The 112,927-nt window shown below is 70.8% G+C and carries 102 protein-coding genes and 2 pseudogenes (1 of these 104 cut by a window edge); 44 read left to right on the plus strand and 60 right to left on the minus strand.

The window, feature by feature from the left end; genetic code table 11:
• The first annotated feature begins 248 nt into the window (after positions 1-248).
• Positions 249-419 carry a hypothetical protein gene (locus tag ACIA73_RS19395; RefSeq protein WP_399439809.1) on the plus strand — a complete coding sequence of 57 codons (171 nt, stop codon included), beginning with the start codon at positions 249-251 and terminating at the stop codon, positions 417-419.
• Positions 420-660: 241 nt separating this feature from the next.
• On the opposite strand, the gene ACIA73_RS19400 is transcribed toward ACIA73_RS19395, so the two are convergent.
• Entirely contained in the window at positions 661-1,080 is a 420-nt protein-coding gene (locus tag ACIA73_RS19400) for a DUF1761 domain-containing protein (protein WP_399439810.1), read from the minus strand.
• Between the two features lie 49 nt (positions 1,081-1,129).
• Between ACIA73_RS19400 and ACIA73_RS19405 the strand changes: the two genes are divergently transcribed.
• The gene (locus tag ACIA73_RS19405; RefSeq protein WP_399439811.1) at positions 1,130-1,807 is read left to right on the plus strand and encodes a winged helix-turn-helix transcriptional regulator; all 678 of its coding nucleotides are present in this window, start codon (positions 1,130-1,132) and stop codon (positions 1,805-1,807) included.
• Between the two features lie 330 nt (positions 1,808-2,137).
• On the opposite strand, the gene ACIA73_RS19410 is transcribed toward ACIA73_RS19405, so the two are convergent.
• Together ACIA73_RS19410 and ACIA73_RS19415 are read right to left on the minus strand one after the other, a co-directional pair.
• A complete protein-coding gene (locus tag ACIA73_RS19410) occupies positions 2,138-2,578 on the minus strand; it encodes a putative phosphothreonine lyase domain-containg protein (protein ID WP_399439812.1) in 441 nt (146 codons plus the stop codon).
• 266 nt (positions 2,579-2,844) lie between these two features.
• Positions 2,845-3,753 carry an NAD(P)-dependent oxidoreductase gene (locus ACIA73_RS19415; protein ID WP_399439813.1) on the minus strand — a complete coding sequence of 303 codons (909 nt, stop codon included), beginning with the start codon at positions 3,751-3,753 and terminating at the stop codon, positions 2,845-2,847.
• 59 nt (positions 3,754-3,812) lie between these two features.
• On the opposite strand from ACIA73_RS19415, the gene ACIA73_RS19420 reads away from it, so the two are divergent.
• Positions 3,813-4,259, plus strand: a complete 447-nt coding sequence (locus ACIA73_RS19420) for a MerR family transcriptional regulator (protein ID WP_399439814.1) — start codon at positions 3,813-3,815, stop codon at positions 4,257-4,259.
• Positions 4,260-4,347: 88 nt separating this feature from the next.
• Here ACIA73_RS19420 and ACIA73_RS19425 read toward each other — a convergent pair whose 3' ends face one another.
• On the minus strand, positions 4,348-4,863 hold the full coding sequence (locus tag ACIA73_RS19425; RefSeq protein ID WP_399439815.1) for a GNAT family N-acetyltransferase: 516 nt from the start codon (positions 4,861-4,863) through the stop codon (positions 4,348-4,350).
• A 117-nt stretch (positions 4,864-4,980) separates the two neighbouring features.
• On the opposite strand from ACIA73_RS19425, the pseudogene ACIA73_RS19430 reads away from it, so the two are divergent.
• A pseudogene (locus tag ACIA73_RS19430) lies at positions 4,981-5,112 on the plus strand (IS5/IS1182 family transposase); the annotation flags it as partial.
• A gap of 285 nt (positions 5,113-5,397) precedes the next feature.
• Positions 5,398-5,856, plus strand: a complete 459-nt coding sequence (locus tag ACIA73_RS19435; RefSeq protein ID WP_399439817.1) for a hypothetical protein — start codon at positions 5,398-5,400, stop codon at positions 5,854-5,856.
• Positions 5,857-5,966: 110 nt separating this feature from the next.
• On the opposite strand, the gene ACIA73_RS19440 is transcribed toward ACIA73_RS19435, so the two are convergent.
• The 3 genes from ACIA73_RS19440 to ACIA73_RS19450 all read right to left on the minus strand — a co-directional run bounded on the left by ACIA73_RS19440 (position 5,967) and on the right by ACIA73_RS19450 (position 9,528).
• Positions 5,967-6,227, minus strand: coding sequence for a hypothetical protein (locus tag ACIA73_RS19440; RefSeq protein ID WP_399439818.1), 261 nt, complete (start codon positions 6,225-6,227; stop codon positions 5,967-5,969).
• Positions 6,224-6,529, minus strand: coding sequence for a DUF6247 family protein (locus ACIA73_RS19445; RefSeq protein ID WP_399439819.1), 306 nt, complete (start codon positions 6,527-6,529; stop codon positions 6,224-6,226). The genes ACIA73_RS19440 and ACIA73_RS19445 overlap by 4 nt, the downstream gene beginning before the upstream one ends.
• A 251-nt stretch (positions 6,530-6,780) precedes the next feature.
• The gene (locus tag ACIA73_RS19450; RefSeq protein WP_399439820.1) at positions 6,781-9,528 is read right to left on the minus strand and encodes an AAA family ATPase; all 2,748 of its coding nucleotides are present in this window, start codon (positions 9,526-9,528) and stop codon (positions 6,781-6,783) included.
• Between the two features lie 537 nt (positions 9,529-10,065).
• On the opposite strand from ACIA73_RS19450, the gene ACIA73_RS19455 reads away from it, so the two are divergent.
• Positions 10,066-12,066: a putative Ig domain-containing protein gene (locus ACIA73_RS19455; RefSeq protein ID WP_399439821.1), complete on the plus strand. Its 2,001-nt coding sequence runs from the start codon at positions 10,066-10,068 to the stop codon at positions 12,064-12,066.
• Between the two features lie 112 nt (positions 12,067-12,178).
• On the opposite strand, the gene ACIA73_RS19460 is transcribed toward ACIA73_RS19455, so the two are convergent.
• The 5 genes from ACIA73_RS19460 to ACIA73_RS19480 all read right to left on the minus strand — a co-directional run bounded on the left by ACIA73_RS19460 (position 12,179) and on the right by ACIA73_RS19480 (position 22,037).
• Positions 12,179-13,507: an ABC transporter ATP-binding protein gene (locus ACIA73_RS19460; RefSeq protein WP_399439823.1), complete on the minus strand. Its 1,329-nt coding sequence runs from the start codon at positions 13,505-13,507 to the stop codon at positions 12,179-12,181.
• Between the two features lie 128 nt (positions 13,508-13,635).
• Positions 13,636-16,095, minus strand: coding sequence for a beta-glucosidase (locus tag ACIA73_RS19465; RefSeq protein ID WP_399440111.1), 2,460 nt, complete (start codon positions 16,093-16,095; stop codon positions 13,636-13,638).
• Positions 16,096-16,218: 123 nt separating this feature from the next.
• A complete protein-coding gene (locus tag ACIA73_RS19470; protein ID WP_399439824.1) occupies positions 16,219-17,310 on the minus strand; it encodes a DUF1996 domain-containing protein in 1,092 nt (363 codons plus the stop codon).
• Positions 17,311-17,485: 175 nt separating this feature from the next.
• Positions 17,486-19,615 carry a discoidin domain-containing protein gene (locus ACIA73_RS19475; protein WP_399440112.1) on the minus strand — a complete coding sequence of 710 codons (2,130 nt, stop codon included), beginning with the start codon at positions 19,613-19,615 and terminating at the stop codon, positions 17,486-17,488.
• Between the two features lie 241 nt (positions 19,616-19,856).
• Positions 19,857-22,037 (minus strand): discoidin domain-containing protein, encoded by a 2,181-nt coding sequence (locus ACIA73_RS19480; RefSeq protein ID WP_399440113.1) that lies wholly within the window; start codon positions 22,035-22,037, stop codon positions 19,857-19,859.
• A 472-nt stretch (positions 22,038-22,509) separates the two neighbouring features.
• Between ACIA73_RS19480 and ACIA73_RS19485 the strand changes: the two are divergent.
• The 4 genes and pseudogenes from ACIA73_RS19485 to ACIA73_RS19500 form a co-directional block, all read left to right on the plus strand.
• Positions 22,510-22,626: pseudogene (locus ACIA73_RS19485) on the plus strand (AMP-binding protein); the annotation flags it as partial.
• 61 nt (positions 22,627-22,687) lie between these two features.
• On the plus strand, positions 22,688-23,581 hold the full coding sequence (locus tag ACIA73_RS19490) for a phytoene desaturase family protein (protein ID WP_399439825.1): 894 nt from the start codon (positions 22,688-22,690) through the stop codon (positions 23,579-23,581).
• Between the two features lie 8 nt (positions 23,582-23,589).
• Positions 23,590-23,724 (plus strand): hypothetical protein, encoded by a 135-nt coding sequence (locus ACIA73_RS19495; protein ID WP_399439827.1) that lies wholly within the window; start codon positions 23,590-23,592, stop codon positions 23,722-23,724.
• The gene (locus tag ACIA73_RS19500; protein ID WP_399439828.1) at positions 23,702-24,295 is read left to right on the plus strand and encodes a peptidase inhibitor family I36 protein; all 594 of its coding nucleotides are present in this window, start codon (positions 23,702-23,704) and stop codon (positions 24,293-24,295) included. The genes ACIA73_RS19495 and ACIA73_RS19500 overlap by 23 nt, the downstream gene beginning before the upstream one ends.
• A 25-nt stretch (positions 24,296-24,320) precedes the next feature.
• On the opposite strand, the gene ACIA73_RS19505 is transcribed toward ACIA73_RS19500, so the two are convergent.
• The 4 genes from ACIA73_RS19505 to ACIA73_RS19520 are packed head-to-tail and all read right to left on the minus strand — an operon-like array spanning position 24,321 to position 28,936.
• A complete protein-coding gene (locus ACIA73_RS19505) occupies positions 24,321-25,712 on the minus strand; it encodes a GH1 family beta-glucosidase (RefSeq protein ID WP_399439829.1) in 1,392 nt (463 codons plus the stop codon).
• 35 nt (positions 25,713-25,747) lie between these two features.
• Positions 25,748-26,587 (minus strand): carbohydrate ABC transporter permease, encoded by an 840-nt coding sequence (locus ACIA73_RS19510; RefSeq protein WP_399440114.1) that lies wholly within the window; start codon positions 26,585-26,587, stop codon positions 25,748-25,750.
• A 28-nt stretch (positions 26,588-26,615) separates the two neighbouring features.
• On the minus strand, positions 26,616-27,608 hold the full coding sequence (locus tag ACIA73_RS19515; protein WP_399439830.1) for a carbohydrate ABC transporter permease: 993 nt from the start codon (positions 27,606-27,608) through the stop codon (positions 26,616-26,618).
• A gap of 11 nt (positions 27,609-27,619) precedes the next feature.
• Positions 27,620-28,936 carry an ABC transporter substrate-binding protein gene (locus ACIA73_RS19520; protein WP_399439831.1) on the minus strand — a complete coding sequence of 439 codons (1,317 nt, stop codon included), beginning with the start codon at positions 28,934-28,936 and terminating at the stop codon, positions 27,620-27,622.
• 180 nt (positions 28,937-29,116) lie between these two features.
• On the opposite strand from ACIA73_RS19520, the gene ACIA73_RS19525 reads away from it, so the two are divergent.
• Positions 29,117-30,427 carry an ROK family protein gene (locus tag ACIA73_RS19525; RefSeq protein ID WP_399439832.1) on the plus strand — a complete coding sequence of 437 codons (1,311 nt, stop codon included), beginning with the start codon at positions 29,117-29,119 and terminating at the stop codon, positions 30,425-30,427.
• 617 nt (positions 30,428-31,044) lie between these two features.
• Here the strand turns inward: ACIA73_RS19525 and ACIA73_RS19530 are convergent.
• The gene (locus tag ACIA73_RS19530; RefSeq protein WP_399439833.1) at positions 31,045-32,085 is read right to left on the minus strand and encodes a LacI family DNA-binding transcriptional regulator; all 1,041 of its coding nucleotides are present in this window, start codon (positions 32,083-32,085) and stop codon (positions 31,045-31,047) included.
• A gap of 219 nt (positions 32,086-32,304) precedes the next feature.
• Here ACIA73_RS19530 and ACIA73_RS19535 point away from each other — a divergent pair, with 219 nt between their 5' ends.
• A complete protein-coding gene (locus tag ACIA73_RS19535) occupies positions 32,305-32,733 on the plus strand; it encodes a hypothetical protein (protein ID WP_399439834.1) in 429 nt (142 codons plus the stop codon).
• A gap of 161 nt (positions 32,734-32,894) precedes the next feature.
• On the opposite strand, the gene ACIA73_RS19540 is transcribed toward ACIA73_RS19535, so the two are convergent.
• Positions 32,895-33,794: a LysR family transcriptional regulator gene (locus ACIA73_RS19540; protein ID WP_399439835.1), complete on the minus strand. Its 900-nt coding sequence runs from the start codon at positions 33,792-33,794 to the stop codon at positions 32,895-32,897.
• 128 nt (positions 33,795-33,922) lie between these two features.
• Here ACIA73_RS19540 and ACIA73_RS19545 point away from each other — a divergent pair, with 128 nt between their 5' ends.
• Together ACIA73_RS19545 and ACIA73_RS19550 are read left to right on the plus strand one after the other, a co-directional pair.
• Entirely contained in the window at positions 33,923-34,879 is a 957-nt protein-coding gene (locus tag ACIA73_RS19545; protein ID WP_399440115.1) for a DMT family transporter, read from the plus strand.
• 158 nt (positions 34,880-35,037) lie between these two features.
• Positions 35,038-35,886 (plus strand): NAD(P)H-binding protein, encoded by an 849-nt coding sequence (locus ACIA73_RS19550; RefSeq protein ID WP_399439836.1) that lies wholly within the window; start codon positions 35,038-35,040, stop codon positions 35,884-35,886.
• Between the two features lie 286 nt (positions 35,887-36,172).
• Here ACIA73_RS19550 and ACIA73_RS19555 read toward each other — a convergent pair whose 3' ends face one another.
• Complete coding sequence (locus ACIA73_RS19555; RefSeq protein WP_399439838.1) at positions 36,173-36,523, minus strand: hypothetical protein; 351 nt, start codon at positions 36,521-36,523, stop codon at positions 36,173-36,175.
• A gap of 466 nt (positions 36,524-36,989) precedes the next feature.
• On the opposite strand from ACIA73_RS19555, the gene ACIA73_RS19560 reads away from it, so the two are divergent.
• The gene (locus ACIA73_RS19560; RefSeq protein WP_399439839.1) at positions 36,990-38,492 is read left to right on the plus strand and encodes an MFS transporter; all 1,503 of its coding nucleotides are present in this window, start codon (positions 36,990-36,992) and stop codon (positions 38,490-38,492) included.
• A gap of 109 nt (positions 38,493-38,601) precedes the next feature.
• Entirely contained in the window at positions 38,602-39,798 is a 1,197-nt protein-coding gene (locus ACIA73_RS19565) for an FAD-dependent monooxygenase (protein ID WP_399439840.1), read from the plus strand.
• An 88-nt stretch (positions 39,799-39,886) separates the two neighbouring features.
• Here ACIA73_RS19565 and ACIA73_RS19570 read toward each other — a convergent pair whose 3' ends face one another.
• Positions 39,887-40,786, minus strand: coding sequence for a serine hydrolase (locus ACIA73_RS19570; protein WP_399439841.1), 900 nt, complete (start codon positions 40,784-40,786; stop codon positions 39,887-39,889).
• Positions 40,783-41,685, minus strand: a complete 903-nt coding sequence (locus ACIA73_RS19575) for a LysR family transcriptional regulator (protein WP_399439842.1) — start codon at positions 41,683-41,685, stop codon at positions 40,783-40,785. The genes ACIA73_RS19570 and ACIA73_RS19575 overlap by 4 nt, the downstream gene beginning before the upstream one ends.
• A 169-nt stretch (positions 41,686-41,854) precedes the next feature.
• Between ACIA73_RS19575 and bla the strand changes: the two genes are divergently transcribed.
• Entirely contained in the window at positions 41,855-42,784 is a 930-nt protein-coding gene (gene bla / locus ACIA73_RS19580; RefSeq protein ID WP_399439843.1) for a class A beta-lactamase, read from the plus strand.
• 153 nt (positions 42,785-42,937) lie between these two features.
• Here bla and dmpG read toward each other — a convergent pair whose 3' ends face one another.
• The 9 genes from dmpG to ACIA73_RS19625 all read right to left on the minus strand — a co-directional run bounded on the left by dmpG (position 42,938) and on the right by ACIA73_RS19625 (position 50,830).
• Complete coding sequence (gene dmpG, locus ACIA73_RS19585; RefSeq protein WP_399439845.1) at positions 42,938-44,023, minus strand: 4-hydroxy-2-oxovalerate aldolase; 1,086 nt, start codon at positions 44,021-44,023, stop codon at positions 42,938-42,940.
• The gene (locus ACIA73_RS19590) at positions 44,020-44,973 is read right to left on the minus strand and encodes an acetaldehyde dehydrogenase (acetylating) (RefSeq protein ID WP_399439846.1); all 954 of its coding nucleotides are present in this window, start codon (positions 44,971-44,973) and stop codon (positions 44,020-44,022) included. Before ACIA73_RS19590 ends, dmpG begins: the two co-directional genes overlap by 4 nt.
• Positions 44,966-46,006, minus strand: a complete 1,041-nt coding sequence (locus tag ACIA73_RS19595) for an amidohydrolase family protein (RefSeq protein WP_399439847.1) — start codon at positions 46,004-46,006, stop codon at positions 44,966-44,968. Before ACIA73_RS19595 ends, ACIA73_RS19590 begins: the two co-directional genes overlap by 8 nt.
• A 26-nt stretch (positions 46,007-46,032) precedes the next feature.
• Positions 46,033-46,623, minus strand: a complete 591-nt coding sequence (locus ACIA73_RS19600; protein ID WP_399439848.1) for a 3-hydroxyanthranilate 3,4-dioxygenase — start codon at positions 46,621-46,623, stop codon at positions 46,033-46,035.
• Positions 46,620-47,156 (minus strand): RidA family protein, encoded by a 537-nt coding sequence (locus ACIA73_RS19605; protein ID WP_399439849.1) that lies wholly within the window; start codon positions 47,154-47,156, stop codon positions 46,620-46,622. The genes ACIA73_RS19600 and ACIA73_RS19605 overlap by 4 nt, the downstream gene beginning before the upstream one ends.
• Positions 47,157-47,290: 134 nt before the next feature.
• Complete coding sequence (locus tag ACIA73_RS19610) at positions 47,291-48,736, minus strand: 2-hydroxymuconic semialdehyde dehydrogenase (protein ID WP_399439850.1); 1,446 nt, start codon at positions 48,734-48,736, stop codon at positions 47,291-47,293.
• A gap of 200 nt (positions 48,737-48,936) precedes the next feature.
• Complete coding sequence (locus ACIA73_RS19615) at positions 48,937-49,248, minus strand: DUF5979 domain-containing protein (RefSeq protein ID WP_399440116.1); 312 nt, start codon at positions 49,246-49,248, stop codon at positions 48,937-48,939.
• Positions 49,221-49,601, minus strand: coding sequence for a hypothetical protein (locus ACIA73_RS19620; RefSeq protein WP_399439851.1), 381 nt, complete (start codon positions 49,599-49,601; stop codon positions 49,221-49,223). Before ACIA73_RS19620 ends, ACIA73_RS19615 begins: the two co-directional genes overlap by 28 nt.
• Positions 49,602-50,359: 758 nt before the next feature.
• On the minus strand, positions 50,360-50,830 hold the full coding sequence (locus ACIA73_RS19625) for a potassium channel family protein (protein WP_399439852.1): 471 nt from the start codon (positions 50,828-50,830) through the stop codon (positions 50,360-50,362).
• 438 nt (positions 50,831-51,268) lie between these two features.
• On the opposite strand from ACIA73_RS19625, the gene ACIA73_RS19630 reads away from it, so the two are divergent.
• Positions 51,269-51,433, plus strand: a complete 165-nt coding sequence (locus tag ACIA73_RS19630) for a hypothetical protein (RefSeq protein ID WP_399439853.1) — start codon at positions 51,269-51,271, stop codon at positions 51,431-51,433.
• 195 nt (positions 51,434-51,628) lie between these two features.
• Here the strand turns inward: ACIA73_RS19630 and ACIA73_RS19635 are convergent, their stop codons facing one another.
• Complete coding sequence (locus ACIA73_RS19635) at positions 51,629-52,447, minus strand: SDR family NAD(P)-dependent oxidoreductase (RefSeq protein WP_399439854.1); 819 nt, start codon at positions 52,445-52,447, stop codon at positions 51,629-51,631.
• A gap of 152 nt (positions 52,448-52,599) precedes the next feature.
• On the opposite strand from ACIA73_RS19635, the gene ACIA73_RS19640 reads away from it, so the two are divergent.
• The gene (locus tag ACIA73_RS19640) at positions 52,600-53,181 is read left to right on the plus strand and encodes a TetR/AcrR family transcriptional regulator (protein WP_399439855.1); all 582 of its coding nucleotides are present in this window, start codon (positions 52,600-52,602) and stop codon (positions 53,179-53,181) included.
• Positions 53,182-53,208: 27 nt separating this feature from the next.
• On the opposite strand, the gene ACIA73_RS19645 is transcribed toward ACIA73_RS19640, so the two are convergent.
• Positions 53,209-53,835, minus strand: a complete 627-nt coding sequence (locus ACIA73_RS19645; RefSeq protein WP_399439856.1) for a TetR/AcrR family transcriptional regulator C-terminal domain-containing protein — start codon at positions 53,833-53,835, stop codon at positions 53,209-53,211.
• Between the two features lie 158 nt (positions 53,836-53,993).
• On the opposite strand from ACIA73_RS19645, the gene ACIA73_RS19650 reads away from it, so the two are divergent.
• Together ACIA73_RS19650 and ACIA73_RS19655 are read left to right on the plus strand one after the other, a co-directional pair.
• Entirely contained in the window at positions 53,994-55,502 is a 1,509-nt protein-coding gene (locus ACIA73_RS19650) for an APC family permease (RefSeq protein ID WP_399439857.1), read from the plus strand.
• Between the two features lie 119 nt (positions 55,503-55,621).
• The gene (locus tag ACIA73_RS19655) at positions 55,622-57,238 is read left to right on the plus strand and encodes an amidohydrolase (RefSeq protein ID WP_399440117.1); all 1,617 of its coding nucleotides are present in this window, start codon (positions 55,622-55,624) and stop codon (positions 57,236-57,238) included.
• A gap of 73 nt (positions 57,239-57,311) precedes the next feature.
• On the opposite strand, the gene ACIA73_RS19660 is transcribed toward ACIA73_RS19655, so the two are convergent.
• Together ACIA73_RS19660 and ACIA73_RS19665 are read right to left on the minus strand one after the other, a co-directional pair.
• Positions 57,312-57,869, minus strand: coding sequence for a dihydrofolate reductase family protein (locus ACIA73_RS19660; protein WP_399439858.1), 558 nt, complete (start codon positions 57,867-57,869; stop codon positions 57,312-57,314).
• Positions 57,870-57,924: 55 nt separating this feature from the next.
• Positions 57,925-59,451: an alpha/beta fold hydrolase gene (locus tag ACIA73_RS19665; protein WP_399439859.1), complete on the minus strand. Its 1,527-nt coding sequence runs from the start codon at positions 59,449-59,451 to the stop codon at positions 57,925-57,927.
• Between the two features lie 101 nt (positions 59,452-59,552).
• On the opposite strand from ACIA73_RS19665, the gene ACIA73_RS19670 reads away from it, so the two are divergent.
• A complete protein-coding gene (locus ACIA73_RS19670; RefSeq protein WP_399439860.1) occupies positions 59,553-60,497 on the plus strand; it encodes a MerR family transcriptional regulator in 945 nt (314 codons plus the stop codon).
• On the opposite strand, the gene ACIA73_RS19675 is transcribed toward ACIA73_RS19670, so the two are convergent.
• Together ACIA73_RS19675 and ACIA73_RS19680 are read right to left on the minus strand one after the other, a co-directional pair.
• Positions 60,487-61,596: an endonuclease/exonuclease/phosphatase family protein gene (locus tag ACIA73_RS19675; RefSeq protein WP_399440118.1), complete on the minus strand. Its 1,110-nt coding sequence runs from the start codon at positions 61,594-61,596 to the stop codon at positions 60,487-60,489. The two genes, ACIA73_RS19670 and ACIA73_RS19675, sit on opposite strands and share 11 nt — an antisense overlap.
• Before the next feature lie 95 nt (positions 61,597-61,691).
• Positions 61,692-62,381 (minus strand): M15 family metallopeptidase, encoded by a 690-nt coding sequence (locus ACIA73_RS19680; protein ID WP_399439861.1) that lies wholly within the window; start codon positions 62,379-62,381, stop codon positions 61,692-61,694.
• 87 nt (positions 62,382-62,468) lie between these two features.
• Between ACIA73_RS19680 and ACIA73_RS19685 the strand changes: the two genes are divergently transcribed.
• Together ACIA73_RS19685 and ACIA73_RS19690 are read left to right on the plus strand one after the other, a co-directional pair.
• Positions 62,469-63,227 carry a response regulator transcription factor gene (locus ACIA73_RS19685; RefSeq protein ID WP_399439862.1) on the plus strand — a complete coding sequence of 253 codons (759 nt, stop codon included), beginning with the start codon at positions 62,469-62,471 and terminating at the stop codon, positions 63,225-63,227.
• Positions 63,220-64,332 carry a sensor histidine kinase gene (locus tag ACIA73_RS19690; protein ID WP_399439863.1) on the plus strand — a complete coding sequence of 371 codons (1,113 nt, stop codon included), beginning with the start codon at positions 63,220-63,222 and terminating at the stop codon, positions 64,330-64,332. Before ACIA73_RS19685 ends, ACIA73_RS19690 begins: the two co-directional genes overlap by 8 nt.
• 400 nt (positions 64,333-64,732) lie before the next feature.
• Here the strand turns inward: ACIA73_RS19690 and ACIA73_RS19695 are convergent, their stop codons facing one another.
• A complete protein-coding gene (locus tag ACIA73_RS19695; RefSeq protein WP_399439864.1) occupies positions 64,733-65,392 on the minus strand; it encodes a CGNR zinc finger domain-containing protein in 660 nt (219 codons plus the stop codon).
• A gap of 132 nt (positions 65,393-65,524) precedes the next feature.
• Here ACIA73_RS19695 and ACIA73_RS19700 point away from each other — a divergent pair, with 132 nt between their 5' ends.
• Positions 65,525-66,124 carry an HPP family protein gene (locus tag ACIA73_RS19700; RefSeq protein WP_399439866.1) on the plus strand — a complete coding sequence of 200 codons (600 nt, stop codon included), beginning with the start codon at positions 65,525-65,527 and terminating at the stop codon, positions 66,122-66,124.
• Between the two features lie 86 nt (positions 66,125-66,210).
• Positions 66,211-69,345 carry an ATP-binding protein gene (locus ACIA73_RS19705; RefSeq protein WP_399439867.1) on the plus strand — a complete coding sequence of 1,045 codons (3,135 nt, stop codon included), beginning with the start codon at positions 66,211-66,213 and terminating at the stop codon, positions 69,343-69,345.
• On the opposite strand, the gene ACIA73_RS19710 is transcribed toward ACIA73_RS19705, so the two are convergent.
• Positions 69,326-70,117: an ABC transporter permease gene (locus ACIA73_RS19710; protein ID WP_399439869.1), complete on the minus strand. Its 792-nt coding sequence runs from the start codon at positions 70,115-70,117 to the stop codon at positions 69,326-69,328. The genes ACIA73_RS19705 and ACIA73_RS19710 overlap by 20 nt on opposite strands.
• Positions 70,114-71,103, minus strand: coding sequence for an ATP-binding cassette domain-containing protein (locus ACIA73_RS19715; protein ID WP_399439870.1), 990 nt, complete (start codon positions 71,101-71,103; stop codon positions 70,114-70,116). The genes ACIA73_RS19710 and ACIA73_RS19715 overlap by 4 nt, the downstream gene beginning before the upstream one ends.
• A 212-nt stretch (positions 71,104-71,315) precedes the next feature.
• On the opposite strand from ACIA73_RS19715, the gene ACIA73_RS19720 reads away from it, so the two are divergent.
• Entirely contained in the window at positions 71,316-72,254 is a 939-nt protein-coding gene (locus ACIA73_RS19720) for an aminoglycoside phosphotransferase family protein (RefSeq protein ID WP_399439871.1), read from the plus strand.
• A 27-nt stretch (positions 72,255-72,281) separates the two neighbouring features.
• On the opposite strand, the gene ACIA73_RS19725 is transcribed toward ACIA73_RS19720, so the two are convergent.
• The 5 genes from ACIA73_RS19725 to ACIA73_RS19745 form a co-directional block, all read right to left on the minus strand.
• Entirely contained in the window at positions 72,282-72,671 is a 390-nt protein-coding gene (locus ACIA73_RS19725; RefSeq protein WP_399439872.1) for a VOC family protein, read from the minus strand.
• The gene (locus ACIA73_RS19730) at positions 72,668-72,961 is read right to left on the minus strand and encodes an ArsR/SmtB family transcription factor (RefSeq protein WP_399439873.1); all 294 of its coding nucleotides are present in this window, start codon (positions 72,959-72,961) and stop codon (positions 72,668-72,670) included. The genes ACIA73_RS19725 and ACIA73_RS19730 overlap by 4 nt, the downstream gene beginning before the upstream one ends.
• A gap of 22 nt (positions 72,962-72,983) precedes the next feature.
• Entirely contained in the window at positions 72,984-73,832 is an 849-nt protein-coding gene (locus tag ACIA73_RS19735; RefSeq protein WP_399440119.1) for an alpha/beta fold hydrolase, read from the minus strand.
• A gap of 5 nt (positions 73,833-73,837) precedes the next feature.
• On the minus strand, positions 73,838-74,488 hold the full coding sequence (locus ACIA73_RS19740; RefSeq protein WP_399439874.1) for a TetR/AcrR family transcriptional regulator: 651 nt from the start codon (positions 74,486-74,488) through the stop codon (positions 73,838-73,840).
• A gap of 109 nt (positions 74,489-74,597) precedes the next feature.
• Positions 74,598-75,647, minus strand: coding sequence for a YncE family protein (locus ACIA73_RS19745; protein ID WP_399439875.1), 1,050 nt, complete (start codon positions 75,645-75,647; stop codon positions 74,598-74,600).
• 165 nt (positions 75,648-75,812) lie between these two features.
• Between ACIA73_RS19745 and ACIA73_RS19750 the strand changes: the two genes are divergently transcribed.
• The 7 genes from ACIA73_RS19750 (at position 75,813) to ACIA73_RS19780 (ending at position 85,872) form a co-directional block, all read left to right on the plus strand.
• Entirely contained in the window at positions 75,813-76,700 is an 888-nt protein-coding gene (locus tag ACIA73_RS19750) for a LysR family transcriptional regulator (protein ID WP_399439876.1), read from the plus strand.
• 234 nt (positions 76,701-76,934) lie between these two features.
• Positions 76,935-78,191 (plus strand): D-alanyl-D-alanine carboxypeptidase family protein, encoded by a 1,257-nt coding sequence (locus tag ACIA73_RS19755; protein ID WP_399439877.1) that lies wholly within the window; start codon positions 76,935-76,937, stop codon positions 78,189-78,191.
• A gap of 193 nt (positions 78,192-78,384) precedes the next feature.
• Positions 78,385-78,891, plus strand: a complete 507-nt coding sequence (locus tag ACIA73_RS19760) for a hypothetical protein (RefSeq protein WP_399439878.1) — start codon at positions 78,385-78,387, stop codon at positions 78,889-78,891.
• Complete coding sequence (locus ACIA73_RS19765; protein ID WP_399439879.1) at positions 78,891-80,279, plus strand: hypothetical protein; 1,389 nt, start codon at positions 78,891-78,893, stop codon at positions 80,277-80,279. Before ACIA73_RS19760 ends, ACIA73_RS19765 begins: the two co-directional genes overlap by 1 nt.
• Entirely contained in the window at positions 80,276-81,796 is a 1,521-nt protein-coding gene (locus ACIA73_RS19770) for a VWA domain-containing protein (protein ID WP_399439881.1), read from the plus strand. The genes ACIA73_RS19765 and ACIA73_RS19770 overlap by 4 nt, the downstream gene beginning before the upstream one ends.
• A 108-nt stretch (positions 81,797-81,904) precedes the next feature.
• Positions 81,905-83,017 carry an AAA family ATPase gene (locus tag ACIA73_RS19775; RefSeq protein ID WP_399439882.1) on the plus strand — a complete coding sequence of 371 codons (1,113 nt, stop codon included), beginning with the start codon at positions 81,905-81,907 and terminating at the stop codon, positions 83,015-83,017.
• Positions 83,014-85,872: a DUF5682 family protein gene (locus ACIA73_RS19780; RefSeq protein WP_399439883.1), complete on the plus strand. Its 2,859-nt coding sequence runs from the start codon at positions 83,014-83,016 to the stop codon at positions 85,870-85,872. Before ACIA73_RS19775 ends, ACIA73_RS19780 begins: the two co-directional genes overlap by 4 nt.
• A gap of 101 nt (positions 85,873-85,973) precedes the next feature.
• On the opposite strand, the gene ACIA73_RS19785 is transcribed toward ACIA73_RS19780, so the two are convergent.
• A complete protein-coding gene (locus tag ACIA73_RS19785; protein ID WP_399439884.1) occupies positions 85,974-86,732 on the minus strand; it encodes a spermidine synthase in 759 nt (252 codons plus the stop codon).
• Between the two features lie 174 nt (positions 86,733-86,906).
• Here ACIA73_RS19785 and ACIA73_RS19790 point away from each other — a divergent pair, with 174 nt between their 5' ends.
• Positions 86,907-88,352: a glyceraldehyde-3-phosphate dehydrogenase gene (locus tag ACIA73_RS19790; RefSeq protein ID WP_399439885.1), complete on the plus strand. Its 1,446-nt coding sequence runs from the start codon at positions 86,907-86,909 to the stop codon at positions 88,350-88,352.
• 111 nt (positions 88,353-88,463) lie between these two features.
• Here the strand turns inward: ACIA73_RS19790 and ACIA73_RS19795 are convergent, their stop codons facing one another.
• Positions 88,464-89,222: a DUF4232 domain-containing protein gene (locus tag ACIA73_RS19795; RefSeq protein ID WP_399439886.1), complete on the minus strand. Its 759-nt coding sequence runs from the start codon at positions 89,220-89,222 to the stop codon at positions 88,464-88,466.
• A gap of 344 nt (positions 89,223-89,566) precedes the next feature.
• On the opposite strand from ACIA73_RS19795, the gene ACIA73_RS19800 reads away from it, so the two are divergent.
• The 3 genes from ACIA73_RS19800 (at position 89,567) to ACIA73_RS19810 (ending at position 92,729) form a co-directional block, all read left to right on the plus strand.
• Positions 89,567-90,325 carry an IclR family transcriptional regulator gene (locus ACIA73_RS19800; protein WP_399439887.1) on the plus strand — a complete coding sequence of 253 codons (759 nt, stop codon included), beginning with the start codon at positions 89,567-89,569 and terminating at the stop codon, positions 90,323-90,325.
• 89 nt (positions 90,326-90,414) lie between these two features.
• Positions 90,415-91,470 carry a PDR/VanB family oxidoreductase gene (locus ACIA73_RS19805; protein WP_399439888.1) on the plus strand — a complete coding sequence of 352 codons (1,056 nt, stop codon included), beginning with the start codon at positions 90,415-90,417 and terminating at the stop codon, positions 91,468-91,470.
• Between the two features lie 41 nt (positions 91,471-91,511).
• Entirely contained in the window at positions 91,512-92,729 is a 1,218-nt protein-coding gene (locus tag ACIA73_RS19810; RefSeq protein ID WP_399439889.1) for a cytochrome P450, read from the plus strand.
• On the opposite strand, the gene ACIA73_RS19815 is transcribed toward ACIA73_RS19810, so the two are convergent.
• The 8 genes from ACIA73_RS19815 to cqsA form a co-directional block, all read right to left on the minus strand.
• Positions 92,680-94,074 carry an MFS transporter gene (locus tag ACIA73_RS19815; protein ID WP_399439890.1) on the minus strand — a complete coding sequence of 465 codons (1,395 nt, stop codon included), beginning with the start codon at positions 94,072-94,074 and terminating at the stop codon, positions 92,680-92,682. The two genes, ACIA73_RS19810 and ACIA73_RS19815, sit on opposite strands and share 50 nt — an antisense overlap.
• 215 nt (positions 94,075-94,289) lie before the next feature.
• Positions 94,290-95,114, minus strand: a complete 825-nt coding sequence (locus ACIA73_RS19820; RefSeq protein ID WP_399439891.1) for an IclR family transcriptional regulator — start codon at positions 95,112-95,114, stop codon at positions 94,290-94,292.
• 153 nt (positions 95,115-95,267) lie between these two features.
• The gene (locus ACIA73_RS19825; RefSeq protein ID WP_399439892.1) at positions 95,268-96,974 is read right to left on the minus strand and encodes a phytoene desaturase family protein; all 1,707 of its coding nucleotides are present in this window, start codon (positions 96,972-96,974) and stop codon (positions 95,268-95,270) included.
• Positions 96,964-97,710 (minus strand): SDR family oxidoreductase, encoded by a 747-nt coding sequence (locus tag ACIA73_RS19830; RefSeq protein ID WP_399439894.1) that lies wholly within the window; start codon positions 97,708-97,710, stop codon positions 96,964-96,966. Before ACIA73_RS19830 ends, ACIA73_RS19825 begins: the two co-directional genes overlap by 11 nt.
• A complete protein-coding gene (locus ACIA73_RS19835; protein WP_399439895.1) occupies positions 97,707-98,768 on the minus strand; it encodes a beta-ketoacyl synthase N-terminal-like domain-containing protein in 1,062 nt (353 codons plus the stop codon). The genes ACIA73_RS19830 and ACIA73_RS19835 overlap by 4 nt, the downstream gene beginning before the upstream one ends.
• Entirely contained in the window at positions 98,765-100,051 is a 1,287-nt protein-coding gene (locus ACIA73_RS19840) for a beta-ketoacyl-[acyl-carrier-protein] synthase family protein (protein ID WP_399439896.1), read from the minus strand. The genes ACIA73_RS19835 and ACIA73_RS19840 overlap by 4 nt, the downstream gene beginning before the upstream one ends.
• An 8-nt stretch (positions 100,052-100,059) precedes the next feature.
• Positions 100,060-100,383: an acyl carrier protein gene (locus ACIA73_RS19845; RefSeq protein WP_399439897.1), complete on the minus strand. Its 324-nt coding sequence runs from the start codon at positions 100,381-100,383 to the stop codon at positions 100,060-100,062.
• A 100-nt stretch (positions 100,384-100,483) separates the two neighbouring features.
• The gene (cqsA, locus tag ACIA73_RS19850; RefSeq protein ID WP_399439898.1) at positions 100,484-101,677 is read right to left on the minus strand and encodes an alpha-hydroxyketone-type quorum-sensing autoinducer synthase; all 1,194 of its coding nucleotides are present in this window, start codon (positions 101,675-101,677) and stop codon (positions 100,484-100,486) included.
• A gap of 385 nt (positions 101,678-102,062) precedes the next feature.
• Here cqsA and ACIA73_RS19855 point away from each other — a divergent pair, with 385 nt between their 5' ends.
• The 4 genes from ACIA73_RS19855 to ACIA73_RS19870 all read left to right on the plus strand — a co-directional run bounded on the left by ACIA73_RS19855 (position 102,063) and on the right by ACIA73_RS19870 (position 106,141).
• Positions 102,063-102,467: a molybdopterin-binding protein gene (locus ACIA73_RS19855; RefSeq protein WP_399439899.1), complete on the plus strand. Its 405-nt coding sequence runs from the start codon at positions 102,063-102,065 to the stop codon at positions 102,465-102,467.
• A gap of 124 nt (positions 102,468-102,591) precedes the next feature.
• Positions 102,592-103,377 carry a molybdate ABC transporter substrate-binding protein gene (modA, locus tag ACIA73_RS19860; protein ID WP_399439900.1) on the plus strand — a complete coding sequence of 262 codons (786 nt, stop codon included), beginning with the start codon at positions 102,592-102,594 and terminating at the stop codon, positions 103,375-103,377.
• 169 nt (positions 103,378-103,546) lie between these two features.
• Entirely contained in the window at positions 103,547-105,457 is a 1,911-nt protein-coding gene (locus ACIA73_RS19865; protein WP_399439901.1) for an ABC transporter permease, read from the plus strand.
• Between the two features lie 123 nt (positions 105,458-105,580).
• Entirely contained in the window at positions 105,581-106,141 is a 561-nt protein-coding gene (locus ACIA73_RS19870; RefSeq protein ID WP_399439902.1) for a dihydrofolate reductase family protein, read from the plus strand.
• 15 nt (positions 106,142-106,156) lie between these two features.
• Here the strand turns inward: ACIA73_RS19870 and ACIA73_RS19875 are convergent, their stop codons facing one another.
• Together ACIA73_RS19875 and ACIA73_RS19880 are read right to left on the minus strand one after the other, a co-directional pair.
• Entirely contained in the window at positions 106,157-107,065 is a 909-nt protein-coding gene (locus ACIA73_RS19875; protein ID WP_399439903.1) for an aminoglycoside phosphotransferase family protein, read from the minus strand.
• A complete protein-coding gene (locus ACIA73_RS19880; RefSeq protein WP_399439904.1) occupies positions 107,062-107,892 on the minus strand; it encodes a hypothetical protein in 831 nt (276 codons plus the stop codon). The genes ACIA73_RS19875 and ACIA73_RS19880 overlap by 4 nt, the downstream gene beginning before the upstream one ends.
• Positions 107,893-108,070: 178 nt before the next feature.
• On the opposite strand from ACIA73_RS19880, the gene ACIA73_RS19885 reads away from it, so the two are divergent.
• Both ACIA73_RS19885 and ACIA73_RS19890 read left to right on the plus strand, forming a co-directional pair.
• The gene (locus ACIA73_RS19885) at positions 108,071-109,165 is read left to right on the plus strand and encodes a MerR family transcriptional regulator (RefSeq protein WP_399439905.1); all 1,095 of its coding nucleotides are present in this window, start codon (positions 108,071-108,073) and stop codon (positions 109,163-109,165) included.
• 163 nt (positions 109,166-109,328) lie between these two features.
• Positions 109,329-109,625, plus strand: a complete 297-nt coding sequence (locus tag ACIA73_RS19890; protein WP_399439906.1) for a DUF6355 family natural product biosynthesis protein — start codon at positions 109,329-109,331, stop codon at positions 109,623-109,625.
• A 28-nt stretch (positions 109,626-109,653) separates the two neighbouring features.
• Here the strand turns inward: ACIA73_RS19890 and ACIA73_RS19895 are convergent, their stop codons facing one another.
• The 4 genes from ACIA73_RS19895 to ACIA73_RS19910 all read right to left on the minus strand — a co-directional run.
• A complete protein-coding gene (locus ACIA73_RS19895; RefSeq protein WP_399439907.1) occupies positions 109,654-110,331 on the minus strand; it encodes a hypothetical protein in 678 nt (225 codons plus the stop codon).
• Between the two features lie 92 nt (positions 110,332-110,423).
• Positions 110,424-111,227 carry a VOC family protein gene (locus ACIA73_RS19900; protein WP_399439908.1) on the minus strand — a complete coding sequence of 268 codons (804 nt, stop codon included), beginning with the start codon at positions 111,225-111,227 and terminating at the stop codon, positions 110,424-110,426.
• Positions 111,228-111,352: 125 nt separating this feature from the next.
• Positions 111,353-112,597: a metallophosphoesterase gene (locus ACIA73_RS19905; RefSeq protein ID WP_399439909.1), complete on the minus strand. Its 1,245-nt coding sequence runs from the start codon at positions 112,595-112,597 to the stop codon at positions 111,353-111,355.
• Between the two features lie 162 nt (positions 112,598-112,759).
• Positions 112,760-112,927: the final stretch of a GNAT family N-acetyltransferase gene (locus ACIA73_RS19910; protein ID WP_399439910.1), read on the minus strand. It continues 609 nt past the right edge of the window; the window shows 168 of its 777 coding nt (coding positions 610-777); its start codon lies off the right edge, out of view; its stop codon occupies positions 112,760-112,762.

Consider the following 112,927-nt stretch of genomic DNA (forward strand, 5'->3'; position numbering starts at 1 on the left):
GCCGCCGGCGAGGAGATGCGAAACCTTGCCACCGAGTTTCATGCATTTCTCACGAGTACGGTCGAGTAGCTGAAGCACCACGTGAGACAGCCTCTTATAGTGCCTACGCAGGGGCCGTAACAGCGCTCAAGCAAGGGACAGTTGCCCTTTGGTTCCGCCTGCAGCGAGATGCTGACAGTCCTGAAACGCTACAGGCCTTCACCGAATGTGACCGACTTGGCGCCGCCACAGAGAATGCCCAGTTCCGAGTGCGGCTCCTCGCCGAGGACGAGACGCTCGTCGCCCTTGCTGCATCGGCCTTCGACGCCATCGGCCCAATCCGCAGGGCAGCAACGAAATCCGAGCTTGCTGAACGCGAACAGGAGCTACAGGGCGCCCTCAACGCCTTCATCACCGCCGCCACTCTCCAGATTCGTTGATCCACAAGGCGAGGTCGGCAGACTTGCGGGCGCGCACGTTGAGGTGTGGCGTGAGCCGCGGATCGAGAACGTCGAACTTGAAGCACGGTGCGCACCGGTTCGCGCTGTCCCGCTGGTGGCACGACGCCCCGTGATCGAGGACTGTCACGGTCACGGAAACCCCGCGAGCTTCGGACAACTCACGGCCGCCTGCACCGCCGCCGACGGCCTCGTCACTCATGCCGTCTGCCGGTGCGCGCTGCTACAGCAGCAACCCGATCGGAACCGCCATGCCCAGGAACAGCACGAGCTGGTAGGCGCTGTTGATCACAGTGAGCCGGCCAGGCTTCTGCTCGAAGCCGTTGTGCTGTGCCAGGGTCGTCAGCGAGAAGCCGAGCCATGCCACGAGAGCAACTGTCAGGGCGGCCAAGAGGGAGTCGGTGCCGAGGAAGCCGGAAGCGACGGAGCTGGCGGCTGCAAGTGCCAGCGCGGTGACGACGATCGACGCCACCAGGACCACGAACGGACCCTTGCCACCTCTCGCGGAGTCCTCCTTGGTCACCGCGGTCAGCTTCCGCCAAGTACCGCCGACCAACCCCCAGTCGCTGTACCAGACCCAGGCGATCGCCGTGCCGACCGCGGTCGCGGCCACGACGGCCTGCCAGCTGATGCTCAGCTCCACGGAATCTCCTCTGCTCGGAACTCGCCCCGTGCGCTTGATATCGTCAAGCATGGTGGAAAAAGTAAACCAGAAGGTCAAGGCCGCACGCTCCTACGGGCAGTTCTGCGCCCTCGCACGCTCTCTGGACGTCGTAGGCGACCGGTGGACGCTGCTCATCGTGCGCGAGCTGATCCCGGGTCCGATGCGCTATACCGAGCTGAAGACCTCACTCAAAGGCATCGCGACGAACCTCCTGTCCGAGCGACTGAAGACCATGGAGGCGAACGGGATAGTCGAGCGTCGCCTCGGGGATGCGGGAGTCGTCTACGCCCTCACGTCATGGGGAGCGGGGCTGCGAGAGCCGATGGAGGCACTCGGGCGATGGGGCGCGCCGCTGCTGGCGACCGGCCAGGGCGACGACGCCTTTCAGCCGCGCTGGCTGACCCTCGCGCTGCCTGCCCTCCTCCGAGGCGCAACCGCCTCTCCGCCCGTCGAGCTCGGCATCGAGACCGGCGGCTTCCTGATGGCGCTGAGGATCGACGAAGACGGTCCAAGCGCATTCGTTCCCGATCGGGATCCAGTCTCGGTATTCACCGCAGCTCCCGACGTGGTCGTCGCTCTGGCCGCTGGAGCGATCAGTATCGAGCAGGCCATCGCCGTCGGCGAGTTCCGCGGCGACCCGGGGGTCCTCCGCACCGCACTCGCCCCTGTTCATGCGAACGCGACTCAACTGCCCAACGGCGGCTGACGACCACGGAGAAGCGCAGGCCGCCGCAGACAAGCACGCTTGCCCTCGGCGGTGTGGTCACCCCCGGCGCTCCGCTGCGGACGAGCGTGCGAACGATGCCACGTCCCACGCTCCCGACTGCAGCGAGCGGCCCGCAAGGCAAACAATGCCAACGACGCCCTGGCCCGCAACAACTAGTAACAACTCATGCAAGAGAAGCCACAAGACCACCCACCGACACGGAGTCGGCGGGAACCTTCTCTGCCCGACGTGCCGAAAGTGGCGGAAGCGGCCGGGAGCGAGCCCGCGGCCGCTGCGCAGGAAGCACGCCAGCGGGGCGGGTCCTGCGGTCTACGGCTGTGGCATGACCGCCCCTCGGCCGGTCTCCCTATTGAGGAGGCGGCTCTCGTGGTCCATCTCCCGGCCCACCGACCACCGGGGAGCCTCGATGCGCAGGGTGCACGGTGGAGAGTGCCAGTACAGGGCTCCGCGCCCGTACAAGCCTCTGCCGGTGTCGCAGTCCCGTTTGTAATTGATCCATCCGGTGAGGCCGAGTTCCCGCAACGTGGTGAGCACACGTCGTAGGTCGTTGAGATCCCGGTAGTCCCGGGTGTAGACACATGCCCGGGTGAAGTCCTTCAGGACCTTGGCCCCTGTTCCCAGATAGCCCTCGATCGTGGCGCCTCTGATCAATTCCCAGAACGGTTGGTTGATGCCCGTGGGCATCCACTTGCCCGAGACGCGGTTGCCGAAATCGTCCAGGCCCTCATCGAGTTGGTCAGGTGCCCGCACAAGGTCAGTCCACCCGCGGCCTCTCGGGGCCGGCAGTCCGGCCCGGCAAGGAGGGGTGCCCTCAGTCAAGTTCCCGCCTTCCGTCGTCCTGCGTGCTTTCGATGAATTCTCTGCCAGTGACGCTCGGTCATCTGCCGACGTCCGGCGAGGGAAGTGCACTCGTAGCACAGTCAGTCCTTGTGGACGTCGACTGCTGGTGCCGCAGCGGGCAACGATCGCCTTGTTGGGCAGTGCGCGACCTGCTGCGTGTGCCGGCTGGAACGAGGTCACGAAGCCTGTGTCGCCTTCTTGAAGACTTCGAACACGGCCAGGTAGTTCTTACCGCTGTAGCCCTCGGCGATCGCCTGCTCGGCAATTGACTTCATCAGCCGCGGCTGGTCGGAGTGAATGCCCTGCTCTACACAGGTGCGGGTGATGTGTTCAAGGGCGTTGAGGTTCATCTCCATGGTGCCCACGTCGCCGGGGTAGTTGCTTTTGTCCAGGTCGGGAGCTTGCTCGGTGAGGGTGGAGTCCACCACCGAGGGCATGAACCAGTTGAGGGCGAGATCGGCGAACGTGACCGCCGATACGTTCGCCGACCCGACCAGTGCCGTGGCGTGCAGAAAGCCGTTCATGGTCGCGTACATCATGTCGAGCAGTGCCGCGTTGTACAGCACCGCCAGGCTGGGCTCGGAGCCCAGGTATCGGGGATCGCCCATGCTCGCCAGCGTCGCCCGGTGCTCGTCGAAGACGTTCTGTGAACCGCTGTAGAGGAAGACGGACTCGGGGTGCCCGACGAGCGGCGGCGGCACCATGATCGCGCCGTCCAGATAGCCGATGCCTCGCTCGGTTGCCCAGTTGACCGCAGCGTGCGCTTCATTGGGGGTACCGGAGTTGAGGTTCACCAGTACGCGGCCCTTCAAGGCGTCACCAGCGGAGTCGAAAACCGCGTACATGATCTCGTAGTCCTTCAGGCACATGATCGTGACAGGGCTCGCGGACACCGCCTCGGCAACGGTCCCCGCGCGGCGGACGCCCTTGGTGACGAGGCCGTTGGCTTTCTCCGGGGTGCGGTTCCAGACGGTCGTGGGGTGGCCGTGTTCCAGAAGCGTCTCGGCGAGGGCGAGGCCCATGGGGCCCAGGCCGATGACGGTAACGGGTGCGCGCTGAGGGCTAGTTGATCGCTGGTTCGTCATGCGGCTTAGACTGCAGGCTCACATCGATGTGAGAGTCAACTGAACGTGGTGGTCGTCACATGCGCATGGGGGAGTTCTCCCGGCGGACCGGGGTCAGCCAACGCCTGCTGCGCTATTACGAGGAGCAGGGGCTGCTCAAGCCATCGCGGCGGCCTAGCGGATATCGCGAGTTCACGGAAGAGGACATCACCACAGTGCGGGGCATCCGCATGCTGCTCGGTGCCGGTCTCAACACCGCCACGATCGCCGAACTGATGCCCTGCATGGTCGACGACGGGCAGACCCTGGCGCCGGCCTGTTCTGGCATGCTGCCCGACCTGAACCGGGAACGTGAACGCATCAACGAGGCCGTGGCCGGCCTGCTGGCCGCACGGGACACGCTGGACGCCGTCATCGCCGCCACGGCGCCGACCGGAGGCGACGACCCGGAAGCCTGCTACGCGGCCGGTGCCGCAGAGCGGCCCGGCAACGCCACTGCGGTCCCGCTCGGCATCAGGTCCGACTAGGTCCTGTCTCTCCGATCACGCCGGCAGCCCGGGAATTCAGCGGTCACGATGGGGTCCTGGAGGGCGTAGCTTCCAGGACCCCACGCAATCAGCGCAGACCGCGGTTCGGGTTCGAGATCCTGAATTTGGCTACGTTCTCCCCAGTCGTCCAACGGCGGAAGCCGGCCTTCTCCAGTACTCGGACCGAGGCCGGGTTCGACAGCTCCACGTCGGCGGACACGGTGTGGACTTCTGGCGCGGCGAGGGCGAAGTCGGCGAGGGCCTGGGTGGCCTCGGGGGCATAGCCTCGGCCACGTCGGGAGGCCACGATGCCGTAGCCGATCTCAAGGACCCCCTCGGTGGGTGGCCAGAACAGGCCGATGGAGCCCACCACCAGGCCGCTGTCGCGCTCGATGACCAGACGGTGGCCGTAGGCGCCGAGCCAGTCGGGGTACTGCTCGAAGAGGCCCGCGACCACGCCATCGCCTTCGGCGGGAAAGTCGTACGCCCAGTACGGGGACCGGGTGCCGTCGAGGACCGCGGTGGCCTCGCTCCTGGTCCAGTGCCGCAGGACGAGGCGTTTGGTGTCCACGTCGGCGTGGACGGGTGAAGAAGAGGAAGACATGTGTCTCTCCTGGTCGTCGGAACGACCGGCCGCGCTCTGTTACCGCGCTCTGATCATGCTCAGCAGAGGGGATCTCAGCGACGACGAGGGGGCGGTCCTGGCTGCCAGTGGTAAAGCCAGGACGCTGTTGAGCGGACGATCCACAGAATCAGGCACTTTCGGGCCGTCGCCACCCGTTACGACAAGCGCGGATACGTCTTCCCCGGCACCGTCAACGCCGCCGCACTCCTTATCCGGCTCCGCTCGTGACCGAGGACGGCCTGAGGGATTCGTGGAACCGTGGCTGTCGGGCACCCAGTGATCCCCGACCCGAACAGGCTCGTGGTATCGCATGATCAGGGCAGCACAACTCCCGCAGGGATAAGGGGGTTTCGGGCACCGCCCTACCCGCATGTGGTCCAGCGCCCGCCAGGCCGGACGAGTCTCCCCCGGGCGATGGAGGGGCGTGCCATCTGCAGGCGATTTCACCAGTTCCCAGCAGGACGGCCGAAAGCCAACCACGCGAGACAACAGCTTCCCTGGCAAGCTGGGGGCATGGTGTCCACCGACGATCAAGAACTGAGCAAGGTGATCGAGGATGCCGCCTCGCCGACCTGGTCGGTTCGCGCCGCAGCCGGACGGCGACTCGCGAGATCGGCCGGGATCGCCGAGGTGGCGGACGTCCTCCACCGTCTCCTTCTGGACGCCCAGGACACTGGCGTGACCTCGCAGACAGCTGAAGCACTGCTGGCGCGCAAAGACACCGTTGGTCTGCGCCATGTCCTGCTGGCCAGGAGTTGGGCGGCCGACCCCTCGACGGCCGAGGAGATCCAAGCAGCACTGGACTGCGACCCGGACTGGATGACGACCCAGGGTGCAGACCGATTGATCAAGCAGCTACGGGAGCTGGCAACGGACGCCGATTACGGCGTCCGCGACGAAGTCCGAAGGATCCTCGCACGCATCCGGCCGCGCGAGGAATGGGCACGAGACCGGGACGACGACGCACTCTGATCCGGCACGTCAGCATCCAGAGCCTGCTGGGCTCCACCCCGGCTCACAGTCCGTTGGGGTGGCGCACCCAGTGCGGCCTGGCGGCTGAACGGGCGGGTTGGCCGGGGTTGTTACCCGAGCCAGACGATATTCAGGACGGTCAGACGACGCAGGGGCCGGTTCACCCAGTAGGTGAGGGACAGTTGACCGACGGATGCGTAACGCACGTCGTCACCCTCGGGGTCCTCGACGTTCCACTGGCGAAAGCCCCAGGGAGCGGCTGCGGCGCCATCAAGGATGTCCCACACCGTGTCTTCTGCGTGCTCGGGCACGGTGTCGAGGGTCTTCGCGGCCGCCGGTGAAAAGCGGACCGCGTACGGCTGTGCGGTCACCGGCGCCTTCCCCGCAGCTCCGCCATGTCGATGGATTCGCTGTCGTCGTAGCCGGAGGCGACGAACGCGTCGATGGCCGGGGCGTGGGCGAGACGGCCCTCCCAGTCTTGGACAACTTCGTAGAGCATGGCGAGAGAGAACGTCCGGCGGGACTCCTCCAGCGCCGCCGCCCACTCCCGCTCAAAGACCGGCACCCACACGGCGGCACGCCGGTCGGCGCGCAGTCGGGAAAGGAGTTCGGCCGGGGCTCCCGGAGCGGGCGCGTACGGCGTCACGGGTTCGTGGTCGGGCTGCGCGCTCATGGGCTGATCCTCCCAGCGGGTCGTCACCCCACGGTACGCGCGCTGGGCAGTGGCGGGAGCGGCCACTCGCATCCTGGAGAAACAGGCGGACCGCTTCGAGCGGACAGCGAAGCCGCCCGTCGCCGGGCGTGGCCAGACGGGTCACCCCATAGGGCGCCGTCCGAAGCCGGCGTTACCTCATGACCTCGTGGCCGTACCCATGCCGGATCGCGAACGCGTACCGAATAGCCGGGCGGGCGGTCCTCCGTCCTTCACAGGGGTGGCCCCTCGGTGAGGCGGGTCAGGAGTTGGGTGCGGGAACGGACCTCGGCCTTGCGGTAGATGCGGCTGAGCATGGACTCGACCGTCTTGACCGACAAGTACATCTGGTCGGCCGCCTGCTGGTTGGTCGCGCCGTGCCGGACCAGGGCGGTCAGTCGGCGTTCGTTCTCGGTGAGCAGCCCCGCCGGGGACTGCGCGGTCGACACGTGGTGGCCGGAGAGCCGCTCCAGGGCGGAGGCCGACAACGCCAGCCACGGCGCGGCCTGCGCCTCCTGGAAGACGGTGTGCGCCTCCTGCCATGCCGCCCGGGCTGCCGCCTGCCTGCGCCGGCCGCGTTCCAGGCGGCCCCGGGCGAGGAGGGTGCGGCCCTGCTCGACCGGCATGTCCAGGGCGGCGAACAACCGCCCTGCGTCGTCGAGGAGTTCCGCCGCCTCGTCGGTGCGGCCCTCCGCGCGCAGACAGCCCGCGCGTGCACGCGTGAGAGCGGCCCGCAGCCCGGCGTGCCGGTCGTACGTGCCGACCCGCTCGTGCGTGGCGTCCAGCAGTGTCCTGGCAGCGCCGTCCCGGCGGGCCGCGGTCAGCGCCTCGACGGCGTCCGCCTGCCAGCGCAGGATGCCGGGATCGGGTGTGTCTCCGGCCGCTTCGAGTTCGCCGACCTCGCACAACGCGCGGGCGGCCCCCTCCGCGTCGCCGGTGTGCAGGCAGATCGCGCCCAGAATCCACAGGCCCCGGACGGTGTGAATGCCGTCGTGCTCCTCCCGGGACGCGCGTACCGCCTGGAGGGCGTACTGCCGCGCCTGGTCGAAGGAGCCGCCGTGGCTGTGCGCGACGGCCGCGGTGTACCAGGCGGGTCCGGGCGAGAGCCCCGCGGCGGCGGTACGTTCAAGTGCCCGCGCGGCCCATCGCAGGGCGGCCCCGCAGGAGCCGAGCCGGGCCTCGACCTCGGCGAGGCTGCGCCACAGGTCCACCAGGTCCTCGGCCTCCCCCGCCTGCCCGGCCTGCGGCAACAGGTCCACGAACCGGGCCCGTGCCGCCCGTAGCCGATCGTCGAACAGGGCGTGGCGGGCGGTGAGGTACTCGGGGCTGTTGCGGATGCCGATGCGGGTGGGCGGAACGCCGAGCGCGAGCGCCTGGGCGAGGGTGCGGTGCGCGTCGTCGTGGTGGCCGGTGAGCCGTTCCATACGGGCGCGCATCGTGAGCGCGGCGGCCCGCAGCGGACCGTCCTGTGCCTGCTCGGCGAGGGTGGCGGCGGTGCCCGCGTGATGCAGGGCAACGGCGGCGACGCCCTGGGTGACGTTGGCGGCGATGGCCGCCCTCAGTTCCACGGCGGCCAGCAGACCGGGGTCGTCGGCGGCCAGCCGCCTGGCCTCGGCGAGGTCGGCCTCCATGTCGGAGAGGTCCTGTCCCTGCGCGTCCACGACCGCCAGAAGTGCCCGGACCCGCTGGGCGCGCCCGGCGCGTCCCGCGGCGAGTGCGCGGGCGGCCAGCCGTGCGAGGTCCGCGCGACCGGCGGACGACGCGTCGTTTGCCGCGCGCGCCAGTCGGTCCAGGCGCAGGCCGGCGCGGTCGGCGGGGGTCAACCTGGCGGAGAGCAGCAGGAGTTCGGCGGCGAGCTGCCGGTCGCCGTCGGCGCGGGCGGTGGTGGCGGCGTGGTCGGCGTCCTCGGCGGTGCTCCGGTCGGCGGTGTGCCGGGCGAGGGCGAGGTGGCGGACCCGCTGGACGGGATCGGCGACGGCGTCCGCCAGGGCCCGGTGAACGTCCGCCCGGTCCGCTGCGCCGCCGGTGGCGGCAGCGGCGTCGGCGAGCGCCCCCGCCGTGAACCGCACGTGATCGTACGGGTCCTGCGCGTCGATCACCCCCGCGGCAACCGCGTGCACGAGGTGGTCGTCGGCCTCCGGGAATCCCGCCTCCCGCAGCAGTGCGGCGTCGGGCCGGTGCGCGAGGGCCGCGGTGCGCAAGGTCGCGCGCACCTCGGCGGGCAGCTCGGCCAGCCAGACCTCCGCACGGTCGCGCACCTCGGCGGGCGGACGCGGCAGGCCGTGCCGTCGTGGCTCGCGGGCCACGGCACGCAGGTGGGCCTCCGTCAGGGCGCGGTGGCCGCCGCAGTGCCGGTGAATGCCGGGCGCCCAACGGGCGGGCAGCGCCCGCTGTTCCAGCAGGTCGGCGGTGTCCGTGACAGTGAGCGGGCGCAGCGGGAGCACGGGTGGGTGGCCGCCGGTCAGCAGTGCGGCGGAGCGGGGGAATCCGGTGGTCCGCTCGGTGGCGACGGCGGCGATCCGACCGGCGGGCAGGGCGCTCAGCACATGGGCCAGGGTCTGCGCGCTGACGGGGTCCAGCCACTCGGCACCGTCGACGAGGAGGAGCACGGGGCGCGCGCTGCCGAGCACGTGGGTGAGGGCGAGGCGTGCCGCGAGACGGGGGTCGGCGGTGGCGACGACGCCCGTGCGAGAGGCCTCGGGCTGGGGCACGGCGGGCATGTGCCGCGCGCGGCACAGGAGTTGGGAGACCGCGCCGAAGGCCAGATTCTGGTCTCCGGGCCGGGCACCGATGCGTAGGCACAGCCGGTCGGACAGTGCTGCGGCGAGGGCGTCGAGAAACGTGGACTTGCCCGTTCCCCAGGCACCGATGACGGCAAGCCGTCCGTGCTGTTCGAGCAACTCCCGTGCCTCGCGCAGGGTTTCGCGCCAGGAGCGGTCGAGTTCTCCCGCGACCGGCGCGGACGAGGAAGAGCTGGTCATCCCGGCACGGTAGGCGGGGCACGGGGAAGGGGCAACGGGGCGGTCGCGGGAGAGGCGGCGTCAAGGGTTATCCCTGATGGTCGGGCGCCACCGCGCGGAGCCCCGGGGGCGGCCCGGCCGTGCGGGGCTTTCGAGCCGGTACGCGGGGTGGGATGCCCGCGACCGCCGCGGCGTCGCGCGCCCGGGGTCGACCGGCGCGCCCCGGACCTCCGGCGGGCCCGGTGGCGGGGCACGGAGCCCCCTCCCCAACTCCCCTCACATGCAGGGGATTTCCCCGATGACGTGCACCTCCCGGCCCCGCACTGTGGGGTCCACCCGGGGCCGGAGCCGTCAGCTCCCCATACGACCCGCCCGGTCCCGTACCCGAGGCCGTGCCGGCACGGCCTCGGGTACGGGAGTCGCGGTCCCCTTCCGCGGCGCCCGTCCCGGTATTCCGCAGCGCCCCGTCCCGGTCCTGGGCGGCGTTCCGTCCCTGTCGGCCCCACACCGATCGACCCCACCCGGTCGATCCCCACCCCAACTGAAGGGCTCCTCCCCATGCGTCCATTCCCCCACCGGGCCGTGACGGCCGCTGTCGCGGCCTGTGCCGCCCTCGTGGCGCTCGGCTCCGTACCCGCCCACGCGGGACCCACCGGCGAACCTCTGCCTCTGCCGCCGGGCGTCGAGAAGGCGATGATGCGCGACCTGCACCTCTCCCCCGGCGCGCTGCGTACGCGCATCGACCAGGAGTCCACCGCGGCCCGTACCGCGACCGCGGTACGGGCACGGGTGGGCGACCGGGTCGCGGGCCTCTGGTTCGACGCGTCGGACGGCAGACTCCATGCGGCCGTCACCACCGAGGCCGACGCGGCCGCCGTACGTGCCGCCGGGGCCGTCGCCCAGCGCGCGGCCCATTCCCCCGCGGCCCTCGACCAGGCGTTGCGTGCCGTGTCCGCACGGGCGGCGGCCGTTCCCGGAGTCCTGTCGTGGGGACCCGACGCACGCGCCGGCCAGATCCTCGTCCAGGTCGACCCGAGCACGGCGAACCGTGTGACATCGGACTTCCTGGCGGGCCTCGCGGTGTACGGCAATCTCGTCCGGGTCGCCGAGTCCTCGGACGTACCCCGCCAGCAGGGCGGCGAGGTGCGCGGCGGCGAGAAGTGGGTGCCGGGCAGCGAGAGCCCGTGCTCGATAGGCTTCCCCGTCACCCGTACCAGCGGCGGGTCCAAGGCGTTCCTCACCGCAGGGCACTGCACGAACGACGTGAGCCAGCCCGCGTACGGCAAGGACGGCACCCGCGTCGGCACGTCCAACAAGAACGGTTCCGGCAGCGTCAACGCCCGCGAGGGCGACATGGGCATCGTCGACGTCGACCAGGCGGGCTGGGAACTCGCCGGCGTCGTCAGCGGCTGGGGCAAGGCGGACATCCCCGTCACCGGCTCCGCCGAAGCGGTCGTCGGTACGTCCGTGTGCCGCTCGGGGCAGACCTCGGGACTGCAGTGCGGCGAGGTCACCAAGGTCAACCAGAGCGTGGACTACGGGAATGTCGTCATCGACGGCCTGTCCTACTCCAACGCCTGTTCCGCCGGGGGTGATTCGGGCGGGAGTTACGTCACCGCCGCCGGCGGGAAAGCCGTCGGCCTGCACTCGGGCGGCGGGAGCGCCACGTGCAGTGGCGGCAGCGGCGAGAAGTTCACGATCTTCCAGCCCGTCAACGAGGCGCTGTCGAAGTTCGGCGCGGGCCTGGTGACGTCCACCCCGCAGCCGGGCGAGGTGACCGTCGCCGCGGTCAGCGACCGCAGTACCGCCGTCAACACGGCCGCCGAGATCCGCAACAGCGCCGAGGGCGGTACGGCCCCCTACACCTGGAGCGCCACCGGACTTCCGGCGGGCACCTCCCTCGCCGCCTCCACCGGCACCGTCACCGGCAGCCCGACCGCCGCCGGCACCTCGAACGTGACCGTCACGGCCACGGACTCGGCGGGCAGGAAGGGCAGCACGTCCTTCACCTGGACCATCACCCCGGCCAACGCCGACCTGGCCCTCGCCGCACCCGGCAACCAGAGCGCGACCGTCGCCAAGGCCGCGAGCCTCACCCTGCGCGCGAGCGGCGGCAGCACCCCCTACACGTACTCCGCGACCGGCCTCCCCGCCGGGCTCTCCCTGGCCGCCGCCACCGGCGTCGTCTCCGGGACCCCCACCACCGCGGGCACCTCGACCGTGAACGCCAAGGTGACCGACTCCACGGGCAGGAGCGCGAGCACGTTGTTCAGCTGGACGGTCGCGCCGGCGGGCGGCACCACCCCGGTCCTGACCAACCCGGGCAGCCAGAACGTCTACGTCGGCCGCCCCGTACGGCTGCCCCTCGCCGTCACCGGCGGGAGCGCCCCGTACTCCTTCACCGCCACCAACCTCCCGGCGGGCCTGACGATCGCCGCCGGAACGGGCGTCGTCTCCGGCACGCCCACCGCCTGGGGATCACGCAACGCGGTCCTGACCGTCACCGATGCCGCGGGCACATCGTCCCGGGTCACCGTGACGTTCACCGTCTGGTCCTGAGACCGGGGAGGGGCGGGGGTGTGCCGGCACGGGGCGGCACACCCCCGCACGGCAACGGGCCGGTCCCGCTGCCTCGCCCTGAAGGCGGCGGACCGAGGCGGCTCCCGCCCGCTCAGTCCAGACCCACCGCGTTCTCCGGTGCCGGGCAGATTCTCCGGCCCTGGTGGTCGAACACGTACAGCTGAGCCAGGTCGACCAGCAGCGGCACCTGGGCGCCGATCCTCATTTGCCCCTGCGGGCTCGTCCGTACAACGAGGTCGCTGCGCACCGTGGTCCTGTGCTCTCGCCGGGTCGCCGTCGAGGTGCTGTCCGCGGGCATCGGATACCGGTCCCTCCAGCCCGCGGTGAGGGCTTTCACCCGCTCGAAGCCACGCTGTCGCGAGGAGCGTCTGTACGGGCCCGCAGCCCCGAGTCGTACGCTCTGCGGATCGGGCACGGCCGCCGGCCGCGAGCCGGTATGGAGATGCACCAGCACTTCGTGCCCCTGATACTCGACGTGCTCCACGATCCCGGTCAGTACTGTCTCGCCCTCTCTCGCCTGGCTGGGGGCGGCGATGCGTACCGCTTCGCAGCGCAGCCCGGCGATCACCGGGCGTCCCTGCTGCAGACGCAGGAGTTGGTGGTCCGCACTCAGAGGTTCCGGCAGTACGAGGGATTGCCGGCCCAGTTGCAGGGTCATCCGGGCGCCGACCGGGGCGTGCACGACGGCTTCCAGCAAGTTGATGCGCGGCGTGCCGACGAAGGCCGCCACGAAGACGTTCGCCGGGTGGGTGTACAACTCGCGGGGTGGGCTTATCTGTTGCAGAACCCCGTCCCGCATGACCGCGACCCGGTCACCCAGTGACATCGCCTCCGACTGGTCGTGGGTCACGTAAACCGTCGTCACACCCATTTCCCTGGTCAGCTGGGCGATTTCGGCGCGCAGATGCTCGCGCAATTTGGCATCGAGGTTGGACAGCGGCTCGTCGAACAGGAAGACGGAAGGGTGCCGGGAGACGGCCCTGCCCATGGCCACCCGCTGCCGCTCTCCACCCGAGAGCTGACCGGGAAGACGATCGAGCAGGTCCTCGATGGCGAGCATCCGCGCGGTCGCCTCCACCTGCGGGGCGTGGTCCGCCGCGGGATCCCGGAGCTTCAACGGGAAGCCGATGTTCTCTCGAATCGTCATCGAAGGATAAAGCGCGAGGTTCTGGAAAACCATGGCGATGTCCCGCTGGTGCGGCGGGGTTTCGTTGGCGTGACTCCCGCCCAGCAGCAGTTCGCCCTCGCTGATCGCCTCCAAGCCGGCGATCATGCGCAGGACCGTCGATTTCCCACAGCCGGAAGGCCCCAGAAGCACCAGGAACTCCCCCGGCCCGACCGTCAGGGAAACCTGCTGGACCGCAAAGGAGTCACGGTCGTACTTCTTGCTCACACCTCGCAGCACAATGGCACGACTCACGAGTATCCGCCCGGGACAGAGAGAGTAAGGGCGAGCTGGAAGTAGCTCGCCCAAGAGCTTTGAGAAAGCTATTTTCGCCATGAGAAAAGAATGGTTGACCATGTGGTGACAACGCTGTGCGGCGGGCGTCAGGCAGTCGCCGTCACCGTTCCCTCCCACTCCGTGGCTCCCGCCGACCGTCCCACCATGAGCCGGTACGGTCCTGGTTCCGTACGCCAGGCCCCCTCCCCGCAGGACCAGTGCCTCAGCGCGCGCGGCGTGACAACCACCTCCGCCGTCACCGAGCGGCCCGCGTCGGCGTGGACCGCCGCATAACCGGCGAGCCACTGTGCGGGACGCTCCACGGCTGAGTCCGGTCGGGCCAGGTAGACCTGGACGACCTCTCGCCCCGGTCGCTCGCCGGTGTTGCGCAACGTCACCCGGACGGTGAACGGAACTCCGGTTTCGGTCCGTTCCGGCGCGTCCACGTGCACGTACTCCCAGGTGGTGTAGCCCAGGCCGTGCCCGAACCAGTAGGCGGGCTCCCGTGCTTCGCGGAGCCAGGCGCGGTAACCGATGTGCAGGCCCTCCGCGTAGTCGAGCCGGCCGTCGACGGGCCGGGTGTGCGTGACGGGGGCGTCGGCGAGGGAGGCCGCCCAGGTCGTGGGGAGCCTGCCTCCCGGCTCGCTGCGTCCGAAGAGGACGTCGGCCAGGCCCGCGCCGGCTTCCTGGCCGGAGAACCAGGAGAGCAGCAGTGCGCCCACCTCAGCGCGCCAGGGAAGCTCGACCGGACCTCCGCTGTTGACCACCGCGACGGTACGCGGGTTGGCGGCGGCGACCGCACGTACGAGATCGTCCTGATGGCGGCCGAGGGACAGATCCGCGCGGTCGTACCCTTCCGTCTCGCTGTGCTCCGTCGTACCCACCACGACGATCACGGCGTCCGCGTCGCGGGCCACGTCCACGGCCCGGGCCAGGGCGTCCGCCCGGTCGCGCCGCGGCGGCGCGGCGGCGACCACGGTGGCGCGGCCCGTGCCGGAGGCCAGTTGACGCCGTGCCACCAGCAGGACTGGGTGTTCCTTCTCCAAGTGCGCCTGTGCGGTGTGCAGGTGCGGGGTGACATGCACCAGCGCCGGATCGTCGGTCTCGCAGGCGTAGGTTCCATCGAGAACGGCCTCCCCGTCCACGCTGAGCGTCATCCGGCCGAAGCCGCCCATGCCGAAGGTCCACGCCCCGGCGGTCTCGGGCCGGAGCAGCGCGCTGATCTCCACCGTGTGCGCACCGGGAACCTCCTCGGGTTCGAGCTGCCTGCCCGACAGGCGCCGTTCCGCGTACAGTTCGCGCCCCGCGGCGTCCAGGCAGCGCAGGAGTACACCGGGCTCGCCCGACCTCGGGTCGGTGCACCGGTCGGTGCCCAAAGGCGGCGGAGGCACGTGCGGAGTGGGGCCCGGGGCGTACACCACCCGGCCTCGCCCTCGCAGTTGTGCGCGGATGCCATCGAGCGGGGTGACGACCGCCGAGGGGAACACACCGGCACTGCCGCCGCCCTGTACGCGGGGGGATGCGGCGTGCTCTCCGATGACCGCCACCGTCGACAGGGTTCCGTGGTCGAGGGGCAGGATCTTCTCGTTCCGCACCAGTACCGTCCCGGCGGCGACCGCACGTCGCAGCAGCAGCCGCACCTCCCTGGTCCGCATCGTCGGACGGCGACGACGGCGCTCCTCGATCGCGCCGACCCGGGCCGCGAGCCGGAGTATCCGGCGCACCTTGTCGTCGACGGCCGCAGGGGGGACGCGGCCCTCTTCCACGGCCCGGACCAGGCCGTCCGCCCAGGGGCTGCGGGGGCCCGGCATCGCCAGGTCGAGGGCGGAGCGCGCCGGTTGCTCGGCGGTGCGGACCGCGGCCCAGTCGGAGACGGCAACGCCGTCGAAAGCCCATTCGGTCTTGAGCGGCGTGGACAGCAGCGGGTGAGCCGTCATCGTCGTGCCGTCGACGCTGTTGTAGCCGGCCATGGTCAGCCAGACACCGGCTTCCACGGCTGCCTCGAAGGGGGCGAGGTAGACCTCGCGCAGGGCCTGTTCGCCGACCCGGACGTCGGCGTGCAGCCTGTCGGTCTCGGAGTCGTTGGCGACGAAGTGCTTGGCCGTCGCGGCCACCCCGTGTTCCTGGATGCCCCGGATCAGCGCGGCCCCGGTACGGCCGGTCAGTTCGGGGTCCTCCGAGAAGCACTCGAAGTGGCGCCCGCCCAGCGGGCTGCGGTGCAGGTTCAGATTGGGCGCGAGCACGATGTCGACACCTTTGAGGACGGCCTCCGAGGCGAGCAGTCCCCCCAGGTCGAAGAGGAGCTGATCGTCCCAGGCCGCGCCGAGGGCCGAGGCCGAGGGGAGCAGGGCAGAGGTGCGCCGCTCGTCCCACGCCTCCCCCCGCACACCCGCCGGGCCGTCGGAACAGACCATCTCCCTGAGCCCGATCGCCTCTTCGGCAGCCGTTCTCCACGTCGTGGAGCCGGTGAGCAGACGTATCTTCTGCTCAAGGGTCAGCTTTTCGACCAGCCGGTCCAGCATGTCTTCTCGCATCGCTGCTTCCTGTTTCCTTCCGGGAGAGCGCAGTCCCCTTGGTGCGGCTCGGCGCTCCGGCGCGACCGTTCGAGGGCCGTGCGGAGAACGCAGGCGGATGGGTGCCCGGCCGTCTCCGGGGTGGGAGACGGCCGGGCGTCGGAGCCTTCGGCCTGGTCAGGGCAGTCGGTGGTCGGCGTTCAGGACCGTGCCGCGTTCGGGTCGGTAGAGGTCGAAGCCCCGGGTGTCGCACTGGAGGCCGCCGACGATGCAGTGGTCGACCAGGGCCTTGAGGGTTCGTTCCTCCCACGCGTTGAAGAAGTCGTAGTGGAAGGAGTACCCGCGCCCGCTGGCCAGGCGGACCTGGCTCATGTCGCCGTTGACCGGCCACGCCATTTTGAACTCGATCATCGGCAGGGCGACGGGGTGGGAGGTGGGGCACATGTTGTCGTTGGTGCCGGGCTTGACGACCGGGTAGGCCATGTGGCTCTTGTGGTCGGGAGTGTCGAGGTACTTGCCGTCCCAGCAACTGGGCGCCTGCATGCGCAGGTTGAGCTGGACGTCCGGCCGGCTCGGACAGCTCGCCGGGATGTCGGAGTTGAAGAAGCTGTCACCGCACTCCCAGCCCTCGACGAAGCCCTTGTGGGCGCGGAACTCCTCGGCGCTCTGCATCGGGTTGCCGACGACGTACCGCAGGCCCTTGGGGAAGGGCCGCACGCTCCGGTAGTCGGTGACACCCGCCTTGTAGTAGATGACCTGCGGGCCGACGGGGAGGATCTTCTGGTCGCCCTTGTACAGCGTGGGCATCCAGTACGCGGAGGCGTCCGCGGGTGCCTTGCAGGTGGTGTTCCCTCCGTAGAGCGAGCCGGTGGTGCTGGCGGCGTTGGTGGAGGTGTTGCCCATGAACGTGTGGTCGTGGGACTTGCCGAACTGGCCCGGGTAGACGATCGGGTCGTCCGGAGCGGTGTGGGTGACCGAGCAGCCTGCCTGGAACTCGTGGTGGTAGGCGGGCGGCGGGGTGGCGGTGGACGGTGTCACCCCGGTGACCTGCGGTACGGCCGGAATGTAGCCGTCCCCGTCCGCGTCGTCACCCGACGCCTGGGTGGACACAGCCATGGTGTGTCCACTGTGGGCGCCGGCCACGGTGGCGGCGGTCGGGGCGCTGCTGTCGGCACCCGCCGCGGTGGCGACGGTGCCGATGCCGAGGACGGTTGCGATGAGGGCCGTACCGAGGAGGAGTGCGGGGAGCCGTTTGGGACTCGATCTCATGGGGATCTCCTGCCCATGTGGGGGTTCGCGTGTCCATACGGGCGTCACGCGACGGATGTGGTGCTTCTTCGGTTGGTGCGGTGGTGCAGGGTTGGTGGTGCGGTGGTGCGGTGGTGCAGGGGTGGCGGGATCCGGCTACGACCCCCATCACCCCCGTTCAGGAGGTTCGGCGTCGTCAGCTGTAGATACCGAACTCGTGCAGCGAGTAGCCCCAGCCGGTGCCGCGCTGCGTCAGGTTGAGCCGCACGTGGCGGGCCGTCTCGTTGAGACTGATCGTGTCGATGTCACCGTTGCCCGTCGTGGTGGAGTGCACCGTGCGCCAGGTGGTCCCGTCGTTGGACACCTGTGCCTCGTACGCCTTGGCGTACGCGGGGTCCCAGACGAGCTGCAGTGTGCGGACGGGCTTGGCCTCGCCGAGGTCGACCTGGATCCACTGCGGGTCGGCCCAGTCGCTGGCCCAGCGGGTGGAGGTGTTGCCGTCGGTGGCGTTGGACCCGGGGCACGGGCAGTCGCCGTAGGAGGCCTGGGCGGAGGAGGCGGTGGTGGGCCTGTTCAGAGCGAGGTTGGTGCCGGTGACCGGCGGGGCGACGACCTTCACGGACTTGGTCTCGATGCCCGCGTTGCCCTTGCCGTCCTCGGCCTGGATGTAGACCTTCCACACTCCGAGCTTCTCCGGCGCGGTCACGGCGAACGTGCCGTTGCCAGTGGCGCGCCACTGCGCGTCGACCAGCCGCTTGTCACCGTTCGCGTAGTTGCCGCTCAGATAGATCTTCGGAGTGACCTGGTCGCCGTCGGGGTCACGGATGTCGGCCCGGACCGTGAACTCACGCCCCGCGGGGGCGGCGGACGCCGGGGTGACGGCCATGTTCGTGATGACCGGCGGGGTGTTGTTCCCTGCCGTGCTGCCCGCGTACGCCTTCTTCAGTGCGTAGTACGACAGGCGCTTCAGCCCGTCGGGCACCAGATTGAACCAGATACCGCCGAAGTCATGCTCAAGGCCGTAGTGGAAGAAGGTCGCGCCGAGTGCGACGCCCCGGTGGCCGGTGACACAGTCCCAGGCCTTGGTGTAACCGTCCGCCTTCTGCACGTCGGTGGGCTCGTCGGGCACACCGTTGGCATCGTCGGGAACCTCCCACTCACCCGCCGGACCGCCCTCGGTGATGATGTACGGCTTGGTGTACCCGCCGTCGATCCAGTCCTGGCGCACCCCGCAGATGTCGCCGTAGGAGTTCATCGAGTACAGGTCGAGATCGGGGGCGTTGCGCTTGTAGTACGGCCAGGCCCCGGTCCACGCGTCCGTCGAGGTGACCGGGTGGTCCGGGTCGATGGTGTGGATCTTCTTGGCGACGTCGTTGACGAAGCTGGTGTACGCGTTGCGCTGCGCCTCCAACTCCGCACCGCTGTAACAGTTCTGCAGCCCCAGCACCGACTCGTTGCCGACGTTCCACATCAGGGTCGCGGGATGGCTCTTGTACGCGTCCACCCACTTGGCGAACTCGTTGAGCGAGTTCGTCTTGTAGGTGGTGTCGGTGACGTAGTTGACGCAGCCACCGGATCCGGGGCCGCCGCCGGGCTGCAGCCAGAAACCGTTGACGATCTTCAGTCCCTGCGCCGCCGCGGCGTCGAGGAGAGGCTTGGTGGAACCGTCGGTGCCCCAGGTGCGGATGGTGTTGACACCCATCGACTTCACGTCCGGCAGGTACTTGGGGGCGTCCGCGACGGACGGACCCCAGGTGAGACCCTTGACCGTGTAGGGCTGGCCGCCCACGGTCAGCTGCCAATTGCCCTGCGAGCCCGCGACCTTGACCGCGCCGCCCGGCGGGGGGTCGACGGTGCCCCCCTGGCTGCCGTAGACCTGGAACTCCCACAGGGAGTAGCCGTAGCCGCCGGCGCGCGCGACGCCCTGCATCCGGACAAAGCGACCGGAGCCGGAGACGGCGACCTCGTCGGTGCCGCCGTCGCCGCCGGTGACAGTCTTCAGGGTGCGCCAGTCGCTGCCGTTGTCGGAGGCCTGGATCTCGTAGTTCTTGCCGTACGCGCCCTCCCAGTTGAGGACCACGCGGTTCAGGGTGCGGCTCGCGCCGAGGTCGACCTGGAACCACTGAGCGTCGCTCCACCGGCTCGCCCACCGGGTGCCGGTGAGATTCCCGTCGACAGCGGCGGACGCGGCGAATCCCTCGCCCTCCTGGGAGGATGCGGTGGCCGTCCTGCCCTGAGAGAGAAGCGTTTCTGCGGCCTGGACCTGCGGGGACAGGCTCAGGGTGAGTGAGGACGCCAGCAGCGCGCCGAGCGTCACCAGGGACATCGTGTTGCGTCTGCGGGAACGAGTGGGTGCGAAGGGGGGACGGGACACCTGTGCTCCTGGCTGTTTCGTGAGCCGGGCGCGCCGGCCGGACCGTCAGGCCCGGTGCGCGTGCGGCGCTTGTGGAGGGGGCTGCACGGAGTCGCCGTGCGAGCCCTTCCGGGCCGGACCGCGGGGAAGCGAGCTCCCGGCCCGGAAGGGAATCGAGGTCCTCACCGTCGTACGGCGGTGAGGCATGGACGTCTCAGGGGAAGGAGACGACGGTGGACGGCACGGTCGAGGTGCCCGAGGGGATGGTGGACGCCCCGGTGTCGTTGATGACGTGGTTGTAGTGGCCCATGCCGCCCAGGGACACCACCAGGAGACTGTGGAACTTCACCCCCGGCTTGACGGGAGCCTTGAAGCCGTGGTCCTGGACGATGGTCGGGTCCACGTTGTAGTTGCAGTAGCTGCCCAGGCCCCAGGCCTCGTGGGTGTTCACCGAGTCGTCGACCCGGTAGGCGGCGTACCCCTTGGTGGCGCCGTTCTGGATGGCGGCCTGGTTCGGGGCGTCGTAGGCCTTCTCGTTCTGGTAGAAGATCGTGCGGCCGCGCTCGCCGTACCACTCGACGTCGTACTTGTTGAAGTGCTCCACGAACAGGCCGGTGGCCAGCACGTCGTCGCCGTTGACGCGTACGCCGTAGTCGGCGCGGTTGGTCTCCCAGCCCCAGCCCTCGCCGTGGTCGGCGCGCCACACCCAGGTGTGGTCGATGATGGCGTCGTCGCTGTTCACGACCATGCTGGTGGTGGCCTTCCCCGCGCCGGCGCCGCCGATACGGATGTAGACGTCCTGCACGGTGGTGGGGTTGGCCGCGTGGTCGGCGGCGGAGTTCTGCGGGCCGAGCTCCAGCAGGGTCGGCGAGTTGACCGGCCCGGCGTCGATCAGGAAGCCGGCGAGGCGGACGCCGTCGACGTCGGCGACCTTCATGGCGGTGACGCCGTTGTCCGGGATGATCGTGGCGAGGCCGAGGCCGAGCACGATGGTGTTCGCACGGTTCACGTTGAGGGTCTGGTCGACGTGGTAGACGCCGGGGGTGAACAGCAGGTTCAGGCCCTGGTCCAGCGCCTGGTTGATCGTGGCGGCGGTGGCGCCCGGCTTGACGACGTAGAACTGGTTCAGCGGTACGGACGTGCCCGCCGGGGCGCCGTTCGCCCAGCTGGTACCGCGCGCGTTCTCGCGCTTGGCCGGGGCGAAGACCTTGTACTCGTTGCCGTCAAGGTAGAGGTAGGGCTTCTCACGGGAGAGGGGCGTGGTGTTCAGCGTGGTGTAGCGGGGCTCGGGGAACGCGTTGGCCGGAGCGCCCTCGACACCCGAGAAGGTCTGGTTCCACACGCTGTTGGACCAGCCGCCGATGGAGCTGTCGCGGGTGTACCACTGCTGCTGCGAGTAGTTGCCGACCTGGCCGTCGATCTTGCTGTCGGCGATGTAGCCGCCGCTGGCCCAGCCGTAGCCGTTGGGCGCCAGGTTGAGGCCGCCCTTGACGTGCATCCGGCGGAAGGACGCGGCCTGGGAGACCGCCCAGCGGTTGGTGCCGCTGACCGGGTTGACGGTGAGGCCCTCCACGCCGCGCCAGAAGTTCTGGGTGGCGTTGCCGTTGAACCAGCCGGCGTCGACCGTCACGTCACCGTTGATGGTGGTGTCACCCGGGCGCAGCCCCAGACCGGCGACCTGCGTGTAGAAGCCGACCTGCGCGTTGAGGTTGTTGTAGGTGCCGGGCTTGAAGAGGAAGGCGTGCCGCCCGCTGCCGAACTGCGCCGACTCCTGCTCCTTGAAGACCTGGTCCAGCTTGCCCTGGATGTCCGGGGTGGAAGGATCGAGGACGTGCACGTTGGGGCCGAGGTCGCCACCGCCGGGCAGGGTGGGACCGGTGCCGCCGGTGGACCCGTACACCTGGAACTCCCAGAGCGAGTAGCCGTATCCGGTGGCCCGGGTCACGCCCTGCATGCGCACGTACCGGGCCGTGCCGGAGACGGCGACGGTCTCGTTGCCGCCCGCGCCGGCCGCGGTCGAGTACGCCGTTGTCCAGTGGGTTCCGTCCGTCGACAGCTCGATCCGGTAGGCCTTGGCATAGGCCCCCTCCCAGCGCAGCACCACCTGGTTGACGGCGACGGCACTGCCGAGGTCGACCTGCAGCCACTGCGCGTCGGAAGCCGCGCTCGACCAACGCGTACCGAGGTTTCCGTCCACCGCTTCCGTCGCCGGGGTTCCGTAGTGCTCCTGGCTCGAAGCCGTGACGGGCTTGCCCTGCGACAGGAGCACGGGAGCAGCCTGTGCCGCACTGGTCGGCACCACGGCCAGGAGCGTGGCTGCAACCGCGGTGACGACGGCAGCCGCGAGACTGCGCCGTACGCGGCCGCGGGGCGGCGGTGGAGCCGCCAGGGGCATGCCAAATGTAGCCATCAGGGGATCTCCTTGTAGCGAGAAAAGCGCGGGGGAGAGCGCTCTCCGGAACCATGCCCCTCCCCCTGGGTGCGGTCAATACTTCTGACACGACTTTCCTTTCCTCTTGACTTAAGCAGCGATAGGAGCGCCCGGAGGGCGGATTCGGCCTCGCAGGGCGTCGCGGCCGTGGACCCCGAGGAGGCGACGGGCGCGGTCGTACTGTGCGCCGGTGACGGCGCACGGGGTGCCGGGGAGGCCCGGCGATGACACAGAGCGACACCCTTCTCGACTGGTTCCGGCGCGGCCTCGCCCTCTCACCGGACCGGCCGGCGGTACGGGCCGGCGGGGAAGAACTGACGTACCGTCAGCTCGACCTGGAGGCCCGCGGACTGGCGGGCGCCGTCCTCGCGGCAAGGTCCGGACCGGGACGGGTCGGAGTGCTCGCTCCGCGCCCGGGCCGCTCGCCTACGCGGGCGTGCTCGCCGCCCTCTACGCGGGCGCGGCCGTCGTACCGCTCAATCCGGAGTATCCGGCGGAACGGACCCGGGCCATGATGGACGCGGCGGACATGCCGGTCATGATCGTCGATCTCACCGCCTCGTCCTGTCTGGCGGAACTCGGCTCCTCGCTCGACGACATCGCGGTGGTCGACCGTGCGGGCCCTCCCGGTGGAACAGGTGACGGTGCGCCGGGGCCGAGCGGGCGGCGTCCTGCTCACGTCCGGCGAAAGGCTCGACGCGCCCGTCGTCGTCTCCAACGCGGACTACCACCGCACCATGACGGATCTGCTGCCTCCCGGCCTGCTCTCTCCCGCTCTCCGGGGGAGAGTGGAGCGGGGTCGGTACGCGCTGCCCACGGCCTCGCTGTTCCTGGCGGTCGACCATGAACCGGACTGGCCCACCGACGCCAACATCTGGTGCTTCGCGGACGACGACATCGATGTGTGCCACTCCCGTTCGCCGGGGACCGGGTTCGGGGTCGTCACCCTCGCCTCGGCTATCGCTCCCCCCGGCCAGCGCGCTTTCCAGGTGCTGACCCTGTTGCCCCGGACGAAGACGGAGCCGTACTCCCGCACGTACCGCAGGAGTCCGGAGTACACCGAGAGGAAGGCTCACGTCACCGCGCGGCTGCTGGACCTCGCGGAACGGGCACTGGGACCGTTCCGCGATCGCCTGACCCACCTGGAGCTGTCCACCGCCGAGACCCACACCCGCTACACGGGCGCCACGGGCGGGACCGCGTACGGGCTCGCGGCGACGCCCCGTCAGACCGGACCGCTGCGGCCGTCGTACCGGACACCGGTCGACGGCCTGTACCTGGTCGGCGTGAGCACGCGGGCCGGTGGCGGCTTCCCCGGCGCCGGCGCCAGCGGTGTGCTGTGCGCGTCGGAGATCCTGGGCCGTCCGCTGCTGGCGGCGGTCAGGGCCGGCGCGGTGCTCGGCGATCCCGGACTGCTGCCCGAGCGCGGCGAGGGGTGGGATCCACTGCGTGTCTCACGAGGCAGAGCCCGCGCGGCCCGGTCCGTGCCGCCGCTGCGCACGAAGTGAGGAACCTCGTGTTCCCCGGACGGGAATCCGACGTCCTGGACCGGGCGCGGATCGAACCCGGATACGCGGACGGCGCCGAACAGGCCCCCACTCCTGTGGCCGCGCCCAACAGCCCCTCCGGTGCGCCGACCGCCGTGTCGTGACCGCATACGGAGTTGGCATACCCGCGCCCGAACGGGCGTCGAGGACAACGAGGAGGAGCACTGTGTTCAAGCAGGGACAGAAGCACCCCGAAGGGCAGAAGGCCAACAGGGACAGAAGCACCCCGAAGGGCAGAAGGCCAACCTGAGGCGAGTCGGGTCCGCCCTGGCACTTGCGGTCTCGACCACGGCGCTCGTCCTGCCGACCGCCGCACCGGCGGTCGCGGCAAGCGCCGGAGACTGCTCGTCCGTCAGGACCGTCTGCCTGTTCGCGGAGACGGGCTTCACCGGGGAGCGGCTGACCGTCAGTTCGTCGGCCGCCGGGGGCACGTGCGTCAATCTGGACAGTTCCGGGTGGGCCGGACCGGCGAGATCCGTTGTCAACACCCACAGCCGGAGCGGGCGCCCTCCCCCGGTCTCTTCGGTTCCACTCTCCGGTTGCGAAGGAAGCGGCCGAGCGCGTAGGCGGCCACCCCCGGGCATCCCGGGGGTGGCGCGACGGCCGTACCTACAACGGAGGACCGGCCACCCTCAGCCACGCACGTCCGCCCGCTTCCGGCCTCCGGGCAGCTGACCGGAGGCCGGACGCGGGGCTCCGGTCAGCCGGCGGTCGCCTCACGGTGGGCGCGAACGATGTCCGCGTAGCACCGGCCGCTCGTCTTCACGGTCCGCTTCTGCGTGGCGTAGTCGACGTGGACCAGGCCGAAACGCTTGTCGTAGCCGTAGGCCCATTCGAAGTTGTCGAGCAGGGACCAGGCGTAGTAGCCGGCGAGCGGCGCACCCTTGCGGACGGCGCGAGCGCAGGCCGCGATGTGCTGCTCGAGGTAGCGGGTGCGCTCCGGGTCGTGGACGGCGCCGTCGGGTCCGACGGTGTCGGGGAACGCCGAGCCGTTCTCGGTGACGTACAGCTTGCGTACGCCGTAATCCTCGGTGAGCCGCAGCAGGAAGGCTTCCAGGCCGCCGGCGTCGATCTCCCAGTCCATGCCGGTACGGGGAACCTCGGGCAGGCGTGCCTCGGAGGCGTACGGGACGGGGCCGGCCGGATCGTCGGCGACGGTGACCGGGAAGTAGTAGTTGAGGCCGTGCCAGTCGAGCGGGGCGGCGATGGTCTCCAGATCCCCTGCCCGCTCGGGCAGCTCGACCCCGTACAGCTCACGCATGTCGACGGGGAAGCCACGGCCGTACACGGGGTCGAGCCACCAGCGGTTGGTGTGGCCGTCCATGCGGGCCGCGGCGGCGATGTCCTCGGGCCGGGTGGACGCGGCTGCGACGGTGGAGTGGTTGGTGACGAGTCCGACCTGGGCCCCGGGTACGGCGGCGCGGACGGCCTGGGTGGTGAGGCCGTGTCCGAGCAGGAGGTGGTACGAGGCGCGCACGGCCGCCGTGAGGTCGGTCATTCCGGGGGCCATCCGGCCCTCCAAGTGGCCGATCCACCCCGAGCAGAGCGGCTCGTTGAGGGTGGCCCACCGGGTGACCCGGTCGCCGAGCCGCTCCGCGACGACGGAGGCGTACGCGGCGAGGTGCTCGGCCGTGACCCGCTCGGTCCAGCCGCCGTGGCTGTCCAGGACCCGGTTCTGGAGTATCTGCGGCAGGTCCCAGTGGTACAGGGTGACGGACGGGGTGATCCCGGCGTCGAGGAGGCCGTCGACGAGCCGGTCGTAGAAGTCGAGTCCGGCCTTGTTGACGGGGCCGTCGCCGCCGGGCACGATGCGCGGCCAGGCGACCGACATCCGGTACGTGTCGGTGCCGAGGCGCTTCATCAGGGCGATGTCCTCGGGCCACCGGTGGTAGTGGTCGCAGGCGACGTCGCCGTGGTCGCCGTTGTCGATCGCACCGGGGACACGGGAGAAGGTGTCCCAGATGGAGGGTGACCGGCCGTCCTCGGCGACGGCGCCCTCGATCTGGTATGCGGCGGTCGCCGTTCCCCAGGCGAATTCCGGAGGGAACGCCTCCAGGTCGAGCGAGGTGCGGAAGTCGGTGGATTCGGACACAGGGGACCTCTTCGTGGTCAGTGTGGAGGAGGACGTCACTTGACCGCACCCGCGGTGAGGCCGGCGACGAGGTAACGCTGGAGGAGCAGGAAGCCGACGACGACAGGGACGCTCACCACGAGGGAGGCGGCCATCACCTGGTTCCAGTAGACGTCGTTCTGGGAGGCGTAGCTCTGGAGGCCGACCGCGAGGGTGCGGGTGGTCTCGTTGGTCATGACGGAGGCGAAGAGGACCTCGCCCCAGGCGGTCATGAAGGCGTAGATGGCGACGGCGATGATGCCGGGGGCGGCGGCCGGCACGATGACGCGGAACAGCGCCCGGATCGGACCGCAGCCGTCGACCTTGGCTGCTTCGTCGAGTTCGCGCGGGATCGAGTCGAAGTAGCCGGTCAGCATCCAGATGGAGAACGGCAGCGAGAAGGTCAGGTAGGTGAGGACCAGGCCTTCGCGGGAGCCGAAGAGAGCGATGCCGGTGGCGTTGCCCACGTTGACGTAGATGAGGAAGAGCGGCAGCAGGAAGAGGATGCCGGGAAACATCTGCGTGGAGAGGACCGTCACGGTGAAGACCCGCTTGCCGCGGAAGGTGTAGCGGCTTACGGCGTACGCGGCGAAGATCGCGACGATTACGGAGAGAACGGTGGCCGCGCCCGCGACGAGAATCGAGTTCACGAAGTAGTCGGCGAGCGGGACGGTCTCCCAGATGTCGAAGTACGGCCGCAGCGTGATGTCGGACGGGATCCACTCGAACTTCCCCGAGACGTCCTTGAGGGGTTTGAGGGAGCTGGAGATCATCACATACACGGGCAGCACCACGAACGCGGTGAGCAGGGTCAGGAAGATCCGCCGGGTCCAGAGGAACGAACTGGGCGCGGCCATGGGTGAGCGCTGAGCGGGCTGCGCGTGCCTAGACATCGGAAGTCTTCCTTCCGCGGGTGGTGAGCAGGAGGTAGATGCCTGTGACGACGAGGAGGAAGAGCAGGAGCAGCACGGACATGGCCGAGCCGGTGCCGAAGTTCCACGTCTGGAACGACGACTGGTAGATGTGGAAGGAGATCAGGTCGGCGGCTTCGGGTGCCGCCTTGCCGAAGAGCACGAACGGCGTGTTGAAGTCGTTGAACGTCCACAGGAAGAGGACGAGGACGAGGACCTGGTTGACGGAGCGCAGGGACGGCAGGGTGATGTGCCGGATCTGCTTCCACACGCCGGCGCCGTCGAGGGCCGCAGCCTCGTACATGTCCCGGGGGATGTTCTGCAGACCGGCCATGACGGTAAGGAAGGCGAAGGGCCAGCCCTTCCAGACCGAGACGATGAGCAGCGCCCAGAAGCTGTTGTCCCCGATGAGCCAGAAGGCAGGGCTGTCGCCGATGCCGAGCTGGTCGTGCAGGACGTGGTTGATGATGCCGTTGTCGCGCTGGAACATGAACGCCCACGTGATGACGGCGGCGTAGACGGGCAGCGCGTACGGGACGAGAAACAGGGTCCGCAGGAAGCCGCGGCCCCGGAAGTTCTCCTGGAGGAAGATCGCGGCGGCCGTCCCCAGACACCAGCACAGTCCCACGGACAGGACGGTGAACAGACAGGTCGTCAGGAAGGACTGCAGGAGCGCCTGGCCGACGGGGGCGTCGAAGTCGACGGTGAGGGAGTAGTTGTCCAGGGCCGTCCAGGGGGCCTCGGACCAGTTGCGGATGTAGAACTGGGTGAGCTCGCGGAAACTCATGGTGACGCCCATGAGCATCGGTATGAGGTGCACCAGGAGTTCGAGCAGCAGAGCGGACAGGAGGAGCAGGTACGGCAGTGCGACGCGGCGACGCCCGGAGCGGCGCGGTCTGCGCGCCCCTCCGGGTGCGGCCTTGCGCACCGTCCGCTCACTCCGCGGAGTGACGACGGTTTCGGTCATGTTCGGGCGGCCTACTTCTTGGGCATCTGCTGCTGGGCCTTTTCGAGCTTGGCCCGCACGGAATCGGTGGTGACGGCCTGGCCGGCGGCGGCCTCGGCGAACAGCTCCTTGACCGCGGTGCCGACGACCGTCTCGAACTGGGACTCTTCGGGGAACTGCGGGAGGGCGGCGGCGCTGGAGGCGAGGGTGTCGCGGAGTGCCACCAGGTCGGGGGTGTTGAAGGCGGCGTCCTGCTGGGCGGTCTTGACCGGCGGAATGGAGCCGTAGGCCTTGTTGAGGGTCTTCTGCTCCTCGTCGCTGGTCATGAACTTCACGAACTTCAGCGCGCCATCGTGGTTCTTGGTGTTCTTGAAGACGGCCATGTTGATGCCGGCGACCATGGAGTTGGTCTGCTTGCCCGGGCCGGGCCGGCCGGACGGCACGGGGGCCGGAACAACCCCCCACTCGTCCTCTGACATCCCCTGGGTCTTGAACGTGGCAGCTGCGGTCTGCCACAGCACCATGCCGGTCTTGTCATTGGAGAAGTCGCTGAGGGACTGGTTCTGCGCGTACTCGGCGTTCCCGGGAGAAACGATCTTGTGCGTGGCCATGAGGTCGACGTACTGCTTGACGGCGGCCACCGCGTTGTCGGAGGTGAAGTCGGCCTTGCCGTCGGCGGTGAAGAAGTCGGCCCCGTGCTGCTTGCCCAGGACGAAGACCTGGTGGATGTTGGCGGAGAGGTTGGAGCCCTCGGCCCCGATGCCCGACTTGCCGATCTTGGTGAGCTTCTTGCCCGCCTCGACGACCTCGTCCCAGGTGGCCGGCGGCTTGGTTATGCCCGCTTCCTTGAACAGCTTCTTGTTGTAGTAGAGCGCGTACGCCATGGAGTACAGCGGAACGGCGGCCGGGTCCTGCCCCTGGACACCGGTGGAGCCGAGGACCGATTCGACGAAGCGGTCCTTGCCGCCGATGGCGTCGAAGTTCTTCGCGTCCCACGGCAGCAGGGCGCCGGTCGACTGCAGCGAGGCACTCCACGTGTTGCCGATGTTGAGGATGTCGGGGCCCTGGCCGGAGGTGGTCGCGGTGAGGATCCGCTTGAGCAGGTCGGCCCAGGGCACGACCTCCAGCTTCACCTTGATGCCGGTCTGCTTCTCGAACTTGTCGAGCTCGGGCTGCAGGACCTTCTTGTCGACCTCGATGTTGGCGCCCTGGTTCGATGCCCAGTAGGTGAGAGTCTTGGGCTGTTCGTTGGATCCGGAACCACCGGCGGAACCGCCGCCGCAGGCAGCCGCCGAGAGGACGAGGGAGAGAATGACGGCTCCGACAGTTGCGATTCTGGTTCTGCGCATGGGTCCACGAGTCCTTTTCAGGGATGGTGAAGCCGAGTGGGATCAGGAAGCTGCGTCCCACACCAGGACCTGACGGCCTCTCGGCTTAATTTAGAGTGTGAGTTAAACCTCGGGAGAAGGTCGCGTCAAGGGTCGTCACAGCGGTATGTTGCGCGTAGGACCTACGGAAGAGGGTGTCCGGTGAGAGTGCGCAGCGGTCGTACCGTGCGTGACCTGCGGAGAGAGAACCGCACCACGGTTTTGCAACGGTTGTATTTCGACGGGCCTCTGAGCCGCTTTTCCCTCGGGCCGGCCACGGGCCTCAGTTCGGGGTCCGTGAGCAACGTGGTGGCGGAGCTGGTCGCAGAGGGCCTGGTGGAGGAAGCCGGCAGCGTCGACTCCGCCGGCGGTCGGCCCCGCACGCTCCTGCGCATCCACCAGGGCAGTGCCTGCATGATCGGCGTCGACGTCGGTGAGACGCGGGTCCGGGTCGAGCTCTTCGACCTGGCCCTCACCGAGCTCGCACGGGTGGAGAAACCGCTCGCCACGAACGAACAACGACGGGAGGAGCGCTACGACGTCGCTCTCGTGGTCGCTCACATACGTGACGGGATCGAAGAGGTCGTCCAGCAGGCAGGGGTGGCGCCCGGGAAACTGCTGGGCGTGGGCGTAGGAGTTCCGGGCATCGTCGCCAGGACACCGCAGGACGGCGCGGTGGTGCACGGAAAGACAATCGGCTGGGACGCCGTGCCCCTGGAGCGGCTGCTGCGCGAGACCGTGACGCTGCCGCCGGAGGTGCCGTACTTCATCGACAACGGAGCCATGACGCTGGGTCAGGCCGAGATGTGGTTCGGGGGCGGCCGCGGAGCGAGCAGCGCCGTCGTCGTCCTCTTCGGTTCCGGAGTCGGCGCGTGCGTCGTCAGCGAGGACCTGCACTCCGCGCGGGCCGTGGAATGGGGGCATCTGAAGGTACGGGTCCGGGGGCGCCGTTGCCGTTGCGGCGCCCAGGGCTGCCTGGAGGCCTACGCCGGAGCGGAAGCGCTCCTGGAGCGCTGGCGGGAGGCCGGCGGCCGCCCTCCGGCCGGCGCCGATGAGGAGACAGCACTGACCGCACTTCTCGCCTCCGCCCATCCTTCCGCCCCCGGGGCGGAGGCCGACGCGACCGCGCTCGCCGTCCTGGAGGAGACCGCGGAGTACCTCGGCGCCGGGTTCGCCGATCTGATCAACCTCTTCCAACCGGAGCGGATCGTCGTGGGCGGATGGGCAGGCCTTCAGCTCGGTACCAGGTTCCTCGACAGTGTCAGGGAGCACGCCCTCCTCGGTGCCCTCCCCTACCCGGCCTCGCACGTGAGCATCGGACTCGGCACCCTGGGACCCGACGCCGTCACGGTCGGCGCCGCGATCCTGCCGCTCGCCGAGTTCTTCGCCCGGGGAGGCCGCCGGGAGCCGCCGGAAATCGAGGAGACGACGCCGGCGTGGAAAACCGCGCTGGGGAAGCGGGCGGCGCAGTGAGGGCGCCGAAGGGCCCTGCCCGGGCCGGCGGCCCACGCTCCGTCGGCACACCGCACCCGGCGCGAACGGACGACGGGCTCGCCCGGTCCGGGGGCCGGACGCCAGGTCCCCTCAACGGTGGACCGTTACCGCAGCGCGCGGTGTGACGAGCACCTCCGCCGTCACCCGTTCGATCCGTCCCGGCGCGGCCGCCGCGTAGCCGGCGAGCCACTGCGCGGGCGCTCCACGGTGGATCGCGGCCGGGCCCGTTACCGCCCCGGGGCTCGGTCGCACCCCGCCCGTGGACCGCGACGGCGGCGCGAGCCTGTGAAAGGGATGCTGCTCGCCGGCGGCAGCGGCTTGCCCGGACCACCTCTCCCGAGGAGGGTGCGCACGTAAGGGGAGCCGATGAATCCCGCACCACCCGTCACCAGCACACGGATCGATGTCGTCGAAAGACCCGCTTTCAGCCTCTCGGCAGCGGAACTCGACGAGTTGGCGGCTCTCTCACCCTCACCGATTTATTGGAGACCCTCTCCTGTCGCGAATTCAGAAGACATCCACACGAGTGTCAACACCTCACGCGGTATGCAGAGGGAGCGTCAACGGGCAACAGACAGCAGGTTCCAGACACCTCGTCACGCCGATTCCCGGACCACGAGTTCCGCATCGAAGACGACCGACACGGGCTGCGGCTGCCCGCCCTCGATCTGGTCCTGCAGGAGCCTCGCCATCGTGGCCGCCATCTCCTCCATCGGCTGGCGGACCGTGGTCAGCGACGGCCGGCAGGTGAGCGCCGGGCCCGAGTCGTCGAACCCGATCACCGCCACGTCGTCCGGCACCCGTCTGCCGGCTTCGTGCAGGGTCCGGCACACACCTTGCGCCATCAGGTCGTTGGCCGCGAAGACCCCGTCAATGTCACCGTCCTCGGCGAGCAGACGGGCCATCGCCGCCGCACCACTGTCCTCGGTGAAACCGCCCTCGGCCGTCATGACGTGCGGTTGGCCGTGCCGGGCCATCGCGTCCCGGAAGCCGGCCAACCGCTCCTGAGCAGTCGACAGGTCGAGCGGGCCCGTAACGGTGGCTACTCGGCGGCAGCCGCGTGCCAGCAGCTTCTCAGCGGCCAGCCGCGCGCCCTCGCGGTGCGCCACGTCCACGTAGCTGACCGGCGCGGAAAGCGCAGGACGACCGAACAGCACGCACGGTATCCGCTCGGCGGCGAGCAGGCCCGGCAGCGGGTCCCCGGCATGGGTGGAGAAGATCAGCGCGCCGTCCGCCCTGCCCTGCCGCAGGTACGCAACCACGTCCTGCCGCGCGGTATCGGTCTCGGCGAACATCAGCACCGGGTACATCGAACGGGGACGCAGGAAGCCGACGACACCGCTGACCACCCGGCCGAAGAACGGGTCGCCGAGCACCTGGGAGGCGAACCGGTTCTGGGCGCTCTCCGAGTCGTCACCCGCTCCGGAGACGACCAGAGCGACGGTTTCGGTCCGCCGGGTCACCAGAGAACGCGCGGCACGGTTCGGGGCGTAGCCGGTCCGCTCGATGGCGCCGCGCACTGCGGCCTGGATCGTCGGATCCACGTTGCGGATGCCGTTGACAACCCGGGACACGGTCGCGCGGGAGACACCTGCCTCCCGCGCGACGTCCTCAAGGGTGGGCGCCTGTCTGGTCATGCCGGTACCCTATCCGCGCTGCGTGCACGGCCCTCGCCTGCGGCCGGCCGGTCCGGCCTGTTCGGTCGACGTGGCTGCGATGAGGGTCGGCCTCACGCCTTTGACCCGGCCCTCGGCCTGGCCGGGCCGAGGACGCCGCCCACGAGGCAGTCATCGGTGTCGACCTCTTACATGCGGCAAGCCGCGGCCAGCACCGCCGGACGCGGGTACAAACGGGAAATGCTGGAGTTGCTGGACGTCCAGCCGGGTCAGACCGCGCTCGATGTGGGATGCGGCCCGGGCGCGGACCTTCCGGCCCTGGCCGAGCCGGACTGGGACACCCTGGTCGTCGATGCGGAAGATCTCGACACGAGCCGTGCGTTCACGCGTTGCACCACCTCAGAGGCGGTCCGTCACGCCACCATCGGCCGCCGTCTCGCTCGTGACGCCGAACGGGCGGGGTTCGCTGTCGAGACGGTGAGGGCCACGACACCGGTCTTCCTCGACTTCCAGGACGCGGATCGCACCTTGGGACTCGGCCGCAACATGCAGCGAGCCATCCAGGGCGGCCACATCGACGACGCGCGCGGCCGTAGGTGGTTCACGGCGCTCTCCGAGGGACCCTTCTTCGCGTCCTTCACCCTCGTCACCGTCATCTGCTCCCGCTGAGCCAGTTGAACTCGCCTCGGTGGGGCAGCCGGCAGGCAGCCGGACCGGCCAGCCAGGTCTGCGCCGTGGATCTGGCGGGTCCGATCGAGCGCGTCAGTGGTGAGTCCGTCGCAGAGATGACCCGGCTCGATGGTGCAGTGTGACGTGGTCCGGCAGGCGAACTACCTCCGTTGGGCAGCGCAGGCGCGCAGCGAGTCGATCAGTCCGCTCAGGGCGGGGGTGGCCGGTGCGGATTCCCGCACGGCCGCCCAGATCGAGCGGACGGGCTCCGGGTTACGGATCTTGCGTACGAGCACGCCGGGATGCCGGCTGCCGATGCCCAGCCGGGGGATCACGCCGATGCCGAGTCCGGCGGCGATGAAGCCCTGCGCCGTGGCATGGTCCTCGCTGTCCACCACGAAATCCGGGGTGAAGCCGGCCGCGCCGCAGGCCTTGAGTACCGGCTCCAGGCAGGGGCCGGGACGGTCGCTGGCGATCCACGGCTCATCGGCGAGATCGGCGAGATCGAGCACCCGCTTCCCGGCCAGCCGATGGCCCTTGGGCAGCACAGCGTCATAGCCGTCGTCGAGCAGGTGCACGAGGCGGATGCCCTCAACGGCCGCCCTCTCCCGCGCCCTGACCACGAGCGCCAGATCGGCCGTGCCCTCCCGCACCTCCGGCAGCGGGTCATGCGGATCGCTCAGCTTCAACTCGACCTGCACGCCCGGCTGCTCGCGGCGCAGCTCCGCCAGCGCGGGAGCCAGCAGCGGGGCCCCGGCCGTGGCGAAATAGCGGACCGCGATCCGTCCAGTACGCCCCTCCCGAAGGCCGGCGAGCGCGGTCTCCGCCTCCGCGACCTGCCGGCCGATGGCCGCGGCGTACTCGGTGAGCAGCCTCCCGGCATCCGTCGGCCGTACACCCCGCCCGGTCCGTTCCAGCAGCGCGATACCGGCCTCACGCTCCAGCACGGCCATCTGCTGGCTGATGGCCGAGGGCGTATAGCCGAGATTCCGGGCAGCCGCGGAGACCGAACCGCTGGTGACCACGGCTCGCAGTACCTGCATACGTCGCACATCAAGCATGTAGCTGAGCTTAACGCTTCCTGAAGATCTCTTCGCTTGTCTTACGGGCGGGCCCGGGACACCGTAAGAGAAACACCATCACCTGGAGGCAGCCCGTGCGCAGTGGCAGAAGCGGCACCCATCTCCGCATGGCCGTCCTGGCCCTTCTCTGGGGCTCGGGCTTCCTCCTGATCAAGGTCGCGCTCAGCGGCGGCCTGGCCCCACTGCACATCACCGTCATCCGCTGCGCCCTCGGCGCCGGCGTGCTGCTGGTCCTGGCCCGCGCCGCACGCCAGCGGATGCCGCGCGAGCGCCGGATCTGGGGGCATCTCGTGGTGGCTGCCTTCTTCTGCAACGCGCTGCCGTTCTTCCTCTTCAGCCTCGGCTCCCGACACGTCGACTCCGGGGTGGTCGGCGTCCTCAACGCCACGACCCCTCTGTGGTCGCTGCTGATCGGCCTCGGTCTCGGTACCGACCGTGGGCTGGGCCCGCGGCGCCTGGGCGGGCTGCTGCTCGGCTTCGCCGGCGTGCTGCTGATCTTCGCGCCCTGGCAGCAGTCGGGGCTGGTCGGCGGGGGCGCCCTGGTCCTGCTCGGGGCGGGGGCCAGCTATGCCGTCGCCTTCGCCTACATGGCCCGCTTCCTCAGCCTGCGAGGCTCCTCACCACTTGCCCTCTCCGCGGCTCAGCTGCTCATGGCGACGGGCCTGACCACGCTCGCGCTGCCCACCGGACCGGCGGCCCCGGCAGGTCCCAGCCTCAGCGCGGTGATCGCCGTCATCGTCCTCGGCATCTTCGGCACCGGGATCACCTTCCACCTCAACTCCCAGATCATCGCGACCGAAGGCCCCACGGCGGCCGCCACCGTCGGCTATCTGCTGCCGGTCGTCTCGATCGCGCTGGGCGCGCTCGTCCTTGACGAGCAACTGAGCGCGCGGATCATCGCGGGGATGGCCGTGGTACTCCTCGGCGTCGCGCTCACCCGCAGCAAGGGGCCCAAGGCCGCCCGCGAAGCCAACCCACGAACGCACGGACCAGACGAGCCAACTCCCCCTGCCGGCAAGGCGGCTTCCGCGCCCTCTTCAGCGCCACCGCTCCCAGCCGGCTGAGGGCCCGCAGAGAACCGACGTGTGGCTCCCGCGCTGGTGGAACCCGACGAGCGGGGCGATCGGAAGACCGAACTCACAACCTTGGCCACCGTGCTTGACCTGAAGCTCGGTCGAGGTACGAGAGTCGTGTCATCGAACGGCGAGACGAGGAGATTCCGATGACACAGCCCAGAATCCTGGTGACCGGCGCGACGGGGAAGGTCGGCGGCGCGGTGGTGGCCCAACTGCACGCGGCGGGTGTGCCCGTACGGGCGTTGGTGCGGGGGAAGGTGGACTTCCCTGAGGGCGTGCAGGCGGTACGCGGCGATCTCGGTGATCCCGCGTCGCTGGGTACGGCGCTGGACGGCGTCGACACGGTTTTCCTGGTGTGGCCGTTCCTGAGCGCCGAGGGCGCGCCGGACGTGATCGACGCGATCGGGAAGCACGCTCGACGGGTGGTGTACCTGTCGTCCGCCGGGGTCGGGGACGAGGAGGAGCCCGGCGAGGCGATCACCATGTTCCACACGCAGTTGGAGCGGCTGATCGAGGCATCGGGCCTGGAGTGGACGGCACTGCGGCCCACCGGCTTCGCGAGCAACACGCTGGGCTGGGCGGAAGAGGTCCGTACCACCGGTGCGGTACGGGCGCCGCTGGCGCGACTGGCCCGGCCGCTGATCCACGAGGCGGACATGGCTGCGGTCGCCGTCGAGGCACTGACGACCGATGCCCTGCTCGGCACCCGCCCTCTGATCACCGGCCCCGAACTGGTCACCCAGGAGCGGCAGGTGGCGCTGATAAGCGAGGCGATCGGGCGCCCGGTGCGGTTCGAGGAGATCACGCTGGACGAGGCCGCCGAGCAGATGAGGGCCACCGGCTACCCGGCGGAACTGGTGGCGGCCATCGTGCCGGCCCAGGCGGAGATGCTCGATCGCCCGGAGCCGGTCAACGATGAAGTGGAGCGCATCACCGGCACCCCGGCCCGGTCCTTCCGGGAGTGGGCGGTGGACCACGCGGCGGACTTCCGCTGAGGGGGGCGGCTGCGCGTCCTTGGGCGTGGACGCGCAGCCGCCACCAGCGGGACAGGGCGACGTTGGCTGCCTCCCCTTACTCGCCGTTCAGCATGTCCAGGGCGGGAAACGGGGCGCTGTGGTCGACGAGGAGGGTGTCCGGCAGCCGCCGGTGCCTGGCGCGTGACCTTCCGCCCGTGGCCGCGGAACAACTCGCTGCGCCGCGGTGCAGCAGTGCCGGATCGGCCCTGCTGCATCGCGCCGTTCGATTGCCCGAGTCACTCGGCTCGCCCGTTCTTTCTGTGGCTCACCCGCGTGCCTCCCTGTCCCGGCTGCCGAGTGTCAGTTCCACGTCATCGCCGAGGGGGGTCAACTTCTTGACCGGCCAGGTGCATTCGCCGACGTGGGTCCCTGCGCCGGTGGTGTGGGCCGGAACGACCAGTACCGGGCCCGCGTCGCCGTCGGTGCGGAGGTCCGCATCGGCGGACGTCCCGTCGGAGAAGTTCAGGTCCACGCCGACCGGTCGAGGCGCGGCGGCGAAGGCCTGCGGATCGGGCAGCCCCTGGAGACGGCAGCGGACGCCGGGAAAGAGATGCGTGTACCCGCACAGCGCCGGAAAGGTCTCGGAATCCTGGGGTTCTGCAAGAGGCTCGGGCACGGGCTGGCTCCAGGCTGCGGAAAGGGAATCGGTCCTGCCCAGTGTGGCCGGGGCGCACCGGAAACGGAGTCTGACGCGTCGGCAGGTGATGTCCAGGATGCGCAGCCGGGGAGGGCGCACCGGCCGTCAGATCGGCGCCGTTGCGCGAGGGCAGCATCCGGGCAGTGATCCACCGCGAATACGCGGCGACCCTCACCAGGACCGGCGGATGTCCCGTCCGCCCGAAGCCGAGCGGAATCTCGGCGACCGGGAACCCACGGGTCACACTGGGCGATCTCGCCCGTTTCGGGGGATTCAGCGGCGCGGTGGTGGCGCCTGTGGACAGGGAGATCCGCTCGCGAACTGCTTCCTCCATGCGTTCGCCCTTCTCTCCTGTCACGCGGTCCGCACGGCCACTCCGTTTTGACAACCTACCGCCGCCACTTTACCTTCATGATGGAATTGCTTCACGGTGGAGGTATCTCGAATGCGTGACCCGTCCGTCACCCTTGAGGAGACGACCGAGCCCTACCGGTGGAGGTGGTTGATCCTGATGGTCATGATCGTCGCGGAGATCATGGATCTTCTGGATGCCTCGATCGTCAACGTCGCCGGACCGGACCTGGAGAAGTCCCTGGGTGCCGGTTCCGTCGGGTTGCAGTGGGTGATCGGCGGCTATGCACTGACCCTGGGGGCCGGGCTCGTGCTCGGCGGCCGGCTCGGCGACCGCTACGGTCGGCGCCGGATGTTCCTGATCGGTCTTGCGGCCTTCACCGCGGCCTCGCTGCTGTGCGCGATCGCGCCGAACATCGAGTTTCTGATCGTCTTGCGCCTGTTGCAGGGCACCGCCGGAGCGATGCTGCTGCCCCAGGGACTGGGCCTGCTGCGGGAGAACTTCTCCGGGCCCGAGCTCACCAAGGTCTTCGCGATCTTCGGACCCGTCCTTGGGCTGGGCGGCATCATCGGGCCTGTCCTGGGCGGCTTCCTCATCGAGGGCGACTTCTTCGGACTGGGCTGGCGGTCGGTGTTCCTGATCAATCTGCCGATCGGCGTCGCGGCACTGATCGTTGCCGCGAAGTTCGTGCCGAGGAAGGCGGGTGATCTTTCGGTACGGGTCGACATGACCGGCGCCGCCCTGGTCGTGGCGTCCTGCGCCTTGCTGGTGCTGCCGCTGAACCAGGGGCAGGAGGAGGGCTGGCCGCTGTGGACGTGGCTGTCCATGGGCGCCTCGGTGATCGGCTTCGCTCTCTTCGCCCTCCAGCAGCGCCGCACGGCCGCCGCGGGCCGCGAGCCACTGGTGACCCCGGGCTTGCTGCGCAAGCCGGCCTTCACCGTCGGCCTCGGCGGCATCGCCCTGTTCTTCGGCGGACTGATCGGCAGCCAGCTCGTCCTGACCCTGTTCCTCCAGATCGGCCACCACTTCACCGCCGGTGACGCGGGGCTGGGCAACCTGCCCCTCGCCGTGGGAACCGCGGTCGGCGGCGCCATCAGCGGCGCGTTCCTCGCGGACAAGATCGGGCGCAAGGTGCTCCAGATCGGACCGCTGGTCCAGTTGGCCGGCGCGGCCGTGCTGTGGTTCGAGCTCGACGGCCTCGACGCCACCTCGTTCTCGATCTGGGACATCGTCCCTGGCGCGACGGTGGCAGGGGTCGGCGCCGGCATGGTGATCGCCGCCCTGTTCAGCTTCATCCTGGCCGCGGTCGACGACGACGAGATCGGATCCGCCTCCGGTGTCCTGTCGGCGGTCCAGGCGGTCGGCGGCTCCGTCGGCGTCGCGGTCTTCGGCTCGGTGTTCTTCGCCCAGGCCAAGACCGGTGACTTCAGCGGCGGCTTCCACCATGCGCTGATCGTCCAGGCGTGCCTGCTCGTGGTCTTCCTCGCGATCACCTTCCTGCTGCCCAAGAAGGGCCGCCCCGAAGAAGAGCAGCACGGCATCACCCCCGAGACGACTGCCGACGACTCCGGCACCAAGCAGCACCTCGTCGTCTGAGCCCCGGCCGGGGCCGTGCACAACAAGCGGCCCCGGCCGCGCCCCCGATGGACCGCACAGAGGTCGCATCCCGAGGCGGGAAACGGCGAGGAAGACGTAAGGAGGCGTCATGACACACCGGCACGTGCTGATCGCGGGAGCCGGCATCGCAGGCCCGGCACTGGCCCACTGGCTCGGACGGCACGGAATGCGGGCCACCCTCGTCGAGCGGGCCCCCGCTCCGCGGGAAGGCGGACAGACCGTGGACCTGCGCGGTGCCGGGCGGGACGTCGCCCACAGGATGGGCCTGGAACGCACCCTCCGGGCCCACGCCACCCGTGAGGAAGGCATCCGCTTCGTCGACGCAGCGAACCGCACCAAGGCCGCCTTCGCCAGCGGCGCCTTCGGCGGCCAAGGCCCGATCGCCGACCTGGAGATCCTGCGAGCCGACCTGTCACGCATCCTCTACGAGACCACCCGCCCGCACACCGAATACCTGTTCGGGGACGAGATCACCCAGCTGTCCGACTCGGGGAAGAGCGTCGACGTCACCTTCCGCAACGGGCCGAACCGTACGTTCGACCTCGTCGTCGCGGCCGACGGAGCCCGCTCCCGCACCCGCGACCTGATCTTCGGCGACACCGAGATCCGGCCGGTCGGCCTGACGACCGCGTACTTCACCATCCCCCGCCGGCCCTCGGACGGCAGCTGGGCCCGCTGGTACAACGCCACCCGAGGACGCACGGCGACCCTGCGTCCCGACAACCGAGGCACTACCCGCGCCTCCCTGTCCTATCTCTCCGAGCCCGAGCCCCGCGGAGACGAACGCCTGGCACCGGACGCCCAGAAGAAGCTCGTGCGCCGTCTGTTCACCGGCGCGGGCTGGGAGGTTCCGCGCATCCTCACCGCCATGGACACCGCCGACGACTTCTTCCTCGACTCCGTTGTTCAGGTCCGTATGCCCTCGTGGTCGCAGGGGCGCGTCGCCGTCGTCGGCGACGCCGCGTACTGTGCCTCGCCCCTCAGCGGGATGGGCACCAGCCTCGCCCTCGCCGGTGCCTATGTCCTGGCGGGCGAACTCGCCCACCACGCGCATCACGGCATCGCGTTCGCCCGCTACGAGGGCATCCTCCGCACCTACGTCGCCCGGGCCCAGCACCTGCCGCCCGGCGTGCCCCGCATCGCTGTCCCCCGCACCCGGGCCGGCATCCACACCCTCAACGCCGTTCTGCGCGCCGCCTCCGGGCCCCGCGTCGCCAAAGCCCTCAACCGCTTCCTCGTACCGCCCGCCGACACCTTCACGCTGCCTCCGTACGGCCTCCGGTAGTGCTTTGTCAGGTGGTCCTGTCGTGGTGGGGGGCTGGGAGGCCCGGACGAAACACCCCGTCTCTCCCGCCACCGAACGAGGTTCATGCTCACTGCCGGAGATGATCGCGCAGGCTGCGGGCGGCCTGCGCCATGAGGGCGTCGGCGCCCGGCTGCGCAGCGGCCGGGACCCGGGACTCGGTCAGGACGGCGATAGCGAAGGCCTGGCCGTCGGCGTGCTCCACGACGCCGATCTCGTGCCGCAGGTTCAAGAGTGTTCCCGTTTTGGAGGACCACCTGCTCGCGTCGGAGCTGAAGTCCGGCGCCAGCCGGTGCCGGAGCACGTTGTGCGCCATGAGGTCACGCACCCGCTCGGCCACTTCCGCATGGATCTTCGACGGGGTCCAGATGGCCTGGAGAAGGTCGACGAAGGCGCGCGCACTGCCGGAGTTGGCGCGGGGCGTATCGAGTTGCGGCACCCGGTGCCCGCGGCCACTGGTACCCGCGGTGATGGCCAGCGAGTGGGCGAGGTGCACCTGGTCGGCGTCGAAGCGCTCCACGGGCGTGTCGAAGAGTTCCTCCGTGCGGTGCCGGACGGTGATGCCGCGAAGGCCGGCCTCCTGGAGGATCTGGGCGACCTGATCGGGCGGAGTGAGGTCGAACAGCGCGTCGGCGGCCGTTCCGTCGCTCAGGCAGGTGCTCAGGTAGAGCAGGTCCTCCACGGCGATCCGGACGGGGTGCCGGAAGCGGCTCAGGCCGGTCGGGCCCGGCGTCGTGACGCGTCCGGGTTCCACCTCCAGCCTCATTGCGCCGTCCAGCTCACCGCGCCGTATGCGTTCGAGCGTGGCGAGCGCGAGGGGGACCTTGACCAGGGAGGCCGAGGGCAGGAGCGTGTCCGCCTCGATGCCCAGCTCCTCCCCCGTGTGCAGGTCCCGCACGAGCAGGCAGCCGCGCAAGCCGCCGTCCTGCAGTCGGGCGCGTACGTCGCGCAGCAGGGCCTCGGTGTTCATGCCGGCGTTTCTCCCCCGGTACCGGCCTGGGCACCCGCGCCCAGGCAGCGGGCGATGGCGTCGCCCAGGTGCGTTTCCACGAGCAGGGGATCGCCGTCCGCCGCGGCGGTCAGCGCGTAGCCCCGGCGCAGGACGGTCTCGCCGATGGGGTGCCAGGCCAGGGCGAGTTCGTCGGCCTGCGCCCGGGAGCACAGCAACAGGTCTTCCGAGCAGAGGACTTCGGCTGCGGCCGCTGTCAGCTCGGGTGAGGTGACGACCTGCGTGGGCCGCAGTCCCAGCGCGTCGCGCAGTCGCGTCAGTGGGTCGCGGATGTGCGGTACGTCGTCCTCCGGCTGGACCCAGATGTGGCGTGCCGGGCCGGGGTCGGCCCGCCCGAGTCGCAGTGTCTCGACGTAGATCCGCCGCACTCCGCCGTCCCGCGCCGCGGCCAGCCCGAGCGGCACGGTCCAGGTCGCCTCGTCCGCGGGCACCGCGAGCAGAGCGGCACGGACCTGTTGCGCGTGCATGAGTTCCCTGCGCCGCGCCGGGCCCGCAATCCGGGGGGCGAGCCTGATGGCGTGCCCGCGAGCTTCCGCGACCAGGCGGGCGAGAGCGGACGCGGAGCAGATTCCGGGAACGGCGAGCCGCCACGGTTTACGTTTGGCGGCTTCGGCCTCGTCCAGCAGCACATCGGCGGCCTGGACGAGCGATCTGGCCGCGGGCAGCAGGTCGCGCCCGAAGGGGGTGAGCACGGCCCGCCGCGACGTGCGCTCGAACAGCTGCTCACCGAAGCGTTCTTCCAGTGCAGCGACCCGACGGCTCACCACCGGCTGCGACATCCCCGTGGCAGCCGCCCCATCGGTGAAACCGCCGTACTCGCTGACACTCACGAACGCCCGGCACGCTCCGACCAGATCCACGACCGGAACCCTATGCGATTACCGCAACAAGACGCGCATGAGCGTATTGGACCGCATGACCGAGCGGGGGCGAGGCTGACACCGGCACTCACGACCACGTACTGGGGCGGAGCGGTACCGCCTCGTCCCCTATGCGCTCCGATGCGGGGCGCCCGGAGGTTTCAAGCCCGTGCAGCACAACCGTGTCCGGCGCAGCGTCACCTGTGCGCTCGCCGCCCTCTCCCTGGTTTCCCTCACGGCCTGCGGGCAGAACGACGCCGACCGGCCCCCGTCCCGATCGGAGCCCGTCGCGGCCACGGCAACCGCGCCGGCGAAGTCGTTCACCCGCGACTTCAAGGAACTTGAGCGCAAGTTCGACGCACGACTGGGCGTGTACGCCCTCGACACCGGCTCCGGACGCGACGTGGCCTACCACGCCGGCGACCGGTTCGCCTACAACTCAACGTTCAAGGCGCTCCTGGCCGGGGCCGTGCTGGGCAAGTACTCCGTGGCCGGCCTCGACCGGCGGGTGAGCTATACGCAGAAGGACCTGGTCGCCAACTCACCGGTGACAGAACGCCACGTCAACACCGGCATGACGCTGGGCGAACTGTGTGACGCGGCCGTCCGCTACAGCGACAACACGGCAGCCAACCTCCTCTTCGACCACGTCGGCGGGCCCAAGGGGCTGGACGCCGCTCTGACGAAGATCGGCGACCGCGTCACGCGCATGGACCGTGAGGAGCCGGAACTGAGCCGGTGGGTGCCGGGCGAGAAGAGGGACACGTCCACGCCGCGGGCACTGGCCGGGGACCTGCGCGCGTTCGTCCTGGGCGACGTCCTTCAGAAGCCCGAGCGGGCACAGCTGACGAAGTGGCTGCGGACCAACACCACAGGTGACGCGACCATCAAGGCCGGCGTGCCCAAGAACTGGGTCGTCGGCGACAAGACGGGGACCGGCATCCATTACGGCGCCCGCAACGACATCGCCGTGGTGTGGCCCCCGAACTCCGCACCCCTCGTGATCGCGATCCTGTCGCACCGCAGCACGAAGGACGCCGAGCCGGACGACAGGCTGATCGCCGAAGCGGCCTCGGTGGTCGTAAAGTCGCTCTCCTGAAGCACGTCGCGTTGCGCACGGACCTGCACCCCGGCGGTGCGCCCCTCACATGCGGTGCCTGGCTCAACGGCCCTTTCGGGGCAGGCGTACGCGAAGGACAACCGCCCGGGGCGCAGTGGCGGATGCTGCGCTGCCCCGGTCACGGACGCGGGGTCACTGGAGTCCGGGCGCTTCGGTGCATGTACCTGTCGGGGTGGCGGATCGTGTCGCGGCCAGGTCGAGGGCGATGTCGGTGATCATGTCTTCCTGGCCGCCTACGAGTCCGCGTCGGCCGACCTCGACGAGGATGGTGCGGGTGTCGAGGCCGTGGCGCTGGGCGGCGGTTTCGGCGTGGCGGAGGAAGCTGGAGTAGACGCCCGCGTAGCCGAGGGTGAGGGTTTCGCGGTCGACGCGGACCTCGCGGTCCTGAAGGGGGCGGACGAGATCGTCGGCAGCGTCCATGAGGGGGAAGAGGTCGCAGTGGTGCTTCCATCCGGAGAGGTCGGCTACGGCGATGAAGGCTTCCAGGGGGCAGTTGCCCGCGCCGGCGCCCTGGCCGGCCAGTGAGGCGTCGATGCGGGTCGCGCCGTTTTCGACGGCGACGACCGAATTGGCCACGCCCAGGGCGAGGTTGTGGTGGGCGTGGATACCGAGCTGGGTGGCCGGGCCGAGGACGTCGCGGTAGGCGCGCAGCCGGTCGCGTACGCCGTCCATGGTGAGGCGGCCGCCGGAGTCGGTGACGTAGACGCAGGTGGCGCCGTAGGACTCCATGAGCTGGGCCTGGTGGGCGAGTTCGGTGGGCTCGGCCATGTGGGACATCATCAGGAATCCGGCGACGTCCATGCCCAGTTCGCGTGCCGCGGCGATGTGCTGGGCGGCGATGTCGGCCTCGGTGCAGTGGGTGGCGACGCGGACGGAGCGGATGCCGAGCGCGTGGGCCTGTTTGAGGTCGCGCAGGGTGCCGATGCCGGGGAGGAGGAGGGTGGTGGGGATGGCGTGGTGCACGCTGCCCGCGACGGCTTCGATCCACTCCCAGTCGGTGTGGGCGCCGACGCCGTAGGTGATGCTGGAGCCGGTCAGGCCGTCGCCGTGGGCGATCTCGATGGCGTCGACGCCCGCTGCGTCGAGTGCGGTGGCGATGGTACGGGCCTGCTCGACGGTGTAGCGGTGGCGGATGGCGTGCATGCCGTCGCGGAGGGTGACGTCCTGCATGTACAGCTGCGGGACTTCGGGGATGTGCGGGGGCGGCGGGTTTTTCATCGGGGGGCCACCTCCGTGGCGTGGTGGGTGGCCATGCGTTCGGCGGTACGGAGAGCGGCCGAGGTCATGATGTCGAGGTTCCCGGCGTAGGCGGGCAAGTAGTGGGCGGCGCCCTCCACTTCGAGGTAGACGGAGACCTTCGCCGCGTCCTGGGTCCGGGAGCCGGCCGGCAGCAGGGAGCGCAGGGGGTCGTCGCCGGTCACCCGGTCGAACTGGACGCGCTGCTTGAGCCGGTAGCCGGGGACATACGTCTGGACGCGGGTGACCATCTCCTGGACGGAGGCGGTGACCGCCGCGTCGTCGCAGTCGCCGACCAGGCAGTGCACGGTGTCCCGCATGATCAGCGGGGGTTCGGCCGGGTTGAGGACGATGATCGCCTTGCCCCGGGCCGCACCGCCGACGCGCTCGATGGCGGCGGCGGTGGTCTCGGTGAACTCGTCGATATTGGCCCGGGTGCCGGGTCCGGCCGAGCGGGAGGAGATCGAGGCGACGATCTCCGCGTAGTGCACGGGTGTGACGACGCCGACCGCGGCGACGATGGGGATGGTGGCCTGTCCGCCGCAGGTGACCATGTTGACGTTGGGTGCGTCCAGGTGGGCGCCGCCGTTGACCGGTGGCACGACGTACGGGCCGAGTGCGGCCGGGGTGAGGTCGACGACCCGGCGGCCCAGGCCGCGTAGCAGCTGGTCGTGGTGGTGGTGGGCACCCGCCGAAGTGGCGTCGAAGACGATGCCCACCTCGGCGAACTCGTCCAGCGCGACGAGCCCTTCGACGCCCCTGTGAGTGGTGGCGACCTTGAGGCGTCGGGCGCGGGCCAGGCCGTCGGAGTGCGGGTCGATGCCCGCCATCGCGGCGATCTCCAGCTTCTCGCTGAGGCGCAGCACTTTGATCATCAGGTCGGTGCCGATGTTGCCGGAGCCGATGACGGCGACCTTGGTGGATTCAGGCACGGGTGGCCTCCGGGGAGGGCGCGCGGTCCGGGGAGAGGCCCGGGAGGGAGAAGAACCGGGCGGCGTTCCCGCCGAGGATCAGGGCGCGCTCGGTCTCGTCGAGGCCGGCGCATTCGCGTACCACCGAGCCGGGATCCTGCTCGCCGAGCGGGAAGGGGAAGTCGGTGCCGAGCATCACCCGCTCCGCGCCCATCACGTCGACCAGCAGCCGCAGCGCACGCGGGTCGAAGACGGCGGAGTCGACGTGGAAGCGGTCGACGTAGGCGGAGGGCGGTTTCGGGGAGTCGGCGCGGACGATGTCGCGGTTGCGCCAGGCGTTGTCGGCCCGCCCCAGCAGGTAGGCGAAGCTGCCGCCGCCGTGGCAGAAGCACAGCTTGAGGGAGGCGGGCAGTTCCTCGAAGGCACCGGCCAGGACCATGCCGAGGATGGACAGTTGGGTCTCGGCGGGCATCCCGACGAGCCACTGGAGCATGTGCGGCCGCGTCCGCTCGTTGGCGGGCATGTCCCAGGGGTGGACGAGCACCGGTACGCCTTCGTCCGCGCAGTGGCGCAGGAAGGCGAGGATGTCCGCGTCGGACAGTGGGCGGTCGCCGACGTGGTTGCCGATGTGTACGCCGCGGTGTCCGGCGGCGGCGGCCTTGGAGACGGTCTCGCAGGCCAGGGCCAGGTCCTGGAGCGGTACTTGGCACAGCGGCAGCAGCCGGTCGGGGGCCTGGGCGCAGTAGTCCAGGATCCGGTGGTTGACCAGCTCGCACCATGCGGCGGCGGCGGCCGGCGCGGCTCCGTATCCGAAGGTGAGCGGGGTGGAGGAGACGGCCTGTACGTCGACTCCGAGCGCGTCCATCTCGGCCACCCGCTGCTCGGGGTCCCACAGGGCGGGTGTCACGGGCCGGTACTCGTCGGCACCGCTCATCATCATGCCGGTGCCGTCGCCGTGGACGCGCAGCCACGGCTCTCCGGCGCCGGTCAGGATGCGGCTCTCGGCTTGCGATATGCGGGGGAAGACATGCGCGTGGATGTCGATGACGGTCAAGGCGGGGCTCCGTTGCGGGGTGGAGGTCAGACGCGCGGCTGGGTGCGCGGGCGCAGCTCGTCGGGCCATTGGCGGCCGGGGTGCACGGTGGCGCAGTGCGGGCAGGTGCGGTCGCCGCCGTAGAAGAGTTCGAAGATCGGCGGCAGGTCCTCGACGATCGAGGTGAGCTGGAACTCCGAGCGGTGCACCAGGCGGTGGCAGGCGGTGCAGTACCACTCACAGGCGTCCAACTGGCCCTTCGGCCGGGCAAATTCGACGACCAGGCCGATGCTGCCGGGCTCAGGGCGCTGCGGGGAGTGACGTACGTGCGGCGGGAGCAGGAAGACGTCGCCCTCGTTGATCTGTACGTCGACGGGCGGCTTGCCCTCCTCCTCCATGACGCGCAGCACCATGTTGCCGCGCAACTGGTAGAAGAACTCCTCCAGCGGGTCGTCGTGGAAGTCGGTGCGCTGGTTGGGGCCGCCGACGACGGTGACCATGAGGTGGGCGTCCTGCCAGATCTGGATGTTGCCGACCGGAGGCTTGAGCAGGTCGCTGTGCTCGTCGATCCAGCGCTGGAAGTGGAACGGATGGCCGTTCGACAGCTTGGGGAGCTGCGGGAGTGCGGGAAGCGTCATGGGGTGACTCCCTTGCGGTCGGTAGTCGTCCGCGGCAGGTGGGCGACGCAGGAGATCTCGATGAGGAGGTGCGGGTGGGGCAGCTGGTGGACGGCGACGGTGGTGCGGGCGGGGCCCGTCTCGTCGAAGTACTCGGCGTAGACCTCGTTGTAGCCACCGAAGTCGTTCATGTTGACGAGGTAGGTGGTGAGCGTGACGACGTCGCCGAGGCCGCCGTCGACGGCCGCGAGGAGGTCACGGATGTTTTCGATCACGGCGCGGGCCTGGGCGCGGATGTCGAGGCTGGTGGTGCCCATGGCGTCGGCCTCGGCGCCGACGAAGGTGCCGTCGGGGCGGCGGGAGCTGGTCCCGGAGACGTAGACGAAGTCCCCGGCGCGCTTGAGGTGCGGGAACCGGCCTCGGGGAGCGGCCTTGCCTGCGACGCGGAGGGCGGTGCGGTTCGGGCTGTTGGGGCTGATGGGGCTGCTCGGGTCGGTACCGGGGCCCGGTTCCGTAACGGTGCTGGCGGCTGTGTCCGTGTCGGGGTGCTTCATCGGACGGTCACCTCTCTACGGCCGAGGCCCGCGGCAGCCGCTCGGCGGCGGCCGAAAGGGCCTGTGGGGGGCGGGGCTTGGTTGCTGTCGCGCACAGAGCGCTCCCTTTCGGACGGCGTCGGCGGCAGCGGGGCTCATATCCGCACGCAGACATTGACCGGCTCGGAGAAGAAGTCGAGCGAGTACTCACCGCCCTCGCGGCCGATGCCGGAGTCCTTGATGCCGCCGAAGGGGGTGCGCAGGTCGCGCAGGTTCCAGCAGTTGACCCAGACGATGCCGTTCTCCAGGCGCGGCGGGACGCGGTGGGCGCGGGAGAGGTCCCGGGTCCACACGGTCGCGGCGAGGCCGTAGCGGCTGTCGTTGGCGAGGGCGATCGCCTCGTCCTCCGTGTCGAAGGGAGCGACGTGGCAGACGGGCCCGAAGATTTCCTCCTGCACGGTGCGGGCGTGCTGCGGCAGCCCGGTGAGCACGGTCGGCTCGACGTGGAAGCCGCCGTCGCGTGCGTCCCCGAAGTGCGGTACGCCGCCGCCCGCGAGCACGGTGGCCCCCTCCTCGACGGCCAGCCGGTAGTACGAGAGGACTTTGTCCCTGTGTGCGGCGGAGATCATCGGGCCGTACCCGGTCAGCGCACGGGCCCGCTCGGCCAGTGCGGCGGTGAACTCCTCGTACACCGGACGCTCGACGTAGACGCGCTCGGTGCACAGGCAGATCTGCCCGGAGTGGGTGAAGGCCGAGCGGACGGTGCCCTCGACGGCCGCCTGGAGGTCGGCGTCCGCGAAGACCAACGCCGCGTTCTTCCCGCCGAGTTCGAAGGAGACCGGGGTGAGGTGTGCGGCGGCGCCGCGCATGATGGCCGATCCGGTGGCGGACTCTCCGGTGAAGGCGATGGCGTCCACACCGGGGTGGCTGGTGAGGAACGCTCCGGCCGCGTCGGTGCCGTGGCCGTGCACCAGGTTGAAGGCACCGGCCGGCAGGCCCGCCGCGTGGATCACCTCCGCGAGCAGGGTGGCCGTGGAGGGTGTCTCCTCCGAGGGCTTGGCGACCACCGCGTTTCCCGCCGCGAGGGCGGGCGCCACCTTCCAGGTGAGCAGCAGCAGCGGCAGGTTCCACGGGGAGATGATCGCGACGACGCCGAGCGGGCGGCGCACCGTGTAGTTGAGCGCCTCGCCAGTGCCAGTGCTCCAGCCCGGGATTTCCGTGGTGTGGGCGCGCTCGGGGCGGCCGTACAGGAGGTCGGCGTAGCTGCGGAAGTTGCCGATGGCGCGCGGGATGTCGACAGTGGCGGCGAGGTCGCGCGGTTTGCCGGTGTCGGCCACCTCGGCGTCGACGAACTCCGCGAAGCGCTGCTGGATGCCGTCGGCGATTCGGTGCAGCGCCGCGGCCCGCTCCTGGGTGCTGCCGCGGCCCCAGCCTTTTTCGAGTGCGGTACGGGCGGCGGCCACCGCGCGGTTCACGGTCTCCCGGGTCGCCTCGGGGACCTTTCCGCGCACGGTGCCGTCGACCGGGTCGGTCAACGGGAAGGTGGCGGCGCCCGCCTCGTCGTGCAGAAAGGTCCCGTCCACGTAGTGCGCTGGATTCATCGTGATACGTCCCTCGCCAGTCGTCCGTCCGGATCCCGTACGACGAGCATGCTGGCGCTGAGATATGCCTGTCTAATGCCCTTTACTGTCTGCGGTATAGCCAAATGGGCATGGCACGAGGGGACATGGCGGCCCCAACGCACACGGTGGCCCCGGGCCGGTCATGCGCCCGGGGCCACCGTTTGCTTGGTCGATCCGGCTCAGCTCCGACGTCTGCGGGAGATCATCCGGGCAGCCACACCACCCAGGGCCGAGGTCTCCCACACCTTGCAGTCCGCGCCCGCAGGAATCCCGCTGACGGTGACCGGCTTGTCGGCGGAGACCCGGTAGTCCTTGTCGACGACCGTACGGTCCCGGCCGCCCTGCGGGTGGATGACGCAGGTGACGTGGAACGGGAAGGGAATCTTCCGCAGTGCGCCGTCCAGTTGGCCGGGGTGTGCGTGCTGCAGGCCAACGAGCCCATCCAGGTGGGCGTGGCCCTCGGCTACGGCGACCTCAAGCTGGTCAAGCAGCTGGGCTCCACGATGCCGCCGGGTGCGAGTGCCGGGGCGAAGGCGAGCTTCATTTCGGCACCCTTGGCCCGCCCGCTGTGGGCGTCGTCCCAGGTACTGGCCGGGCACTGGGCCTCGGTGGAACCGGCGCCGCCCATGTCCAGGTCGTCGGTGCACAGCGGTTCGTCGTTCTCGTACTCGACGGTCATGGTGCCGGGTCCGTCGAGCTTCGGGCGTGAGGCGAGGGTGGGGCGCTTGTCCCAGGCGGTGTTGCGGTCGGTGTCGAGGATGACGCCCTTGTCCCCCTGGACGGGGAAGCGGTCGATGACGCGCATGTCCGTGCTGGGTTCGGTGCCGGCGTTCTGAATGCGCATCAGGTAGTGGTACTGGTCGCCCGGGTTGACCAGGGCGATGCACGGGTTGGCGGTGTAGCGGCGGCCCGCCGGTGTTGGTGACGACCGTGCCGTCGGCCAGCTGGGTATCGGCCGGTACCCGCATGCCCACTTCCACGGTGCCGGCCTGACCGGCCCGCAGTCCGGTCTTTCCGGCGGGATTCTGCAGCGTCTGCTTGTAGACGATGGTCGGCTGCCGCGTCGCCTCGTCGTCCGTCACATCGCGGGTGGTGGTGGACTTCGGCAGGCTGGTCACCTCAAGTCCCGCGGGCAGGGTGTCGGCGACCGTGAAGTCCACACAGTCCACCGTGAGACCGGAGCACTGCCCGTTGATCGTGTAGATGAAGTCGTCGCCCGGCTTGAGCGGGCCGCTCGCGCTATTGGTCTTGGTGATACCGACCGAACTCATGGGGTCCTCGCCCCCGGGAGACCGCCTCCGCCTGCGAGGCGAACACCAGACTCAGCGCCGTCACGATTCCCAGGGGCAAGCGCAGACGGGCGCGCCTTCTTCCGAGCATTGACCAGTCCTTCGCATCGCATGTGCGCCATCAGCTCCCCGCTGCCTGGCCTCGCAGCTCGTCACTCACCAGTGAGCTCGGGCGGCTTGGCCCTCGCGACGCCAAGGGGACCCTCCGGGGCGAAGGGGCAGGCCACACCCTAAATCTAATGATCCATCAGTCTGATGCGGCCATCCGGAGCACCGGAGCGGCGCCGCGCCGACGGCTCGACATCACCCCTGTTCAGTCATCCGGCTGCCCGGAGGGCGCACCGACGCGGTGCCGGAGTCTGCCGCGCAGGTGCCGGCTCAGGGCCGTCGCGCCGGCAGTGAGGAAGACGAAGGTGTACAGGAGTTGCAGAAGCGTCAGCACCCGTGCCGTCTGCCCGCTGGGGCTGATGTCCCCGAACCCGACCGTGGCGAGGGTGACGACCGTGAAGTACAGCGCGTCAATCCGCGTGTTCAGTCCGATGAACTCGCCATGCCGACGCGCCAGGATGTAGTACGCCGAGGAGAACAACAGGACCGTAAAACACATCAGACCGGCGATGATCCAGGCGGGCCGGGTACCGACCTGACCGGTGAGCAGGTACTGGATCTGCACCAGCAGCCCGGCGGCGACGAGGATCAGCCCGGCGGCGAGCACCAGCCAGCTCATGACCGGCCGGTGAGCGCCGAACAGATGGAGGGGCAGCAGGAAGTACCCGGTGATCATTATCGCCGCCGCCGCGCTCAGCAGGGCTGGGCGGTGCCATCCGGTTCCAGGCTTCTTTTCTGCGTCCCTACAGGCCGTCACCGTGACTCGCATCCCCTTTACCCGCGCGTCCGGCACGCCGGGCGCGGCTCGCGCATCGCTCGTGCGCCACCTTATGCCCCAAAAGATCCGAAATGCCCGTAATGCAACCCAAGGGAAAGGGGCCCGCTCGTGGCCAGTGACCTGAACGCCGACCTCGTCGGACCGGTCGACGTCGTCGGGACGGGCGGAGTTTTCTCGTGCCGCAGCGATTCGGACAGCCCGGCCTTCTGGCCACGAACGCGCGCACCGCGGTGATCTCCGGTACGGCGACCACGGTGTCCCGCCGGGTGGAACGCGGTACGGGCCAGCGCGGCGCGCGCCAGCAGGCTGACGCACAGGCCCAGCAGCAGGCCTGGGATGGACCAGGGCGCGGCGCAGGCGGCTCAGGCCCAGCACACTCCTGCCGCACCGCCGGCCCAGGACCGCGCCTCCCAGCTCACCGCGCTCGCCGAGCTCAAGGCTCAGGGGCCGCTGACGGACGAGGAGTTCGCCGGCGAGAACGCACGGGTCCCGAACGCCTGACGGCGCCGCGCCGCCCAACCGCCCGAGGCAGCCGCACGAGGGGTCGCGAGGACACCCGGGGCCGCAGTGGATCCGGGTGTCTGGCGGCTCTTGCCCGGCCGGGGTGTCTGGCGGGGATCAGTTGACCGATGAGTCGCGCACGGCCGGGCCCCCAAGAACCCCGCTCCATTACGCCGGTCGCCGCGAGGAATGAACTCACGCCGCGCGCTGCAGTGGCTGCGATGACGCGGCCCCGGGGGTGAGGACCTTGCGGGTGACGCGCTCAGCGATGGCGGTGACCAGCTTGCGCGGCCGGCGCGGCAGCAGGTGCGCGGAGGCGGCGTTGCCAAGTCCGGGGGTGACGTATGCGCGATCGCGGTCGAGTGCGCGCAGCGCGGCGCGTACCACTGACTCCGGGGTGCTCATCGAGCCGTTGACGGCCGCCTTCCTGGTGCCGATGGCGTCGAAGAAGGGGGTGTCGACCGGGCCGGGGCAGAGTGTGAGGACGCGGATGCCGCGGCTGCGGTACTCCTGGCGCAGGGCCAGTCCGAAGTTCAGCACGAAGGTCTTGGACGCGCTGTAGACCGCGAAGTACGGGGAGGGCTGGAAGCCCGCGGTGGATGCGACGTTCACCACCGCGCCCGTGCCGCGCTCCAGCATCCGGGGCAGCAGGGCGTGGGTGAGGTCGACGAGTGCGACGACGTTGACCATCAGCTGGTCGTGGTCGCGGTCCGGGGCGATGTCCTCGAACCGGCCGCAGGTGCCGAACCCGGCGTTGTTGACCAGCAGTTCGACGCTCAGGCCGCGCTCGGCGAGCTGGTCGGCGATGCGCCTGGCGGCGTCCGGCTCGGTGAGGTCCTGGGTCAGGACATGGGCGCGGATGCCGTGCTCCGCGACCAGGCGTTCGGCGAGGGCGGCCAGTTTGTCCTCGGAACGCGCCGTGAGGATCACATCGTGTCCGCGGGCGGCGAGCTGTGCGGCGAACTCCGCGCCGAGCCCGGACGAGGCACCGGTGACGAGTGCTGTGCTGTTCATGGGAAGACCCCTCCACTCGATGAGCAACTGAGTCGGAACAGTATCTCTTTTCTTGATAACTGCAACACCATTGACGCAGATACAGAAAATCTGGCGCACCGATGTATCGTTTTGCGCGTCGGTGTGGAAAAGGAAGCGGGAGGCGGTACGCCATGGGCGAGAGCGCGGCACGACCGTTGCGAGCGGACGCGGAGCGCAGTGTGCGGGCGATCCTGGAGGCGGCCGAACGCGTCCTCTCCGAGGACCCTCATGCGTCGATGGAGCAGATCGCGTCCGCCGCCGGCGTTGCCCGCACGACGATCCACCGGCGGTTCGCGCATCGACAGGCGCTGATCGAAGCACTGGCGTTGTCCGCCGCCCGTCAACTCGCCCAGGTCGTGGCGGACGGCCGGCCGGGCACCGCCCCTCCCCTGGTGGCCCTGCACCGGATCACGGCCAATGTGCTTGAGGTCAAGACCTCCTGGGCCTTCGCCCTGAGCCTGCCCGCCGACCCCGGCAGTGAGGCCGCCGCCCTCCACGAGGACATCGGCCAACGCTGCCTCACCGTGCTGGAAAGGGCCCGCACGGACAAGCTCATCGACGAGGCTGCCGACCTTCTCTGGGTGCGGCGGGTCTACTACGCGCTGCTGGGAGAGTCCCTGCACGCAAACGCGGACGACACCGGCCTCGACCCCGACGCCCTCGCCACCCGGATCATCGACACCCTGCTGCACGGCGCCGGGCCACGCACCTGAGGCCCCGAGGCCGGCCATGGTCAGCTTTCAGGCTGAGCCGCGGCCCTTCAGCCCGGGCCTCACCGCGCGGCAGTGCGCCATGAACCCGGCGAGGGTCAGGTCGAAGGCGCGGTCGGCGCGGAGGGGTCCGGTCGCCTGCTGGGCCGCGGCGAGTCGTGGGGCGTCGGTTTCCTTGGCCACGACCCACATGACCTCGGGGGCCGACATGTCCAGGGCCGAACCCAGCACGATGCTGTCCAGGCCGGTGATGACCGGCATGACCTCGTCCAGGGCGAACCCCGCGTCCACCAGCAGCCCGGCCACCCGTTCGTACTGCTCGATCGCGCGCGGCGCACGCACCGGCGAGGTCATCAGGAGAGCGATGGCGCGCGGATGGGCGGCGAACGCCGCACGGTAGGAGCGCGCCCAGGCCTCCAGGGCGGCGTCCCAGGGGGTCAGATCGAGAGTCTCGGGGTCGAGCCGTTCCACGACGCGCTCGCGCACCAGCTCGACCACACCGGCCCGGCCGTCCACATGGTGGTACACCGACGCGGTCTGCACCCCGAGTCTGCGGGCGATCTCCGGGACCGTGAAGTCCCCTGTCTCATCGACGAGTTCGAGGGCAGTGGCCCCGATACGCGCCCTGTCGAGCAGAGCCTTCCGCGGCCGCCCCATGTTCGTTCTCCCGTCGCGAGGTCTTCCCAATCGTACGGCCGGCCCCCTAAGTTACCTAAACCGAAACGGTTTAGGTTTCTACGCGGTTCCGCTGCTGCCCCTCCCCACCGGCCCGCGGCCGCCCCCCGCCTCCTCCTCCCGATGAAGGGCCGAGCGCCATGGACGTAGCGTCCGCACCCCGCAAGGGGTCACCCGAAGGTGCCGCAGGGCAGCGCGGTGGCGGTCCGCCGGGACCGGGCCGAGGCGGCTTGGGAGTCGCCGACATCGTCTTCTTCGTCGTCTCGGCCGCGGCGCCGCTGACCGTGATGGCCGGTGTGGCCCCGCTCGCGATCGGCGTCGGCGGGATTGGCGCCCCGGTCGGCTATCTTCTGGCCTGCGCGACGCTGGCTCTCTTCGCCGTCGGCTTCACCACGATGAGCCGTTACGTCCGCCACGGCGGCGGCTTCTACGCGTTCATCACCCGCGGCCTCGGCCGCCCGGCCGGATTCGGCGCGGCCACACTCGCCCTCCTCGCGTACAACGGCATGCAGATCGGTGTGTACGGGCTGCTCGCCACCGGCACCCAGGACGCGCTGCGGGTGCTGTGGGGCGTCGAAGTGCCGTGGCCGGTGATCGCGTGCGCGGGCGTGTTCGTGATCTGGTTCCTCGGCTGTCGCAGCATCGAGTTCGGCGCGAAGGTCCTCGGTGTACTGCTGGTCGCGGAGACCGGCATCCTCGCACTCCTCGCCGCCGGCGTCCTCCTTGACGGTGGCGCGCGGGGCCTGACCTGGGATTCCTTCACCCCGGACAATGTCCTGACACCCGGCACCGGCGCGGTCCTCGCCTTCGCCTTCGCCGCGTTCACCGGCTTCGAGTCCACCGCGATCTACCGCAACGAGGCACGCGATCCCCACCGCACCATCCCCCGCGCCACTTTCATCGCGGTCGGATTCCTGGGCCTCTTCTACGCGTTCAGCGTCTGGATCGTCATCCAGGCCTTCGGCAGCGACCGGGTCATGCGGGCGGTCACCGACGATCCGCTCGGCCTGTTCTTCACCGCCACCTCGCAGTACGTCGGCGACTGGGCGGCCACCCTCATGCACCTGCTCATCGTGACGAGCATCATCGCCTCGCAACTGGCCTTCCACAACGCCATCAACCGCTACGGCCTCTCACTGGCGAAGGAGGGCGTGCTGCCCGAGGCCCTGGGCCGGGTGCATCCCAGGCACCGCTCCCCGTACGTCGCGGGCATCGCGCAGAGCATCCTCGCCCTGCTGGTCGTCGCGGCCTTCGCGCTGGCCGGCGCCGACCCGTACCAACAGCTCCTGCTGTGGATGAACACCCCGGGAATGATCGGCCTGCTGGCCCTCCAGGCGATCACCGCGGTCGCCGTGTTCCGCCACTTCCACCGGATCCGCCACGACGAGGGGCGACTGCGCACGGTGGTCCTGCCGCTCGCCGCCGCCGTCCTGATGGCCGGCGCACTGTGGCTGGTGATCAGCAATATCGCGCTGACGACCGCGGCCCCCTTCACCACCAACGCGGTGCTGGTCCTGTCCGTCCCCGCCGTGTTCGTCCTCGGAGTCCTCCTCTCCCTGCGGACCCGGCGCAGCCGGCCCGAGGTGTACGAGGGTTTCGCCGCCGAACCACCGGAGGCCTCGTCCTCTTCCTCCTCCCCCCGGGGCTGACGCCCCACAGCACTCCCCCGCCGTGCCGCGCCCGCCTCCCGGTGCGCGGGTTCGTACGGTGAACCACCCGCACCCCAGTCCAAGGAATGCCTGCCGTGTCCCAGACTCCCGCCCGTCCGCTGTCCGCCACCGCCGACACCGTTCTCACCAACGGCCGCGTCCACACTCTCGATCCGGGCCGGCCATCGGCCGGTGCCGTCGCCGTCAAGGACGGCACCGTCGTCGCGGTCGGTGACGCGTCGGACGTACGGGAGTGGCGCGGCGCGGACACCGAGGTGATCGACCTGGCCGGCGCCACCCTCACCCCCGGCCTCGTCGACGGGCACAGCCATCCGGTGTTCGGCCTCGAAATGGCCACCGGAATCGACCTCTCCGGCTGCCACGACCTGGACGCCCTGCGGGCCACGCTCGCCGGGGCCGCCCGCACGGCCGCCCCCGGCGACTGGATCCTCGGACACGGCCTGGACCACAACACCTTCGGCGGCCGCCCCGTCCACCACGAGCTGATCGACCCGGCGCTCGGCGGCGTACCGGCGTTCCTGCGCCTGTACGACGGGCACTCGGCACTGGCCAGCGGCCCCGCTCTGGCAGCTGCGGGGATCGACGGGCCGCGGGAGTTCGCGCAGCGGGCACGGGTCGTCTGCGATCCGGACCGGCGGCCCACCGGGCACCTCGTCGAGCCCGCCGCGATGGAGCTGATGGAACCGGTGCTGCCGCGCGAGGAACCGGCACCGCGCCGCGCCCGGCTGCTGAAGCTGCTGCACGAGATGGCCGCGACCGGGCTCACCGGCGCCCACGTCATGGACCTCCAGGGCGTCGGTGTGCTCGATCTGCTGGCCGCCTGCGAGGAAGAGGGCGGCGCCCTGCCGGTGCGGCTGCGGCTCGCCCCCTGGTGCATGCCGGGCATCGACGCCGGGGGTCTGGACCACCTCGTCGAACTGCAGCGCGCGCACGGCCGGCACTGGCGGGTGGGCGGGGTGAAGTTCTTCATGGACGGCACCGTCGAGGGCGGTACCGCCTGGCTGGAGCACGCCGACTGCCACGGCCAGGGCACCGAGGCGTTCTGGCCGGACCCGGCCGCGTACACCGCCGCCGTGCACCATTTCGCGCGGGCCGAGGTGCGCACTGCCACGCATGCCATCGGGGACGCGGCGGTGCGTCATGTCCTGGACACCGTAGAGCTCTTGACGGACCGTCAGCAGCGGGCGCTGCACCGGATCGAGCACATCGAGACCGTGCCCACCGGTCAGCTGGAGCGGTTCGCCCAGCTGAGCGTCGCCGCGTCCATGCAGCCCACGCACACCGCGTACACCCGTGCCGACCACACCGACGAGTGGTCGCAGCGGGTCGGCGAGGAGCGGGCCGGCAGGGCCTGGCGCTGCCGTGATCTGCGGGACGCCGGGGCGACTCTGGTGCTCGGCTCGGACTGGCCGATCGCCCACTTCGACCCCCGCGAGGTACTGGCCACCGCCCGGCTGCGCAGGCTGCCCGGCCGCCCGGAGACCGCACCGGTCCTGGCCGGTCAGGCACTGACCGGCCTGATGGCCCTGGAGGGTTACACCTCGCACGCCGCACGCGCGGTCGGCGAGGAGCACGTCGCCGGCCGGATCGCCCCGGGCTTCCGGGCGGACCTGACCGCGTTCGCCGTCGACCCTGTCGCCGCACCCGCCGACGAGCTGGCCGAGGCGCCCGTTGTCCTCACCATGACGGGCGGGACGGTCGTGCACCGCGCCTGAGCCATTGCGTGGAGGGGCGGACTCGCTCTTCGCCCCTCCACTTCGACCGCTCCGGGGAACCGACAGGTGCGGCTCAACGGGTCCGGTAGTGCGCGTGGATCAGTCCGCTGTCGAAGGCACGCTGCTCGACCAGTTCGAGATCGAGCCGCACGCCGTCGGGGAAGAACCGCGTACCCCCGCCGATCACGCTGGTGGTGAGGAACAGGTGGTACTCGTCCACCAGGCCAGCCGCGATCGCCTGGGCCGCGAGATTCGGGCCGTCGACGGTGAGGTCGGCCTCGGCCTCGGCCTTCAGCTTGCGCACCGCGTCCGGGTCGAAGGTCCGCTCGATCCTGGTCCTCGCGCTGGACACCGAGTCGAGCGTCGTGGAGTACACGACCTTCTCCGCTGCCTGCCAGTCGCGGGCGTACTGCAGGATGTGCGGCGGCTGGTCGGGCTCGGTGTGCGCGGTCTCCCAATAGACCATGGTCTCGTACATCCGTCGGCCGTAGAGGTAGGTGCCGACGGGGCGGAAGAGGTCGTTGATGAAGGTGTGCACCTCCGGGTCCTCGGCGCCGGTGCCCAGGTCGCCCTCCGCCGCCTTGGCGTAGCCGTCGAGCGACGTGATCATCGAGTAGATGAGCTTTGCCATGCTTCTCCTTCGGATACGGGCACGGCGCCGGGGCGGTGAACCGGCAGCCTGTGTCTCAGTCCTTCACATACGCCACCACCTTGTCCAGCGCGCGGCGCACCGCCTCCCGCGACTCGTCGGTGCGGTCGAGGATCTCGAATCCGTGATGGCCCTGCGGTACGTCGACGAGGTCGATCCGTACTCCGGACGCCTCTCCCGCCGCGACGAACGCCTCGACGGTGGCCGCGAATTCGGGCGTTTCCAGCCCGGCCCGGGTCAGCACCACCGGCAGGTCTCCGGCATGCGCCACCGCCTGCACAGGCCTGAAGCGGCTCTTGCTGACCCCCCAGTTCGGGAGCGGGTCCATGAGGGGGTAGGTGGCCGCCAGGCAGCGCAGCCACGCAGGCGGAGCGGCCAGCCATTCGGCCGCCATGGGGCTTCCGCCCGAGAAGAACCACAGCGCGATCCGCTCCCCGTCCACCCTGGGGTCGTCGCGCACCAGTTCCACCGCTGCGGCGACATCGGCGGCGGCCACGGGGAAGTCGCCCACCTCGTGCAGCCGGTGATCGAGCATCACTCCGACGAGCCCCCGCTCCGCGGCCAGCTTCGCGTATCCCTGATACATCGGAAAGTCCCGCGGAGTCGGCGTGATGCCTGCCGGGACCGGACCACCGTGCACGAACACCACGGCGGGCAGCAGCCCTTCGGTGCTGCCGGGCTCGGGCAGATACAGGTCGACGTTCCCGGTCCGCTCGACGGGGACGTCGGGAACCTCCAGCAGGAACGGCCGCGCATGGGCGGGCGGCCCGGAGGCGTCGGCGGGCTTCAACCGCCTGCCCTCACCCGCGGCGGCCCCCAGCAGCGTCTCGGCGAGTTCCGCGGGGCAGGTCAGCATCGGCCAGTGCCCGGTGGCCAGTTCGAAGAAGCTCACCCGGGGATCCACCAGGGCCTGCAGCGCCGGGTCACCGAGGCCGACGACCATCTGGATCATTTCGATGCTGACGCCGTTTTGGGTGCACAGCACGGCGGTGGAGGGTACCGAGGCCACCGCACCGGTCAGTCGCAGCGGCTGGAGCAGCGTGGCCAGCGGCTGGGACACGGCGTGCTCCGTCAGACGGCCCAACGCCGCCCGGTCGAGGCCCGAGGTACTGCCCCAGCGCTGCCACTCCTCCGGGGCCGGGGGCTTCAGCACTCCCGCCGGGTCGCCGGACGCGGCCAGTTCGTCTCGCAGGTCCTGGTCGGGGATCGCGGCCAGCGCGCTCACCCCGTCCTGGGGCATCCCCGCGTCGACGTACACGACCCGCGCGATGTGTTCCGCACGGCGGTCCGCCGCGCCCAGGGCCGGATGCATCCCGTAGTCGTGCCCCACGAGGACGATCCGCGGCGCATCCGCCCCCTCCGAAGTGGCCTGCGCACGCACCGAGTCGATGACCGCGACGACGTCCGCGATGTGCGTTTCCAGGTCGACGGCCGACGCCCCCGAGTCGGCACCGGTGAGCGTCACCGCGTGCACCTGCGCCCCCGCCCCGGACAGCAGAACCGCGGTCTCCTCCCAGACCTGCGCTCCGGTGAACGCCCCTGGCACCAGCACGAACGTGGTCATGGATCTCTCCCCTGGGTAGGTCGACAAGTCGTTTCCGCGGGCTGCTGAACTCCGTCGCCCCGCTCGCCATAAGGTAGAAACTCCCTCAGGGGGAGGTTCAAGTGTTCGCATCCCATGACCAGCTGTGCAGTATCGGTGAGCTCGCGGAACACGCGGGGGTCACCGTCAAGACCGTCCGCTTCTACTCGGAGAACGGGCTGCTCCCGGAGGCACGGCGCAGCACCGGCGGACACCGCCGCTACGGCCCCGACGCACTTGACCGACTGCGTCTCATCCGCTCGCTGCGCGCCCTCGACCTCCCTGTCCGCGAGGTGCGGCGCGTCCTTCAGCAGGAGGAGGACGACCGGGCGGCCGACGCCGGGAGCGCGCTGGAGGACGCCGTCGCGGGCCAACTGCGCACCCTGGGCGCGCAGATCACCGCGCTGCGCTGGCAGGAGGCGGGGCTCCAGCTCGTACAGGACTGCCCGCCGGGCGAACGCGCCGACCGGCTGCGGCTGATCGGCGCGATGAGCACTCCGCCGACCACCGACGCACTGGTCCGCTTCTGGCGTGGCTGGCTGCCCGCACGCATGCCGGCCCGGGCGGCCCATGCGTTCCTCGAAGTGGCGGTGCCTCAGCCGCCGGACGCCCCCACCCCCGCCCAGGCCCTCGCCTTCGCCCACCTGCACGCCCTCGTGTCGCGGCCCTGCCCCGGTACCACCCAGCCACAGCCCGCGGCCCACCGGGCGGCCGGTGCCCACGGCTCCGCACTGCTCTACTCGGGGCTGGCCGAGGCGTACGAGCTGGCGGGCACGCAGATGCTCCGGGGCCGGGATCCGCACCGGGGCGACGCGCTGGACAGCTTCGTCGACGCCTATGTGGGTGCCTACGGCGGCCGGGACACACCGGAGTTCCGCACGGTCCTGCACCAACAGCTCGCCACGGACCCGCGCATCGACCAGTACTGGGACCTGGTGAGCCAGCTGGTGACCCCGGCCGGCGCCACCCCGGAGCCGACCCCGGGCTCCGCCCACGACTGGTTGTGCGCGGCGCTGCTCACCACCTGATTCCGGCCGCCACCGGCAGATGGTCGCTGCCGGTGGCCGGCAGCAGCCACGAACTGGTCGGTTCGACGCCACGGACGAGGATCTGATCGATCCGGGCCACGGGGAACTTCGCCGGCCAGGTGAAGCCGAAGCCGTCCCCCGCCGCTGTCTGGGCCGAGTGCAGTGCGGAGGTGAGGCCGGTCAGCGCGCGGTCGTCGACGGTGCCGTTCAGGTCGCCGAGCAGTACCACCCGTGCACTGCGCTCGGCGGCGAGGGCCTTGCCGAGCGCCTGCGCGTTCCGGTCCCGCGAGTCCGTCCAGAAGCCCGCCCTGGGGTTGACCCGTACGGATCCCAGGTGGGCCACGTACACCGCCAGCGGACCCCGGTCGGTGGCCACCGTGGTGCGCAGGGCGCGGTTGTAGGCCCGCTTCGTGGCGGCCGGTTTGGCGTCCCCCAGGGGCCCGTAATCCATCATGATGTCGACCGGCCCGGTGGCAGACAGCGGCAGCTTGCTCCACAGCCCGACCGTGCCCTGCACCGTGTGGTGCGGGTACGTCTTCGCGAGTTCCTTCTCGTACGTGGGCCTGGCCTGCGCGGAAAGTTCCACGAGGGCCAGGATGTGCGCGCCGGAGGCGGCGAGGTCGCGGGCGGTCCCGGCCGGGTCGGGGTTGTCCGCGCCGACGTTGTGGCCGGCCACCGTGAGGTCGCCGTGCGGGTGGGACTTGTCGGTGAGCAGCCCGCCGAAGAAGTTCAGCCACACCACGGCCGGCAGCAGCAGCGCGACCACCGCGGAGAGGGAACGGCGCCGCAGCGCCAGGGCCAGCAGCACCGGGACGAGGAGGCCGAACCACGGCAGGAAGGTCTCGGCCAGGCTGCCGACGTTCCAGATCCGGTTCGGGATGTGGGCGTGCAGCAGCATGAGCAGGCCCAGGAACAGCGCCAGGGCGGTAAGGACCGGGCCGCGTTTCCAGGGGCCCGGGCGCAGCGCGCGGCGGACCGCCCGCCGGGCGGCTGCCCGCCGGGCGCCCGGGCCGGTGTCCTGGTGGCCGACGCCGCCCTGTCGGGTGTCCTGGTGGCCGGCGCCGCCCTGTCCGGTTTCCGCCGTGTCCACCTGTGTCATGGTCTGTCCTCGTTCGGTGCGGGTGGTGCCTGGGAGTTCGGTGGGAGTGGTGTCCGGGAGTCCGGTACGGGTGGTGTCCGGGCGCATGGTGCTGGTCAACGCTGCATCCTCGGATCGTGCGTGGGGTCGGCGTACAGGGGCGGGCAGCCGCTGTCGGCCGCCCTGGGGCGCAGTTCGTAGTGCCAGGGTTCGTTCCCGTAGATCTGGCACAGGCCGTACCGGGCGCCGTGCTCGGCGAGCCAGACCGTCGCGTCGGAACGCCCGATGTCGATGGCGTCCCCCGACACATGCGGTGAGGTCGTCGCGGTGGCCACCCACCGCTTGGCCTCGGCCTCGGATCCGTACTTGGCGACCGCCTCCCGGAGCAGCCGGTTCTGGTATTCCGGGGAGCGCCAGCCGCTGTTGACGTAGAACGTGACCCTGGCGTCCGCGGCGGCGCTCGCCGCCCGGCGGAGGGCCCTGAGCAGGTCCGGATCGAGTTTGGTCACGGCCGCGGTCGCGTCGTCGAAGACGGTGACGCCGTCCGGGACGACGCCGTCGGCCCCGTCGGCCGGACCACCGCGATGCTCACTGTGGCGCGCGTGCGGTGACGGGGGTGCGGAGGGTTTCGGGGGTGGCACAGCCGAAGGGGGTCCCGCGGAGGTCACGGCCGGCCAGGACGAGGGCTCCGCTGCCCGCCGGCCGACCGCCACCACGATCGCCACCAGGGCTGCTGCCAGGCAGATGGCCAAAAGCCAGTGGGCGCGGTGGGTCGTCGTACGTACTGAGGGCGGATGCTGAGTCATTCCCTCAGTCAAGGCAGCGTGGCGTTGCCGGTGCGTATGCGGTTTTCGATACGTCGGCGATATGTCCCGCCTCGTAGCCTTGGCGGCATGCGAGTGCTGATCGTCGAGGACGAGCCCTATCTGGCGGAGGCCGTACGCGACGGCCTGCGCCTGGAAGCGATCGCGGCCGACATCGCGGGGGACGGCGACACCGCGCTGGAGCTGCTGCGCGTCAACGTCTACGACATCGCCGTACTCGACCGCGATGTCCCCGGCCCCTCCGGGGACGAGATCGCCGAGCGCATCGTCGCCTCCGGCAGCGGCATGCCGATCCTCATGCTCACCGCGGCCGACCGCCTCGACGACAAGGCCTCCGGGTTCGAGCTGGGCGCCGACGACTACCTCACGAAGCCCTTCGACCTGCGTGAGCTGGTGCTCCGGCTCAGGGCGCTCGACCGCAGACGGGCCCACAGCAGGCCGCCCGTGCGGGAGATCGCGGGGCTGCGTCTGGACCCGTTCCGCAGAGAGGTCTACCGGGACGGCCGCTATGTCGCGCTGACCAGGAAGCAGTTCGCCGTACTCGAAGTCCTCGTCGCCGCCGAGGGCGGGGTGGTCAGCGCCGAGGAGCTGCTGGAGCGGGCGTGGGACGAGAACGCCGACCCGTTCACCAACGCCGTACGGATCACCGTCTCGGCCCTGCGCAAGCGGCTCGGCGAGCCCTGGACGATCGCCACCGTGGCGGGCGTCGGCTACCGCATCGACGTACCGCAGGACATCGGCCCACGGGACACCGGCCCGCAGGACCCCCGCCCACAGGACACCGGCCCACAGGACATCGACGTACGGAAGGGAGGAAGCCGTGGATAGGCGCCCCGGGCTGAGCGTGCGGCTCAGACTCACCCTCAGTTACGCCGGATTCCTCATGGTCGCGGGAGTCCTGCTGCTCGCCGCGGTGTGGCTCTTCATGCTGAGTTACGTGCCCGACGACTGGGACCGCCGGATGCTCAACTCGAACCCCAACCGCCAGCTCCTGCTCGGCGTGTTCGCCACACCGGCCCTCGTCATCCTCGCGTTCCTGCTGGTGCTCGGCCTGCTGGGCGGATGGGTCCTGGCCGGCCGGATGCTCGCGCCCCTGAACCGCATCACGGAGGCCACCCGCAAGGCCACCGGAGGCACGCTCTCCCACCGGATCCGGCTGCCGGGGCGCAGGGACGAGTTCCGTGAACTCGCCGACGCCTTCGACACCATGCTCGGGCGCCTCGAAACGCACGTCGCCGAGCAGCGGCGGTTCGCGGCCAACGCCTCGCACGAGCTGCGCACCCCGCTGGCCGTGTCGAAGGCGCTCCTCGATGTGGCCCACACCGATCCGCACCACGACACCGGCGAACTCGTCGCACGACTGCGCACCGTCAACACCCGGGCGATCGACCTCACCGAGGCACTGCTTCTGCTCAGCCGCGCCGAGCAGCGCTCCTTCACCCGAGAGCGCGTGGACCTGTCGCTGATGGCCGAGGAGGCCGCCGAAACGCTTCTCCCGCTCGCGGAGCGGCACGGCGTCACCCTGGAGACCGGCGGCGACATCGCCCCTGCCGCCGGATCACCGGCGCTCCTCCTCCAGCTGACCACGAACCTGGTGCACAACGCGATCGTCCACAATCTGCCGGAGCGGGGCACGGTGTGGATCACCACCACCGCCCGCCCCACCACCATGGTGCTCACGGTCGAGAACACCGGCGAGCAGCTCACCCCGGAGCTGGTCGCGACCCTCACCGAACCCTTCCGTCGCGGCACCGAGCGCGTCCGCACCGACCACGGGGGCGTCGGCCTCGGCCTGGCCATCGTCAAGACCCTCACCGACGCCCACGACGGCACCCTCACCCTCACCCCACGCGCTGCCGGCGGGATCCGGATCACGGTGGAGCTGCCGGCGGCTGCCCCGCGCGGCGGCGGGCGACGGGCCATCGACGGCTGAGAGACCGAGGTTGAGAGGCCGGCCGTGAGTACCTGGAGACCCGCATCTGAGTACCCGCGCCCATCTGCCGCCGGTCCGGCGTTGCTGGAATGAGGGCATGACTTCCACCCCGCTCCCGATTGCCCCGTCCGTCACGTACCGCCCGCACCTGCGCCGCGTGGCCACCGCCGGTTCGGCGCTCGTCGTCGCTCTGGGGCCCCTGGTGGTGGGGGTCCTGGTGGCCAAGGGGATGGCCGCCGACGCGCATGCTCCCGTCAACGCCCTGTTCACCAACGGCGGCCAGCGCATCGGGCTGCCGCGCGCCGAGTGGAGACGCCGTGGTCAGGTCACGGCACGCAGGATGCGGACGGCCCGGCGGGACACCGCCCGGCGCTGCGCCCACGTCTACGGACGGCGCAGGTCAGTGCCCCTGTGCCCCGTCGCGGGTACGTCGGCTGTGGCGGGCCACGCGTACCCGGTTGCCGCAGGCCGTGGTGCACCACTCGCGCCGGGCCGGGCTTTTCAGGAAGTAGAGGACGCAGCCGGGGGCGGGGCAGGCCCGTACCTTGTCGGCGTCCTGGCCCGTGAAGAGCTGGATGGCCTGGGCGGCGATCTCGCCGAGGGCCACCAGCAGGGGGTCGGGTTCCGGCCAGCGCGGTAGGGCCGTGAGCGGGGAACCGAGGGCAAGCTCGTGCCAGTGGGAGGCGAGTCGTGCCGCCCGGTTGACCACCTGGGCGTCCTTGGCCTCGGGGGTGTGCCGGCGGGCACTCGCTCCGGCGAGTGAGCGCAGCGCGAGCCGCAGCTCCAGGAACCGGGCGAGGTGGGCGTCACCTGCGGGTGCGGGATCCGCGAGGAATTCGCCCAGACTGTCGCTGAAGCGCGGACGGTGCCGGGAGAGCCAGTGATCCAGGTCGGCGGGCTCGGCCAGGGCGTCGAGGAGCCGGCCGCGTACGCCGCCTCTGATGAAGGTGGTGTTGACCAGGTCGAGCGGCAACGGTTCGCCGCTCAGCGGGAGCCGGCCCGCGGTGGAGGTGGCCGACGGGGGCCGGTCGTCCGGCCGGTGTTCGGTGGGGGCGCCCATGCGTTTATCTTGCCGGTCGGACGCGAAATCACCAGAGCTAATGCCTCTTTGTATATTGGGACGTTAGATCTTTTACGGGGGTCGCCCAGGGCCCCGCTCCCGTCCGACGGGACGTCGCGGAAGGAATCCTTGGTGACCGACACCTCCACGCTCCACCTCTCCACCCCCGAGGTGTCCGGGTCCGACCCTTCCGTCACTGGCAACTCCCTCGACGAGCGCACCCGTTGGCGCAGATACGCGGACGCGCTCGCCGGACAGGCGCCCGCCCGGGCACCGATGTCCACCGTGGCGGTCATGACCGTCTGCGGGGTCGCCGTCATGCTGCTGCTCGTGGCCCTGGGCGTACTGCTGCACCAGCCGCTGCTGATACCTCCGCTGGCCGCCAGCGCCGCTCTGGTCTTCGCCGCCCCCGCGCTGCCGCTGGCACAGCCCCGGAGCGTGATCGGCGGGCAGCTGATCTCCGCTGCCCTGGGTCTGGGCGCGGTCGCGGTGGGCGGGAGTTCGCTGTGGACGGCGGCGGTCGCGGCCGGTCTCACCATCGGGGCGATGGCATGGGCCCGTACCCCGCACTCGCCCGCAGCCGCCACCGCGGTCATCGTGGTGCTCACCAACCCCGAGCCCTGGCACTTCCTGGGCCTGCTGACGCTGGCCACCCTGGTGATCGTGGCCATGGGCGCACTGATCGGACGCGTGGACCGGGTGAAGCACCGCTACCCCGTCTATTGGTGGTAGCCGGTTCCGGATCGGTGGCAGCCGTTCCACTTCCTTGCAACGAGAGCGCCCCGGTTGCGCGTTGACGTCCTGGCTAGGCTGCGCGGGTGGGTATCGACCTGGTTCTGTTGCCGAGTGTGGCCTTCCGGGGGCAGGAGGTCACCGCGCCCCGACTGCGGGGGCTGCTCGCCCTGCTCGCGGGTGAGGTACGGACGGGGTGCAGCACCGAGCGCCTGGTGGCAGGGCTGTGGGCCGACGGTGAACTGCCGGAGCGGCCCGGCAAAGCGGTGCAGGTACTGGTATCCCGGGTACGGGCGCAGGTGGGGGCCGATGTGGTCGTCAGCACCCCCCGGGGCTACCGGCTGGGCCTGCGGGAGGACCAGGTCGACAGTTCCGTACTGCGGGCGCATGCCGCACTCAGTGCCGAGCGGGCCGGGGCCGGGGATCATGCGGGGGCGCTGGCGGCTGCCGAGGCCGGGCTGGCGTTGTGGGAGGGCGCGTCCGACGGGCGGGCCGCGTCGGCGGACGGTCCCGTGGCGGAGCTGCGGGCCGGATGCGCCCTGGTGCGGGATGCCCTGGTGCGGGCGCGGGCACTCGCACTGGCCCGGTCGGGGCGGCATGCGCAGGCGGTGGGGTCGCTGGCGGCGGTGGCCGCAGAGCGTCCGCGGGACGAGGCGGTGCTGGCCGAGTTGCTGCGTGCGGAGGCGGCGACGGTGGGGGCGCCGGCCGCGTTGACGCGGTTCGAGGCGTACCGGCGTGCGCTGCGCGAGGAGTTGGGGACGGGCCCGGGGGCCGCGCTCGGGGCCGTACAGCAGGAGCTGCTGCGCGCTGCGGCGCCGCTGGTCAGGCATGGGGTGGCGCACGAGCCGAATCCGCTGCTGGGGCGGGCCCGGGATGTGGCGGCGGTGTCGGGGCTGTTGCGGGAATCGCGGGTGGTGGGCGTGGTCGGGCCCGGCGGGCTGGGCAAGACGCGTCTCGCGCATGCCGTGGGCCGGGCGGCCGAGCAGCGGGTGGTGTACTTCGTGCCGCTGGCCGGGGTGAGCGCGGACACGGAGGTGGCGGCACAGGTGGCGGCCGTGCTCGGCGCCGTCGAGGGGCGGCACGGCACGGCGGGCGGCCGTGCGCCGGCCGATCCGGTGGCGGAGATTCTCGGTGTGCTCGGCGCGGGTCCTGTGCTGTTGGTGCTGGACAACTGTGAGCAGGTCGCGCGGGGTGCCGCCGCTCTCGTACGGAGGCTGGTCGCGTCGTCGCCGGGGCTGCGGGTCCTGGTCACCGGGCGGGCCTCGCTGGGCCTGACCTCGGAGGTGGTGTACGCGCTGCCGAAGCTCGTCCCCGAGGTGGCGGCCGAGCTGTTCGTGCAGCGGGCGCGGGCGGTGCGGCCGGGCGTGGAGCCGGCGCGTGACGCGGTGGCCGAGGTGTGCCGTCATCTGGACGGACTGCCGCTGGCCGTGGAGTTGGCGGCGGCCCGGGTGCGGGTGTTGTCGGTGCCGGAGATCGCCCGTCGGCTCGGTGACCGGTTCGCGCTGTTGCGGGGCGGGGCGCGGGATGCGCCCGAGCGCCATCGCACGCTGTACGCGGTGGTGGAGTGGAGCTGGAATCTGCTCGCGGAGGAGGCCAGGGCGGCGATGTGGATGCTGTCCGTCTTCCCCGGCGGGTTCTCTGTCGGGACGGCGGAGTGGGTGCTGGGCGGTGCCGCGCTGGATCTGCTGGAGGAATTGGCCGGCCAGTCGTTGCTGACGGTTGTGGACACGCCTGCCGGGGTGCGGTTCCGGATGCTGGAGACGGTACGGGAGTTCAGCGCGGCCCGGCGCGCGGAGGCCGGGCAGGAGGACGAGGCCGTGGTCCGACTCCTGCGCTGGGCAACGAATTTCGGCGTGTCTCAGCACGACGTACTGTTCGGCCCCGAGCCGCTGGCCGGATGGGAGCGGATCCGGGCGGAGCAGGACAATCTCGTGGCGGCGCTGCGGCTGGCCCTGACCCGTTCGGACGGCCCGGCCATCGCCGCGATCACCGCCGTACTGGCAGCCCTGTTCGCCACCGACTCCAATTACCCGCGCCTGGGCGCACTCGCCGCCGACACCGGCCCGCCGCTGTCGCACTACTACCCGGAGCCCGCGTACGTCGAAGTCGCCCGGGCCGCCGCGGTGTTGTGCACCCCGAGCCTGTTCATGGGGTACGGGCCCCATGTCGTACGCCAACTCGTCGTCCTGCGGCGGCTGCCCCCGGCCTCGCCGGACACTCCGCTGCGCGCCGTCGCGGCGGTGCTCGGTGCGGTCCCCGAGATGCTGCCTCCTTCCTACGACGTACTCCTGAAGCTCTGCGGCAGCGACCGGCCGCTGGTCGCCGGCATCGCCGAGTGTGTGGCCACCTATTTCTGGGAGTACGAGCACGACGTCGGTCGCGCACTGGCGTCGGCTCACCGGATGGTCACCGCCCTGGCGCGGGTTGACACCCCGTCCGTGCAGGTCATGGCCTATTCACGGTTGAGCGAGCTGTGCTTGAGGTCGGGCGAGGGGGACACCGCGTACCGCGCTCTGAGAGCTGCTCTCGATGCGCTGCCCCGGCTCGGTGACGCGGACGACTACATCGGGATCCGGTGGGGTCTCGCCCTTGCGTGCCTGCAACGCGCGGAGCCGGACGAGGCCGAGTACTGGCAGCGGCAGGCGGAGGGTGCGGGGGATCCGCAGCGGGACGCCTTCTACAGCCCTGATCTGGGGGTGCGCGCGGAGATCGCGCTCGCCCGCGGGCTGACGGAGGCGGGTCTCGCTCTGTGGCGCGGTGCGGTGGCGCGGCTGCCGGAGGCGGCGGCGGCGCGCGTCGACGACTTCTGGCTGGACCCTTGGGCGCTGGAGATCCAGTCGGCGGCGGTCACCGCGCACGCGTACGCCGGTCGTTCCGATCTCGTCGAGGAGCTGATCGGCCTGTTGCGTCAGCGGCAGCGCAGGTTGCTCGACGGTCCGCCCGGCACTCCGCTGGAACTGCCGGCCTGCGGGACGGTGCTGCTCGCGCTCGGGGTGGCGGGGCTCGTGGCCGGCGACACCGGTGCGGTACGGGAGGTGGCGCTGGCCGGTCGGACGGGGGTGCTGGGCGAGTTCCGGCCGACGATGTCGGTCGAACGCGCCCGCCGGGCCGCCGAGGAGGCAGCCGGGGCGGCGTACCGCGAGGCGGTGTCGCGGTACGCCGCCCTGGGGCGGGACGAACTGCGCGAGGCGCACCGCGCACTTAGCTCGGATCGCGGTTGAACAGTGCTTTCGACCAGAGGTATCCGAGCACGGTGAGCCCCAGGCACCAGGCCACGGTGAGCCACCCGTTGTTGCCGATCGGGGTGCCGAGCAGCAGTCCGCGCAGGGTTTCGATGGCAGGGGTGAACGGCTGGTACTGGGCGATCGGCTGGAACCAGCCCGGCATCGCGTCGACCGGCACGAAGGCGCTGGAGATGAGCGGGAGGATCATCAGCGGCATCGCGTGGTTGCTCGCCGCCTCCGGGTTCGGGGCAGCGATGCCCAGGCCGACGGCGATCCAGGTGAAGGCCAGGGCGACCATCGCGAGCAGCCCGAACGCGGCGAGCCATTCCACGGCAGTGGCGTCCGTGGACCTGAACCCGATGGTCACGGCGACGGCGCCGACGACCACCACGCTGATCAGCGACTGCAGCACACTACCGACGACGTGCCCGATCAGGATGGACCCTCGGTGGATCGCCATGGTCCGGAACCGGGCGACGATCCCCTCGGACATGTCCATGGCGACGGACACCGCGGATCCCGCCGGGGTGGCGCCGATGGTCATCAGCAGGACGCCGGGGACGAGATAGGCGAGGTACGCGGAGCGGTCCGGCACGCCACCTGCGATGCCCGCGCTCATCACCTCTCCGAAGACGTACACGAAGAGCAGGAGCAGGACGATCGGGGTCAGCAGGATGTTCAGGGTGAGCGACGGGTAGCGCCGTGCGTGCAGGAGATTGCGGCGCAGCATGGTGGCGGAGTCCCGTGCGGTCAGGGGCAGAGCGCTCATCGGGCGGCCTCCTTGGTGCGGCTGGTGCGATGCGTGCGGGTGGTGGGGTCGGCGTCGCTGGTCAGAGCGAAGAAGACGTCGTCGAGGTCGGGTGTGTGGACGGTCAGTTCGTCCGCTTCGACTCCGGCCGAGTCCAACTGGTCGAGGAGGCGGCGCAGGGAGCGCTGGGTTCCGTCGTTGGGGATCTGGAGGGACAGCGCGTCGTCGTCGGTGGTGGCCTCGCGCAGGGCGAGTGACGCGTTCCGGTACGTCGCCGGATCGGTGAATCCGAGTCGTACATGGCCGCCCGGGATCAGCCGCTTCAGCTCCTCGGCGCTCCCCTCGGCGGCGATTTTGCCGTCGCTCAACACGGCGATGCGGTCGGCGAGTTGGTCCGCCTCTTCCAGGTACTGGGTGGTGAGCAGGACGGTGACGCCGGTGGAGACCAGTTCACGGATGATCTGCCAGGTGCGGTGACGGCTGCGCGGGTCGAGGCCGGTGGTCGGCTCGTCGAGGAAGAGGATCCGCGGGCTGCCGATGAGGGTCATGGCGATGTCGAGGCGGCGTTTCATACCTCCGGAGTAGGTCGCGGCGGGTTTGTGCGCGGCCTCGGTCAGGTCGAAGCGCGCCAGCAGTTCGGCGGTGGTACGGCGGCCCTCGCGGCGAGGCAGGTGGTGCAGGTCCGCCATGAGAAGCATGTTCTCCTCGCCGGTGATCAGGCCGTCGACGGCGGAGAACTGCCCGGTGACGCCGATCGCGGCCCGCACGGCCTGCGGGTCGGCGGCCGGGTCGTGGCCGCCGACGGACAGCTCACCGGCATCGGCGGTGACGAGCGTGGAGAGGATCTTGACGATGGTGGTCTTGCCGGCGCCGTTCGGGCCCAGCAGCGCGAAGACGGTGCCGGCCGGGACCCTCAGGTCGATGCCGTCGAGGACCGTTCTGTCGCCGTAGGACTTGTGGAGTGCGGTGGCCTCGATGGCCGGGGCGGGTGGTGGGGAGTTCGTCATGGCCAGGAGGGTGCGGCAGGGCGCTTTCACGGTGGTTTCAGGAGGGTTTCAGGGCGCGCTCCACGGCCGTCGCCGGGCCGCTCCCCGGTGGAAATCCCCTCGGAAGTACGGACGGGATCTGCCAGGCTCTGGGGGCCGCGCCGGGGTTGAGACACAGGACCCGCGGGGCGGCGTTGTCCGGCCGTACAGGGATCGAATTTCAGGAGAAGCTCTTGGCCACGGAGTCCGAGACCGATGTACGCCCCGCGAGTGACACCGCACTCGCCCGCGAGCTGGTCGACTCGCAGTTTCCCGAGTGGGCCGGGCTGCCGCTGGAGCGTGTCGAGCCGGGTGGTTCGGATCATGTGATCCATCGGCTCGGTACGGAGCTGGCGGTACGCCTCCCGCGCCACACGGGCCCCCTTGGCCATCTCGCCAAGGAGTTCGCCTGGCTGCCTCGGCTCGCTCCCCATCTGTCGCTCGCCGTTCCCGTTCCGGTGGCGCAGGGGCGGCCGGACTTCGGCTATCCGTGGCCGTGGTCGGTCTTCCGGTGGATGGACGGCGAGGTCGCCACGGTGGACGCCCTCGGCGACTCTCCCGACGCGGCCCGTGAACTCGCCGGATTTCTCGGTGAGTTGTGGGGTTTCGGGGAGGTGTGCAGGCCGGATCCGGGGGCCGCTGCGGCGCTGGCTCCGGAGCCGCTGGCCTCGCGGGACCGGTCGACGCGGGCCGACATCGAGAAGGTCGCGGAGGTGTTCGACGCCGACGCGATGACGGCGGTGTGGGACACGGCCCTCGCCGCCGCGCCGTGGAGCCGTCCGCCCGTGTGGTTCCACGGAGACTTCCACACCGGGAATCTGCTGACCGTCGGCGGGCGGCTCAGTGCGGTGATCGACTTCGGGGGTCTGGGATTCGGTGACCCCGCGAGCGACCTGATGATGGCCTTCACCCTGCTGAACTCACCCGGCCGGTCCGTCTTCCGCACGAACCTGGACGTGGACGACGCGACCTGGGCGCGAGGGCGCGGGTGGGCCCTGACCTGCGGCCTGAACGCCTACACCACCTACGCGGCCGGGTCACCCCGGATCGCCGCCGCGACGGCTCGCCAGATCACGGCGACCCTCACCGACCTGGAGAAGGCCGGAGAGGGACGGGCAGGGGGCGGGGTCTGAGCCGGTCGGCCTCCGGGCGGGGCACCGCTACCCGCCCTGCATGATCTGGATCAGGTTTCCGCAGGTGTCGTCCAGCACCGCCGTGGTGACCGGGCCCATCTTCAGCGGTTCCTGGGTGAACCGCACACCCAGCCCTCGCAGGCGCTCGAATTCTGCTGCGACGTCGTCCACCGCGAAGGAAGCAGCCGGAATACCGTCCTCCACCAGGGCCGTCGTGTAGGGCTTGACCGCCGGGTGGCCGGAGGGCTCCAGCAGCAGTTCGGTCCCCTCGGGGTTCTCGGGCGAGACCACGGTCAGCCAGCGGGCCTCCTCCCCCATCGCCACGTCATGCTTCACCACAAAGCCCAGCACCTCGGTGTAGAAGCGCATGGCCTTGGCCTGGTCGTCGACGAAAACGCTGGTCAGATGGATCCTCATGGGGTGCGCTCCGAGGTGTCGGGCCTGAGCCACCGGGTCACGATGTGCTCAAGGGGTTCGGTGTTCAGATCGTGGAACTTGTAGCGGCCCTCGCGCCGGGTGAGCACCAGACCGGCTGATTCCAGTACGGCGAGATGCTGGCTGACCGCCTGGCGGCTCAGCCCCAGAGAGTGCTTGGTCACCAGCCGTGCGCAGATCTCGAAGAGGGTCTGGCCGCTGCGTTCCACCAGTTCGTCGAGGATGCGCCGACGGGTGGGGTCGGCCAGCGCCTTGAATATGTCGTCCGCCACGCCTCCCACCATAGGCAAGTAATTACTTACCTATCAACTCGAACTCCAGTCGCAGGAGCGCACCGAACTCGGCGGGGTGCGTGGTCAGCCCGGTGTGGCCGCCGGGGAGGTTCCGGAGCCGCGCGCCGGTGCGGGCGGCCAGGGCGGCGGTCGCACGGTGGGGCAGTTCGCCCTCCGAGTCGCGGCCACTGGCGATCACCAGGTGTTCGGGCAGCGCCTTGAGGCGGTCGACATCCGGGACGTAGGCCATGAAGCGGGGCACGATGCGCTCGATGAAGTACGGCAGGTTGGCCATCGTCCGTGCGGCGCGTGCCGCTGCCTGGGGCGGGAGGGTGAGGCGCTCGGTCCGTGCGGCGGTGGGGGCGCCCGGCTTCCTCAGCCCGTCGGCGAATGCGCTCATCGCGGGCATCAGGCCCTCGGTGCGGAGCGTCTCCACGACGTGCGCGAGGAGGGCCCGGCTGGTGGCAGCGTCCGGGAGGAGTTCGACCACCGGTGGCTCGTGCACCACTACGCGGGTGAGGCGTTCGGGGTGGGCGGTGAGCAGGTGGAGGGCGACGATAGCGCCCGAGCTGGCGCCGAACAGCCTGGCGGGTTCGTCCGGCGAGAGGAGATCCAGCAGGCGGAGGGCGTCATCGGCGTGTTCGGCCACCTGCTGCCCGGCGGAGGGATCGGCCAACGGGCTGCGTGACATGCCCCGGGGGTCGTAGGTGGCGACGGTGTACGTGGTGGCCAGGTCGTCGGCGACGCCGTCGAAGGTGGCCGCGTCGCCCGCCCCGCCGGGGATCAGCAGGAGGAGCGGGCCCCGGCCGCGCACTTCGTAGTGCAGGGTCGCGCCGGGCACGCGCAGGGTCCCGGTCGCCGGGGCGGTGATCGGGGTCATGAGGGGAGTCCTTGCGGCGGGGTGGTGGGAACTCCCGGATCGCAGGGGGTTCGCGGATCGGCGGGAGTTCTCGGAGTGGCGGGCCAGTTCTCCAGGGCGAGGTGCAGGGCGTCGAGTGCGCGCAGCCAGGATTGCTCCGGCGAACGCTCGTGCGCGAAGCCGCCCGTGGCCTCCAGTGCGACGAAGCCGTGGAAGGTGCTGCGCAGCAGTCGGACCGCATCGGTCAGGTCGGGCTCGGCCAGGCCGTAGCCACGCAGCATCCCGTACGTCAGAAGTCCGGCGCGCCGCGGTCCGGGGGCCTGCGCGGCCAGCTCGGGGTCGATCCGGATGCGGGTCTGGGTCGCCGTGTAGCGGCCGGGGTACTCATGGGCGTACTCCCGCCAGGCGTTCGCGAAGGCGACCAGCGCGTCCTGGCCCGCTCGCCCGGCGACCGCCTCTGCGATACGGAGGGTTTTCTCGTCCGCGGCGAGCAGTGCGATCCGGCCGCGCAGGTCCTCCAGATTGCGTACATGGGCGTAGAGGCTCGCGTCCTTCACGCCCAGCCGCCGCGCGACCTGCGCCATGGTGACCCGGTCGAGCCCGACCTCGTCCGCCAGCTCGGCGCCCGCGAGCGTCACTCGTTCCACTGTCAGTCCGGCCCTTGCCATATGCCCTCCCCGAAGTCTTGCCTAGGCCCCCTAGTTTTAACCTAGGGGCCCTAGGTTCGCAAGAGGGGAGTTCTGGGCTCGCGCCGGACCGGGGTTCACCCGCAAGCACTCAGGACCGGCGGGGAATGTAGGCCAGTCCGTGAGCCCCGGGTTCGGCGAGTTTGGGGATGTTCAGGGAGGCCAGGGTGCGGTGGGTTTCCAGGTCGATGATGTCGACGGTGGAGGAGACGACGCAGGCCACGTAGGCGAGGCGGCCGTCGGGCGAGGAGTCGAGGGTCAACGGGAAGCGGTTCACGGGGAGTTGGCCAAGCCGCGTGCGGGTGTCGGCGTCGAAGACCGTGAGTTGCCCCGGGGCGTGGTGGCCGAGCGGGTCGGCCGGATCGACGGCCATACGGGCTTCACCGGCGAGGAGCTTTCCGGTCGAGGTCAGGTGGACCGGCACGACGACGTTCTCCGTGCCCAGGGTGTCGACCACGGTTGCCGTACGGGTGTCGATGACCCGGACGCCGGTGGCCGGCGCTTCCGGGCCGGCGGCGAATCCGGCGTACGGCGCGGCGACGTAGACGTACGCGCCGTCGGCGGCGACGGCCAGCCCCTCGCTTCCCGGGACCTCGATCTTCGCGGCGAGGGTGCCGCGGTCGAGGTCGACGACGGAGACGAACGGGGCCTCCTTGTTGGTGGCGTAGCCCCTGCCGCCCGTCGGGTCTATGGCGAACCAGTGCGGCCCGGGCGCGTCCGTGTCGATGCGACCCAGCGGCTTGCGGGTTTTCGTGTCGAGTGCGACGACCCCGCCGGGACGGTCGGCGGAACCCTCCACGCTGACGTACAGGCGACCGCGCCCCACGTCCAGGGCCAGCCCGTGCGGCCCGTGTTCCGGGGCGAGGTCGACGACCTCCACGATGCGGTGGGTATCGGGGTCGATGGCGGTCAGCACGGTGTGCCGGCCGGAGTGCGCGTGGTAGTAGCCCGAGTGGTACGCCGTGGTGCACCAGAGCAGTCGTTCGCTCGCATCGAAGCACAACTCGTGCGGCTCGGCGGTGAGTCGGAGCGTGGAGAGGTGCCGGTCCGTGGCGGCGTCGAAGAAGGAGACGCTCGGGCCGCTCTGGCTGACCACGGCCAGTACGTCGCCGTGTCGGCCCGCACGGGGGGATGACTGCATCGGGGGCTCCCATGGAGTGGAGAGGGGTGGGTGGGTCGGTGTCCGTGTGGACTCCTTCACTGTCCGCACTCCTTCACTGTCCGCAGGGGCAGCCGGCCGGGCAATGCAAAGATGGGCATCTATTCATTGCCCAAGACGCAATAACGCTGCTCAGGAAGGCATTTGGTGGATCTCAATCTGCTTCGGGTCCTGGATGCCCTGCTCCAGGAGAGCAGTGTGACGCGCGCCGCGGAGCGGCTCGGTACGTCACCCGCCGCGGTCAGCCGGGCGCTGGCGCGGCTGCGGCGCACGGTGGGTGATCCGCTGCTGGTCCGTGCGGGGCAGGAGCTGGTACCGACCCCGCGGGCGTTGGAACTGCGGGGGGAGGTAAGCGCACTGATTCGCGGTTGCGAAGACATACTGCGGCCCGGGGCCGGCTTCGATCCGGTGCATCTTCGCCGGACGTTCACCGTGCAGGCCACGGATCTGCTGCTGGTGGGACTGGCGGGGAAACTGACCGACCGGATCCGCGCGGAGGCTCCGCAGGTGGATGTCGTGTTCCTGCCGGAGTCGGCCGAGGGTGGCCCCGGGCTGCGACAGGGCGGGGTGGACGTCGAGCTGGGGGTGCTCGGACAGCTGGATCCGGAGATCCGCAGCCGCCGGCTCACTTCGGCGACGGTGGTCGCTGTCGCCCGCAGCGGACACCCGCTGTTCGAGGGACGGATCGACGCCCGGCGCTTCGCCGCGGCCGACCACATCGGGATCTCCCGGCACGGCAAGCGCCTGGGCCCCATCGACAGCGCGCTCGCGGAGCGGGGGCTGAAGCGCCGGATCGCGGCGGTGGTGCCCAGCCACACGGGCGCGATGATGCTCGCCAGGGAGACCGATCTGGTGTCGCTCACCCTGGACGGCTGGCTACCCGGCACCACCGCCGCGCTGGGGCTGCGCACCTTTCCCATCCCACTGGGGCTGCCACCGATGGACCTCGGAATGGCCTGGCATCCGCGGACGGCGGCCGATCCGGGGCACCGCTGGTTCCGGGACCACCTGGCGGCTTCGGTCGTGGTGGCGTAGGGGCTGTCGGGGCGCCGGAGGAATTGCCGGGGCACGGTGGGGCTGTTTGCCGGGCCCGGGAGACGGGGTCGTGCCGGGGGCGTTCACCGGGGGGCGTGGAGACGGGGTCGTGCCGGGGGCGTTCGCCGGGGGCGTGGAGACGGGATTCGGAAGGATCCCGTTCCCTTTCGGGGCGTGGGGAATTCCACTGGTCAGTGTGGTTTTGTGCGGTACCGGCTGCGATACGTTCGGGGGATGCGCTCCTTCACATCTCCCTGGCTCCGGCACGCCGTGGCGGGTCTCTCGGTCACCGCGGTCACGACCTTCGCGGGGGTCTCCCCCGCCGCGGCGGGCGGTCACCGGGCGACGGACACGTCTGCCGTGGAGAAGCGGCAGGAGGCGGCTGCGCCCGGCTCGAAGGCGGCGAGGACACCTCCGGCGCGGATGTCCTCGGTGGGCGGCGAGCGACTGGGCAGGCCGGGTCCTCAAGTCGGTTCGGGCGCGCCGGAGTTGCCGCGGGGGCTCACAGCACTTTCGTGGATCGTTTCCGACGCCGGCTCCGGGCAGGTCCTCGCGGCGTCGAACGCACACTGGCGGCTCCCTCCGGCGAGCACCCTCAAGATGCTGTTCGCGGACACCGTGCTGCCGTCCGTCGCGCACGGCACCAGCCACCGGGTCACCCCCGGCGAACTGGAGGGGATGGGTTCCGGCAGCAGTGCGGTCGGCATTGTGCCGGGGCAGAGCTACGGGGTCGCCGACCTTTGGCGCGGGGTGTTCCTGAGGTCGGGGAACGACGCCGTGCACGTACTGGCCGCGCTGCACGGCGGCGTACCGAAGACCGTCGCGGACATGCAGAAGCGGGCCGACGAACTGGGCGCGAAGGACACACATGTCCTCAGCCCCGACGGCTACGACGCTCCGGGACAGGTCTCCTCGGCGTACGACCTCTCGCTGTTCCTCCGGGCGGGGCTGAAGAACCCGGACTTCAAGGAGTACTGCTCCACGGCGCAGGCCGAGTTCCCCGGCGGGCCCAGCACCAAGGGCAAGCCGTTTGCGATCGCCAACACCAATCGGATGCTGTCGGGTATCGACGGTGTCGCCAAGTACCCGGGTCTGATCGGCGGAAAGAACGGCTACACCACCCATGCGGGCAACACCCTCGCCGAGGCGGCCCACCGTGACGGGCGCACTCTCCTGGTCACGGTGATGAACCCGCAGGCGGAAAAGCACGACGAGGTCTACAACGAGATGCGCCGCCTGCTGGACTGGGGCTTCTCGGCCGCGGGCCGGGCGCAGCCGGTGGGCAGTCTCGACCCGATGGTCGCGCCGCCCGTCGCCGCCGCCGCCCCGCCCGCGTCCTCTGCCACGGCGGTCGGCGGCGCCGCGTCGGAGCCGCTCGGCGCGCTCGGATGGGCGGGGATCGGAGGGGCGGTGGCGGTGGCCGCGGGTGCGGTCGTGGTGGTCGTCTCGCAACGCGGGAGTGGGCACGAGCGGGGTCGTTCGACGGGCTGAGAGCCGCCCGCCCCCAGGCCCGGCCGCTCCCCCGAACGCCCCTCCCCGACACCTTGTTGATGGACCGTCCAAGTCGCTGCGGATGCCCTGTGACCAGCGGCTCGAAGTCCATTGTCAGTGGTCGCGGCTAAGTTGATTCACGTCCCGCCGGAGAAGGCGTGGACGTGGTTCCTGCTGCTTGGGGGATGGTGTGTTGACGGAGTGGGAGAGGTCCAGCACGGCGCGGGTGATAGCGCCCGCGAGGCCGCGCAAGCTCGCCAAGGTTCCGTTCGTGGAGCTGGCCGACGGACGGTTGCAGGGGGTGGTGTCCAGCGGCTCCGACATCGCGCGGGTGTACGTCTCGTCGGTCGTGGCCGGTACGTACGCGTTCGCGTGCAGCACCAACAACAACCGGCCCTGCGGGGGCGCCCGGGGGTCGTACTGCAATCACATCCGGGCGTTGATCAACGAGGCGGTGCTCCAGTACGGGGCCGGGCGGGTGGGCCGGTACCTGCGGGTGGAGACCGTTGGGGAGGACGAGCCGAGTGCGGGCGGGATCACCTACGCGATGAGCAGTGCCCGGCCGTCGCAGGGGGACGCCACGGCCGCGGCGCCGGTGTTCAGCCGGTTCCTGCGTCACCTGGGGTACCTCGAACTGGCGCCGGTCACCGTGCCGTTGCCGGAGATGCACTGGTTTCCGCCGACCAGGGCGGTGGCGTGATGCGGGCCGATCTGCTCGGGGAGAGCATCGAGGGACTGGACGAGGCCCTGGCCGCCGTCGATGCCTTCGACGGGTCGCTGGTCAGCGGCCTGCTGCGGCCGCCGGCCGAAGTGGCCGTGCGGCTGGCGGAGTTCGCGGGTGCTGTGGCCGGGTCGCCGTTGGCCGCCCGGACCGCGGAGGCCGCGGAGAAGGCGGCGGCCGGGTCGGCGGGCGAGGACCACTTGGTGGCGCTGGCCGCCGCTCGTACGGCGCTGCTGGGTTCCGTGCACGATGCGCTGACGGAGCGGGTCGCGGAGGTGACCGGGCGGCCCTCACTCGATGCGGTCCGTTCCCCGGCCGGAGCGCAGCAGTCGGTGAACCTGCTGGTCGCGGCCCGTTCCTGGCTGTGCGACCTGGCGCGTGCCGGGTGGCGGGGTATCGACCACGAGCTGGTCTCGGGGGCCGCGCCCGTGGTCTCGGCGATGCTCGGGGACCCGGCGCTGCGCCGGCTGGCGACGGTCCTGGACGGTTTCGCCTTCGAACTGGCCGCGTCCTGCCCCGGGGCCACTCTGGAACGAGTGCCGGTGCGCCGGTGGGCCGATCTGTGGTCGCGGGCTCTGCTGTTGACGCTGCCCGGTGCGGCGGATGCCGCGCCGACCGGTGCGTTCACGGGGCGGCTGCTGCCGCTGGGCGTCGATGTGCAGGAGCATGCGGGGGCCGTGCAGGCCCAGGTGCACGCGGTGTTCGAACCCGCGGACGGTGCGGCGGCCCGAGTGGTGCGGGCGACGGTGTCGGTGCCGAAGCCGGACACGGTGGTCGGAGCCGGGCTGTGGCAGTTGCTGCGCCCGCACATGTCGCTGCTCGCGGCCGTCGGTGAGGGTCGCGCAATGGAGCTCTCGGAGATGCCCGTCACCGCCGAGGGGGATCTGCTCTGGCAGGAGGAGCGTGCACGGTCGGGGGACAGCGCGGATGCGTTCGCCACCGCTCGGGTCGCCCTGCCGACCGCTGCCGACTCGGTGACAGCGCCCCTGGACCGGCATCCTGTGCGGATCGCCGTACCGGTGTTCCTGGAGGGGTACGGGGTGGTGAAGGACGACGACGGGACGACGTTCACCGTCGCCGGGCAGGCCCTGGCCGTCGATACGGACCGGATTCCCGCCGCCTCGCCGTTGACTCCGCAGGCGGTCACGGGGTCCGGTGCGTGCATCGGGCTGCTGCGCTGGGACGCCGGGACGTACCGCCTCCAGCCTCTCGCCGTCGAGGCGACCGTACGGAGGAAGGCGGTGACCCTCCACGCCGGGGGTTGGGCCGGGGGTACGGCCGACAAGGCCGGGGTGAAGGCGGAGAAGGCGGCCACCGATGCGGTGGCGGCGCTGCGGGAGCGGGCGGGGAGGTTGTTGCGGAAATGACGACCGGACAAGCCGGAGAGACCGAGCAGACCGAGCAGACCGACCGCATCGAAGAGACCGACCCGACCGGCTTGACCGGTCGGCCCGACCTGACCGACCGGCCGGAGTCCGTCGCACTCGACTCCGTCGCGCACGGCAATCGGCGGCAGGCGCTGTACTGGCGGCTGCTGGCCCGGCTCTTCGAGCCCGAGGAGCAGGCCGCGTTGGAGTCGGCGAGTCTGGCCGTGGTCGAGGACATCGGGCTGCCCGCCGCGCTGCTCGACCCGCAGGCCTCCGTCGACTCGATCGTGCAGCGGCATCCGGAGCTGGCCGCCGAGTTCGACGGCCTCATGGCACCGGAGCCGGCCGAGGACGGCGGGAGCACGGTCGCACGTGACCGGGCCGCCGAGGTGCGACGCGCGGCGCTGGTGTCGAAGGTGCTGCTCAATGTGTTCGCCGCAACCCCCGGCACGGTCAGCGCGGGACAGCTGGCGTGCTGGCAGTCCGATGCGGGCTGGCTGGAGCGGGCGCTCGGCTGCAAGCCGGGAGACCTGCGCGGCGGCAGGGGCGCGGGGGGCGGTGGGGGTGTAAGCCCGACGGGTTCCGGCGGCTCGCACGCCGTGCCCGACCTCAGTCGGCTGATTCCGTCGATCGGCCCCGAACTGGGCAATATCGAAGCCGAGTTGGTGAAGCGTATGCGGCTTCGCGAGGTGCTGGCGGACCCCGCGCTCGCCGCGCGGCTGACGCCGAGCATGTCGCTGATCGAGCAGCTGCTGCGGGACAAGAACAACCTCTCCGGGGTCGCCCTGGCCAATGCCAAGGATCTGATCCGGCGCTTCGTGGACGAGGTCGCCCAGGTGCTGCGCACCCAGGTCGAGAAGTCCACGGTCGGCGCCCTGGACCGGTCCGTGCCGCCCAAGCGGGTGTTCCGCAACCTCGACCTCGACCGCACCATCTGGAAGAACCTCACCAACTGGAGCCCGGAGGAGGAGCGGTTGTACGTCGACCGCCTCTACTACCGGCACACGGCGCGCAAGACGACACCGCAGCGGCTGATCGTGGTCGTGGACCAGTCGGGGTCGATGGTCGACTCGATGGTCAACTGCACCATCCTGGCGTCGATCTTCGCCGGGCTGCCCAAGGTGGACGTCCATCTGATCGCGTACGACACCCAGGCGCTGGACCTCACCCCTTGGGTGCACGACCCCTTCGAGACGCTGCTGCGTACCCAGCTCGGCGGCGGCACCGACGGCACGGTGGCGATGGCACTGGCCCAGCCGAAGATCGCGGAACCCCGCAACACGGTCGTGGTGTGGATCTCCGACTTCTACGAATGGCGGACCGAGCCGCTCTTCGAGAGCATGGCGGCCATTCACCGCTCGGGGGCCAGGTTCATTCCGGTCGGCTCGGTGACCAGCTCCGGCCGGGGCAGTGTGAACCCGTGGTTCCGGGAGCGCTTCAAGGACCTGGGCACACCGGTCCTCTCCGGTCACATACGCAAGCTCGTCCACGAGCTGAAGACGTTCCTCACCGCCTAGTGCGCAGCTGACCGGGACCTTCACCGCTCAACACCTGGCTCGTTCCCCCGCTCGGGCGTCACCGCCCGCGGCGCGGTCCGTCATGACCTCGTCCAAGAAAGGCTTCACATGTCCGACCTGTTGCGTGCCCCCGCCGAGACCAAGTACGCCGAGGAGCTGGACTGGCTGGAGTCGGTCGACGACGGCCCCAAGCCGTTCTCCTGGCGGCTGTCGCCGAAGATGGTCCGCCTGTTCATCCTGGGGTCCGAACGCTCGGACGGCCTGGACCGGGAGATTTCGCAGAAGTGGTACGGCGACCGCAGCTTCGTCGAGCGGTCCATCGTCACGCTGGCCTCGGACCGGGGGCTGCTGCTGATAGGTGATCCCGGCACCGGGAAGAGCTGGCTGGCGGAGCTGCTGGCCGCCGCGATCAGCCGTAACTCCACACTGGTCGTGCAGGGCACGGCCGGCACTACCGAGGACCACATCAAGTACTCCTGGAACGTCTCGATGGTGATCGCCAAGGGGCAGTCACGGGAGTCGATGATCCCGTCGCCGATCATGACGGCGATGGAGACCGGCGCGATCGGCCGGATCGAGGAACTGACCCGTTCCACCAGCGACGTCCAGGACGCGCTGATCTCGATCCTGTCCGAGAAGTACATCTCGGTGCCGGAGCTGGACAGTGACAACATCGTCTTCGCCAAGCCCGGCTTCTCGGTGATCGCCACAGCGAACAGCCGGGACCGGGGTGTCAACGACCTCTCCTCGGCCCTCAAGCGCCGCTTCAACTTCGTGCGGATCCCGGTGGTGACCAACCGGCGGAGCGAGGCGGAGATCGTCCGGTTCCGCACCGAGGAGCTGCTGAACCGGCACCAGTTGGAACTGGAGGTGCCGCCGAACCTGCTGGATGTGCTCCTCCAGAGCTTCGCCGATCTGCGGGCTTCCGCGGCAGCCGCGGGCAGCGACGACGAGAAGCTGGAGTCGGCGCTGTCCAGTGCCGAGCAGATCGGCGTACTGGAGGACGCGATCCTGCACAGCAACTTCTTCGGGGAACAGGCGCTCACGGCCCGCACGCTGGCGTCCTCGCTGGTCGGTTCGCTGGCCCGGCGCGAGCCGGAGGACCTCGCCATTCTCAACAAGTATCTGCACGGGGTGGTGGAGCCGCGCAGCAAGGAGGAGGGCGGGCACTGGCCGGAGTTCCTCGAAGGCGGCCGCGAGGCGATTGCGACCCTGTCATGAGCAGCCCTGTCAGCCCGGTCAGCTCCGTCAGTCCGGTCGGGCCCTCGGAGGGCACCTTCACCGGTTTGCGTGCGCAGTTGCAGGAGGCGGCCGAGACCTTCGCCGGTGGACCGGACACCCTGGAGGGCATTCTCCTGGGCATGGTCGACGACGTGGACCGCGCGGCGGCCGAACCGTTGGAGATCTTCCCGGTCTGCCACCACTCCCCCGCCTCGGCGCTGGCGATGGCCCGCAGACTGCGGGAGAAACAGCCGAAGGTGGTGTACCTGGAGCTGTGCGAGGACATGGCTCCGCTCCTCACCGAACTGCGCAACTGCCGGTTGCCGGTGGCCGTCCAGGCATTCGCGAGCGAGATCGACGGCTTCCCGCCCGAGTGGGCGCCGCTGTCGGTGGTCGCGCCGATCACCGAGGCCTCGGCGGAGTACCAGGCGATCTCGTACGCCCTGGAGACGCCGGGGGTGGAGCTGGTCCTGGTCGACCGTTCCTCGGACCACGTCTTCCAGTGGGACGTACGGGAGGAACGCGCGGCCGGGGCCGGCGATCCGGACACGCCTGATCAGGACGCGCCTGCGCGCGAGGAGGAGGCGGCGCTGCACGGGGATGCGGTCGGCGTGAAGATCGGTGATCTGCGGCCGCGCTTCGCCGAGCTGGAGGAGCATCTGCTGCGGCACGGCAAGGTTCGGCACTGGTCGGAGTGGTGGCATCAGTATGTGGAGCTGCCGCTCGGCGACGCGGACCACGACACCTACCGCCAGGTGATGTTCCTGATCGGCAGCCTCTTCCGGCGGCTGGCGCCCGGCGACGAGCGGCGGATCGGTGTCGACGAGAACCGCGAGCGCTACATGTGGACGCGGATGCGTGCGCATCTGGCGGCCACCGGCACCGATCCCGAGGACTGTCTCTACGTCTGCGGCGCCTTTCACGCGGCCAGCAGGGTCGCGGAGTTCGGGGTGGCCGGCAGCGACACCTTCGAGATCAGCGAGCGCTCTGCGACCAAGTGGCAGCACGGTCTGATCCCGTCCAGCCATGCGGCGATCGAGGCACAGTTCGGCCTCGCCGCCGGGGCGGTGTCGATCGCGGCGACCCTGTGGGCGAAGAACCTCAAGCGGACGCGGGTGGAGCCCTTCCGGCTGGCGGGGCAGGCGGGCGCGCGGAAGGCGAAGCCCAGGAAGAAGACATCCACGCCCGCACCGGCGCTCACCACTGCGCCCCCGTCTGCCGGGGACAGGCTCACCGGATTCCTCCAACAGCCGCCCGTACTCGACCAGCTGGACGAGGCTGAGCTGCTCGGCTGGTCGGTGGAGATCGTGCGGGCCGCCCGGCGCAACGGCTATCCGGCATCCACCGCCGACGCCATCGCCGTGTTCGAGACGTCGATCCTGCTGGCCGGGATGCGGGAGCGGGCGAAGCCGACGCCGTACGACTTCCAGGACGCGGCCGTCACCTGCATCGAGAAGGACTCGGTGCCCGGCCGGCGCGATGTCGGCCGGCTGGTCGAGATCATGATGGGCGGCGACCGGGTCGGACAGGTCGGCTACGACGCACTGCCGCCGCTGGCTCGCGACGTGCACGACCGGCTCGCCCCGCTGAACCTCAAACTCCAGCAGCGCGGGGTGCAGCGGGCACTTCTCGACATCGCCGGACGGCCCGAACTGGCCCGGTGCTCCGACGTGCTGTGGATGCTGCGCCACCTCATGCCGCCGGGCACCGCCCGCCCGATCATGGGTGAGCGGAAACTCGGCGAGCGGTCGATCCAGGAGTCCTGGGACCTGGCGCTGGGTACGCATCAGCGGGCACTCATCGAGCTCGGCTACGAAGGCGTCAGCATCGAGCAGGTGCTCGAACAGCGACTGCGCCGCACCGCCTACGACTCGAAGGCCACCGCGGCGGTCGTTCTGGAGGCCGTGGAGGACGCCACCCTGTATCTGCGCAGCCGGCGTCTCGCCGATGAGCTGGGCGTACGCGCGCTGGAGGTGCTCGCCGCCGAGCGCAGTGTGGACGGGGCGCCGGAGGTGTTGCGCCGGGTGCGGCGACTGCTGGCCTACTACCGGACGAGTGAGCCGGTGCTGCCGCCGTGGATCGAGGCGTTCACCAAGGCGGGGTACGCGCACTACTGCACCTTGCTGCCGACGGCGTTCACCGACGACGGCGCCACGGTCCGGCAGGTGGCGGCGATGCTGGGCTTCCTGTTCGGCATGGAGTCGTTGGCGCTGTCGCTGGGGTGCGACCGCACTCAGCTGGAGCTGGCGGTCGCGCAGTCGCATCCTCAGGGGCCGGAGAAGACGGCGCTGCTGTGGGCGGCCCAGTGTCATCTCGGGCGCCTGTCGGCGGACGAACTCCGTTCCAGGTGCGATGAGTTGTTGACCAATCCGCTGGTGGTGCCGGCCTATCCGCGCTACATCAGTGGGTTCGTGCAGGCACTGGAGCCGGTGCCGTCGCTGACCGGGTTCGTGGTGGAGGCGGTGTCGAATGCCTTTGCTCGGCTGCCGGATCCGGTGCTGTTGCCGTGGCTGCCGACGCTGATCACCACCCTGCGGGCGGACCGGGCGGAACCCGCCGGGTTGTTGATTCGGGAGGCGGGGCGGGTGTTTCCGGGGCGGCTGGCGGCGCTGGACGGGTGGGTGCCGGCCTGGCGGGAGCGGGGTGGGGCGGGGTCGGTGCCGACCGTGCGGGCGGAGGGCGGGCGTGGTGTCGCGTTGCTGGCCGCGCATCCTGCGGTGTGTGAGGCAGTGGCGGGATTGTTGGGGTGCGACGGGGGGTGGGAGTCGGAGGACTGCGATCCGGCGGGGGCGGTGCTGGTGGAGAGGTATCCGGGGGCGGCGGAGGCGGTGGGGGTGTTGGTGGCCGGCGTGTAGGGGTGGCCGGGGTGGGCCGGTTCTCCGGAGGGAGCGGGGTGGGCCGGGGCGGGGTGGGTGCGACTCCGTCGGGGGGGGGCCGCAGACCCTCCCCCTCAAGCTCAAGCCGGTCTGCGACCGAGGTGCACCACGTCCGGCACCCCCCTCCCCACCGGAACCTCCTCCGTCCTCACCTCCCCGAACCCCGCCTCCCGCATCGCCCCCTCAAAGGCACTCGACGGCTGCGCGGACCACACCGCGAGGACACCCCCAGGGTTCAACCGCGCACGGCAGGCCGCCAGGCCACCAGGGGTGTAGAGATTGCGATTGTCGTCGGTGACCGTCCAGTCCGGCCCATTGTCGATGTCCAGACACAGCACGTCATAGGTGTCCTGGCTCCCGGGAACCCCGTCCTCGCCAAAGGTGCGACGCCCGCCCCACTCCCGTACCGGCGAACGAAGATGGGCCACCAGGTCCGCCTCCAGGACGCACACCCGGGGATCCGCGAGGGCAGGCCCCGAGATCGCCGCCAACGGCCCCTCCCGGTGCCACCCGATGATCGCCCGCTCCCGCTCCACCACCGTGATCGCCCCCCACCGCTCCTGCCCCGCAGCATGCGCCAATGAGAAACCCACCCCCAGTCCCCCGATCAGCACCGACGGCCGCACCCCACCGGTGCGCACGCCACCAGCCCGCCCGGCACCCCCCAGCGCCTCATAAGCCGCATCGATCAGCAGTCGCTCCGAGCGGCCGTCCGAGGTGTCCATCAGGAAGCAGCCGTTGGCGATGATCTCGTACACCTCTCCGCGTCGGCGCAGAACCACCTCCCCGTGCGGACCCTGCTGGCGGTCGATGTCGACGAGGAGGGCGGGGGCTGACATGCGCATTCCTTTCCGCGGTGTCCGCGGCCGTCCCTGCCGGCCGCTCACCGTGCACTAACGAGACCCCCCGCGCCGAAGTTCCACGGGTTCCGCACGTCCCGGCGACACCGCTTGCATGATCGAAAAGCAGGAGGGTTAGCATATGAGCGCCGCCTAGCTCGAAAGAGAAACCCTGTGACTGTCAACGACGACTCGTTCACCCACTGGAAGAACCGCGAGGAGATCGCGGAGTCGATGATTCCGATCATCGGCAAGCTGCACCGCGAGCGGGACGTGACGATCCTGCTGCACAGCCGTTCGCTGGTGAACAAGTCGGTGGTCAGCATTCTCAAGACCCACCGATTCGCCCGCCAGATAGCCGGCGAGGAGCTCTCGATCATCGAGACGCTCCCCTTCCTCCAGGCGCTCACCACGCTCGACCTCGGGCCCTCGCAGATCGACATCGGCCTGCTGGCCGAGGCGCACCGGTCCGACGACCGTGGTCTCACGGTGGCCGAATTCACCGCCGAGGCCGTGGCCGGTGCCACGGGCGCGAACAAGATCGAGCGCAACGAGTCCCGTGACGTCGTCCTCTATGGCTTCGGCCGGATCGGCCGTCTGCTGGCCCGGCTGCTCATCGAGAAGGCGGGTTCCGGCAACGGTCTGCGGCTGCGTGCCATCGTCGTCCGCAAGGGTGCGGGCCAGGACATCGTGAAGCGCGCGTCGTTGCTGCGCCGTGACTCCATCCACGGCCAGTTCCAGGGCACGATCACCGTCGACGAGGCGACCGACACGATCTACGCCAACGGCAACGCGATCAAGATGATCTACTCCGACGACCCGACCAAGGTCGACTACACCGAGTACGGCATCAAGAACGCCATCCTGATCGACAACACCGGCCGCTGGCGCGACCGCGAGGGCCTCTCCAAGCACCTCCGGCCGGGCATCGACAAGGTCGTACTGACCGCCCCGGGCAAGGGCGACGTTCCGAACATCGTGCACGGCGTCAACCACGACACGATCAAGCCGGACGACCAGATCCTGTCCTGCGCCTCCTGCACCACCAACGCGATCGTGCCGCCGCTCAAGGCAATGGCCGACGAGTTCGGTGTGCTGCGCGGTCACGTGGAGACCGTCCACTCGTTCACCAACGACCAGAACCTGCTGGACAACTACCACAGCTCGGACCGCCGTGGCCGTTCCGCGCCGCTCAACATGGTGATCACCGAGACGGGTGCCGCTTCCGCCGTGGCCAAGGCGCTGCCGGACCTCAAGGCGACCATCACGGGCAGCTCGATCCGCGTTCCGGTCCCGAACGTGTCGATCGCGATCCTCAACCTGCGGCTGGCCCGCGAGACCACCCGCGAGGAGGTTCTCGACTACCTCCGTAACGTGTCGCTGAACTCGCCGCTGAAGCGTCAGATCGACTTCATCAGCGCCCCCGACGCCGTCTCCAGCGACTTCGTCGGCTCCCGTCACGCCTCGATCGTGGACGCGGGCGCTCTGAAGGCCGAGGGCGACGACGCGATCCTCTACCTCTGGTACGACAACGAGTTCGGCTACTCCTGCCAGGTCATCCGGGTCGTCCAGCACGTCTCCGGGGTCGAGTACCCGACCTACCCGGCGCCGGTCGCCTAGCACGGCACGGCACGGCTGAAGAGCCGGTACAGCACAGGACGGCGGGGGTGCAGACCCCCGCCGTCCTGTCGTTTCCCGTTCCGGCAGCCCGGACTTTCAGCCCGGGGCGGCTCAGAACTCGTCGGCTCCGTTGCGCAGTTCGGGAGTCCAGTACCCCGTCTTCGCGACGGCGTCGTCCACCGCGATGCCGCCCGCGATCCTGACGACCTTGCTGCCCTCGGCCGGGCCGTCGGCCGCGAAGAGGTTGACGTTGAAGGAGCTCACGGCGCGGTTCTCCTCGTCGCGGCCTCCGTTGTTGATGCGCACGGCGGCGTAGGCCGGGGCGCCGGCCTCCAGGACCACGGGGGTGCCGGGCTTGCTCTTGGGCACGGCCGGGACGTCCTTGGCGGTCTGGATGTCGCCGAACGCGAGCAGCGGGTACTTCACCAGGGTGCACGAGCGGCCCGAGGTGTTCTTGGCGGTCAGCGTGATGTGCGTGGTGGGCACCCCCTCCTGCTTCGCCGCGGTGATGCTCAGGTCGTTGACGGTGCAGGCGCGGGCCTTGCCCCCGGCCTTCTGCTGCGACTTGGCGCCGGTCTGCGTACCGGAGGTGGCCGCTCCGGAACCGGAGGTGCCGGAACCCGAGTCCCCGGAACCAGCGGTACCAGCACCGGAGGTACCGGAACCGGAGGTGCCCGCCTCTCCCTTGCCGCCCTCCGTGGCCTTGTCCCCCGACGCCGCCCCGGCGGCATCCTTCGGCGCCGAAGCGGGCGCGCCGCCCCCTTCGCTCCTGGTGCCGGTGCCGTCACCGCTGCACGCGGTCAGGGTCAGGGTGAGCGCGGCGAAAGCGGTCGCGGCGAGGACGACGGGGCGGCGGGTGGCAGTACGCATGTGGGGGCTCCCTGAAAGGTACGGAGTGGCTGAGGGGTGCGGAATTGGCTGCTGGATGCCCCGTGCAGGCATCCGGTCCTTTGTCAGACTCGGCCCCGGCCCTGCCGTTCCACTCACGTTCCACTAACGCTTCAGTTTTGCCCGTTCTGGCAGCTCAGGATGGGTTTTGGGTTGCTGCGGATGCCTCTCAGCCAATTCCGTTACGAGGCTGTGGCAAAGCCACTCACCGCCGTCCCCGTGCTTCCCCTCGCGGGTGGGCGCGCACAGCCCCACGCGGTGCACCCCTGGACCGGGCCGCGGGCCGGTCGCATGATGAGCGCGTACTTGAGGGAGGGGGTGGGCCGGTGCCGGCGAGTGGGGGCGAGTCGGTGCTGTCCCGCGCGGTGCGGATCTTCGAGGCGTTCACGGCGGAGGATCCCTCGCTGACGGTGTCCCAGGTGGCCCGGCGCAGCGGACTGCATCTGGCGACGGCGTCGCGGCTGGTGGCCGAGTTGGTGTCGTACGGCTTTCTGACCAGGGACCGTGACCGCCGGGTGCGGGTCGGGGTGCGCATGTGGGAGCTGGCGATGCGGGCCTCTCCGGTGCGGTCGTTGCGGGATGCGGCGATGCCGTTCATGGAGGGGGTGCACGACGTGGTGGGCCACCATGTGCAGTTGGCGGTCCTGGACGGGGAGGAGACGCTGTTCCTGGAGCGGCTGTCCGCGCCGGGTGCGGTCGTCAACTACAGCACGGTGGCAGGCAGGTTGCCGCTGCATCTGTCGTCGAGCGGGCTGGTGCTGCTCGCCCACGCGGAACCCGGACTGCGGGTCCGGGTGCTCGCCGGGCCGCTGCCCGGCCGCACCCCGCACAGCCCGACCCCCGCGGTGCGGCTGCGGCGGGTGCTGGCGGAGGTGCGCCGTCAGGGGTACGCCCTGTGCCCCGGCTATGTGCACGAGGACGCCCTGGCCGTGGCGGCTCCGGTGCGTGACGACCGGGGAGCCGTGGTGGCGGCGCTGTCGGTGATCGTCCCCAATGACGCGGCGGGCCCGTCCTGCGTGCCGGTGGTACGGGCCGCCGCTCGCGGCATCTCGCGGGCGCTGGCGGCGCCTGCCGCTCCCCGTTGACCCCGGCCTCTCACTGAGTGAGAACGCCGTCGCGGCGGGGCCCCTCCGCCGCACATCCTTCGGGCAGTCAACCCGAGGGTGGGAGGCACATGGTGACCGGCAGTGGTGATTCGACGGGTGGATCGACCGGCGGTCCGGTCCGAGATCCCGTCGGCGGTTCGGGCTCGTCCTCCCGTACGGGGTCCGAGGCGCGCCCCGGACCGGTGAACGCCGTGTCCCTGGTGGTCGCGGCCAAAGAACGGGCGGCCGACGGGGTCGTGGCACTGACCCTGGAGCATCCCGACGGGGCCCGGCTGCCGGACTGGACACCCGGTGCGCACATCGATCTGGTGCTGCCCGGCGACGGCGGTGTGCGGCAGTACTCGCTGTGCGGGGACCGCTGGGACGCGTACCGCTACCGCATCGCGGTGCTGCGCGAGCCGGGCGGGCGCGGCGGGTCGGCGTACGTCCACGACCGGCTGCGCCCCGGGGACCGGGTCGGCGTCGGCGGGCCGCGCAACCACTTCCCGCTGGTCCCCTCGGAGAAGTACCTCTTCGTCGCGGGCGGCATCGGCATCACTCCGCTGCTGCCGATGGTCCGGCAGGCGGAACTCCTGGGCACTGAATGGGAGTTGGTGTACGGCGGGCGCTCCCGTGACTCGATGGCCTTCGGTGCGGAGGTCGCCGCGTACGGGGAGAGGGTCCGCGTGGTGCCCCAGGACGAGTGCGGGCTGCTCGACCTCGCGGGCATGCTCGGGACGCCCCGGCCGGACACGAAGGTGTACTGCTGCGGTCCTGGCCCGCTGCTCGCGGCCGTGGAGGCTGCCTGTGCCGGCTGGCCCCGGTACGCGCTGCGCACCGAGCGGTTCACCGCCGAGCTCGCCCCGCCGGTGCGCGCCCGCCCCTTCGAGGTGGAGCTGCGCCGGTCCGGGCGCACCGTCACCGTCGATGCGGGCGTCTCCGTCCTTGAGGCGCTGCGCGACGCCGGGGCCGAGGTGCTGTCCTCCTGCGCGCAGGGCACCTGCGGCACCTGCCTGACCACGGTCCTCGAAGGCCGCCCCGACCACCGGGACTCCGTCCTCACCGACCACGAACGGGCCGCCGAGGACTGCCTGTTGCCGTGTGTGTCGCGCTCCCGCGACGACCGTCTCGTCCTCGACCTCTGACCACTCGCCCCGTGACCGCTCCCCCGTGAGGAGAGACCCCCGTGCCGCCCGAGACCGCGCACCGCCCCTCCCCCCTGCCCACCAGCGACGTCGATCCCTTCTCCGACGAGGTCCTGGCGCACCCCGACGCCCTGCACCAGGCCCTTCGCGAGGCCGGCCCGGTCGTCCACCTGACCAGGTACGACGTCTACGCGCTCCCCCGTTACCCGCAGGTGCACGCCGCGCTGACCGACTGGCAGCGCTTCCAGTCGGGCGCCGGGGTCGGGCTGAGCAACTTCCGCCACGAGAAGCCGTGGCGGCGCCCGAGCCTGCTGCTTGAGGCGGACCCCCCGCTGCACGACGCCCCGCGCCGCGTGCTGAGGGAACTGCTGGCGCCGCCCGCGCTGCGGCGCCTTCGCGAACAGTGGCTCTCCACTGCCGAGTCGCTCGTCGACGAGGTCCTGTCCCGGGGGCCGGAGTGCGACGCCTTCACCGCACTCGCGCAGGCCTTTCCGCTACGGGTGTTCCCCGACGCGGTCGGCCTCGGCCCGGACGGCAGGGAGAACCTCCTGCCGTACGGGAACATGGCCTTCAACGCGTTCGGTCCGGCCAATCACCTGGTGGCGGCGGACGCCGAACGCGGCCCGGGCTTCTCGGCCTGGGTGGACGCACAGTGCACCCGCGAGGCCCTGTCGGAGGACGGATTCGGGGCGCGGATCTGGGCGGCCGCCGATTGCGGCGAACTCACCTACGAGCAGGCCCCGTTGGTGGTGCGCTCGCTGCTGACCGCCGGGGTCGACACCACGGTGCACGGGCTGGGCGCCGTACTGTACGCCTTCGCCACTCACCCCGAGCAGTGGCACCTCCTGCGCGCGCGGCCGGAGTTGGTGCGGGTGGCGTTCGACGAGGCGGTGCGCTGGCAGTCGCCGGTGCAGATCTTCTTCCGTACCGCCACCGCCGAGGTGACGATCGCGGGGGCGCGGATACCGGAGGGCGCGAAGGTTCTGATGTTCCTCGGGTCCGCGAACCGCGATCCGGGCCGCTGGGACGACCCGGACCGCTTCGACCTCCGGCGGGATCCGTCCGGTCATGTCGGGTTCGGGATGGGCATCCATCAGTGCGTGGGCCAGCACGTGGCCCGGCTGGAGGCGGAGGCGCTGCTGTCCGTACTGGCCCGTCGCGTGCAGCGCATCGAGCGGGCCGGCACGCCGCAGCGCCACCTCAACAACACTATGCGGGCGTGGAGTTCCCTTCCGGTACGGCTGCACCCTGCGGGCTGAGAGCCGGTGCCTTGGCGGCGGGGCGCAGCAGCAGGAGGAGCAGGGCGGTCCCCGCGAAGATCGCACTGACCGTGAGATAGAGGTTCTGCGGGGTCCAGCCGTTGTCCAGGAGGCTGCCCGCGACGGTCGGCGCGAGGATCGCCCCGATGCGGCCGATCGCCAGGGCGCTGCCGAGGCCGGTGGCGCGGATCTCGGTGCCGTACGTCGCCGGGGTGAGCGCGTACAGACCGGCGACGCACCCGTTGGCGAACAGACCGATCACCGCGCCGAGGGTGAATGCCGCTCCCAGGGCGGAGGTGGACGCGATGAAGGCCGGGAGCAGGACGGCCGTGACGGTCAGATAGGCGATCAGGACGTTGCGCAGTGCGAAGCGGGCGGCGAGTGCGCCGAGGGCGGCGGCGCCGAAGATGCCGCCGAGGTTGAGCAGGGTACCGCCGGTGAGGCCCTGGGTTCCGGAGAGCCCGGCCTCGACCAGCAGGGTCGGGGTCCAGCTCGTCACGAAGTAGAAACCCGCCATGACCAGGAAGAACGCCAGCCAGAGCAGCAGTGTGGTGCGGCGCAGCGCCGGGGAGAGCAACTCGCGGAATCCGGCGCTGATTCCGGCCGGTGCGGCGGTCGGTTCGGGCAGGTGCTCCAGAGGCGGGCGGCCCATCCGGCGGGCCAGCACATTGATCCGTTCCAGTGCGCGGCGGGGCCTGCGGGTGGTGAGGAAGTCCACGGATTCGGGCAGCAGGAAGTAGGCGAGGGGAACGGTCAGGGCGGTGGCGATACCGCCGGTGAGGAAGACCGAGCGCCAGCCGTACGAGCCGGTCATGGCGACGGCGAGGAGACCCCCGAGGGTGGCGCCGATCGCGTAGCCGGTGGAGTTGAGGCTGACGGCGAGCCCACGCCAGCGGCGGTTGGCGTACTCCCCGGAGATGACGTTGCTGCCGGCCAGTACGCCACCGATGCCGATGCCGGTGAACACCCGCAGCGCGCCCAGCTGGACGGCGGACTGGCTGGCGGCCGAGAGCAGCATTCCGGTGGCGGCGACGGCCAGACAGCCCAGGATGACCGGCCGCCGGCCTATCCGGTCGGCCCACGGGGCGACGAACATCGCGCCCAGCGCCATGCCCACCAGTCCCGCGCTGAGCAGCAGCCCCAGCTGGGAGGGGCTGAGCCCCCACTGGGCTGAGACGGCCTTGCCGGTGAACGACATGACCAGGACGTCGAAGCCGTCGAGCATGTTGAGCAGGACGCACACCGCGACCGCACCCCACTGGAAGCGGCTCATCGGCCCGTCGTCGAGGGCGGCACGCAGGGAGGTCGGCTGCGCGGCGGAACGTCCCTCCGGGAGCCGGCTCACCGGCGGGTGGCGGGGCAGCGGGGACAGCGCGGCAGGACCATGGCAGCACTCCGTTGTGAACTGTCAGCGGTGGGTGGAGCGGGGGGCGCCCCATCGTCCGACCGGTCGGGGAGGGTCACCAGGTGCTTTCCCGGATGCCGGGAAAGATCTCTGGGCGGGTGTACGCCGCCGGTCCGAACGGGGTTCGGGCACGGGCCGGGTACGGACGCAGGTTCCTACGGAGCGACCATCGCCCGTGAGATCGCCCGCGCGCTGGTGCAGACGAGGCGGGCCAGGGCGTGTGGGGCGACCGTGCCGTGCCGGACCACCAGCGATACCGAGGCGATCACCGTGCCGTCGCTGCCGTGCACCGGGGCGGCCACCGATACGGCGTCCATGGTGACCTGTCGGTCGCTGACCGCATAGCCGTTGGTGCGGATCTCGGCGAGGATGCGGCGCAGTTCGCGGGGGTCTGTGAGGGTGCGGGGGGTGATGCGCTCGAAGGGTTCGGCCATCGCCTGTTCCTGCACCTCGGCGGGCGCGTGGGCGAGCAGGACCAGACCGACGCCGGTGGCGGTGAGGCGGAACCGGCCGCCCACCCGGGTCAGCACCGGGACCGCGCCGGTTCCCGCGATGCGTTCCACGAACACCGCCTCGGTGCCCTCGCGGACCGCGAACTGCACGTTCTCCCGGGTGATTTGGGACAGATCCTCCAGGAAGGGCAGCGCCCGCTCCCGGAGCCCCTGCCCGCGCGGCGCCAGCGAGCCGACCTCCCACAGCCTGAGCCCGACCCGGTAGTGCCCGCTGTCGTCGCGCTCCAGCGCACCCCAGGCGATCAGTTCGCCCAGCATGCGGTGGACCGTCGACACCGGCAGCCCGGCCCGCCGGGAGAGTTCGCTGAGCGTCATCCGGGGGCATTCGGCGGTGAACGCGCCGAGGATCTGGAGTGCCCGGCCCAGCACGGGGCCGGTGCCATGGCCGGTGCCGGTCCCACCGCCGTTGCCGCTGGGCCGCCGTGCGCGCATCCGATCCACCGGCGCTCCCCGCTGCTTCCCGTCCACCGACGGCAGCCTGGTCCGCCGTGCGGGTCAGTGTGCAGGACGGGAAACACCCACGTCGAGGCCCTGACGTCAGCCAATCCGGGTCAGCCGATCCGGGTCAGCCGATCCGGGTCACCCGATCCGGGTCAGCCGATCCAGGTCAGCCGATCCAGGTCAGCCGATCCGTGCCAGCCCCTTCGCGTCCCGGCGCGCCGTCCCCCGCGAGATGCGCAACGGGTCGAAGTCGGGGGTGCGCGCCGGAAGTCGTGCCGGGTCGGCCAGGACCGTTCCGGCGCAGACCTCGGAGAGCAGTGGCCGTTCCAGGATCCGTCCGGCCGCCGAGATGCCGCTGAGCGCGGTACCGAGGATGCCCGCACCGAAGCTGGAGTTGGCGCCGACCGCGTACAGGCCCCGGACGCCGGTGCGGATGCTGGGCCGGCGGCCGTGCCCGCCCCAGTCGTCGAAGCCGTACGGGGTGCCCGAACCTCCTTGGATGTAACGGTGGTTGGTGTGCGCGGTGGCAGTCTCCAGATGGGTGAGATGCGACCGGAACGGGCCCAGGACGCCTTCTGCGATGTCCACCAGGGAGTCTTGCAGCCGGGTCTTGGCGCGCGCGTAGCCGGGGTCGCGGCGGTAGCGCCCCGGCGGCGCTTCGAGGGGTGGGACCAGTGTCATGACCTGGAAGTTGCTGTGTCCGGCCGGGCAGACGCTGCGGCTTCGGGGGTCCTTGAGGGAGCCGAAGGAGAGGAAGGCGAAGGTGGGGTCGGCGCCGCTCAGGGCCTGGGTGTAGGCGGCTTCGACGTCGGTGTGGGCCCACCACCAGATGTTGGTGTTGGGCAGGTCGAGCGGGCGGTCGAGGGCGATGTACGCGGTGGCGACGGCGGCCCGCATGGTGGCCTGCCGGGTGCGTTCCACGACGGTCGGGGAGAAGCCGCGACCTGCGCAGAGTTCGAGGACGGTACGCCGGTAGTCCGCGTTGGACACGACCAGCGGGGCGTGGACCTGCGTGCCGTCCGCGAGCCGCACCCCGGTGGCCCTGCGGTCCTCGGTGACCAGGATCCGCTCGACCGGGCACCGGGTGCGGACCCGGCCGCCGTACGTCTCGATGACCTCGACCAGGGTGGCGACCATCGTCTGCCCGGAGCCGACGGGGGCGTACGCGCCTCGGAGGTAGTGGTCGAGCATGGTGGCGTGGGTGGAGTTGAGGGTGGTGGAGGGTGGGGTTCCGTAGTTGCCGGACTGGGCGGCGATCAGTGTGCGGGCGGTCGGTGAGAGTCCGCAGTGGCCGAAGAGCTCGCCGAGGGTGCGGCCGCCCCAGGTCATGAAGGCGGTGGACAGGGGGGCGCGGCCGCTGCCCGGAGGGGTGGTCATGCCGCTGCGCAGATCGGCGGCGATGGTACGCAACACCCGGACACAGCGCGCGAGTTGCGCCGCCTCGGCGGGCAGCGCCGCACTCAGCCTGCCGAGGTACGCGTCCCAGCCGGCCGGCACGTCCACCGTCGCGCCGGGCACCACGATCCGGTCGAAGCCGTCCGGGTCGAGGGGGCGGAAGGCGACCCGGTCGGGGCCGATACCGAGGCCGGAGAGGATGGCGGGCAGCAGTCCGTCCGGGCCGCAGTCGCCGACGTAGTGCATGCCGACGTCGAACTCGTAGGCGCGGCGGCGGCGGAAGACCTGGGCGTTGCCGCCGGTCACATCGTGCTGTTCGGCGAGCAGGACCCGCTTTCCGGCGACGGCGAGATAGGCGGCGCAGACCAGGCCGCCGATGCCACCGCCGACGATCACCGCGTCGTACGAGTCGTACGGGCCGTGGGAGCCGAGGGAGCAGTCGGAGTCGTGGGCGCCGGTGGGGCCGGTCGCCGGGTGGGGATCAGAGTGCAAGGCCACCGTGCACCTCCAGGACGCTTCCGGTGAGGTAGGAGGCCCGGTCGGAGACCAGGAAGGCGGTGAGGTCGGCGACCTCCTCGGCGGTGCCGAAGCGCCGCAGCGCGACCGATGCGAGGAGGCGGTCGCGGTCGCGGGCCGGGAGGGTGCCGGTCATGTCGGTCTCGATGAGTCCGGGGGCGACCGCGTTGGCGCGGATGCCGTGCGGGCCGACCTCCTTGGCGAGCGCCTTGGTGAAGCCGATGATTCCGGCTTTGGCGGCGCTGTAGTTGGTCTGGCCCGCGTTGCCGTGGACTCCGGCGACCGAGGAGAGGGTGACCACGCAGCCGGTGCGGCGCTTGAGCATGGGGAAGACGGCGGCGCGGCAGGTGTGGAAGACGCCGTCCAGGTTGGTGTCGATGACCTGGTGCCAGTCGTCGTCGGACATCAGGGCCAGTGGGCGGTCGCGGGTGATTCCGGCGTTGGCGACGAGCGCGCCCACGGGCCCGAGTTCGCCCTCGGTGCGCAGCACCCATTCCTTGGCCTCGGCGGGGTTCGACACATCCGCGCGCACCGCCCGCACCCGTACCCCGTACTCGCCCGCCCGCTTCTCCACCCGGCGGGCGGCCTCCTCGTCGGCGCGGTAGCAGAATCCGACGTCCCAGCCGTCCTGGGCGAGCCGCTGCACCACGGCCGCGCCGATGCCCCGGGAGCCGCCACTGACCAGGGCGACCTTGGTGTTCTCGTTGCTCATCGGCGGGGTTCCTCTCCTGATGCCTCTCCCCTGCGTCCCATGCGAAGGACGGCGGCGGCCACCAGCCCCTGGCCGTCCACCGAGGTGATCACCGCGTGTGCTCCGGGGGCCCGTGCGGCGGAGGCGAGTACGGCGGCGAGCTGGAGGGCGCCGGAAGCGGCACCGGTGTCGCCCAGCAGAGTTCCCAGCTCCGGGAGTTGTTCCCGGGCCTGCCGGGGGAAGAGCACGTTCAGGGCCCGGGTCTCCGCCGGGTCGAGGCCGGATCCGGTGGCCGCCCACACATCGCCGGCGGCGACCTGGGCCTGGGCCAGTGCCTCGCTCACGGTTTCGCGTACCGTCTGCGCCTGATCGCCACCGTCGGGTGTGCGGCGGGTGTGTACGGCGCGCACGGTTGCCAACGGCGTTACGGGGCCGGGCAGTTCGTCGGAGGTGAGCCGCACCACGGCGGCCCCCTCGCCGAGCAGTGAAGGAGCCCCGTCCCTGCTGCGGGCCTCCAGCCAGGCGCGGGCCGTCGAGTACTCCTCGGCTCCGCCGCACAGCACAGTGCGGGCCCGCCCCGCGCGCAGCAGCCTTCGGGCGTAGAGCAGTCCGAGGAGGGTGGCGGCGCGGCCGCCGGCGAGGGTGGTGTTGGGGCCCTGGATGCGGTGGCGGATGGCGCACTGGGCGGCGGCGCAGTTCATCACGCTGTTGGGGATGACGCCGGGTTCGACGTCGTAGGGGCGCTCTCCGGTGAGGGAGGAGCGGGTGAAGTCCGTCATGGACTGCACGCTGCCGGTGGTGGTGCCGAGGACGAGTGCGGTGTCGGGTCCGGTTTCGGTGCGTCCGTCCGCGAGGACCGCGCCGACGGCGGTGACGGCGAGTGCGGTGAGCCGGTCCATGTCGCGGGTGCCCTTGCGGCCGAGTACGGCGCGGGGTTCGAAGTCCGGTACCAGGCAGCCGAGTTGACCCGCTTCTCCGGGGACGCGGGTGGCGGTGGCCTTTCGCTCCCGTACCCCGGTGGTGAAGTCGGCGGCGGCGTGCCCGTAGGGGGAGAGCGCCGACCAGGCGGTGATGTTCATCGGCGGGGCCCTTCGCTGAGGAGGTCGCGCGGGGTGTCGTAACGCCCCAGCACGACCGCCGCGTTGTTCCCGCCGAAGGCGAGTCCGTTGTTCTGGACGATGCGCAGATCGGCGTCGACCGCCTGGTTGGGTACGCAGTCGACGGCACATTCGGGGTCGGTGGTGCGGTGGTTGATGGTCGGCGGGACGAAGCGGTGGGTGAGGGCCAGGCAGCAGGCGATGGCGCCGAGTGCGCTGGCGGCGCCCATGGTGTGGCCGAGCATCGACTTGAGGGAGATGGTGCGGGGCGGGCGCTCGCCGTAGACCTGGCGGACGGCGCGGCACTCGGTGACGTCGTTGGCCTTGGTTCCGGTGCCGTGTGCGGAGATCAGGTCCACCTCTTCCGCCTTCACCCCGGCGTCGTCCAGGGCGAGTTGGAGGCATCGGGCGACGCTGTCCTCCTGTGGGGCGACGGGGTGGTGGGCATCGCAGTTGAGTCCGTAGCCGAGTACTTCGGCGTAGATCCGGGCGCCTCTGGCCTGCGCCGATTCGAGGCTTTCCAGCAGGAGTATCCCGGCGCCTTCGCCGGTGAGGATGCCTTGGCGGTGGGTGTCGAAGGGGCGGCAGCAGTCGGGGGCGATGGTGCCGAGGCGGTAGAACGCGGCGAAGGTCTTGCGGCAGAAGGCGTCCGCTCCCCCGCACAGCGCGATGTCGGCGTCACCGTGCCGGATGGCGTCCAGGCCGTTGCCGAGGGAGTAGTTGCCGGCCGAACAGGCGGTGCCGATGGTGAGGATCTCGGCGTCGGTCAGGCCCAGTTCACGGGCGGCGGCGATGCCCAGCCGGGCGGCCGGGATGCGGCGGGCGGCCTGCCCGGTGACGGCGGCGGGCCCGCCGTGCAGATGGGCCTCGGTGATCCGGTCCAGGTCGTAGGACTCGCCGTCGGTGGTGCCGACCGAGATCTGGCACCGTACGCCGCGCAGGTCGTCCTCGGTGAGCCCGGCGTCCTCGACCGCCATCCGGGCGGCGGCCGCCGAGAACTGGGAGGCGCGTCCGTAGGCGTCGGGGTCGATACGCCGCAGCAGCCGGGCGGGGTCGAAGTCGGGGACCTGGCAGCCGTTGGCGTGGGCGAAGCCGGTGGTGTCGAAGGCGGTGATGGGGCGCACTCCGCTGCGCCCGGCACGCAGTCCGGCGGTGAAGTCGGCGGTGCCGGTGCCGATTCCGGAGAGGACCCCGAGTCCGGTGACGACGACGCGCCGAGGTTGGCGAGTGCCCGACGGTGGCCTGGTGAGAAGGGTGTTGTTCATGGCGGCGGCTACCAGCCCGCCGTCTCGGCCAGGACCTGCCGCACGCCGGCGAGGCTGGCCATGCGGGGCATCTCGTGCTGGTCGATGGTGACCCTGAACTCTTTCTCCAGGGCGGCCAGTACGCCGATGAGGGCCAGCGAGTCCGCACCGTGCTCCTCGACGAACCGGTCCCGTTCGCCGATCTCGTCGGGCTCGATCTCCAGCCGGTCGCACACGATCTCGGTGATCCGGCTCTGCCGGTCGTCCAGGGCCTCCTCGCCAGGGGTCTGCTCGCCAGGGGTCTGCTCGTCAAGGGTGGGCTCGACGACGAGGTGAACATCGAGGGTACGCATGGCTGTTGGGGCTCTCTTCTCTCGAAGTGGCATTTCTCGAAGGGGCATGGAGGGACGGGCGTCCGGCGGTCGGCATCGGGCGCTGGGTCCGGCCGCCGGATCAGTGCGCGGCGGCGGCCAGGCGGCGGGTGGATCTCCAGTCCCGCAGGCCGACTTCGTCCCGTACGGCGGCGCAGGCGTCCAGGATCCGGTCCAGGTCGGCGTCGGTGAGTTCGCTGTGCACGGACAGCCGCTGGACGCAGCGCCTGGCGGGCACCGAGGGCGGGACGAAGGCAGCACCGAACACACCCCGGGCGTCCAGGGCCTGTTGGAGGCGGCGCACTCCCGGTTCGGTACCGGGCTGGAGCGGGATGATCTGGCTCTCGCTGGGGGCGATGTGGTAGCCGAGCGCGGTGAGTCCTTCGCGCAGACGCCGGCTGTGCCGCTCCAGACGCGCCCTGCGATCGTCGGCCGTGGTGAGGACCCTGAGCGCGGCGGCCAGGCCCGCCACGTCGTGCGGCAGCAGGGTGGAGCTGAAGACCGCACCGAGGGAGTGGTACGGGAGGTAGTCCGCGACCTCCTCGGCGCAGGCGACCAGCCCGGCGCGGCCCGCGAAGGCCTTGGCGAGGCTGGCGGTGCGGTAGGCGACCCGGTCGGTGAGGCCGAGTGCGGCGACCAGTCCGGCGCCCCGGTGGCCGAGGACCCCGAGGGTGTGGGATTCGTCGGCGATGAGCTCGCTGCCGGTGCGGTGGGCGACGGCGGTGAGTTCGAGGAGCGGGCAGAGGTCGCCGGTGACGCTGTAGAGCGTGTCGAAGGCGATCAGCCCGGGGCCGTGGTGGCGGATGGAACGTTCGAGGTGCTCGGTGTCGTTGTGGGCGAAGGGGCGGGCGACGGCGCGGGCTGCGGCGATGCCCTCCCAGAGGGAGGCGTGGGCCAGTTCGTCGACGTACACCGGGGCGCCTGGTGGGCAAATGGCCGGGATGAGGCCGGTGTTGGCGGCCCAGCCGGACTGGCAGAGCATGACCGCCGGTGCGGTGAGCCAGTCGGCGAGGGAAGCTTCGAGGTGGCGCAGGGGGTCGGTGTCGCCGGTGAATACCCCTGACATCAGGGCGCCGTTGCCCTGTTCGCGCAGGCTGCGCACCTGAGCGTCGAGCACGGCGGGGTGTCCGCCGACGGCCAGGTAGTCGTTGGACATGAGCGTGAGATCGGTGCTCCTCGGGGTGGCCCGGCCCCGGTAGAGGGGGCCGCCCCAGCTCGCCCGGCGGACCTGCCAAGCCTTCAACCGCTCCGCCAGGAAGGAGAGTTCGCCGGACACCACACCTCGCACAGATAGACGGGTCCACTGAATGCGGGCCATGACCGGTACGAGTGCATGGGCCGCGCAGTGGTTGACGTGACCGGCAAGACTTTAGGTGCGAAAGAGATTTACCACGCAACAAGGAATCTCTCGGACATATGTCCAAATCGGCAGCGGATTCAAGATCGTTGCAGCTCAGGACGCCGACTGCAGAATCGATTCTGGAGACCAGGCCCCCAGGACTTCACCCCCTTGGATGCGCCGGGGAATCCCTTCGGGGGATTCCCCTCCAAAGCATGTGCAAGGCATCGCCTTCGGGTGTTCGTCCAAGCTTTTCGCATCTGCGACGGCAATTCGCACACATCTTTGCAGGTGCGCCCGAAAGTGGCTTATCTTGCCGCACATGCAGTCCTACACAATCGGCCAGGCCGCCCGCCTGCTCGGCGTCAGCCCGGACACCGCACGCCGCTGGGCGGACGCGGGCCGGCTCGCGACCCATCGCGACGACAGCGGTCGCCGTCTCGTCGACGGCCGCGCCCTGGCCGCCTTCTCGGTCGAGGTCGCCCAGAGCGCGCAGAACGGCACCGGCGAGGAAGACACCCCGTACACCTCGGCCCGCAACGCCTTTCCCGGCATCGTCACCGCGGTCAAGCTCGGCGACGTGGCCGCGCAGGTGGAGATCCAGGCGGGCCCGCACCGGCTCGTCTCGCTCCTCACCCGGGAGGCCGTCGAGGAGCTGGGCCTGGAGGTGGGTATGCAGGCCACCGCCCGCGTGAAATCCACCAGCGTGCACATCGACCGCACCTGACCCTCCGATTCCACCCCCAGCAGCACTGCGACACCCCGCACCACAGCACCCCCTGCACAGCGACATGCCCTGTGCAGCTGTTCCACCTCGCACAGCTTTCCTGCCTGGCTAGGAGTTGTCCCTGATGAAGATCACCGCCGTTGGGCGCCGCAGTGCCGTCGCCGCCGTGACCGTTGCCCTGCTCGCCCCGCTCGCCGCCTGCGGAGGTGAGGAGGGGACGAAGAAGACGGCCGGCTCCACGCCCGGGGCCAAGCTGACGGTGCTCGCCGCCGCCTCGCTCACCGATGTCTTCAAGAAGGCGGGCACGGCGTACGAGAAGAAGCATCCCGGCACCGAGGTCGTCTTCTCCTTCGGGGGCTCCCAGGAGCTGGCCGCCCAGGTCAAGCAGGGCTCCCCCGCCGACGCTCTGGTCACCGCCGACACCAAGACCATGGACGGGCTGGGGTCCGACACCGGTACGCCCACCGTCATCGCCAAGAACCGCCTGGTCATCGCCACCGGCGAGGGCAACCCGAAGAAGATCGCCACCCTGAAGGACCTCGCGGGCAAGGACCTCAAGGTGGTGCTGGCGGCCCCCGAGGTGCCGGTCGGCCGGTACAGCAAGAAGATCCTCGACGCCCAGCAGGTCGCCGTGAAGCCGGTCTCCCAGGAGCCCAACGTCCGCGCCGTCCTCAGCAAGGTCGAGCTGGGCGAGGCCGACGCGGGCCTCGTCTACAGGACCGACGCGTCCACCGCCACCGACAAGGTCGACGCCATCGACATCCCGGACGCGCAGAACGCGGTCGCGTCCTATCCGGCGGCCACCCTCAGGACCACCGGGAACGAGAAGGCCGCGGCCGAGTTCGTGAAGTGGCTGTCCGGGCCAGAGGCGCAGAAGATCCTCCGGGCCGCGGGCTTCCAGCAACCGTGACCGGCCGGGACTCACCGGCTGCCGCGCGCCGGGATCCCACCGACTGCCGCGCGCCGGGGCCCGTCCGCCCCGGCGCGCGGTGTACGACGTACCTCCGCGGACGTATCGGAGTGGACGCCGGCAGCCTCCGTCGCCGCCTCCGCACGTCCGACGAATCCAGGAACCGCCCATGACGCTCACCCGCACCCGCGCCCCCCTCGCCCTGGCGATTCCGGCCCTGTTGGCCGTGGCGTTCCTGCTGCTGCCGCTGATCGGGATCCTCACCCGCACGTCCTGGGGGGAGCTGGGCACACATCTGACGAGCCCGGAGGTCGTCGAGGCGCTCAAGCTGTCGCTGTTCGTGTCGTTCTGGGCGCTCGGGCTCTCCCTGCTGCTCGGGGTGCCACTGGCGTGGCTGCTGGCGCGGACGGAGTTTCCCGGCAAGGCGTTCGTGCGGTCGCTGGTGCTGCTGCCGATGGTGTTGCCGCCGACGGTGGGCGGGGTGGCACTGCTGCTGGCGTTCGGGCGGCGGGGAGTGCTCGGGCCGTGGCTGGAGAACACCTTCGGCATCACGCTGCCCTTCCACACCACGGGCGCCATCGTGGCGGCGACCTTCGTCGCCATGCCGTTCCTGGTGATCAGCCTGGAGGGGGCACTGGGCGGGCTGCGTCCGCGGTACGAGGAGACGGCGGCCTCGCTGGGTGCTTCACCGGTACGGGTGTTCCTCACCGTCACCCTCCCGATGGTCGCCCCCGGGCTGATCGCCGGGGCGGCGCTCACCTGGGCCAGGGCGCTGGGCGAGTTCGGCGCCACCATCACCTTCGCGGGCAACCTGCCCGGCACCACGCAGACCCTGCCGCTCCAGGTCTACCTCCTCCTCCAGGAGAAGCCGGAGGCGGCGACCTCCGTCTCCCTGCTGCTGCTCGCCATAGCGATGGCCGTGCTGATCGGGCTGCGCGGACGGTGGACAGGTACGCCGCGGGCCGCGCCCCCGCGCAAGGCCGCCGCACCGGAACCGGAGCCCCGGACCGACGCCGCTCCCCCGGCCCCCCTCTCCGCCGGCCGGTGGCCGCTGCACACCCGGGTCACCGGCTTCAACCGCCTCGTCCTGGACGCCGAAGCGGGCACCACCATCGCCGTCGTCGGCCCCAACGGCGCGGGCAAGACCACCCTGCTGCGCGCCCTTCTCGGCCTCACCTCCCGTGCCCGCGCCACCCCGCTCCTCCTCGACGGCACCGACGTCTCCGGCCTCCCCCCGCACCGGCGCCAGGTTGCCTGGGTGCCCCAGGACGGGGCCCTCTTCCCGCATCTGAGCGCACTGGGCAACACCGCGTACGGGCTGCGCGCCCGGGGTGTGCCGCGCGCCGAGGCCCGGCGCAGCGCTCAGGAGTGGCTGGACCGCCTCCAAGTGGGCGCACTGGCGCACCGTAAACCCGCCGAGGTCTCCGGCGGCCAGGCCCAGCGCATCGCCCTGGCCAGGGCGTTGGCCTCGCGTCCCCGCCTGCTCCTCCTCGACGAACCGCTGTCCGCACTCGACCAGACGACCAGGGCCCGGGTCCGGCACACCCTGCGCGCGCACCTCGCGGACTTCGGCGGGGTCTGTCTGATCGTCACCCACGACCCCGTCGAGGCGGTGTCGCTGGCCGACCGCATCCTGGTCCTCGACGAGGGCGACGTCCTCCAGGACGCCCCGCCCGCCGAGGTCGCCCGCCACCCCCGCTCACCGTGGGTGGCCCGGATGCTCGGCCGCAACGCCTGGCCCGCGACCGTATCCGCCGGCGGACTGCAACTCCACGGAGGGGGTCTCCTGGTCGTTGCCGACGCACCCTGCGCCGGAACCGAGGCGCTCGCCATCATCGCCCCCGAGGCGGTCTCGGTGCACCGGGAGCGGCCCGGCGGCAGCCCCCGTAACGTCTGGCCGGGAACGGTTCGCGAGGTCACCTCCAGCGGCAGCCGGCTGCGCCTGCTGATCTCCTCCGAGGAGGCCCCGGACCTGGTCGCCGAGGTCACGCCGCAGGCGGCCGCGGAACTGGGGCTGGTCGACGGGGCGCCGGTGTGGACGAGCGTGAAGGCGACCGAGGTGACGGTGGTGGCGCTCTAGGGGCCCGCGGTCGGTTGCTGTGGATGCGGGCGATGAGATGAGTGGCGATGAGTTCGGGGCGTCCCTCCGGTCTATCTGTGCAGCGGTGCTTTCGCACCGGCACGACGAGCGAAGGAGATTCCGATGTTCGACCTCGCACCGCAACAGCCCGCAGGCAAGGTCCTCCTGCACTTCAGCATGTCGCTGGACGGATTCGTGGCGGCCCCGGACGACGACGTGAACTGGCTGACCGGGATCACCGGCCGCGACGGCGTGGAAGAGGAGTACATCGCGACCACCGGTGCGGTCCTGGGCGGGCGGAAGGGCTGGGACCGCGCCCCGGGCGCCCGGCCGTACAGCGAGGACTGGAAGGGCGAGATCTTCGTCCTCACCCACCACCCCGAGGACGCCACGCCCGCCCCTGGCGTCACCTTCCTCAACTGCGACGTCGCCGAGGCCGTACGCATCGGCCTGGAGGCGGCCAAGGGCAGGAACCTCGAAGTCCACTCCCCGACGATCGGCCGCCAGCTGCTGGAACGCGGCCTGATCGACGAGATCGACCTGCACATCGCACCCGTCCTGCTCGGCGACGGCATCCGGCTCTTCGACAACCCCGGCGGCCTGCCGATCCGGCTGCGGCACGCCCAGGGCTCGCAGCCCCGCGCCGAGATCGATGTCCGCTACCACTTCGTCGCGGAGGCGTAGGAGCCGCGCGCTCGGCTAGACGAGCAGTGTCGCCACCTGGTCGGTGGCCCCCACCAGCCACGCGGGTTCGCCGTGGGCGCGGCCCCAGTGGGCGGCGATGACCGCGCGGGTCTGGGCCCAGCGGCGGGCCCGTTCGCGGTCGATCCCGGCCGCCTCGGCGAAGACGGCCAGGCTGCGCAGCAGCGCGACCTTCGGGTCGGCGGCGGCGAGCAGGTGGCGGGCGTTGCCCCGGAGCACGGTGAGGGAGTCGTACGCCGGGTCGCCGACGTAGCCCTTGGGGTCGATGGCCAGCCAGGTGGTGGTGTCGGCCGCACGGGCGCTGCGCAGCACATTGGTGAAGTGCAGGTCGCCGTGGACGAGGGTGCCGGGCTGGTCGGGGCCGAGTTCGTCCAGCGTGGCGAGGGCGGCGCCGACGACGTACGACGGCAGGGGGTCGGGCAGCCGGTCGGCGTCCTTGCGGAGCCGGTCGGCCCACTCTTCCGTCCGGTCACTCAGCCGGGGCAGGCCGGGTGGCGCGGGGACGGCGAGCCGGCGGGCGAGCAGGCCCGCCCGGACGACTCCCCATTCGGGGTCGGGGTGGTGGGCGAGGGAGGCGGGTCCCGCCCGTTCCAGCAGCATCGCGTAGTGGGCGTCGTCGCGTCGCAGGAGGGTGACGGCGCCCTGTCCGGCCCAGACGGCGAGGGCGTCGGGCTCGTGGTCGTTGCCCGGGTGGGGAAAGGAGATCTTGAGGACCGCGTCGCCCTGTGCGTCCCGGACGGGGAGGACGAGACCCACCTGGCCGTGGGTGGCCGGGTGGGTGGGGCGGCAGTTCCAGCGGTCCAGGAGCTCTTCGGTCAGTCCGGGCACAGTGGCCAGCCAGGCCCGGCCGGCCTCACCCTCGCGTGCGACGGTGAGCTGCGCGAACGCCTCGGGGACCGCGATCAACGGGCGTCCAGGAAGCGGTGCAGCGACCCGGACAGGGCGGTGGCGAAGGCGTCGCGGGCCCGGTCGTCGGGGAGGCGGTCCAGGGAGAGGTAGGGGTTGAGGTCCTCCAGCTCGACGAGGAGGAGTTCACCGTCCTGGGTGCGGCAGGCGTCGACGCGCTGGATGCCGTGGTCGAGGGTGTTCCAGTCGATGAAGCGGCCGGCGAAGTCCAGGTCCGCGTCGGTGGGTTCGTAGGGGACGAGTTCCCAGCGGCGGTCTGGGTCCGGGGCGTACAGGGCGTACTGGAAGGCGTCGTCGATGTAGGTGAAGGAGACCTCGTAGCGGAAGTCGACGCGTGGCTGGACCAGCAGGTCGCCGTAGGTCAGCTCCGCGAGACGCGGGTACGGGAGGAACTCCAGGCCGACCGAGTCCGCGCCGGTCCTGGGCTTGACCGCGTACAGCTCGCCGGCGGGCAGCGTGCCGAGGTCCTCGGGCCGGTCGACGGTGGGGATGACCGGGTGGCCGGAGGCGGTGAGGTCGAGGAGGTACTGCTTGCCCGCCATGTCGCCGCGTCCGTGCAGCGGGTTGTAGACGGGGGTGCCGTCGCGCAGGGCCCGGGCGCGGAACGCCTCGTACTCCCGCGGGTAGTGCAGTACGGGCCCGCTGTTGCGCACCACCACCGCGTCGAAGCCGCCCATCAGCCGGGCCGCGTCGAGCGGGTGGCACAGGGCGATGTCGAAGTCCTGGCGCAGCCTGGAGGAGAGGTGGATGTCCTCGTCGCAGTACCGGCGGCCACGGGCCTGGTATCCGAGGTCGCTGACGTACAGAAGTCGGGGGCGGGCGGTCACGGCGGGGCTCCTCGGCTGGCGGAGGTTCACCCTAACGGGGTGGCCGGGAGCTCTCGGGGGCAGGCCCGCGACAATGGCTGCTGGGAGGGGTTTGACCTTCCCCCTGGGGCAAGGCCCAGCATCGGTGGGGCCGGGCGGTGCGCCCGGTGCGAGAGGGAAGAGTGCGGGGGTGGGAGCCGTGGGACTGCTGACCATCGGGGCGTTCGCGAGGGCGTCCCGGCTGTCCCCGAAGGCGCTGCGTCTGTACGACGAGCTGGGGCTGCTGCCGCCCGCCCGTGTGGATCCGGTCAGCGGCTACCGCTTCTACGCCCCCGAGCAGTTGGAGCGGGCCAGGCTGGTGGCCTGGCTGCGCAGGCTCGGGATGCCACTGGCCCGTATCCGGCACGTTTGCGCGCTGGACGCCGCCGGTGCGGCCGGGGAGGTGCGGGCGTACTGGTCGCGGGTCGAGTCCGAGACCGCCGCCCGCCGCGACCTCGCGTCCTTCCTGATCGGTCACTTGGCACGGGAGGAATCCGTCATGACCACCGCAACTCCGCTGGAGATCCGTTACGCCGCGCTGTCCGACGCCGGTCTGGTACGGGAGAGCAATCAGGACACCGCCCATGCCGGCGGTCGGCTGTTCGCCGTCGCCGACGGGTTCGGGGCGGCGGGGGCGCCCGCCGGGGCCGCCGCCGTGGACGTACTCAAGCAGTGGGAGACGGAGGGTGTTCCGGCGGGCGATCTGCTCAATGCCCTGGAGGAGGCGGTGGAGCGGGCGCGCCGGGCGGTGCACGGGGTGGCCGGGGACGGGGCCGGGAGCGGGGGTCAGGACCACGGGGCGGGCACCACGCTCACCGCGATGCTGTGGACGGGGTCGCAGCTGGCACTGGTGCACATCGGGGACTCGCGCGCCTATCTGCTCCGTGGCGGCGGCCTGTTCCAGATCACCCACGACCACACCATGGTGCAGGCGATGGTCGACGAGGGCCGCCTCACCCCGGCCGAGGCCGCGTCGCACCCTCAACGGGCTCTGCTTGCGAGGGCGTTGACCATAGCCGGCGAGACCTCCGTGGCCGCCGACACCCGGTTGCAGGACGTGCTGCCCGGGGACCGCTATCTGCTGTGCTCGGACGGCCTGTCCGCGGTGGTGGCGACCGGGGAGATCCGCGAGGTGCTCACGTCCGTCGAGGACCCGGAGGCGGCGGTGCACGCCCTGGTGGCCCGGGCGAACGCCGCCGGCGGGCCCGACAACGTCAGCTGTGTGCTCGCCGACGTGCGCCATTCGGGGAGTTGAGGCGCCGGGAATCACCCGTGGGAGGGAAAGCGCGTGACCGTGCGTCGCGGCGGACGCCAAGGTCTCGGGTGGCGGGGATGAGTTCGGCGCTCGGCGCCGTGTTCCCCCCGGCCCCTCTCTTCCGCGGTGTTCTCTGCCGCGTCACTCGACAAGGAGTTCTGCCATGCGCGTTCAGCGCCTTCTGCCGGCCGTCATCGGTGCGGTCGCCCTGTTCCTCGGTACGGCCACGGGCGCGTCCGCGCTTCCCGGGGCGTCGGGGGCGGTCATGAATCCGTGCGGGTTCTACAAGACCGGCAGTGACGCCTTCTACCACCACTGCACCTCGGACGGCTCGCGCGTCGTCATCAAGGTCGAGGTCAACTTCGGCCCCGACTACGAGCGCTGTGTGGCGCCGGGCGAGACGTGGCTGGGCTCCGCGAGCAGGATCGGCGGGGCGTACTACGCGGGTCGCACCTGCTGATCCCGTACGGGACGGGCTCCCCGGCGGTTCACGCCCGTCCGAGTACGACGCCCCGGCCCGCGTAGAAGCGGCCCAGGTCGCTCCAGCGGACCGGGGCGAACTCCTGCGAGTGGCCGGGGAACCCGGACGGGTTGTGCACGAGCAGGGCCTCGGGCGTCGCGCCGACGGCGAGCACCAGGTGGCCGCCCCGGCGCGGCGGGTCCCCTCCGTCCGGCTCGCGCACCGAGGGGTGCACGGAGAGCATCAGCAGGTGCCCCTCGGCGATGAGCCCGGGGATCTCGGCGGCGGGAAGGCCGGGGCGGCACTCCGCGGTGAGCGGCCAGTTCGCCTCGACGTACCGGGTGAACGGGGCGTAGATCAGCCCGTCGAGCCCGCCGTCCTCCCGGCGTACGTAGGCCCCCGCCCGTTCGCACCCGGCGGCCAGCTCCATGGCCGTGGGCACGGTCAGCCCCCAGTGGGCGAGGCTCATCCGCAGACAGGCCACCCCGCACAGCCGCCATGACCACCACGCGTATTCCTCGGGCGAGGAGGCGCCGTACTCACGCCACAACGGGTCCTCGGCGGCCTGCAGTTCACCGGCGAGGATCGCGGGGACCAGCTCGCGCGAGGCCCACTGGGAGTGGTAGGGCACGGGGTGGACGGTCGCGGGGGCGGTGCTGTTCACGGGGGCGGGGCTGTTCAGTGGCGCGGTGCTGTTCACGGGCATGGGTCCGCATTCTGCTACGCCGGTCGGTGCGGGCCGTGCCCGGGTCGCGGCGCCCGTCGGCCTCGGAGGCTCCGGGGTTCAGAGGCAGGCGCTCAGCCCAGGAGGGCGTCGCTCAGCAGGTGGACCGATTCCTGCTCCCGGGGGTCGGTGCGGGCGACGACGCAGTGGACCGCCTCGTCGCCGGTGACCGGCATGTGCGGGGTGTCGGCAGGGATGAACACCATGTCGCCGGGGCCGAGTTCGTCACTGGCGGCGAGGCCTTCGCCGTGGTGGATGCGGTGGCGTCCGCTGATGATGTAGATCGCCGATTCATGGCCCGCGTGGACGTGCGGTTCGCCGCGGGTGTGCGGCGGTATCCGCACCTCGTGCAGGCAGAGCGCCTTGGTGTCGACGGTTTCCGCGGAGACACCCTGGGTGAAGATGCCGCCCTGGACGCCCTGGTAGCCCTCGTCGGTGCGGCGCAGCACCACGGCGTTGGGCACCACCGCCCCTGCCGGCGGCGCGTCCGCCGCGGACAGCGCCTGCTCCCGGTCCCGCACTCCGGCGCCGACCCGGAACTCATTGCCCGCGGGGTCCGCGAGAAGTGCCCAGCCGTTCGTCCGGGTCTCGTCCACGAGGGTGGCGCCGAGGCCGGTCAGTCGCCGGACCTCCGCGTCGCGGGTCCCCTCGGGCCGGAGGCTGAGGAGCACCCCGTTGCGCTCGGACTTCTTCTCCTCGCTCCGTACGAACATCAGGACCGGCTGCCCCGCGTCCTCCACCAGGGCCACCGTGTCGTCGCCCGGCGCGTCCAGCATGTCGACCGATCTGCCCAGCGCCTCGCTCCAGAACTCGGCGATCTCGTACGGCTCGTACGGTTCGGGGCAGCCGAAGGTGATGTGCTGAACCACGGACGTCACTGGGGGCACTCCTCGCCACGGGTGTCTCGGAATTCCCGGCGGACTGTACGCGCACACAGGGTGCACCTGCGCATCGTTCGCACACTTGTGCCGAAAAGCATCGTCCGGTTCCGGCTGCCCCCGGACTACCCCCGGGCGCCCGCCGTGCTGTGCTGCGACGAAAGCGGGGAGGTGGTCCTGGTGCGGTGGGCGAGACGTGCGGTGCGGGTGGGGACGTCGACGGTGTAGGCGTCCACGGTCATCGCCCCCTCGGAGGCCTTGAGCACCATGAAGCCGTGGTCCGAGAAGTTCTGCCAGGTGGCAGGGTGGCTGGAATGCGCCCGTCCGTCACCGGACTTGGAAGCGGCGCCGCAGACGATCTGCCGGGTTCCGGCGGTGCGTGCGGTGGGCTCCAGGAGCTGGAGGGTGTGGTCGTGGCCGGAGAGGATCAGGTCGGCCCGCCCGCACACCACCTCTTCGTACAGCTCCTTGAGGTGGATGCCGCGGGTGTAGTGGCCGATGAGGAAGCCGTCGTACGTACCGGCGCTGCCGTGCTTCCCGTTGTTGAGGTACGGGTGGTGGCCGAGGACCACCTTCCAGCGGGCCCGGGAGTCGGCGAGCGCGCCGTCGAGCCACTCGCGCTGGGCGCGCATGTAGGGGCCGTTCCACTGGTAGTGCGGGTCGAGCTGGGTGACGGTGGAGGCGACCGGGTTGGTGTCGAGGGCGAAGAACTCGACGAGGGGTTCGGCGCCTCCGGCGGGCAGGGCCGCACGGTAGTAGCGGCTCGGCATGTACCAGCGGCGGGAGGATCTGGCGTAGCTCACCTCGCGGTCGCCGCGCGAGGGGTCGCCGCCGCTGCCGGGGATCAGACCGGAGCAGTCGTGGTTGCCGAGGACCATCAGCCAGGGGATGTCGATCCCGGTGTTGGGCTCCTCGAACTTGGTGTGGAACTCCGAGTCGTGGTCGGACTCGGGGCCGCTCTCGTAGATGTTGTCGCCGAGTCCGACGGCCAGGCCGATGCCCTCGGTCCGGCAGATCTCACGGGCAGCGGCGGCCACGGCGTGCTGGGCCTCCTCGCCCGTTCCCGCGTCACCGGTGATCAGGACGCTGAACTCGCCTTCCGCGTTGGGGTGTTGGGGGAGGGGGAACTTCTCCGCGTCCGCGGTCCGCTCCCTCGGGGTACGCGCGCCCCGCGCCTCGGCGGTGCCGCCCCCGGGAAGCACCGCGAGCGCGGCCCCGGCCACCGCCCCGCCGAGCAGGGCCCGCCTGCGGACCGCGCTCATGGCCCCCACCCGTTCGCCCACCGGCCCTTGGGACAGCTCGGGTTCGGCCCGCAGCCACTGCTCTTCGGTCATGTCCGCCAGGGGCGGGATCAGGTCGTCGTCGCACATGGATGCGTTCTCCCACACCGGAGCGGTAGGTCGGGCGACGAAAGGGCGAACACCGGGCGGAGGTGTGGGGGTGACTTTGTGCGCGTCGGACGTCGCGCACCACGCGGGGATCCAGCACCACGTGGGGATCAACACCACTCGGGGATCAACACCTCGCGGGGATCAGTCGTCGCGCTCGAAGCAGTGCCAGCGGCCGATGACGTCGAAGCCGCGGCGGACGTACCAGTGGCGCGGCCAGTCGGCTTCGTCGGCGATCAGGAACCGGGTGTCGCAGCCCGCCTCCGCGGCCATCCGCAGGGCGGTGGCCACCACCGCGTCGGCGTGGCCACG

The organism is Streptomyces sp. NPDC051561 (genome assembly GCF_044454195.1).
Classification (GTDB): Bacteria; Actinomycetota; Actinomycetes; order Streptomycetales; family Streptomycetaceae; genus Streptomyces.

Excerpts from the sequence above, each read along its gene's own strand:
- ACIA73_RS19405 (WP_399439811.1), top strand. The coding sequence starts at position 1,130 with ATGGTGGAAAAAGTAAACCAGAAGGTCAAGGCCGCACGCTCCTACGGG.
- ACIA73_RS19415 (WP_399439813.1), bottom strand. The coding sequence starts at position 3,753 with ATGACGAACCAGCGATCAACTAGCCCTCAGCGCGCACCCGTTACCGTC.
- ACIA73_RS19420 (WP_399439814.1), top strand. The coding sequence starts at position 3,813 with ATGCGCATGGGGGAGTTCTCCCGGCGGACCGGGGTCAGCCAACGCCTG.
- ACIA73_RS19425 (WP_399439815.1), bottom strand. The coding sequence starts at position 4,863 with ATGTCTTCCTCTTCTTCACCCGTCCACGCCGACGTGGACACCAAACGC.
- ACIA73_RS19435 (WP_399439817.1), top strand. The coding sequence starts at position 5,398 with ATGGTGTCCACCGACGATCAAGAACTGAGCAAGGTGATCGAGGATGCC.
- ACIA73_RS19445 (WP_399439819.1), bottom strand. The coding sequence starts at position 6,529 with ATGAGCGCGCAGCCCGACCACGAACCCGTGACGCCGTACGCGCCCGCT.
- ACIA73_RS19450 (WP_399439820.1), bottom strand. The coding sequence starts at position 9,528 with ATGACCAGCTCTTCCTCGTCCGCGCCGGTCGCGGGAGAACTCGACCGC.
- ACIA73_RS19455 (WP_399439821.1), top strand. The coding sequence starts at position 10,066 with ATGCGTCCATTCCCCCACCGGGCCGTGACGGCCGCTGTCGCGGCCTGT.
- ACIA73_RS19470 (WP_399439824.1), bottom strand. The coding sequence starts at position 17,310 with ATGAGATCGAGTCCCAAACGGCTCCCCGCACTCCTCCTCGGTACGGCC.
- ACIA73_RS19475 (WP_399440112.1), bottom strand. The coding sequence starts at position 19,615 with ATGTCCCTGGTGACGCTCGGCGCGCTGCTGGCGTCCTCACTCACCCTG.
- ACIA73_RS19480 (WP_399440113.1), bottom strand. The coding sequence starts at position 22,037 with ATGCCCCTGGCGGCTCCACCGCCGCCCCGCGGCCGCGTACGGCGCAGT.
- ACIA73_RS19510 (WP_399440114.1), bottom strand. The coding sequence starts at position 26,587 with ATGGCCGCGCCCAGTTCGTTCCTCTGGACCCGGCGGATCTTCCTGACC.
- ACIA73_RS19515 (WP_399439830.1), bottom strand. The coding sequence starts at position 27,608 with ATGACCGAAACCGTCGTCACTCCGCGGAGTGAGCGGACGGTGCGCAAG.
- ACIA73_RS19520 (WP_399439831.1), bottom strand. The coding sequence starts at position 28,936 with ATGCGCAGAACCAGAATCGCAACTGTCGGAGCCGTCATTCTCTCCCTC.
- ACIA73_RS19530 (WP_399439833.1), bottom strand. The coding sequence starts at position 32,085 with ATGACCAGACAGGCGCCCACCCTTGAGGACGTCGCGCGGGAGGCAGGT.
- ACIA73_RS19535 (WP_399439834.1), top strand. The coding sequence starts at position 32,305 with ATGCTGGAGTTGCTGGACGTCCAGCCGGGTCAGACCGCGCTCGATGTG.
- ACIA73_RS19540 (WP_399439835.1), bottom strand. The coding sequence starts at position 33,794 with ATGCTTGATGTGCGACGTATGCAGGTACTGCGAGCCGTGGTCACCAGC.
- ACIA73_RS19545 (WP_399440115.1), top strand. The coding sequence starts at position 33,923 with ATGGCCGTCCTGGCCCTTCTCTGGGGCTCGGGCTTCCTCCTGATCAAG.
- ACIA73_RS19550 (WP_399439836.1), top strand. The coding sequence starts at position 35,038 with ATGACACAGCCCAGAATCCTGGTGACCGGCGCGACGGGGAAGGTCGGC.
- ACIA73_RS19560 (WP_399439839.1), top strand. The coding sequence starts at position 36,990 with ATGCGTGACCCGTCCGTCACCCTTGAGGAGACGACCGAGCCCTACCGG.
- ACIA73_RS19565 (WP_399439840.1), top strand. The coding sequence starts at position 38,602 with ATGACACACCGGCACGTGCTGATCGCGGGAGCCGGCATCGCAGGCCCG.
- ACIA73_RS19570 (WP_399439841.1), bottom strand. The coding sequence starts at position 40,786 with ATGAACACCGAGGCCCTGCTGCGCGACGTACGCGCCCGACTGCAGGAC.
- dmpG (WP_399439845.1), bottom strand. The coding sequence starts at position 44,023 with ATGAAAAACCCGCCGCCCCCGCACATCCCCGAAGTCCCGCAGCTGTAC.
- ACIA73_RS19600 (WP_399439848.1), bottom strand. The coding sequence starts at position 46,623 with ATGACGCTTCCCGCACTCCCGCAGCTCCCCAAGCTGTCGAACGGCCAT.
- ACIA73_RS19605 (WP_399439849.1), bottom strand. The coding sequence starts at position 47,156 with ATGAAGCACCCCGACACGGACACAGCCGCCAGCACCGTTACGGAACCG.
- ACIA73_RS19610 (WP_399439850.1), bottom strand. The coding sequence starts at position 48,736 with ATGAATCCAGCGCACTACGTGGACGGGACCTTTCTGCACGACGAGGCG.
- ACIA73_RS19620 (WP_399439851.1), bottom strand. The coding sequence starts at position 49,601 with ATGCGCATTCAGAACGCCGGCACCGAACCCAGCACGGACATGCGCGTC.
- ACIA73_RS19625 (WP_399439852.1), bottom strand. The coding sequence starts at position 50,830 with ATGATCACCGGGTACTTCCTGCTGCCCCTCCATCTGTTCGGCGCTCAC.
- ACIA73_RS19630 (WP_399439853.1), top strand. The coding sequence starts at position 51,269 with ATGGACCAGGGCGCGGCGCAGGCGGCTCAGGCCCAGCACACTCCTGCC.
- ACIA73_RS19635 (WP_399439854.1), bottom strand. The coding sequence starts at position 52,447 with ATGAACAGCACAGCACTCGTCACCGGTGCCTCGTCCGGGCTCGGCGCG.
- ACIA73_RS19640 (WP_399439855.1), top strand. The coding sequence starts at position 52,600 with ATGGGCGAGAGCGCGGCACGACCGTTGCGAGCGGACGCGGAGCGCAGT.
- ACIA73_RS19645 (WP_399439856.1), bottom strand. The coding sequence starts at position 53,835 with ATGGGGCGGCCGCGGAAGGCTCTGCTCGACAGGGCGCGTATCGGGGCC.
- ACIA73_RS19650 (WP_399439857.1), top strand. The coding sequence starts at position 53,994 with ATGGACGTAGCGTCCGCACCCCGCAAGGGGTCACCCGAAGGTGCCGCA.
- ACIA73_RS19660 (WP_399439858.1), bottom strand. The coding sequence starts at position 57,869 with ATGGCAAAGCTCATCTACTCGATGATCACGTCGCTCGACGGCTACGCC.
- ACIA73_RS19665 (WP_399439859.1), bottom strand. The coding sequence starts at position 59,451 with ATGACCACGTTCGTGCTGGTGCCAGGGGCGTTCACCGGAGCGCAGGTC.
- ACIA73_RS19675 (WP_399440118.1), bottom strand. The coding sequence starts at position 61,596 with ATGACACAGGTGGACACGGCGGAAACCGGACAGGGCGGCGCCGGCCAC.
- ACIA73_RS19680 (WP_399439861.1), bottom strand. The coding sequence starts at position 62,381 with ATGACTCAGCATCCGCCCTCAGTACGTACGACGACCCACCGCGCCCAC.
- ACIA73_RS19685 (WP_399439862.1), top strand. The coding sequence starts at position 62,469 with ATGCGAGTGCTGATCGTCGAGGACGAGCCCTATCTGGCGGAGGCCGTA.
- ACIA73_RS19695 (WP_399439864.1), bottom strand. The coding sequence starts at position 65,392 with ATGGGCGCCCCCACCGAACACCGGCCGGACGACCGGCCCCCGTCGGCC.
- ACIA73_RS19710 (WP_399439869.1), bottom strand. The coding sequence starts at position 70,117 with ATGAGCGCTCTGCCCCTGACCGCACGGGACTCCGCCACCATGCTGCGC.
- ACIA73_RS19715 (WP_399439870.1), bottom strand. The coding sequence starts at position 71,103 with ATGACGAACTCCCCACCACCCGCCCCGGCCATCGAGGCCACCGCACTC.
- ACIA73_RS19725 (WP_399439872.1), bottom strand. The coding sequence starts at position 72,671 with ATGAGGATCCATCTGACCAGCGTTTTCGTCGACGACCAGGCCAAGGCC.
- ACIA73_RS19740 (WP_399439874.1), bottom strand. The coding sequence starts at position 74,488 with ATGGCAAGGGCCGGACTGACAGTGGAACGAGTGACGCTCGCGGGCGCC.
- ACIA73_RS19745 (WP_399439875.1), bottom strand. The coding sequence starts at position 75,647 with ATGCAGTCATCCCCCCGTGCGGGCCGACACGGCGACGTACTGGCCGTG.
- ACIA73_RS19755 (WP_399439877.1), top strand. The coding sequence starts at position 76,935 with ATGCGCTCCTTCACATCTCCCTGGCTCCGGCACGCCGTGGCGGGTCTC.
- ACIA73_RS19765 (WP_399439879.1), top strand. The coding sequence starts at position 78,891 with ATGCGGGCCGATCTGCTCGGGGAGAGCATCGAGGGACTGGACGAGGCC.
- ACIA73_RS19770 (WP_399439881.1), top strand. The coding sequence starts at position 80,276 with ATGACGACCGGACAAGCCGGAGAGACCGAGCAGACCGAGCAGACCGAC.
- ACIA73_RS19775 (WP_399439882.1), top strand. The coding sequence starts at position 81,905 with ATGTCCGACCTGTTGCGTGCCCCCGCCGAGACCAAGTACGCCGAGGAG.
- ACIA73_RS19780 (WP_399439883.1), top strand. The coding sequence starts at position 83,014 with ATGAGCAGCCCTGTCAGCCCGGTCAGCTCCGTCAGTCCGGTCGGGCCC.
- ACIA73_RS19785 (WP_399439884.1), bottom strand. The coding sequence starts at position 86,732 with ATGTCAGCCCCCGCCCTCCTCGTCGACATCGACCGCCAGCAGGGTCCG.
- ACIA73_RS19795 (WP_399439886.1), bottom strand. The coding sequence starts at position 89,222 with ATGCGTACTGCCACCCGCCGCCCCGTCGTCCTCGCCGCGACCGCTTTC.
- ACIA73_RS19805 (WP_399439888.1), top strand. The coding sequence starts at position 90,415 with ATGGTGACCGGCAGTGGTGATTCGACGGGTGGATCGACCGGCGGTCCG.
- ACIA73_RS19830 (WP_399439894.1), bottom strand. The coding sequence starts at position 97,710 with ATGAGCAACGAGAACACCAAGGTCGCCCTGGTCAGTGGCGGCTCCCGG.
- ACIA73_RS19835 (WP_399439895.1), bottom strand. The coding sequence starts at position 98,768 with ATGAACATCACCGCCTGGTCGGCGCTCTCCCCCTACGGGCACGCCGCC.
- ACIA73_RS19840 (WP_399439896.1), bottom strand. The coding sequence starts at position 100,051 with ATGAACAACACCCTTCTCACCAGGCCACCGTCGGGCACTCGCCAACCT.
- ACIA73_RS19845 (WP_399439897.1), bottom strand. The coding sequence starts at position 100,383 with ATGCGTACCCTCGATGTTCACCTCGTCGTCGAGCCCACCCTTGACGAG.
- ACIA73_RS19855 (WP_399439899.1), top strand. The coding sequence starts at position 102,063 with ATGCAGTCCTACACAATCGGCCAGGCCGCCCGCCTGCTCGGCGTCAGC.
- modA (WP_399439900.1), top strand. The coding sequence starts at position 102,592 with ATGAAGATCACCGCCGTTGGGCGCCGCAGTGCCGTCGCCGCCGTGACC.
- ACIA73_RS19865 (WP_399439901.1), top strand. The coding sequence starts at position 103,547 with ATGACGCTCACCCGCACCCGCGCCCCCCTCGCCCTGGCGATTCCGGCC.
- ACIA73_RS19870 (WP_399439902.1), top strand. The coding sequence starts at position 105,581 with ATGTTCGACCTCGCACCGCAACAGCCCGCAGGCAAGGTCCTCCTGCAC.
- ACIA73_RS19890 (WP_399439906.1), top strand. The coding sequence starts at position 109,329 with ATGCGCGTTCAGCGCCTTCTGCCGGCCGTCATCGGTGCGGTCGCCCTG.
- ACIA73_RS19895 (WP_399439907.1), bottom strand. The coding sequence starts at position 110,331 with ATGCCCGTGAACAGCACCGCGCCACTGAACAGCCCCGCCCCCGTGAAC.
- ACIA73_RS19905 (WP_399439909.1), bottom strand. The coding sequence starts at position 112,597 with ATGTGCGACGACGACCTGATCCCGCCCCTGGCGGACATGACCGAAGAG.